Below are 110,819 nucleotides of genomic sequence, written 5' to 3' on the forward strand. Positions count from 1 at the left end.
TGCGCCCGGCACCCGCCGAGGCAACATCAACATCAAAAGCGGGCATTCCGAGGAGTGGCGGGGCGGTGTGGGTGTGCAGGACACGCCGTAAACCCATCCATGGGGGCTCGATGGCGCCATCCATGGCGCCAACGGTCCTGCACACCCACACCGCCCCGCCTTCGACAGTTTCCCGCGATCCGCAGTGGATCCACGCCATGCGTGGATGAATTCAGTAGATCCACGCCATGCGTGGATAGTGTTGCGGTAGCGCCGGGCCATGCCCGACGCACGCCTGCGTCAATCGCACTTCACCTTCGGCGCCAGCGCCCTGGTCCAGATCGCGTAGCCGGCCGGGGTCATGTGCAGCATGTCCTCGCGGAACAGCGTCGCGTCCGGCTGTCCATCGGCGCCGAGCATCGGCGTGTAGACGTCGGTGAAGCCGGTATTGGGCAGCCTGGCCAGGGCGGCCTTGATCAGCGTGTTGGCTTCGTTGATCGCCGGCAGCAGGTGCGCACGCGACGGGCTCGGCTTGATCGACAGGTACTCCACCTTCGTCTTCGGCAGGTCGCGATGCACGCGCTGCACGAAGGCAACCACATCGTCGCGCACCTGCACGGCGCTGCGGCCGCTGTTGAGGTCGTTGTCGCCGGCGTAGAAGAACACCTTGCATGGCGCATACGGCACCACGATGCGGTCGGCGTACCAGGTGCTGTCGCGGACTTCCGAGCCGCCGAAGCCGCGGTTGAACACCGGCTGGCCGGGGAAGTCGGTGGCCAGGCTCTCCCAGAAGCGGATCGAGGAGCTGCCGATGAACTCGATGCCACCACGCGGCGGCGGGTTGGCCTGGTCGGCGCTGGCGAAGTGGGCCATGTCGCCGGCCCAGGCCACGTTGGAGACCTGCTCGGGCACGCGCGGCGGCTTGGCCGGGCTCAGCGCCTGGGCCAGGGGGGCGGCGGTCAGCAGGCCCAGCATCAGCAGGCAGGTACGGCGACGGGACATCAGGCGCTCCAGCAGGGAAGGGGAAAGCCATCATAGAAGCTGGGGCGGGCCGGGGCTTGCCCCTGGCAGTCCATTCACCGGGCCGGTGCCGGGATGCGGCTGGCGGCCTTGTGGCAAAATGGCGGCCATCTGCCTATCCCTGTGCACCCATGATTCCCTGCCGTGCGTCTGAGCGGTCGCTGCGCCGCGCCCCTGTTGCTGGATGTTCCACCCGTGGCTGATCAGTTCGGCCATCTGCCCCGCGGCCCGCGCCGCATCTTCCAGGCCGCGCGCTGGTCCTGGCAGGGCCTGCGCGCCGCCTGGCTGCATGAGTCCTCGTTCCGGCTGGAGGTCTACCTGCTGATCCTGCTGACCCCGGTCGCGATCTGGCTGGGCCAGACCCCGGTCGAACGCGCGCTGCTGATCGGCTCGATGCTGCTGGTGCTGGCGATGGAACTGGCCAACTCGGCCATCGAGGCGGTGATCGAACGTTACGGCAGCGAGATCCACGAGCTGGCCGGCCGCGCCAAGGACATGGGTTCGGCGGCAGTGTTCGTGCTGATGATGAACGTGCTTCTGTGCTGGGCGCTGGTCGTGGTCCCGCATGCAATGGCCGGCAATTACGGCTGATCCCCATTCCCCCACTGCCCTGAAGAGTTTCCATGTCCTTTGAGTTCCTCGCCGACCCCAATGCCTGGGTGACCCTGTTCACCCTGAGCGCACTGGAAATCGTGCTCGGCATCGACAATCTGGTGTTCATTTCCATCGCGGTCAGCAAGCTGCCGGAAGAGCGTCGCCCGTTCGCGCGCAAGCTCGGCATCGCCGTGGCCTGCATCACCCGCATCGCCCTGCTGGTGTCGCTGGCCTATCTGGCGCACATGTCCGCCAACCTGTTCACCGTGGCTGGTATGGGCATCTCCATCCGCGACCTGGTGCTGATCGTCGGTGGCCTGTTCCTGATCATCAAGGGCTACATGGAGATCAAGGAGCTGATCACCGGTGGCGAAGACGAGAACCCGGCCACCAGCAAGGCCTCGGGTGTATTCGGCATGGTCATCCTGCAGATCGCCATCATCGACATCGTGTTCTCGCTGGACTCGGTGATCACCGCCGTCGGCATCGCCGATCACATCCCGGTGATGGTCGCCGCCATCCTGCTGTCGGTGCTGGTGATGCTGCTGGCCGCCAACCCGCTGGGCCGCTTCATCGACGCAAACCCGACCGTGAAGATGCTGGCACTGGCCTTCATCCTGCTGATCGGTGCGGTTCTGATCCTGGATGGCCTGGACGTGCACGTGCCCAAGCCCTACATCTATGCCGCCATGGGCTTCTCGGTGCTGGTGGAATGGCTGAACCTGCTGATGCGCCGCCGCGCACGCGATCACCACGTGCCGGGTGCTGGCGACTGGTAAGCAGATCACAGGCAAATGTGTGTCCCAGAACCCCCGGCCAGCGCCGGGGGTTCTGCGTTATGGGACCCATTGGGCTCGCCGGGCCATGCCCGGCGGGGAGGTTCCCGCCAGCTGTGAATTGGGGTCAACAGTGTTTTCCCGGGGCGAGGCTTAATCCGGGCCGACAAAGCGCGCAGGCTACGCGCTCTTTTCCAGGACCTGCCCCACGCAGGATGACCCCATGAACTCCAGAGCCGCCTTGTTGGCCCTTGCCGTCGGCGCCTTCGCCATCGGCACCACTGAATTCGCGCCGATGGGCCTGCTGCCTGTCATTGCCGACGGCGTCGGCGTGAACATTCCAACCGCCGGCCTGCTGATCACCGCCTATGCCGTGGGCGTGATGCTGGGCGCGCCGGTGATGACCCTGCTGATGGGACGGTTTGGCAAGCGCACCGCGCTGATGCTGCTGATGTCGATCTTCGTGGTCGGCAACCTGCTCTCGGCACTGGCCCCGAACTACGGCCTGCTGTTGCTGTCGCGTCTGGTCACCAGCCTCAATCACGGTGCCTTCTTCGGCATCGGTGCGGTGGTTGCCGCCAGCCTGGTGCCGAAGGACAAGCAGGCTGCCGCCGTGGCCACCATGTTCATGGGCCTGACCATCGCCAACATCGGCGGTGTGCCGTTGGCCACCTGGGTGGGCCAGCAGCTCGGCTGGCGCCTGTCCTTCGCCGGTACTGCGGTGCTGGGCCTGGTCGCGATCACCGCGCTCGGCCTCGCGCTGCCGGCATCCGCGCCGGGGCCGCGCCCGGACGTGCGCCGCGAACTGAGAGCGATCCTGCAGCCGCAGGTGCTGCTGGCGATGGCTACCACCGTGCTTGGCGCCGGCGCGATGTTCACCCTCTACACCTACGTGGCGCCGGTGCTGACCGAGCTGACCGGCGCGTCCAACGCCTTCATTGCGATGTCGCTGGCGCTGATCGGCATCGGCTTCACCTTCGGCAACGGCATCGGCGGGCGCATGGCCGACTGGTCGCTGGATGGCGCCACCCGCATCCTGCTGGCGGTCCTGGCCGTGCTGATGTTCGTACTGCCGCTGGCCTTCATGCACCACGCCACTGCGGCGCTGGGGGTGCTGCTGTTCGGTGCCGCGACTTTTGCGATCGTGCCGCCGTTGCAGATCCGGGTGATGCAGGCGGCCAGCGAGGCGCCGGGCCTGGCGTCGTCGATCAACGTCGGTGCGTTCAACCTGGGCAATGCCGTGGGTGCGGCGCTGGGCGGTGCGGTGATCAGTTCGGGCCTGGGCTACGCCGCGATTCCGGTGGCCGGTGGCCTGCTGGCGGCCTCGGGGTTGCTGCTGGCGTGGCTGGGGCGTCCTCGCACTGCGGTGGCTGAGGCTTGCTGAGTGATGTGGGGTTCCGGCAGGGCTTGCAGCCCTGCACCCGCCGAGGCCACTGCAACAGCAACAGCGTGCATTCCGTGGGATGGCGGGGTGGGTCCGGTTGAGGGGGACGCTGCAAGTACGTCCATGTAAGCTCGGTCGCCGCATCCATGCGGCTCACGCCCCCTCAACCGGACCCACCCCGCCTTCGACAGATTTCCGCGGTCTGTCGGAACGGCGTTCCGCTCTGGTAGGTGTCGACCTTGGTCGACACGAATGCCTGAAGAACCGGCTTTTGCTTTTGATTTTTTCTTTTGATCTTCCCGCGGTGCGCAGGAAATTGTCCGTGGCCGGGAGGGTGGGTTGGCTGGGGGCGTGAGCGCCATGGGCCCGAGGCATGCCTCGGGCGGGTTGGGCAGGACGCCCAACCCCGGTCTTGCCGTGTGCGCAGGACAGCGCACACGAGCAAGCGGCGACCGAGCCTACATGGACGTATTCACGGCGTCCCCCAGCCAACCCACCCTCCCGGCCAACCCAAGAGAACCAGCAAACAACCCACCGCGGAGGGGGCGGCGCCCGATGGCCGGTCTTTCACCCGAACCATGGCATGCTCGGCGCCAAGCCCACCCGGAACCTCCGCCATGCGCCTGTTCACCCGCGTCCTGCCCCTGATGCTGTTGGCCTCCCTGCTCTCCGGCTGCGGCTACAACGCCATCCAGCAGAAGGATGAAGCGGTCAAGGCCAGCTGGTCGGAGGTCATCAACCAGTACAAGCGCCGCGCCGACCTCGTGCCCAACCTGGTGCAGACCGTGAAGGGCTTCGCCAGCCAGGAAGAGCGCGTGCTGACCGAAGTCACCAACGCCCGTTCGCGCGTCGGCCAGATCAACGTCAACGCCGACGACGAAGCCTCGCTCAAGCAGTTCCAGCAGGCCCAGGGCGAACTTGGCAGCGCGCTGTCGCGGCTGCTGGTGGTCACCGAGAACTATCCGGAACTGAAGTCCAACCAGAACTTCCGCGACCTGCAGGCGCAGCTGGAAGGTACCGAGAACCGGGTCACCGTCGCCCGCGGCCGCTATATCCAGCAGGTGCAGGACTACAACACCTACATCCGCTCGTTCCCGCAGGTGATCACCGCCAAGATCTTCGGCTACAAGACCAAGCCGAACTTCACCGTGGACAACGAAGCGCAGATCTCCAACGCGCCGGCGGTCGATTTCGGCAACGCGCCGCAGCAGCAGCCGGCACCGCAGCCGGGCCACTGACCGATGCGCCTGGCCACTGCGCTGCTGGCCCTGCTGCTGTGGCTGCCGCTGGCGTCGCAGGCGCAGCAGCTGGCGCCGATTCCGGCGCTGGATTCGCCGGTGGTCGATACCACCGGCACGCTGGACGCCACGCAGAAGCAGGCACTGGTGCAGCAGGCGACTGACCTGCAGCAGCGCAAGGGCAGCCAGCTGCAGGTGCTGGTGGTGCCCAGCACCCAGCCGGAGGACATCGCGCAGTACACCACGCGGGTCTTCGACCAATGGCAGATCGGCCGCAAGGGCGTGGATGACGGCGTGCTGCTGGTGGTGGCCAAGGATGACCGGCGCGTGCGCATCGAACCCGGCTACGGCCTGGAGGGTGCGATTCCTGATGCCATCGCCAACCGCGTCATCCAGGAGTACCTGGTGCCGCGTTTCCGCAGTGGCGACTACGCCGGCGGCATCACCGATGCCACGGCGGTGCTGGTCAAGCTGATCGACGGCGAAACGCTGCCGGCACCGGTCAGCGGCCATCGCGGGCGTGAGCCCAGCGGTGGTGGCGATACCTGGTTCCTGGCGCTGTTCATCGGTGTGTTCGCCGGCAGCATCCTGCGCGGCGTGTTCTCGCGCGTGCCGCGACCGCTGCGAGGCCTTCTCGGCGGCGCCGGTGCAGCGCTGGCGGCGTTCCTGTTCACGTCCACGCTGCTGGCCAGTGGCCTGGCAGGCGTCGTAGGGCTGATCGTGGCCATGCTCTCCGGCCATCCGGGCCGCTTTGCCGGTGGCGGCGGCTGGGGCGGTGGCAGCTGGGGCGGCGGAGGCGGCTTCGGCGGGGGCGGTGGATTTGGTGGTGGTGGCTGGGGTGGCGGTGGTGGCCGCTCCGGTGGTGGCGGTGCTTCGGGGGGCTGGTGATGATCCAACGTCTGTGTCGCCACGTGTTTTCGCCGTCAGTACGGCGCGCGTTCCCGCCCGCCACATTGCAGGCGATCACCGAGGCCATCGCGGCCGGTGAGCAGCGACACGGTGGGCAGGTGATGTTCGCGGTGGAAGCGGACCTGCCGCTGGGCGCGCTGTGGCACAGGGTCACCCCGCGCCAGGCCGCCGAGCATGCCTTCGCCCGCCTGCGCACCTGGGATACCACCCACAACAACGGTGTACTGATCTACCTGCTGCTGGCCGACCACGCGATCGAGATCGTCGCCGACCGGGGCCTGCAGGGCAGGGTCAGCCAAGCGCAGTGGCAGCGGGTCTGCACCCACCTGCGCGAGGGGCTGCGCGGGCCGAACCCGGTCGAGGCGCTGCGTGGGGCCATCGAAGAGGTCTCGACCCTGGTGGAGGGGCACTTTCCGGCCTCGATGCGGTCAGACGATGACGGCCTGCCCAACACGCCCCAGCTCCTTGGTTGAGCCGGGGCCGCACTGGCCCGAGAATAGGCGTTCAACCGCAAGGCACCTTCCATGATCTATTTCCACGACATCGACCCCATCGCCCTCTCGCTGGGGCCGATCAAGGTGCACTGGTACGGCATCATGTACCTGCTCGGCTTCACTGCGGCCTGGCTGCTGGGCCGCAAGCGCATCGCCGACGGGCGCCTGCCTGGTGTCGATGCCAATGGCTTCTCGGACCTGCTGTTCTACGCCATGCTCGGCGTGGTGCTGGGCGGGCGCATCGGCTACATGCTGTTCTACGCGCTGGGCGATTTCCTGCACAACCCGCTGCTGCTGTTCAAGGTGTGGGACGGTGGCATGAGCTTCCACGGTGGCCTGCTGGGCGTGATTGCCGCCTGCTGGTGGTGGTCGCGCAAGCACAAGCTGCACTTCTTCGACACCATGGACTTCATGGCGCCGCTGGTGCCGCTGGGCCTGGGCTTCGGCCGTATCGGCAACTTCATCGGTGCCGAGCTGTGGGGCAAGTACACCGACGGTAGCTGGGGCGTGGTGTTCCCGTCCGGCCTGCCGGCCCCGCTGAACCAGCTGGACCATGCGACGCTGCAGGCGCAGTTCGCCACCGGCGCGCTGAATCAGTTCGCACGCCATCCCTCGCAGCTGTATGAAGCGTTCCTGGAAGGGCTGGTGATGTTCGTGGTGCTGTGGACGGTGTCGGCCAAGCCGCGTCATCGCTACCTGGTCGGTGGCCTGTTCGCGCTGATGTACGGCCTGTTCCGCTTCGCGGTGGAGTTTGTGCGCATGCCCGACAACGGCGTTTACGTGGCCTTCGACTGGCTGACCCGTGGCCAGATCCTCAGCCTGCCGCTGATCGCCTTCGGCCTGGTGCTGCTGGTGATGTCGCGCCGCGCGCCGGTACTGCAGCCGCAGCTGCCGGTGGCCACGGAGGGCAAGGCATGAAGGCCTATCTGGACCTGCTGTCGCACGTGCTCGAACACGGCGCCGAGAAGAGCGATCGCACCGGTACCGGCACCCGCAGCGTGTTCGGCTGGCAGATGCGCTTCGACCTCAACGAAGGCTTCCCGCTGGTCACCACCAAGAAGCTGCACCTGCGCTCGATCATCCACGAGCTGCTGTGGTTCCTGAAGGGCGACACCAACATCGGCTACCTGAAGGACAACCAGGTGCGGATCTGGGACGAGTGGGCCGACGAGAACGGCGACCTCGGCCCGGTCTACGGCAAGCAGTGGCGCAGCTGGGCCACCGCCGACGGCGGCGAGATCGACCAGATGCAGTGGCTGGTGGACGAGATCAAGCGCAACCCCGACTCGCGCCGGCTGGTTGTCAGTGCCTGGAACGTGGGCGAGCTCTCGCAGATGGCGCTGATGCCGTGCCACAACCTGTTCCAGTTCTACGTGGTGGACGGCAAGCTCAGCTGCCAGCTCTACCAGCGCAGCGGCGACATCTTCCTCGGCGTGCCGTTCAACATTGCCAGCTACGCGCTGCTGACTCACATGGTGGCGCAGGCCACCGGCCTGGGCGTGGGTGACTTCGTGCACACGCTGGGCGATGCGCACCTGTATTCGAACCACTTCGAGCAGGCGCGCGAGCAGCTGTCGCGTGAGCCGCGTGCGCTGCCGAAGTTGTGGTTGAACCCGGAGGTGACCGACCTGTTCGGCTTCCATTTCGACGACATCCGCATCGACGGCTACGATCCGCATCCGGCCATCAAGGCGCCGGTGGCGGTGTGAGCGCAATGAAGCTGTCGATGATCGTGGCGCTGGACCGCAACCGTGGCATCGGCCAGGGCAATGCCATGCCCTGGCACCTGCCGGACGACTTCAAGCACTTCAAGGCGCTCACCCTGGGCAAGCCGATCCTGATGGGGCGCAAGACCGCCGAATCGATCGGCCGCGTGCTGCCGGGGCGGACCAACCTGGTGCTGACCCGCAGCGGCCAGGTGCCGTTCGAGGGCATGCGCGCGGTGGCGTCGCTGGATGAAGCAAAGGCCATTGCGGCGGGCGAGGGCGCCAGCGAGCTGTGCATCATCGGCGGCGGCGAGATTTTCCGTCAGCTGCTGGACCAGGCCAGCGACCTGTACCTGACCTGGGTCGACGCCGAAGTGCCCGCCGATACGCATTTCCCCGAAGTGGATGCGCAGGACTGGCAGGAAGTGAGCAGCGAGCCGCATCCGGCCGACGAACGCCACGCCTACGCGTTCCGCTTCGTGCACTACGTGCGCCGCTGATCGCAATGCACCTGTAGAGCCGAGCCATGCTCGGCTGCTTTCCGCGGACACATCCCATAGCCGAGCATGGTTCGGCTCTACAGGATTGCCTACGGCATCCGGTAATGGCCGATGATCGCGTGCTGGAACAGCAGGTTCTCTTCGCGGGTGCCGCGCGCGATGTTGTGCAGGATCAACGGGGTGCCGTCGGCCCGGCGGCGGTCGGACACGATGCCGACATGCAGCAGGCCGTTGCCGTTGAGCTTCCAGGCGACGATGTCGCCCGCCGCGTAGTCGGCAGCGGAAGCGGTGATTGGCTGCTGCCAGCCCTGCCGCTCGAACCAGCGCATCAGGTTCGGTACGCGCCGATGATCGATGTTGCGGTCCGGCCGTGACAGGCCCCAGATCGCCGGATAGGCACTGAAGTTGCCGCGCATGTCCTCATGCACGCGCGCCTGCAGGTCCAGTCCCAGTTCGCGCAGGGCGCGCACCACCACGTCGGTGCACACGCCGCGATCCAGTGGCACGTCGCCGCCGGGATAGGCCAGCACCTGGTAAGCAGGATCGTAGCGGGTGGTGACGCCGATCTGCGCGCGCGCTGCGGCTACCAATGGTGGCGAAGGGGCCTGCGGCTGCGATGGCGCATGTGCAGCACTATCCGCAGCCGTGGGGGCAGGCGGCGAGCCGGGCTGGCAGCCGCTGGCCAGGGCCAGCGTCAGCAGCAGCACCGTCCATGGTGCCCAGCCGCGCCGCGTCATGCCTGCGGCGAGGTGCTGTTGTTGTTGGGACCGCCGGAGCCACCACCACCGCCACCACGGCGACGACGGCGACGCGGACCGCGGTTGCCCGGGGGGGAAGCGGAGGCGTTGCCGCCGCCCTGCTCCTTGCCCTGCGCCGCAGCGGCGGGGCGCTCGTGGGCCGGTCGCGCCGGCGGGCGGGCGTTGGGCACCGGGGCCGGTACATCGCGGCCCGGCACCTGCACCACGCGCAGTTCTTCGGTATCGAGCTGGATCGCGGTCAGCTTGCCGCCCCAGACCGCACCGGTGTCGATGGCGTGCACGCCCTGGGTGATGGTCAGGCCCAGCGCGGACCAGTGGCCGCAGACGATCTTCAGGTCGCGCTCGACCCGGCCCGGCACTTCGAACCAGGGGTACAGCCCCTGTTCCTGCGTGCCGGGCGTGCCTTTGTCCTCGATGCCGATGCGCCCACGTGGGGTGCAGTAGCGCATGCGGGTGAGCACGTTGATGATCGCGCGCGAGCGGTCGTAGCCAGCCAGGTTCGGTGCCCAGCTCGGCTTGTCGCCATACATGTTGCGGAACAGCTTGCGGTAGCCGGCGCCGTGCAGCTGCACTTCGACTTCGGCGGCATGCTTCTCGGCCATCTGCGTGGTCCACTTCGGCGCCAGGCCGGCATGCACCATCATCCAGCCCAGCTCACGGTCCACGTGCACCAGCTTCTGCAGGCGGAGCCAGTCCAGCAGTTCGTCGCGGTCCTCGGCCTGCACGATGCGCAGCAGGTCCGGGTTGACCTTGCGCTGTTCCTCTTCGGTGCGTGCACCCACGGCCAGCAGCGAAAGATCGTGGTTGCCCAGCACCACCACGCTGTGCTCGCGCAGCGAGTGCACCAGCCGCAGCGTTTCCAGTGACTGGCCACCGCGGTTGACCAGATCGCCGCAGAACCACAGGGTGTCCTGCGCCGGGTCGAAGCGGATCTTCTCCAGCAGTCGCTGGGTGACGTCATAGCAGCCCTGCAGGTCGCCGATCGCCCACACACTCATCGTTCGGCCTCCGTGTCAGTGCAGGGTGCGCGGGATGGCCAGCACGAAAGGTGCGACCGGCGCGGCGAATTCGGTGCCATCGTCGGCGACCATGTCGTAGTGGCCCTGCATGGTCCCGTGATCGGTCCCCAGCATGACACCGGACGTGTAATGGAAGTCTTCACCGGGACGCAGGCGCGGCTGCTCGCCGATCACCCCGTCGCCATCGACATGCTCGACGCGGCCGTTGGCATCGGTGATGCGCCAGTGGCGTGCCACCAGGCGCGCGGCAACGCGCCCCTGGTTGTGGATGCGGATCGTGTAGGCGAACGCATAGCGGCCGTCTTCCGGTGCGGATTGATCGTCGAGGAAGCGCGGCGCGACTTCGACGGAGATGGCATAAACGTCAGCGTCTTCCATACCGGCAGTGTAATCAGGAGGCATTGGCCAAAGCGATGAATTCGGCCACGTCCAACTGTTCGGCGCGGGCATCGGGACGCACGCCGGCGGCGACGAACTGCTCGGCGGACACCACGTTGTTCAGGGCGTTGCGCAGGGTCTTGCGGCGCTGGCCGAAGGCGGCCTTCACCACGTCGGCAAAGCGCTTGTGGTCGTGGATGTTGATCGTGGCCGGGTCACGCGGTACCAGCCGCACCACGGCCGAATCGACCTTCGGCGGCGGCCGGAACGCGCCCGGCGGCACCACGAACAGCGACGTGACCTGGCAGTAGGCCTGCAGCATCACGCTGAGGCGGCCATACACCTTGCTGCCGGGACCGGCGGCCATGCGGTCGACCACTTCCTTCTGCAGCATGAAGTGCATGTCGCGGATCACCGCAGCATGTTCCAGCGCATGGAACAGGATCGGCGAGGAGATGTTGTAGGGCAGGTTGCCGACCAGGCGGATCGGCTGGCCGGCGGCCAGCTCGGTGAAGTCTACGCGCAGCACGTCGCGGTGGACGATGGTCAGCTCGCCCAGCGGTTCGGCGGCGGCGGTCAGCGGTGCGATCAGGTCGCGGTCGAACTCGATCACCGTCAGCGTGGGGTGCACGCGCAGCAGCGGCAGCGTGATCGCGCCCTGGCCGGGGCCGATCTCGACCAGGCGGTCGCCATCTTTCGGGTTGACCGCCATCACGATCTTGTCGATGTAGTGGCGGTCGGCCAGGAAATGCTGGCCAAGCTGCTTCTTGGCCGGGGCGGTGAACACCGGGCCGGAGGGGGAATGCGGGGAATTCATGCGCTCAGTGTACGTTGCCGCGCAAGCTGCGCACACAGCGTCGTTGCCGCCTGCAGGCTGGAGGGATCGGCGATGCCGCGGCCGGCGAGGTCCAGCGCGGTGCCATGGTCCACTGCCACGCGCGGGTAGGGCAGGCCCAGGGTCAGGTTGACCGCCTGTTCGAAGCCTGAGTACTTCAGCACCGGCAGGCCCTGGTCGTGGTACATCGCCAGCACGGTGTCGAAGCCGGCCAGCTTGCCGGGCAGGAAGGCGGTATCGGCCGGCAGCGGTCCGATCAGGTCCATGCCCTCCGTGCGCAGGCGCTGCAGCAGCGGGATGACCAGGTCCAGTTCCTCGCGGCCCAGATGACCGTCTTCACCGGCGTGCGGGTTCAGGCCGAGCACGGCGATGCGCGGCGCAGGCAGGCCAAACTCACGGCGGAGGGCGGCATGCACGGTGCGCAGCGTGTGCTCCAGGCCGGGTGCGGTGATCGCGTCGGCCACCTCGCGCAACGGCAGGTGGGTGGTGGCCAGGGCCACGCGCACGATGTGGTTGGCCAGCATCATCACCACCTTCACTCCGGCCTGGTCGGCCAGCAGTTCGGTGGTACCGCTGTAGGCGATGCCGCCTTCGTTGATGACCGCCTTGTGCACCGGGCCGGTCACCACGCCGTGCAGTTCGCCGGACAGGCAGGCCTGGCCGGCGCCGAGCAGGGCACCGATGACCGCGCCGGCATTGGCCGGATCGGCCTGGCCGAAGCGGCTGGGCGCGGCGTTGCGGACGGCACGCAGGCGCAGATCGCCGGGGACGCGTGCTTCGGCGTCCTCGGGCAGCAGTTGCAGGGGCAGGTTCAGCGCGGCCGCGGCCGCGTGCAGGGTATCCGGGTCGGCGAAGGCCAGCAGCCGGCAATCTTCACGCGGCTGCTGGACAAGGCGGACACACAGCTCCGGGCCGATCCCGGCGGGCTCGCCCGGTACCAGAGCGAGCTCGGGGCGCATCGGTCAGGACTGCGGCGGGGTGGCGGTGTTTTCCGCGCGGTCGCCACTGCGGAAGCTGACGTAGGCTTCGCCACGCAGTTCCTGCAGGAAGCGGTTGTACTCGTCTTCCAGCTTGCGGCGGCCGATGGTCTCGCGGACCTGGGCACGCTGGTTGTCGGTGGTCACGTCGGTCTGGCGGGTGCCCACGCGCTGCACGATGTGCCAACCGGCATCGGTGCGGAACGGCTGGCTGACGCCACCATCCTGGATGCCCGACACCTGCTGGCCGAATGCAGGACCGAACGCATCGGCCGGGAACCAGCCCAGATCGCCACCCTGGCCTCGGCTGTTGTTGTCCTCGGAGGACTCCTTGGCCACGGTCTCGAAGTCTGCGCCGCCGGCAATGCGCGCGCGCAGCGTGTCGATCTTGGCCTTGGCGGCGGCGTCGGTCTGGTGGTCATCCACACGCACCAGGATATGGCGGCCGTGGTACTCGGTGATGGTGTTGCCACTGGCTGCAGCGCTGGCATCACGCACGTCCACCAGCTTCAGCAGCTGGAAGCCGCTGGGGCCGCGGATCGGGCCGACCACTTCGCCGGGCTTCATCTTTTCCATCAGCTGTGCGAAGGCCTGCGGGATTTCATCCAGGCTGCGCCAGCCGAGGTCGCCGCCTTCCAGCGCGTTGGGGCTGTCCGAATAGCGCACGGCGGCGGCATTGAAGTCCAGCTCGCCCTTGTCCAGCAGGCCCTTCACGCCGTCGGCCTTCTTCTGGCCGGTGGCGATCTGGTCGGCGTTGGCACCGTCGGGCAGGGCGATCAGGATGTGCGCCAGGTGGTACTGGTTACCGACCGTGGCCTGCTGCTTCAGCGCGGCATCGACTTCGCCCTCGCTGACGCTGATGCGGCTCTGCGCGAAGCTCTGGCGCAGGCGCTGCACGGTGATTTCGTCGCGCACCGATGCGCGGAAATCATTGAAGTCGATACCGTCATGGGCCAGGCGCTGGCGCAGGGCATCCAGGGTCGAACCGTTCTGCTGGGCGATGGCATTCATCGCCTGGTTCAGCTCCTGGTCGCTGACACGGATGCCGCTGCCTTGGGCGCGGGCGACCTGCAGCTTGACCAGCACCAGGCGCTCGAGCACCTGGCGGCTGAGCACGTCTTCCGGCGGCAGCTGGTTCTCCCGCCCGGCGTACTGCGCCTTGATGTTGGCGATCGCACGCTGGAGCTCGCTCTGCAGGATCACGTCCTCATCGACGACGGCGGCAATGCGGTCGAGCGGCTGCGCCTCCTGGGCAAGCACCTGCAGGGGGGCGGACACGCTGGACACCGCCAGCAGCGAGGCGAGTAGAACGGGGAAGCGCTTGGTCATGGGATCAGATTCGGATCGTAGTCATCGCGGGTCGCCCCGGTGTTGCTGGGCGGCACGAGATAGAGGTCGTCGCGGTTGTAGCCGAGGATAGCACGGCGCAGAGTGCGGTCCGTGTCCTGGCCGATGGAGCTCAGGCCCTTCAGGACGAACTCCACCTGGATGGAGTTGTTCATCTCGCCTTCGCGATTGCGGACATAGCGGCGGCCGACCACACGCACGGCCAGGCAGCAGCTGTCCCACTGGACGCCGCCGATGATTTCCAGCGGCTCCTTGTCCTGCAGCGAGTAGTAATAGCGGCCGACCAGGCTCCAACGCGCATTCAGCGGGTACAGGAACGACAGGTCGGCCTGCTCCAGCAGGGTGCGGTCATGCTTGTTGGCACCGGGCAGAGCACCGGCATTGATGCGGTAGCGGTAGCTCAGGTTGACCACGCCGTCGTTGGGCATCAGGTAACGGGCACGGACGCTGGCCAGATCCTCGCGCTTGTACTTCGGATCCCACTGGTAGGTGGCGCCCAGGGTCCAGCGGTCGTTGATCATGTAGTTGCCGTCGGCGATCCAGGCCGACTTGCCCTTTTCCACCGGGGCGCCGCCGGGGGTGGTGGTCACCCGCGACTCATCGAAGTACTGGATCTGGCCGATCGAGGCCGAGAAACGTTCCTTGCCGGTGGTCTGGTCGATGAACCGGGTGCTCACCGCCAGGGTCAGCTGGTTGGCGTCGTTCTGGCGGTCGGCGCCGGTGTAGCGCGAGTCGCGGAACAGCTGGCCCCAGCTGAAGGTGAAGTCACGGGTGTCGAAGATCGGCAGCTCGTCCTGGTTGCGGTACGGCGTGCGCAGGTAGAACAGGCGCGGTTCCAGGGTCTGCAGGAACGACTTGCCGCGGATGCTGGTTTCGCGATCGAAGAACAGGCCGGCGTCGATGCTGCCGATCGGCAGGCTGCGGCTGGGCGAGGTATTGCCGCGCAGCTGCTCGGGCGTGGCCGTGTTCGGGTCGATGCCCTGCGAACTCAGGATCTGGGCCTGGATGCCTCTCACACCATCCACCAGGCCACGGTCCAGCTGATAGGCGGTGTAGCGGTAGGCCAGGGTCGGGGTCACATACCAGGCCGCGCCGCTGATCGGGAACGACACATACGGCTTCACGTCCAATCGCGAACCGCCGCTGATACCGACGCCGTCTGTCCACTGCACTCCGTTGCGGGTGTACTGCAGATCCTTACCGGTGCCGACGGCGTTCTTGAAGTTGATGTCGTCGTGGGTGAAGCGCACCGCTTCGGCGTAGATGCCGGCTTCCAGCCAGGGCCGGACCGGCTTGTCCCAGTTGAAGTACAGGCGTGGCTGGCGGTTGTAGGGCAGGGCGCGCTCGTCGAGCGTGTAGTCAGTCAGCTGCCAGCGGTCGGCCATGATGCCGGCCGTCCAGTTCGTGCCGGTGCCATACAGGCCCACCGTGCTCTGCAGGTTGGAGGCGGTCACCCCCACCAGGCGGTTGGCGAAGTCCTCGACATAACGCTCGTCGCTGACCCAGGCCAGGTTGGCGCGGGCCTGCCAGTGGTCGTCCACGTTGTGGTAACCGGAAAACATCACGCGGCCGCGGTCGCGGTCGCGCAGGCGGTCGTTGGGCATGAACGATGTCAGCACCTCGCCACGGCCGCCGTTGTAGAGGTAGCGGAACTCGTTGTCGAGCAGCAGGCCGCGCCGGCTCATGTAGCGCGGGGTCAGCGTGTCGTCGTAGTTCGGCGCCAGATTGAAGTAGATCGGCTGCGCGTAGTCGACGCCGTTGCGGCCGGACATGCCCAGCTGCGGGAACAGCAGGCCGGTCTTGCGGCGATCATCGATCGGGAACTTGAAGTACGGCGCCCACAGCACCGGCACCTTGCCGATGCGCAGCACGGCGTTGCGGGCCGTACCGAAGCCTTCGTCGTTGTCCACTTCGATCTGCGGCGCCGACAGCTTCCACACCGGCTGCGACGGGTCGCAGGTGGTGTAGGTGGAGCGGTGCATCTGGCCGACCGCGCCCTGCAGGTCGACCGATTCGGCATCGCCGTTGCCCCGGCGCGACACCAGCTGGTACTTGATGTCGGAGATCTTGTGGGTGTCGCTTTCCTGGTTGCCCTCGGCGCGCTTGGCGATCATCCGGATCGACCCGTCCTGGTAGCGGACGTTGCCGTCGGCGATGTAGTTGCCGGTCTCGGTATCGAAGCTGAGCTTGTCGGTGCCGACGAACTGGTCGCCGCGGCGCAGTGCCACGTTGCCCTCGTACTGCGGCACCGTGGTGGTGCCCAGCAGCTGGTCACCCTCGATGTCGGTCGGCTGCTGCTCGCGCGCGGCGGCGGCGCTGGCCTTGTCCTGGGCCGGGACCGGGGTGGGGGCGTCGGTGAACGCGGGAATGACGTCGGTGGCCGGGCACAGGCCCCAGTTGAGCGGCTTTTCATCGGCCATCGCCGGCAGGCTGATGGCGATGCTCAGAGGCAGGGGAAGCAGGCGGAGGGCTCGGCGCACGCGGTTCGGATTCGGGCGAAAACGGACGGTAGCTTGCCCCATCCCTTGCATAGGGGCAATGAAGGGCGCCGCAGGGGGCCGGTTCGGGTTCATCCGGCGGCGGCGCTGGAAGCCGATGACATCAGGGCCTGGACGTGGGCCACGCTGCACTCGGCGAGGGCCTGCAGGTCGTAGCCGCCCTCCAGCATCGACACCACCCGGCCGGCCGCGTGACGACGCGCCAGCGCGTGCAGTTCACGGGTGATCCAGGCGAAATCGTCGGTCTCCAGCATCAGGTCGGCCTGCGGGTCGCGCAGGTGGGCGTCGAAGCCGGCCGAGATCAGCAGCAGCTGCGGACGGAAGTCGTCGATGGCCGGCAGCATCTCGTCGGCCCAGACATTGCGGAAGCGGAACCCCCCACTGCCCGGCGGCAGCAGGATGTTCATCAGGTTGCCGGCACCGCGGTCGCGGCGCAGGCCGGAATTGGGAAACAGCCCGGCCTGGTGGGTGCTGTAGTACGAGACCCGGGCATCGTGCTGGAAGATGTCCTGGGTGCCGTTGCCGTGGTGGACATCGAAATCGACCACCGCGATCCGCTCCAGGCCATGGCGGTCGCGGGCATAGGCGGCGGCGATGGCGATGTTGTTGAGCAGGCAGAAGCCCATCGCCGTGCTGCTGGTGGCGTGGTGGCCCGGCGGGCGTACCGCGCAGAAGGCCAGCGGGTCGTCGCCCAGCATCACCGCATCGACCGCGGCCACGCCGGCGCCGGCGGCATGCACGGCGGCGCTGGCCGAGCCGGGTGAGGTCCAGGTGTCCATGTCCAGCTGGCGCAGCGGTGCGGTCTGCGGTTGCAGCACGAAGTCGAGCAGGGCGCTGTCGTGGACCCGGGTCAGTTCACCGAACTTGGCCGGTGGTGCTTCGCGCCACTCCAGCTGGCCGGGGAACGCGGCGTGCAGCGCGTCCAGCACATGCTGCAGGCGTTGCGGGCACTCGGGATGGCCCGGACCGGGGTCATGCAGCAGGCAGGACGGGTGGGTATAGACCAGCATCGTGCCGACTCAGCGCTGGCGCTGCTGTGGCTGCCACAGCGCTTCGCCATGGCCATCGGCGCGGGCCAGTACGCGGGCCAGCACGAACAGCAGGTCCGACAGCCGGTTGAGGTACTGCAGCGCCTCGCTGCGCACGGCCTCGTGGCGGGCCAGGGTGACCGTCTCGCGCTCGGCGCGGCGGACGATGGTGCGCGCCAGGTGGCAGCGCGCGGCGGCTTCGCCACCGGCCGGCAGGATGAACTCCTTCAGCATCGGCAGGTCGGCATTGTAGTGGTCCAACTGCTGCTCCAGCGCCGAGATATCGGCAGCGTGGATCGCGGCATGGCCGGGAATGCAAAGCTCGGCGCCCAGGTCGAACAGCTGGTGCTGCAGATGCACCACCAGCGCGCGGACATCCTCGGGCAGCGCCGTGGCCAGCAGCAGGCCGAGCGCGGCATTGGCCTCGTCGACGGTGCCGTATGAGGCGACACGGGCGTCATCCTTGGCCACGCGCTGGCCGTCGCCAAGGCCGGTACTGCCGTCGTCGCCGGTGCGGGTGTAGATGCGCGAGAGGCGATGACCCATGGCGCGGCTCAGTGGCGGATGTCGCGGCGGGCCTGCTGGAGCTTCAACACCTGCTCCACGGCCAGCTGCAGCGCGGCAGCCAGCGCCACATAGATCGCCGTGGTGCGCAGGTAGGGCCCGAACCACTGTGCGTAGTTCTGTGCCCAACCGGCCAGCGTCGGTTCGGCCACGTTACGGCTGGTCCAGTAGAAGCCGCCCTGCGCCAGCAGGTGACAGACCGCCACCGAGGCGACCAGCAGCAGCGCGCCCTTGGCCAGTACCGGCCAGCGCGCACTCTGGTAGTTGCGGCCCAGCAGCATGCCGCCGGCCCACAGCGAGAAATAGGCCGGCAGCAGCAGCCAGTAGCCCGGGGAGACGCAGTAGTGCTGCCAGAAATCCAGGCCGCTGCTGCGGATCACGATCCAGTCCACCAGCACCGCGAACACCATCAGCAACGGGAACGCCCAGCGGGTCCAGCGCGCCAGGTAGAAGCCACCGATGAAGAACACGGCCCAGGAGGCATCGGGGATCGCCGCGAAGTGATTGACCCGGGTCGCCGCCAGCAGCAGTACGAGTACGGACAGGACGAAGGCGCGGTTGGCGGTGTCGGACATGGTGGGGGCCCGGAGCGGATTCAGGTTTCATTCTAGCCCGCCGCGCAGGTTGGCGCAGGTCGGGGGGCGTTGGGTGTTCGGGCGGGGCGAGCGCGTATCATGAACACCATGAGTGAACGACATGACGTGCTGATCGTCGGTGGCGGCCTGGTCGGCGCCAGTTTGGCCATTGCCCTGGATCGCCTGGGCCGCGATGTGGGCCTGCTCGAGGCCAGCCCGGCTGGCGAGCTGCCGGCGGTGTTCGACCAGCGCAACCTCAGTTTCGCCGCGGCCACCGTCAACGCGCTGACCGCGCTGGGGGTGATGCAGAAGCTGGCGATGGCGCCGGGCCCGATCCGGCGCATCCATGTGAGCCGTGCCGGTGATTTTGGCCGCGTGCAGCTGGAGGCGGCCGACTACGACCGGCCGTGGTTCGGCCAGGTGGTGGTGGCGCGTGACTTCGGCCAGGCGCTGGAAGCGCGCCTGCAGGAGCTGCCGCAGCTGCGCCGTTACCGGCCGATGCGGTTCCTGGGCCTGGGCGAGGTGGTCGACGGCTACCGCCAGGTGCGGGTGGCCGACGAGGCCGGCGAGCGCGTGCTGCTGGCACGGCTGGTGGTCGGTGCCGATGGCACGACCAGCGGTGTGCGCGGCGCGCTGGGCATCGAGGTCGACCGTCATGATTTCCAGCAGACCCTGTTCGTGGCCCGCGTGCGCAGCCAGCGTGCGCCGGACGGCACCGCCTGGGAGCGCTTCACCGATACCGGCCCAACCGCCCTGCTGCCGCGTGGTGACCGCCACTTCGGCACTGTGCACGGTGTTGCGCGCGACCAGGCCGATGCGGTGATGGCGCTGGATGATGCGGCCTGGCTGCAGCGGCTGCAGGATGCGATCGGCTGGCGTGCCGGCCGCCTGCTCGAATCTGGCCCGCGCAGCGCTTACCCGCTCATCCAGGTGCTGGCGCGCGCGCTGGCCGGTGAGCGCACGGTGCTGCTTGGCAATGCCGCGCAGACCATCCATCCATTGGGTGCGCAGGGCTTCAACCTGGGCCTGCGCGATGCGCTGACCCTGGCCGAACTGCTGGAGGATGCGCATGAGGATGCCGGCAGCGACGCGCTGCTGCAGGCCTATGTCGCGCGCCGCGAGGACGACCGCCGGCAGACGGTGGCGTTCTCGGGTGGCCTGGCACGCCTGACCAGCAATCCGGCACCGCTGATGCGGCCGCTGCGCAGCCTCGGCCTGGTGGCTGCACAACGTGCCTCGGTGCAGTCGATGCTGGTCGGTGGTGCGATGGGCTTCCGTGGTGAAGTGCCGCGCCTGTGCCGCGGAGAAGCCGCATGAGCCGGCGCACGCGCCTGGACGTGGCCATCGTCGGTGGTGGCGTGGTCGGTGCCGCCTGTGCGCTGGCGCTGGCCGATGCCGGTCTGTCGGTTGCGCTGGTGGAGGGCCGCGAACCCGCGCCATGGCAGGCCGCACAGCCGGACCTGCGGGTGTTCGCCTTCGCCGCCGACAACGTGCAGTTGTTGAACCGCCTGGGTGTGTGGCCGGCCATCGCGCAGGCCCGCGCGTGGCCCTACCGGCGCATGCAGGTGTGGGATGCGGCGGGTGGCGAGGATCTGTTGTTCGACGCCGACCGCTTCGGTCGGCGCGAGCTGGGCTACATCGTCGAGAACGGCCTGCTGCAGGATCGCCTCTGGTCGGCGCTGCCGGCGGCGGGCGTGCAGCTGCACTGCCCGGCACGGGTGGAAGCGCTGGAGCAGGACGAGGACGGCGTGCGCCTGCGGTTGGATGACGGGCGCCGCCTGGAAGCGGCGCTGGCCGTGGCCGCCGACGGCGCCGAGTCGACCCTGCGCCAGCTGGCCGGAATCGAGGTCGAGCGGCATGACTACCACCAGCGTGGCGTGGTGGCCTACGTGGACAGCGAGCTGCCGAACCAGGCCACCGCCTGGCAGCGCTTCCTGCCGACCGGACCGCTGGCGTTGCTGCCGGTGGCCGAGCGCCGCAGTTCGATCGTCTGGACCCTGCCCGAAGACGAAGCTGCTCGCGTGCTGGCCTTGGACGAGGACGCCTTCAACCGCGAGCTGACACGGGCCTTTGCTGCGCGCCTGGGCGAACTGCGGCTGGCATCACCGCGTGCGGCCTTCCCGCTGCGTCGGCAACTGGCCCGTCACTACGTGGCTGGCCGCGTGCTGGCGCTGGGTGATGCTGCGCATGTGGTGCATCCGCTGGCCGGGCAGGGCGTGAACCTGGGCCTGCGCGATGTCGCCGCCCTGCAGCAGTGGCTGGCGCCGTCGGCCGAGCGCCGCGGCCAGCCGCGGCTGTCGCCACAGCGCCTGCAGCGCTGGGCGCGCGAACGGCGCAGCGACAATCAGATCGCCGCCTACAGTTTCGATGCGATCAATCGGCTGTTCTCCAACGACGAGATGCACCTGACCCTGGCCCGCGGCCGCGCGCTGGGCTGTGTCGGCAAATGGCCGCCGCTGGTGCAGGCGTTCTGGAAGCGCGCCGCCGGGGTCTGACCGGAATACCGGCCGCTCTGGCAGGTGCCAACGCCGCTCTGGTAGGTGCCAACCTTGGTTGGCACAAGGCTGGAAATACCCTCGCCTTATCCGGGCCCAGGATGCCTGATGGATGTGCCAACCAAGGTTGGCACCTACCAGAAGCGGGCTCCGTTACCGCCGTTGATCCACGCCACGCGTGGATGACGATCGCGCCGGTGGATCAATCAACCAGCCATCCAGCCAGGTCGGCACGGTCCAGCTTGCCGCGGTGCCTGCGATCCAGTGAATTGAACTCGTCGGCCAGCGCCGGGTTGGCCTGTGCTTCCTGGCGGCTGATGAAGCCATCGCCGTTCACGTCGAGGTCGCTGAAGCGGATGCGGTACTGGCCGATCACGCTGCTCGGTTCCAGCGAGCGAACGGTGACCTGTGCTTCGCCGGCCGGCTGCGGAATCTCGACGCTGCCGGTGACCAGACCGGCGCCCAGCGGTTGCTGGCGGATGGCGCCGCCGGTCGGGCCCAGCGGCTGGCTCTGCGCCGGCGTGGACGGGCCGTGTTGGGCCATGGCCGGTACCGAGGCCAGCAGGGCGGCCAACAGCAGGGCGGAACGCGGAATGTTCATGACAGGCTCCTTGCCAGAGGGTACCGGGAGCGTACTCCCGGCAACCTGTGCCGCCGATGACGGATCAGCGCAGCGGCGAGGCCAGCACGGTGATCTCTTCACGGTCGTGATAGAGCTGCTTGGCACGCACCACCAGCGGCTTGCCGGCCTGGTCCTGGAACAGGTCCAGGCACAGCCGGGTCTCGTCCCAGCGCTTCTTCATCGGCAGCTTCAGATTGAAGATCGCGTGCCTGCACCAGCCTTCGCGGAACCAGGTGGCCATGCGTTCGGCCACGCGGCGCGGCTGCTCGACCATGTCGCAGACCATCCAGTCCAGCGGCTGTTCCGGGTGCCAGTGGAAGCCATCGGCGCGCAGGTGCTCGACCAGGCCGGTGTCCAGCACATGCTGGCGCAACGGGCCGTTGTCGATGCTCAGTACGTGCATGTGCTGGCGGGTCAGCACCCAGGTCCAGCCGCCCGGTGCGGCACCCAGGTCGGCCGCGCGCATGCCGGGCCTGGCCAGCGCTTCGCGTTCTTCCGGCGTCAGCAGGGTCAGCAGTGCTTCGTCCAGCTTCAGCGCCGAACGCGAAGGCGCTTCGGGCAGCAGCTTCAATCGCGGAATGCCCAGTGCCCATGGTGCGCTGTCGGCCGGGTCGGCCACGCAGACGAAGGCATGGGTGCCGTCGACGAACACCACGTGCAGGCGCGGCAGGCGGTCGTTCGGCTTGTCGGTGAGCTTGCCGGCCTTGCGCAGCGCCGGGCGCAGCGCGTTGCCGAAGGCACGGGCCAGCCCGGACAGCGGCTTGCCGGCGTCCGAATCGGGATGTTCCACCCACAGGTCGCCGAAGCGCGGCGCATCGGCCAGCACCTCCAGCATCGGGGTGATGCGGTCGGCCGGGTCCAGTTGTGGTAGCTCGGCCAGCACCACCAGCTTCTGCCGCGCGAAGATCAGTTCGCGCCAGCGCAGGCGCGGTGCCAGTGCCGCAGCTTCGTCGCACATGAACAGCACGTAGCCATCATTGCGCTGGGTGCGCGCATAACCGGCGAAACCGGCTTCACCGGCGCGGAACTGCAGTTCGCCGGCCAGCTCGGGCTCGAAGCCCTGCCGGCACAGGCACAGCAGGCCGATGCCGGTCTCAGTAACGGGCGCCATCGCTTTCCCCATAGGCACGCAGCACGCTGCGCGCGGCGTCGCGGTTCAGGCCCTGCACCACTTCGATGCCGCGCTTGTTGAGTTCACCCACCCAGTCGGCCGGCAGCGGGCCTTCGTCGAACGGGGTCAGCTCTTCGACGTCGGCCGAGTTGGCACCGATCAGCAGGCGGTCGATGCCGGCCCACACGGTGGCGCCGTAGCACTGGCAGCACGGCTGCGAGCTGGTGGCCAGGGTGACCGGCGACAGTACCGCGTTCAGGCGCGGGGTCTGCAGGCGCTGCTGGGCCAGCATGTAGGCCATGTTCTCGGCGTGCGCCAGCGAGGTCGCGTGCGGCATCACCCGGTTCACGCCGGCGGCGATCACCTTGTCATCCGGGCCGAACACCACCGCACCGAACGGGCCGCCACTGGCGTGCTCGACGTTCAGCCGCGACAGCTCGATCGCCAGCGCGACCTTGGCCTCATCGCCCGGATATCGACGATCCAGGTCGATCTGGTCGTGGATCCAGGCGGGAAGGGTCAGGTGGACTTGCGCGTACAGCATCGCGGGGGTGCCTCGTAGGGAATGGAAGAAGGTGCGGTTGCTTGGGAAACCGGCGCGCAGTGTAGCCGCACCGGCCTGTATCGGGTGTGGCGGCGGGTCAGCCCGGCGAGCCGGTGCGGATCACCACGTACTGCTTGCGGAATTCCAGCCCAGCCTGCGGCCAGCTGGCCGCGTAGGCGCGCAGCGGGGGCAGGGCGGCGGCGAAGTCGTGGCCGTTGACCCGGCAATCGGCCTCGCACAGGCCGTCGGCATCGCGCGAGGCGAACAGGCGGATGGCGAGGAACTGGCGGGCTTTCAGCAGCTCATCGAAGGCCTCCATGCTGCGCGTGAACAGGCAGCAGGGGCAGGAACCGTGGTCGTCCTCGCTGCAGGTGGAGGCATCCACCTCCTGTGCGCGGTAGTGCGCCAGCGGCCCCAGCACCACGGTGCGCTGCAGTTCTTCGCCTTCGTCGGCGCCCGGATAGGTCAGGCCCAACATCGGCAGGCCCTGCGCGTCTGCGGCGCCGACGGCGGTCTGCAGCGTCGCCAGGTCCACCCGCACCCAGGCCTGGAAGCCGGACAGCAGCGACGCCTGCTCATCGGCACCGTTGGCGTGCTGGTACTCGAACAGGCCATCGGCGAACAACACCGGATGCTGGGCCTCGATGACGGTGGAGGTCTGCCAGCCGCCGTTGTCGCTCGCGTGCGCGGCCATCGCGTGCGGGGTCAGGCGCAGGCCGCTGTCCAGCAGCAGCGCGCCGCCGTCGGCGCGGCAGGCGATGCCGGCGTCCTGCAGGACCTGCTGCAGCAGCGGGAGGAGAGCGGCGGAGGTCGTGGTCATGTCAGGCCTGTGGATGGATGGGGTGGAACATCCAGGCAGGGCCTGGGGATCTAGTGGTCGAGCGCGTCGAGTTCGGCGCGATATCGCTGCGCGTCGGGCTGCTGTTGCGGATCGTTGCCGTGGTCGCGCAGCCAGGTTTCCAGCTCGCGGCCATAGTCCGCGCGGAAATCGGCATTGCCCGGGCTGAAATGCAGCTTGCGTGCCGCCACCTCCACGCGCTCGCGCGCGCTGGCACGGGCCTGCGCGATGCCGTGCGGCGATTCGTTGGTGAGGATGACGAAGTTGCGCGGGAAGCCCGGCGTGTACTTCACCACGAATGGCTGGTTCTGCGCCGGGATGCGGATGGCGTTTTCCAGCGGCCACAGCGAAGCGGTATTGGTGTGGAACACCACCTCCACATCGCGCCCTTCGGCAGTGCGCAGCACCGCTTCGTAGCGCCAGATGTACTGCTCGTTGAGCGTGGAGTTGGTTTGCTCGGCCTTGACGATCACCGCTTCACCACGCTCGCCCACCACGTTGAGGAAGGCGGCGTTGAGGAAGTGGCCGAGGAAGATGTTGAGCATCGCCAGCGGGAACACCACGATGGCGTAGCCCGGAAAGCGCCGCCACCACGAGACCAGCCCGGCCAGCACCATCGCTGCAAAGAACGTCAGCAGCGGATGCTGCGAGATGAACCAGAGCAGGGCGGAGAGGGCGGTGATCATCGTCGGATTCGTGCGGGCGCCTTCCCGGCGCCCGCGCAGGTCCTCAGGCCGACCAGGTGTCGCGCAGGGTCACGCTGCGGTTGAACACCGGCTTGGCCTCGGTGTGGTCGCGGCGGTCGGCGACGAAGTAGCCGGTGCGCTCGAACTGGAACGACTGCTCCGGCGCAGCGCTGGCCGCGGCCGGCTCGACATAGCCGGTGACGGTGCGGCGCGATTCCGGGTTGAGGTAATCGCGGTAGGTCTTGCCTTCCGATTCGTCGTCCGGGTTCGGCACCGAGAACAGGCGGTCGTACAGGCGGATCTCGGCCGGCACGCCATGCACGGCGCTGACCCAGTGGATGGTGCCCTTGACCTTGCGGTTGGCGCCTTCCATGCCCGGACGCGATTCCGGATCCAGCCAGCCACGCAGTTCGGTGATGGTGCCGTCGGCATCCTTGATTACTTCGTCGCAGCGGATGATGCCGGCGCCGCGCAGGCGCACTTCGCCACCCGGCACCAGGCGCTTCCAACCCTTCGGCGGCACTTCGGCGAAGTCCTCGCGGTCGATCCACACTTCGCGTGCGAACGGCACTTCGCGGCTGCCGAAGCTCTCGTCCTTCGGGTGGTTGCTGAAGGTCAGCTGCTCTTCATGGCCTTCCGGCAGGTTGGTCAGCACCAGCTTGACCGGGTCGACCACCGCCATGCGGCGCGGCGCTGCACTGTCCAGGTCTTCGCGCAGCGCGCCTTCCAGCACGCTGAAGTCGATCAGCGAATTCTGCTTGCTGATGCCCACGCGCTCGGCGAACAGGCGCATCGCGGCGGGGGTGTAACCACGGCGGCGCAGGCCCTGCAGGGTCGGCATGCGCGGGTCTTCCCAGCCGTCCACCAGCTGCTCGGTGACCAGCGCCATCAGCTTGCGCTTGCTCATCACCGTGTAGTTGATGTTCAGGCGCGAGAACTCGATCTGGCGTGGTTTGGCGGCTTCGCGCGGCAGGCCGGCATCGACCAGCGGCTGGGTCAGCGCGTCGTCGTGCGCGAAATCGACGTTGTCCACGCACCAGTCGTACAGCGGGCGGTGGTCTTCGAATTCCAGCGTGCACAGCGAGTGGGTGATGCCTTCGATCGAATCACCCAGCGCATGGGCGAAGTCGTACATCGGGTAGATCGGCCACGCATTGCCGGTGTTCTGGTGCTCGACGTGCTTGATGCGGTACAGGGCCGGATCGCGCAGGTTGATGTTGCCGCTGGCCATGTCGATCTTCGCTCGCAGGGTGCGCGCGCCATCCGGGAACTCACCGGCACGCATGCGGCGGAACAGGTCGAGGTTCTCCTCGACGCTGCGGTCGCGCCACGGCGACGGGCGGCCCGGTTCGGTCAACGTGCCACGGTAGGCGCGCACTTCCTCGGCCGACAGGTCGCAGACATAGGCCTTGCCCTGTTCGATCAGCTTCTCGGCGGCCAGGTAATAGGTCTGGAAGTAGTCCGAGGCGTGGCGCAGCTCGTTCCAGCTGAAGCCCAGCCAGCGCACGTCGTCCTGGATTGCGGCCACGTATTCCGGGTCTTCCTTGGCCGGGTTGGTGTCGTCGAAGCGCAGGTTGCAGAGGCCGCTGAACTCGCCGGCGATGCCGAAGTTCAGGCAGATCGACTTGGCATGACCGATGTGCAGGTAGCCGTTCGGTTCCGGCGGGAAACGGGTCTTGATCGCCTGGTGCTTTCCGCTGGCCAGGTCCTCGCGCACGATCTGGCGAATGAAATCGCGCTTTTCGTGGCTGTCGGCGGGGGTCTCGGGGCTGGCGGGGGTGTGCTCGGACATGAGTCGGCGAAAAGAAAGGCAGAAAGACCAACAGTCTAGCGCGTACCGGGCAGGGCTGCCCGGTGGGGCGTGGGGATGCCGGCCAGCGGCCGGCACTACCCACCCATCTTCCGGCAGCGCCGACCGCAGGCCGGCAGAACGGTCATGCGCCGTCACCACCACCATTCAGCCCCCCGGCGTATGCTGGAACTCTCTCCCACGGAGCTGCCGCATGCACATCGTGTACAAGGCCGACAACCTGTTCGACGCCCACCTGGTCAAGCACGCGCTGGAGGATGCTGGCATCCCGGCCTTCGTGTTCGGCGAGTCGTTGCTGGGCGGCATGGGCGAGCTGCCGCTGTTCGGCGTGCTGCGGGTCGGGATCCCCGACGCGGCGCGGCCGCAGGCCGAGGACATCGTGGCGGCGCTGGACTTGGGCCACGCGCCGGACGCCCCCATTTCCGATGCAGACGACATAGCCGGCCTTCCGGCGTAGGAGCGCATCATGTTGGGAATTGGCCAGGGCATCCTCGGCATCGGCGCCTTCAAGCAGCGCCTGCCGCGCCCGGAAGAAGCACTGCCGGGGCGTGACCAACCGCTGCCGCTGCACAGCAACCAGCACTTCGTGAACAGCCATCCGCTGAAGGACCGTTTCGCCGGCCTGCAGCAGATCCGCTTCGCGCTGGGCTGCTTCTGGGGCGCCGAGCGCAAGTTCTGGACCGAACCGGGCGTGTACAGCACATCGGTGGGCTATGCCGGCGGCATCACCCCGAACCCGACCTATGAAGAGGTCTGCTCGGGCCTGACTGGCCACACCGAAGTGGTGCAGGTGGTGTTCGACCCGGCGGTGGTGAGCCTGGAGCGGCTGCTGCAGCTGTTCTGGGAAAGCCACGACCCGACCCAGGGCATGCGCCAGGGCAACGACACCGGCACCCAGTACCGCTCGGCGATCCATGCCACCGACGAGGCGCAGTACGCTGCCGCGCTGGGCAGCCGCGAGGCCTACCAGGCGCAGCTGGATGCGGCCGGCTACGGCCCGATCACCACCGAGATCGTGTACCCGGCACCGGAGTACTACTACGCCGAGGACTATCACCAGCAGTACCTGGCGAAGAATCCGAACGGCTACTGCGGTATCGGCGGCACCGGCGTGAGCTGCCCGATCGGGCTGGATGTGGAGGCGCCGCGCTGACGCGCGGTGGTCCGCCTGCGGCGGGCAACGTCAAAATCAACGTCAACAGCCAAAGCGGTTCTGGGTTTCTGCGGGTTGGGCGGGGCGGTGTGGGTGGGCAGGACACGCCGTAAACCCGTCCCTGGGGGCTCGATGGCGCCATCCATGGCGCCAACGGTCCTGCCCACCCACACCGCCCCACCTCCGACAGTTTCCCGGTGACGGTGGGCAAGAGCATGGGTTACTGACGAACTGAAAGAAAAGAAAAAGGACGCGGCCTTCGCCGCGTCCTTTTTCTTTTTTGCTTCTGCTTCCTGTAGAGCCGAGCCATGCTCGGCTGCGAGCAAGCGAAGCGCGCGACCCGCTGTTGCTCTTCTTTCTTTCTTCCGTGGCGGCCGGCCACAGAAAACTGTCAGAGGGCGGGCGGGTTGGGTTCGCGGGGGTGTCCGCGGCATGGATGCCGCGGCCAAGCCCCCATGGATGGGTTCACGGCGTCCCCCGCGAACCCAACCCGCCCGACCCAGCGCGGCTTTTGCTCCACGCAGTTCGCGACCAAGCCCCCGCCACGAGGGGCTCAGCCGTTGGCCGGAATCCTCACAGTTCCGAACGAATGCGCTCGCGCAGCGCCTGTAGATCCTTGGCAAATGCATCGATGCCGGTCGCCAGCTTCTCGGTCGCCATCGGATCGGCCGCCAGGTCAGCTGCGAACTTCGCGGCATCGATCGGGGCCACCGTCGCGCCATCCGCCGCACCGGCCACCAGCTTGCGCGGCAGCTCGCCGTGGTCGGCGTCCAGCTTCTCCAGCAGGTCCGGCGAAATCGTCAGGCGGTCGCAGCCGGCCAGCGCTTCGATCTGCGCGGTCGAACGGAACGAGGCGCCCATCACCACGGTCGGCGAACCGCGGCGCTTGAATTCGGCATACACGCCACGCACGAACTTCACGCCCGGGTCTTCATCGATGTTGGCCGGGGTCTGGCCGTTGGCCACGTACCAGTCCAGGATGCGGCCGACGAACGGCGAGATCAGGAACGCGCCGGCTTCGCTGCAGGCCAGCGCCTGGGTCGGGTTGAAGATCAGGGTCAGGTTGCAGTCGATGCCCTCGGCCTGCAGGATGCGCGCGGCTTCCACGCCTTCCCAGGTCGCGGCGATCTTGATCAGGATCTTCTCGCGCGGCACGCCGGCATCGGCGTACATCTGGATGAACTGGCGGGCCTTGGCTACGGTGGCAGCGGTGTCGTGGGCCTGGTCGGCATCCACTTCGGTGGACACGCGGCCCGGCACCAGCGTGCTCAGCAGCGCGCCGACGCCGATGGTCAGGCGGTCGGCCACGGCGTGCACCACCGCTTCGCGGTCGCCACTCTGCTGGCGGCCCCAGGCCAGTTCGCGTTCGATCAGCTCGGCGTAGACCGGCAGGTCCAGCGCCTTCTTCACCAGGGTCGGGTTGGTGGTGCAGTCCACCGGCTGCAGGCGCTTGATCGCCTCGTAGTCACCGGTATCGGCAACGACCACGGACAGTTCGCGCAGCTGGGACAGTTTGGACGGGGTACTCATTACGGCTCCTGGTGCAGGGGGATCGAATCGCGCGCGGTGCGCAGCGGTAATCAGGGGCGGTCGTTGTGGACCGCGGTCACGCGCAGGCGCAGCTTGCGGCCGCCGGGCGCGTTCCAGTCGATGCTCTGGCCGATCGAAAGGCCGAGCAGGGCACTGCCGACCGGGGCCAGCACGGAAACCTTGCCTTCATCGACGTTGGCTTCGCGGGGGAAGACCAGGGTCAGGACGTGCTTCTCGCCCGACACTTCATCTTCGCACTCCACGCGCGAATGCATCATGACGATGCCTTCGGGAATCTGGTCCGGTGCCAGCACGGTGGCACGGTTGAGTTCTTCAGCAAGCGCGAGCGCGGCAGGCGTCTGGCTCAGCGCAGGGGATTCGAGCATGGCGTCCAGGCGGTCCATGTCGAAGGTAGAAACGGTGATCGACGGCGGCAGGCCGCTGGCGGTGTTCATGGTGAAGCTCCTTGGTTGAAAGCCATGCAAAAGGCGGCACCTGCTGGCGCCGCCTGTCTGTATTGTGGGGACAAATGCGGCCGGAATCGACTCCTGCCGATTCCAGGCCGGTGTTGCGGGGGTTCAGCCGTTCAGCGCGGGGCCGGGCAGGGCGGGTGCATCGCTGGCGGCATTGAGCGCCTCCAGCGTGAACAGCGCCTGCGGCAGGCGCTTGAACTGGTCGGCCAGCTCCATCAGGAAGTCGTTCATGGCCGAGCTGCGCCGCCAGATCATGGCGATGCGGCGGCTGGGACGACCTTCGCCGGTGAAATCGAGCAGGCGGATGTTGTTCGAGCGCGGCACCGGCGGCTGCACCGACAGGCTCGGCAGCAGGGTGATGCCGACGTCGGCGGCGACCATCTGCCGCAGCGTTTCCAGGCTGGTGGCGCGGAACTCGGACTTCTCGTTGGCACCGAACAGGCGGCAGACTTCAAGCGCCTGGTCGCGCAGGCAATGGCCATCTTCCAGCAGCAGCAGCTTCTGCGTGGCCAGTTCCTGCACGTCCAGGTGTTCGCGACGGGCCAACGGGTGGCGCCCGGACACGGCCAGCAGGAACGGTTCCTCGAACAGGAACTCGGCATGCAGCTGGTCGTCGATCACCGGCAGGGCCAGCAGTGCAGCGTCTAGCTTGCCTTCGCGCAGGCGATCCAGCAGCACATCGCTCTTTTCCTCGACCAGCAGCAGTTCCAGCTCCGGGAAGCGATCGCGGATGCGTGGAATCACATGCGGCAGCAGGTACGGGCCGAGGGTCGGGAAGATCCCCAGGCGCACCGTACCGGCTTCCGGATCGCGGCTGCGTCGCGCCGCTTCCTTCAGCTGTTCCACTTCGGACACGATCACCCGTGCCCGTGCTGCTGCTTCCTGGCCGGCCGGGGTCAGCATCACCTTGCGCGGTGCACGTTCCACCAGCGGCAGGCCCAGCTCTTCTTCCAGCTTGCGGATCTGCGTGGACAGCGTCGGCTGGCTGACGAAGCAGGAGGCGGCAGCCCGGCCGAAATGCTTGTGGTCGGCCAGGGCTACCAGGTACTTCAGATCACGTAGGTTCATCCTTACACCCCAGGGGTAACGGACCGGCTGACGGCATGGTTACCCGACAGGCAGACAATGTTCCCGGTGATCTGGGAACGGTGGATCAGGCAGCTTCAGCAACGGCACCGCTGCTGCTGCTCACCGACGAGCGGATCAGGTGGTCGAACGCGCTCAGTGCGGCGGTCGAACCGGCGCCCATGGCGATGATGATCTGCTTGTAGGGTACCGTCGTGCAATCGCCAGCAGCGAACACGCCTGGCAGGTTGGTCTGGCCGCGGTCGTCGATGACCACCTCGCCACGCGGCGACAGCGCCACCACATCCTTCAGCCACTCGGTGTTGGGCAGCAGGCCGATCTGCACGAAGATGCCTTCCAGCTCGACGCGGTGGGCATCACCGCCGACGCGGTCCTTGTAGACCAGGCCGGTGACACGGCTGCCGTCGCCCAGCACTTCGGTGGTCTGTGCGCTGGTCAGCACGGTGACGTTGGCCAGGCTGCGCAGCTTCTTCTGCAGCACTTCATCGGCGCGCAGGCTGGAATCGAACTCCAGCAGGGTTACATGCGACACGATGCCGGCCAGGTCGATGGCCGCTTCCACGCCGGAGTTGCCGCCGCCGATCACCGCCACGCGCTTGCCCTTGAACAGCGGGCCATCGCAGTGCGGGCAGTAGGCCACGCCCTTGTTGCGGTACTGGTCTTCGCCCGGCACGTTCATCTGCCGCCAGCGCGCGCCGGTGGACAGGATCACCGAGCGCGACTTCAGCACCGCGCCGTTCTCCAGCTGCACCTGCACCAGGCCGTCGTCGCCGGCCGGCACCAGCGCACTGGCGCGCTGCAGGTTCATGATGTCCACCTCGTACTCGCGCACGTGCTGTTCCAGCGCCGTGGCCAGCTTCGGGCCTTCGGTCTCCTTCACCGAAATGAAGTTCTCGATCGCCATGGTGTCCAGCACCTGGCCACCGAAACGCTCGGCGGCGATGCCGGTGCGGATGCCCTTGCGTGCAGCATAGATCGCCGCTGCCGCACCGGCCGGGCCACCGCCCACCACCAGCACGTCGAAGGCGTCCTTGGCCGCGATCTTCTCGGCATCGCGCTTGCTGGCATTGGTGTCCAGCTTGGCCACGATCTGCTCGAGGGTCATGCGGCCCTGGTCAAACACTTCACCGTTGAGGTACACGGTCGGCACCGACATGATCTCGCGCTGCTCGACTTCGTCCTGGAACAGGGCACCGTCGATGGCCACGTGCTGGATGCGCGGGTTGAGTACCGCGGCCAGGTTCAGCGCCTGCACCACGTCCGGGCAGTTCTGGCAGGACAGCGAGAAGTAGGTTTCGAACTTGTATTCACCTTCCAGGTTCTGCACCTGCTCGATCAGCTCGGCGGTGGCCTTGGACGGGTGGCCGCCGACCTGCAGCAGCGCCAGCACCAGCGAGGTGAACTCGTGGCCCATCGGCAGGCCGGCGAAGGTCAGGCGGATGTCCTGGCCCGGGGTGCCCAGGTCGAAGGACGGCACGCGGCCCTGGCCATCGCGCAGCACCTGCAGCGAGATCTTGTCCGACAGGCTTTCCAGGGTCTGCAGCAGTTCCAGCATTTCCTGCGACTTGGCGCCGTCGTCGGCGTGCGCGGTGATCTGGATCGGGCGGGTCACGCGCTCCAGATAGGTCTTCAGCTGCGACTGCAGGTTGGCGTCCAACATCGGGTCATCTCCTGGCTTCAGGCAAACAGGGGGCGTGGCACCGCTGTAGAAGGTAGCGGACCAGCAGGGGGTAGGGGTGAACCCAAGACAGCGACCGTGGAAGGGGCTGGCTGGCCAAGGCGGGCGAGCGTTGGCTGTCTTGGGTTCACCCCCACGCCGGCGGGGGGACCGGCACGGGGATGAAGGGCGCGCCGTGGCGTGGGGCCACGGCAGGCCGGTACTGCCTTAGATCTTGCCGACCAGGTCCAGCGACGGGGTCAGGGTCTTCTCGCCTTCCTTCCACTTGGCCGGGCAGACCTGGTTCGGGTTGGCGGCGGTGAACTGGGCAGCCTTCAGCTTGCGCAGGGTCTCGGCGACGTCACGGGCGATCTCGTTGGAGTGGATCTCCAGGGTCTTGATCACGCCTTCCGGGTTGATGATGAAGGTGCCGCGCAGGGCCAGGCCTTCTTCTTCAATGTGCACGCCGAAGGCGCGGGTCAGCTGGTGGGTCGGGTCGCCGACCAGCGGGAACTGGGCCTTGCCGACGGCCGGCGAGGTTTCGTGCCACACCTTGTGCGAGAAGTGGGTGTCGGTGGTGACGATGTAGACCTCGGCGCCGGCCTTCTTGAACTCGGCGTAGTGGTCAGCGGCGTCTTCGATCTCGGTCGGGCAGTTGAAGGTGAAGGCGGCCGGCATGAAGATCAGGACGGACCACTGGCCCTTCAGGCTGTTGTCGGAAACCTTGATGAACTCGCCATTGTGGTAAGCGTTGGCTTCGAACGGCTGGATCTGGGTGTTGATCAGGGACATCGTTTTTCCTCTGGTGAAGGGGAGTGGGTGAATCGACAGGACCTAGGTTACCGATTCGCTCGCGATAAGAACAATCCATTGATTGCATCTATTTGATAGATGGAGTCTATCAAAATCCCATGAGCCGGCACTGAACCTTGCCGCCCTCATCCTGCAACTGCCTGTGTGACAAGGGAAAGCTCCCGGAGGCGCAGAATGCGGCCGATAGCCCCTCCTTATGCCCTCTGGCGAAACCTGAACGGATTCCAGCTTTTGTAGAGCCGAGCCCATGCTCGGCTGCGGGTGGAGCAGCCGAGCATGGGCTCGGCTCTACAATTGCGGCATGTCTTTCCAACCCGAACCCTCCCTGCGCCAGATCGTGGCCGAGGCCAGTGCCCGCCTTGGCGGCGTCGAGGCCCGCCACGAGGCCGAACTACTGCTGCTGCACGTGCTGGACCGCCCGCGCAGCTGGCTGTTCGCGCATGCCACCGATCCGCTGGCCGCCGCCGACCAGGCCGCCTTCGAAGCGTTGCTGGCCCGCCGCGTGGCCGGCGAGCCGGTGGCCTACCTGACCGGCCGCCGCGGTTTCTGGACGCTGGACCTGGAGGTCGACCCGGCCACGCTGATCCCGCGGCCGGAAACCGAACTGCTGGTCGAGCTGGCGCTGGAGCGCCTGCCATCAGACCAGGCGCTGCAGCTGGCCGACCTCGGCACTGGCAGCGGTGCGATCGCTCTGGCGCTGGCCAGCGAACGGCCGCAGGCGCAGGTGCTGGCCACCGATGCCAGCCCGGGTGCGCTGGCCGTGGCCGCGCGCAATGCCGCCCGCCATGAACTGCGCAACGTCCGCTTCGCCGAGGGCGGGCAGGACTGGTATGCGCCGCTGCAGGGCGCGCGGTTCGACCTGATCGCCAGCAACCCGCCGTACATCGCCAGCGACGATCCGCACCTGGCACAGGGCGACCTGCGCTTCGAACCGGCCACCGCGCTGGCCTCCGGCGTGGACGGGCTGGATGACATCCGCGGCATCGTCGACGGTGGCCTGGCCCACCTGCTGCCCGGCGGTTGGCTGCTGATCGAGCACGGTTGGGACCAGGGCGTGGCGATCCGCGCGCTGTTCGACGCTGCGGGTTTTGCGGAGGTGCAGACCGCGCAGGACCTGGAGCAGCGCGACCGCATCACCCTGGGCCGGCGTCCGGCCTAGAATGGAGGTTCTCCTGCCCCGGCAGGGCATCACCCTGGAGCTGCAAGCATGCGTACGCTGTACCCCGCCATCACCCCCTACGACGTCGGCACCCTGAAGGTCGACGACCGCCACACGCTGTACTTCGAACAGTGCGGCAACCCGGATGGCAAGCCGGTGGTGATGCTGCACGGTGGCCCGGGCGGCGGCTGCAGCGACAAGATGCGCCAGTTCCACGACCCGTCCAAGTACCGCATCATCCTGTTCGACCAGCGCGGTGCCGGCCGTTCCACCCCGCACGCGGACCTGGTGGACAACACCACCTGGGACCTCGTCGCCGATATCGAGAAGCTGCGCGAGCACCTCAAGGTTGATCGCTGGCAGGTGTTCGGCGGCAGCTGGGGGTCGACCCTGGCACTGGCCTATGCCGAAACCCATCCGCAGCGCGTGACCGAACTGGTCCTGCGCGGCATCTTCATGCTGCGTCGCTGGGAGCTGGAATGGTTCTACCAGGAAGGCGCCAACCGCCTGTTCCCGGATGCGTGGGAGCATTACCTCAAGCCGATTCCTTCGGTGGAGCGTCATGACCTGATCTCGGCCTTCCACCGCCGCCTGACCAGCGACGACGAAACCACCCGCCTGGAAGCGGCCAAGGCGTGGGCGGTGTGGGAAGGCGCGACCAGCTTCCTGCACGTCGATGATGACTTCATCAACAGCCACGAAGACCCGCACTTCGCGCTGGCCTTTGCCCGCATCGAGAACCATTACTTCGTCAACGGCGGCTTCTTCGAGGTGGAAGACCAGCTGCTGCGCGACGCCCACCGCATCGCCGATATTCCGGGCGTGATCGTGCACGGCCGCTACGACGTGGTCTGCCCGCTGGCCAATGCCTGGGACCTGACCAAGGTGTGGCCGAAGGCCAAGCTGGAAATCACCCCGGCTTCGGGTCACTCGGCGTTCGAGGCCGAGAACGTGGACGCGTTGGTGCGCGCCACCGATAGCTTCGCCTGATCGTTGATTGCCCAGGGGTCGGATCCCTTTCCCGCGGAAAGGGCTCTGACCCCGAGCCGCAACCCCATCCACGCACGGCGTGGATCTACCGCAGCCCGGTAGTGCCGGCCGCTGGCCGGCAACCCGGAAACGGTTGGATCCACGCAGGCGCCGGCCAGCGGCCGGCGCTACCAATCCCCAGCCAGCAACGCGTCGGCCAGTACCTGCAGCTTTGGCGAGCATTGCCGCGAGGGCGGATAGATCAGTGACAGTGCACGGCTGCGGCCTTCAAACGGCTGCAGCACGCGCTGCAGGCGGCCATCGGCCAAGGCGTCGGCCACGGCGAAATCCATCACCTGCACGATGCCGATGCCGGCGATGGCCGCTTCCACCAGCGGATCGCCGCTGTCGAACACCATCCGCGTCGGGGGCGTGAACTCACGCAGTTGCCCGTGCTGCAGGAACTGCCAGTCCACCAGCCGGCCGCTGCGCAGGTTGCGCACCGCCAGGCAGGCATGATCCTGCAGCGCGGCCACATCGTCCGGTGCGCCACAACGGGCCAGATAGCCCGGGCTGGCCACCGTCACCCAGCGCAGCGGCCGCAAGGGCCGCGCGACGATGCGCTGGTCGGCGATGACGCCGGTGCGCAGCGCGGCATCGAAGCCTTCCTCGACCAGATCGACCAGGCGGTCGCTGAGCACCGCTTCCACCTGCAGCTGCGGATGCTGCTGCAGCAACGGCGCCAGCATCGGCACCAGCACCTTGCGCCCGAACATCGACGGCGCACTGATCTTCAACGTGCCCGAGGGCGTGCACGGGCGGTCGGCCAGTTGCCGCTCGGCATCGTCCAGGCCGGCCAGCAGCGGCGACACCTGTTCCACGAACTGGCGGCCATCCGGGGTCAGCGCCACGTTGCGGGTGTTCCGCTGCAGCAGCTTCACCCCCAGCGTGGCTTCCAGCCGCCCGATCGCGCGCGACAGGCCGGACTGGCTCAGGCCCAGTTGGCCGGCGGCCACGGTGAAACTGCGCGCTTCGGCCACCTGCACCAGCATGCGCACCGCATTGAGGTCCATCGAAGCTCCATTCATGCCGAAAATCATGACAGATATGGTCGGGGAGGGGTTTATTGATTGGCTCGCATCAATGAGACTGCGCTCCCCCACCGCGCCAGACCGCCGATGCCTCCCCTCAAATACCCGCGCTGGGCGCTGACCCTGCTGGCCACCGCCCAGCTGATCATTGCCCTGGATGCCACCATCATCTTCGTTGCCCTGCATGACATGGGCCGCGCGCTGCAGATCAACGCGCAGCAGCTGCAATGGGTGGTCAGTGCCTACACCGTGGCCTTCGGCGGCAGCCTGCTGCTGGGCGGGCGCGCCGCCGACCTGATCGGCCGCCGCCGCTTCTACCGGCTGGGCATGCTGCTGTTCGCGCTGGCCTCGCTGCTCGGTGCGCTGGCGCCGAACGCCACGCTGTTGATCATCGCGCGCGCGGCGCAGGGTATCGGTGCCGCGTTGCTGTTCCCGGCCACGCTGGCGCTGATCAACACGCTGTACGCGGAAGGCCCGGTGCGCAACCGCGCGCTGGCGATCTGGAGCATGGCCAGCGCGGTCGGCCTGGCGCTGGGCACGCTGCTCGGTGGCGTGCTGACCCAGGCGTTCGGCTGGCCGGCGGTGCTGGCGGTGATCGTGCCGCTGGCCACGGCGTGCGCGGTCGCAGCCGGTGCGTGGTTGCCGGCCGATGGTCCACGGGTGCGGGGCCGTTCATTCGATCTGGCCGGTTGCCTCACCGTCACGGCCGGCGGCAGCCTGCTGGTGACCACCCTGGTGCAAGGGCCGGAGTGGGGCTGGACGGCGCCGGCCACGCTCATCTGCCTGCTGCTTTCAGCCGTACTGTTGACGGTGTTCGTACAGATCGAAAAGCGCAGCCGTGACCCGCTGATGCAGTTTGCGCTGCTGCGCCTGCCCGGCCTGCGCGCGGCACTCGGCCTGACCTTCGCCTTCATGAGCAGCTATGGCGTGCAGTACTACTTCCTGGCGCTCTACTTCCAGGATGGCTATGGCTGGAGCCCGCTGCAGGCCGGTATGGCCTTCCTGCTGCCGACATTGGTGTGCACCTTCGGCATCCGGATTGCCGAACGCATGCTGCAGCGCCGTTCGCCACGGCAGGTGCTGGCCTGGGGCTTCGCCGCAGGTGCCGTCGGCATCGCCGCAGTGGCGCTGGCGATGCCGCATGGCGCCAGCTACTGGCCGCTGTTGCCGGGCATCGTGGTGCTCAGCGTCGGCCAGGGCATGAGCTGGACGGCGATGTGGATCGTGGCCGGGCAGGGCGTGCCGGGGCCGCAGCAAGGCGTTGCGTCCGGCATGGCGGCCACTGCCCAGCAGATCGGCGGCGCCTTGGGACTGGCGGTACTGGTGATGATCGCCAACGCTGCGCGCGGCACGCAGGCGGCAACCAGCCCGGATGCCCTGCAGGGCATGGTCAACGCACAGTACGGCGCTGCGCTGTTCGCCGCGCTCGGCGTGGTGATCGCGCTGGGCCTGCGCCCGGCGCCGGTAGACTCGGCAGCGACTCCCTGCCTGAGCACCGACGCATGATCGAACTGCTGGACCTGCAACAGACCCTGCATGCCTTCGCTGCCTGCAACGATGACGATGCGGTGTGGAATGCCTTCGGCTGGGTGATGGCGAGCGACGAGGACCTGCTGGCGGCACGGTTGTGGTTGCCGTCATCCAGTGATGAAGCGCTGGATGACGACGGCGAGCGGTCGGCCGCTTCGGCAGCGATGGGGCTGTTCCCGTATCTGGAGCCGGCCACGTTTGCCGACGTGCTGGATGTGCAGAAGCGGCAACGCCCGCTGTCGTCGCTGCAGGACTACGCGCAGGCGCTGGCCTACTACGCCGAGTACGACGCATTCCAGCAGGTCGAGGGTATCGACGAGGCCCTGGGCGAAGCGGGTGCTGAAGCACTGGCGGCGGCGCGCGAGGCAGGGGTGGGCGAAGGCATCTTCGCTTCGTTCGACCTGTGCCTGGTGGCATGCCCGGCAGACCAGCTGAAGGCCGCTGCGCAGCGCGTGGCGCGCCTGCTGGAGATGCCGGTGGGCGAGGCGCTGGCGTGCTGCCGCGCGTTGCCGCTGGTGCTGGGTGAAGCGCTGGATCGTCGCCGTGCGCAGGCGATCAAGGATCAGTTCGAAGCGATCGGTGCGACCGTGCAGGTGCACGGGTTCAAGCCGTTCCCGTGGATGGATGCGCCCGAATTGCGGTAGTGCCGGCCGCTGGCCGGCAACCCCGGGTCCGTTGAATCATTGCAGTTGCCGGCCAGCGGCCGGCACTACCAAGCCTGGGTAAATCACCCGGCGGCCAGCAGCTGCGGTTGCAGCGCGCCGAAGATCCGCGCCAGCCGCTCCCAAGGATGACTTCGACGCCACCGGTGCGACCGTGCAGGTGCACGGGTTCAAGCCGTTCCCGTGGATGGATGCGCCCGAATTGCGGTAGTGCCGGCCGCTGGCCGGCAACCCCGGGTCCGTTGAATCATTGCAGTTGCCGGCCAGCGGCCGGCACTACCAAGCCTGGGTAAATCACCCGGCGGCCAGCAGCTGCGGTTGCAGCGCGCCGAAGATCCGCGCCAGCCGCTCCGCCCATGCCTGCTGCCCGGCGGCATCGGCGATCAGGTCCTGGCGGATCTCCAGTTCCACATGCACCAGCCCGCGGCCTTCGCCATGCACCGGCACCGCGTAGTCGCTGGTGCTGCTGACCGAATACGGTTCGTTGTCGCCCACCACCAGGTCGCCTTCATCGCGCAGTGCCTGCAGCAGTGCATGCGCGAACCGCGTGTCCTGGTGGTACAGCACGCCGGCATGCCACGGCCGCTGCATGCCGTTCATCGTTGGCGTGAAGCTGTGCATCATCACCAGCAGGGTAGGGCGACCGGCATCGCGGCGTGCGTCCAGTTCCGCGTCGATGCGTGCGTGGTACGGCGCGTGGATCGCATCGATGCGCTGTTGCCGCTGCGCCGCCGACAGCCCGGCATTGCCCGGGACCACGGTGTGGTCGCTCACGTCCGGGATCAGTGTGGGCGAGGCCAGCGGGCGGTTGCAGTCGATCAGCAGCCGCGAATAGGTCTGTTCGATTGCCCAGGCATCCAGCCGTTCGGCCAGTGCGCGGGTGGTGCCGGCAATGCCGATGTCCCAGCCGATGTGGCGATCCAGTTCGACCTGCGGCAAGCCCAGGCCGGCGAGGGCACGCGGCACCTGCTGGCCGGCGTGGTCGGCCAGCAGCAGGTACGGCGACGCGCCCTGCGCCCGGTGGATCGCGTAGATTGCCGGATCATCGGCGCCAAGCAGCGCCGGCAGTGCATGCAGGTCGGCGTCAGCCACGCGGGCGCCCGTCCAGGTGGTGCTCGATCATCCACAGGCCGGCCCACAGCTTGGCATCCAGCTCGTAGCCTTCGCCCATCTTCTGCACCAGCCACGCCGCCGCCTGCGCGCGCGGAATCTCGTGCACGGTGATGTCTTCGCTGTCATCGCCGCCACCTTCGCCGATCCGGCGCAGGCCGGTGGCGCGTACGAAGGCGATCTTCTCGCTGCTGGCACCGGACGACGTCGGGCCGATCATCAGCACTTCGGCGTGATCGGCGGTCCAGCCGGTTTCTTCTTCCAGTTCGCGCACAGCCGAGACTTCGATCGACTCGCCGGCATCGATGTCGCCGACCAGGCCGGCCGGCATCTCGATGGTCGGGGCCTGCAACGGCACGCGGAACTGTTCGACGAACAGCACGTTGTCCTCGGGGGTGACGGCGATGATGATCGCCGCCAGGCCACCGGCGTGGGTGCGTTCGCTGTATTCCCAGGTGCCGCGCACCAGCATGCGCTGGTACTTGCCTTCATAGACGACGCGCGGGGCTTCGGTGTTGCGCTGGCTCATGCGGGCTCGCTGTGGGTGGGAAGAGGGTCGGCCACGCCGGCGGCATCGAACAGCCGGCGGCGGGTCATCGGGCCGAAGCGCAGGGTCTGGCACAGGCCGCCGAGCAGCTCCGGGTCGGCGGCCTGGCGCAGCAGCCCAGGCTGGCTGCCCTCCAGCGGCGCGTCCAGGGCGATGGTGGTCAGCTGGCGCCAGAGCTGGGCGTGCTCGCGCTGCTCGCGCAGGCGCACCGCCATCTGTGCGGCGCCGCGCAGGCGCAGGAACGGCACTTCGTCCAGGCGTTCGTACAGCGCATCCATGCTGCCGAAGTGGGCCAGCAGCACGGCGGCGGACTTGCTGCCGACACCGCTGACCCCCGGAATGTTGTCCACAGCATCGCCGCACAGCGCCAAGTAGTCGGCGATCTGGTGCGCGTGCACGCCGTGCCGCGCCTTCACGCCCGCCACGTCCCAGCGTTGGTTGCGCGCGTAGTCCCACTGCTCGTCGTGGTCGAGCAGCAGCTGCGACAGGTCCTTGTCGGCGGAGATGATCACCCCGCGATGGCTGCCACGGTGCACGTGCAGCGCACTGCCGATCAGGTCGTCGGCCTCGTACTCGTGGTGGGCCAGGACGGCCAGGCCGAGTGCCGCGCACAAGGCCTTGCAGTGCACGAACTGGCGCTTGAGCGCTTCCGGCGCCGGGTCACGGTTGGCCTTGTAGGCCGGATACAGGCGATGGCGGAAGCCGCTGTCCAGTGCTTCGTCGAAGGCGATGGCGATGTGCTGCGGACGCTCGCGTTCGAGCAGATCGAGCAGGAAGCGGGCGAAGCCGTGCACGGCGTTGGTCGGCCAGCCCTGCGCGTCCTGGAACTGGTCTGGCAGCGAATGCCAGGCGCGGAACACGTAGATGCTGGCATCAACCAGGTACAGCGACGGCGGCGGAGCCGGCAGGGTCATGCCGGCGGCGTCCAGTCGCGCAGCAGGGCCACCGGGTCGGGGCGCTCGCGCTCGGGCACGGCGGCCTTGGGTGTACCGATGTGGATGAAACCGGCGATCCGCTCGCCCTCGGCCAGGCCCAGATGGGCCTGCACGACTGGATCGAAGGCCATCCAGGCGGTCAGCCACTGCGCGCCGAAGCCCAGCGCCTGCGCGGCCTGCAGCAATGCGAAGCAGACGCAGCCGGCGGTCATCAGCTGTTCCTGCTCGGGCACCTTCGGGTCCGGACGCGGGCTGGCCACCACCACGATCACCAGCGGCGCATGGCTGAAACGCTGGCGGTCCTTCTCGAACACCGCCTCGCCAGCCTGCGGGTCGCGCTGGCGGCTTCGCTCGGCCAGGAAGTCGCCCAGAGTGTGACGTGCATCGCCGGCGATCTTCAGGAAGCGGAAGGGCACGCGCTTGCCGTGGTCGGGCACACGCACCGCCGAGGCCAGCATCCGCTGCTGGGTGGCCGGGTCCGGTCCAGGCTCGCCCAGTTGCCGCGAGGGCACTGAGCGGCGGGCATCCAGGGCGAGCAGGGCGGCGGGGTCGGGCATGGAGTCTGAACCGGTCATCACGGGTATTTGATTATAGTCGGGGTGGTCAAAGACGCCGTTTGTGTCGCGTCCGGACCTTGAATATCAAACTGTGATGAACGTCATGCCACTGGCGGGAAACGGACGACCGCTTCCCCTCGCCTCGCAGGCCTTGCACGGCTTACGATATCTATCTTGCCGGGCCGCCGGTCATGAGGTTTGAAGTGAGGACTGTTTCACTGTCCGCGACGGGCTGGCCGGCCTACCATCGACATACCGGTACATGGGGTGTACCGGTCGTCGCGATGTCCATGCTGTCTGTCGTACCAGAGAAGGTGGGGAGCCTTCCCGAATGATGAGCGTGCCCACACCGATGGGATCGCCGGGGCGTGACCCGGCCCAGCTCCAGCGTGCCCGGGACATGGTCCTGCCGGCGCTGTGCCAGGCGTTCGGGGCCGCACTGGCGCGCTTCGACGATGCCCTGTTCGACCGCGCCGGCAATGCTGGCTCGTCGCAGCTGCTGTTCCTGGATGCAATGCGCGAACTGCGCCGCCGCCGCGAGGACATCGCCGCCGCCTTCGCCGGCCACCTGCAGCGGGCCTGGGAGGCGCTGGCCAGCGGTGAACCGTTGTCGGCCGAAGCGACCCTGTCCGGTCCGGCCGAGGACGGCCTGAGCCTGCTGGCGGAACACGTGCTGGAATCGCGGCTGGCGGTACGCAACTTCGCCACCGTGCTGCTGCGCGACTTCAAGCCGGTGCTGGCGCGCCTCGACCGTCGCCTGGGCCGGTTGATCGGCGGCGCTGAACTGGATGCCGACCGCAATCCGATCAGCCCCGAGCATCTGGGTGTTGCCATCCATGAAGCCTTTGCCGGCTGCGAACTGGCCCCGGAAGTGCACCTGGTGCTGATCAAGCTGTGCGAGCGTGACCTGCGTGTGCCGGTGGGCCGTATTTACGAGAAGCTCGACGAACAACTGGCCGCGGCCGGGGTGATGTCGCAGATGGGGACGCCGCAGCGTCCGCTGTCGGCTGCGCCCGACCCGCGCATGGCCTCGGGCCTGGACGATCTGGTGGAGCAGCGCCAGAGCGCGGGCTTCGACAGCGAATTCGGCGATGAGGAACAGGCCGCACCGGCCTGGGCGCAGCGCTTCGCCGCGCGCTGGTCCGAGCGTCGTGGCCACATGCAGCAGCACCTGCCGGGCGAAGACGGTGGCAGCAGCGAGGCGTATGCGGGCCAGCAGGGGATGCTGCTGGAAGCACTGCATGAGCTGCTGCAGCAGACCCGTCATGTCCGCGAAGACGCCACCTCGGCCGCGCAGGTCGCGGTTGGCCAGCACCGCCCGTTGAGCCAGCGCGAGATGATGTCGGTGCTGTCGCTGCTGCAGGCCACGCCCAGCGCGACCCTGCGTGCGGCGATCGGCGAGGACGGCGAATCACTGGCGCAGCGGCTGAAGAGCGAAGTGCTGTCCAGCGCCACCCGCCTCGGCGTCGATCCGGGCCAGACCCGGCTGGACCCGCAGGACGAAGATGCGATCGATCTGGTCGGCATGCTGTTCGACGTGATGCTGGACGAACGCGAACTGGAAGGTCGCTCGCGCGAGCTGATCGGCCGCCTGGTCGTGCCCTTCGTCAAGGTCGCGATGCTCGACCGCCGCATGTTCGTGCAGAAGACCCACCCGGCCCGCAAGCTGCTCAACTCGCTGGCCGAAGCCTGCGAGGGCAATACCGGCGAAAGCCAGGCCGAGCGCATGCTGATGGCCAAGGTCGAGGAGATCATCGAACGCCTGGTGGCCGAGTTCAACGAGAACCTGGCGATCTTCCTGACCCTGGAAGAAGAGTTCCGCGAATTCCTCGTGCAGCATCGCCGCCGCGTGGAAATCGCCGAGCGTCGCGCCGCTGAAACGCAGCGCGGCCAGGAAAAGCTGGAAATGGCCCGCACCCGTGCCGGCGCCGAACTGGATCGCCGCATCGGTGACGCGAACCTGCCGCCGGCCATCGCCGAGTTCCTGCGCCAGCCGTGGCAGCACCACCTGACCCTGGCGCTGCTGCGCGAGGGCGAGGAGGGCGCGTCGGTGACCGAAGCGCTGAGCCTGGGCGACGGTCTGCTTGAGGAAGTGGCCGAGGCCCGCCGCCAGATCGTCGGCAAGCCGTGGCTGCAGGCCTGGCAGCCGGTGCTGAGCAAGGTCTTCGCCAGTGTCGGCGTGCACGGTGATGCCGCTACCGGCGCCATTGACGCCCTGCACGACACCCTGCAGGGCATTGCTGAATCGCGGCCGGAACTGCAGCGCGCGTTGCCGGAACTGCCGCAGGTCGCACTGCCGGCACCGCCAGTCGCTGAATCGCCGGCGGTGGAGTTGAGCGGGCAGATCGACGCCGATGACTTCGACAACGCCGACGCCGACCGCTTCCGCCGCATGGAAATCGGCAACTGGCTGGACTTCGTCGACAAGGACGGCAAGGTGCAGGCCGGCAAGCTGTCCTGGGTCAGCCCGATCTCCTCGCGACTGCTGTTCGTCAACCGCCGTGGCGTACGCTTCTGCGTGGCCTCGCCGGAAGAACTGGCGGTGATGGTGCGGCTGGGCCGCCTGCGCGCCCACGTGGATGACGGTGCCTTCGACAGCGCCATGCAGGGCGTGATCGATCGGCTGGACCCGGGCAGCGCAACACTGCACTGAGCCGTGGCTGCCTGCTAGGATCGGGAAAACTCACCGATCAGCGGGGACCTGCATGGCCGTGGCGTTGCTGGGGATCAAGGAGACCGCGCCGGGCGAACGGCGCGTGGCACTGACGCCGGAGACCGCGCGCAAGCTCGGTGCCTTGGGCATCACCGTCTGGTATGAGGCCGGCGCCGGTCTGGCGGCGGGATTTACCGATGCTGCCTATGACGACGCCGGTGCGCGCGTTTTCGATGAAGGTCGCTGGGCCGAGATCGATATCCTGCTGTGCGTGCAGGCACCGCCGGTGGCGGTGCTGGAGCAGCTCAAGCCCGCTGCCAGCGTGATCGGCCTGCTGACCCCGGCCAGCGATCCGGCACTTGCGGCACTGGCCGCTGGCGACCGCCTGCACCTGTTCCCACTGCAGCAGCTGCCGCGCACCACGCGCGCGCAGGCGATGGACGTGCTCAGTTCGCAGGCCGGCATGGCCGGCTACAAGGCGGCGCTGATCGCGGCCGAGCGCGCGCCGCGTTTCTTCCCGATGCTGACCACCGCGGCCGGTACCGTACGTCCAGCCAAGGTTCTGGTGATCGGTGCTGGCGTGGCCGGCCTGCAGGCCATCGCCACCGCACGTCGTCTCGGCGCACAGGTGGAGGGCTTTGATGTGCGTCCGGAAACCCGTGAGCAGATCCAGTCGCTGGGCGCACGCTTCCTCGATCTCGGGGTGAGTGCGGCGGGCGAGGGCGGCTATGCGCGCGCACTGACTGATGAGGAACGTGCCGAGCAGCAGCGCCGGCTGGCCGATCACCTGCGCAGCGTGGATGTGGTGATCTGTACCGCCGCCGTGCCGGGGCGCCCGGCGCCGACCATCGTGACTGCCGCGATGGTGGACGGCATGGCCACCGGCAGCGTGATCGTGGACCTGGCGGCGGAGAGCGGCGGCAACTGCGCATTGACCCAGCCGGGGCAGTGCATCGAGCACCAGGGCGTGACCATCGACGGCCCGCTGGGCCTGGCCAGCCGCGGCGCGACCCAGGCCAGCGAGATGTATGCGCGCAACCTGCTCAACTTCGTCGCTTTGTTCGTGCGCGAGGGCCAGCTGGGTTTCGACTGGGAAGACGAGCTGCTGGCGAAGACGCGCTGGCAGGCGTGAGTGACATGGGGTCAGATCCCTTTGCCGTAGGCTAAGGGATCTGACCCCTTTCCCCGGAATCTGCCAGGGGTCGGATCCCTTTGCGTCAGCAAAGGGCTCTGACCCCGTTCCTCGCGGCGTTACCGCGGCTTCACCGGCGGCGGGTTGTCGCGCACCCAGTCCCTGCGCTGTTCCTGCGTCATCTGCGACCAGCGCTCGCGCAGGGCGTCGCGCTGTTCCGGCGGCATGTCCCGCATCTGCCCGAACAGGGCACGTGCCTGCTCGCGCTGTTCCGGGTTCATGTGCTCGAAGCGGCGCAGGCCACGGCGGGCCTTGTCGCGCTCCTCCGGGCTCATCGACTGCCAGCGCTGGCCGTGTGACAGCATGCGCTGGCGCTGGCCGGCATCGGCACTGTTCCAGCGGTCGCGCAGCGGTGCCAGCAGGGATTCGCGCTGCGCTTCGCTCAGGTGTTCCCACGCCGGCAGCGGCGCGCTCGGCGCGGCGCGGGCGGCCGGGCCGGGCGCGGTGCTCTGCGCCAGCGCCGGAACGGCCGGCAGCAGCGCCAGGGTCAACAACAGTGGCAGGGTATGCAGTCGGGACATGGTTCACTCCATCGCCAGGTCGGTATCGCCCAGCCACAGGTACAGATCGGGATTTTCGTCGTACAGCGCGCTGTTGTCTTCCACCGAGGCCAGCACCGGTGCCGGCGCCGGGCCCGTCAGGGTGCCGTGGCCGCTGAACTGCAGGCCGACCCCCAATGCCACCACCAGCGAACAGGCACTGGCCAGCCACCAGCGCCAGCGCCCGCGATGGACAGCCGTGGCGCCGTGGCGAGCCTGGCGCAGCCGGGCCAGCGTTGCCGGCGACAGCGCCTGCAGCGACTGCGCGTGCAGGCTGCGCAAGGTGTCATCGGAAGGCAGGGAGCGGTTCACGGGTGGTTCTCCAGGTAATCCTGCAGCGCTTGGCGGGCGCGTGCCAGATGGGTTTTTACCGCGCCTTCGCTGCAGCCCATGGCGCGGGCGGTGGTCGCCCCGTCCAGGTCCTGCAGCACGCGCAGGGTGAAGGCCTCGCGCTGGCGGGCGGGCAGGCGGCGCAACGCGTCCACCAGCTGCTGGTACTGCTGGCGCTGTTCATGCGCCTGCGCCGGGTCCGGGCCGGGGTCGGCCCAGTCGATCTCGCCGCCTTCAGCGTCCTGGTTGTCGCGCCAGAACGGCAGGCGGAAGCGGCGCCGGCGCTGCAGGTCGATCACCCGCCGGCGCAGGATGCTCCAGAACAGCGGCGCCCATTCGGCAGCCGGCTTGTCGGCGTAGTCCAGCATGCGCAGCAGCGCGTCCTGCACCGCATCCATGGCGTCTTCGCGCTGCCGCAGGCCGGCCTCGGCGAAGCGGAACGCACGCGGGCCGACGCTGGCCAGGAACGCCTCCAGCGACGCCGGCAGGGCATCGGTCTCGGCGCTCGGGGGGACGGGGCTGCTCACCAGCACAGGGTACGGTTCCTCGCTCGGGCTCACCATCGACAACGCGTGAGCGCCGCCGCGGTTGACGCCGGGTGCGCGTGGGTTCAGCCCGTGGTTATGATGGGGCGACGAAGACAGAGCGGGAGCGTTGCCAGTGAGTGACGGGTTCGTGGCGCTGTACATCTTCATGCTGGCGGCCATCGCCGGCCACGTGATCATTTCGCGGGTGCCGGTGATCCTGCATACCCCGCTGATGTCGGGCTCCAACTTCATCCACGGCATCGTGCTGATCGGCGCGATGGTGGTGCTGGGGCACGCGCAGACACCGCTGGAGAAAGCCCTGGGCTTCCTCGCCGTGGTGCTCGGTGCCGGCAACGCCGCCGGTGGCTACGTGGTCACCGCGCGCATGCTGGAAATGTTCAAGCCGAGCGCGCCCAAGGGTGGCAAGGACGAGCCGAAGGAGCCGCAGGCTTGAACATCAGCACCGTTGAACTGCTCGATTGGCTGGTCAAGGCCAGCTACCTCGTCGCCGCCACGCTGTTCCTGCTGGGCCTGCAGCGCATGGCCTCGCCGCTGACCGCGCGCAGTGGCATCCGCTGGGCCGGGCTGGGCATGCTGCTGGCCACGGCGGCGACCTTCTTCCTGCCCGAACTGCACAACGTGCCGCTGATCCTGGTGGCACTGCTGCTGGGCGCGGGCCTGGCCTGGTGGTCGGCGGGCAAGGTCGCCATCACCGACATGCCGCAGATGGTGGCGCTGTACAACGGCATGGGCGGCGGCTCGGCGGCGGCGATCGGCGCGGTGGAACTGCTGCGCTACGCCTTCCTCGCCAACCGTGATACCAGCCACTGGAGCGCACAGGCGCTGGCCGACCTGGCTGCGCGCCAGCCGTCGGGCACGGTGCTGCTGCTGGCGGTGGTCGGCGCGGCGATCGGTGCGGTGTCGCTGTCCGGCTCGGTGATCGCCTGGGCCAAGCTCGATGGCCGCCTGGACAAGCGCGTGACCTGGCCCGGCCAGCAGGTGATGAACCTGGTGGTGGCACTGGCGGTGGTGGTGCTGGCGATCATCGCGGCCAGCACGCTCAGCACCTGGGCGATCGTCGCCTTCTTCGTGCTGGCGCTGGCACTGGGCGTGCTGATGACGCTGCCGATCGGTGGCGCCGACATGCCGGTGGTGATCTCGCTGTACAACGCGTTCACCGGCCTGGCGGTGTCGTTCGAAGGTTACGTGCTGGGCAACGAGGCGCTGATCATCGCCGGTATGATGGTCGGCGCGGCGGGCATCCTGCTGACCCGGTTGATGGCCAAGGCGATGAACCGGCCGATCCGCAACGTGCTGTTCTCCAACTTCGGCGGCGGCGCCGGCGGCGAGGCACAGGCGATCACTGGCGCGCAGAAGCCGATCGAAGCCTCCGACGTTGCCGCGATGATGGCCTACGCCGAACGCGTGGTGATCGTGCCCGGCTATGGCATGGCGGTGGCGCAGGCCCAGCACAAGATCTGGGAGCTGGCGCAGCGGCTGGGCCAGCGCGGGGTGAAGGTGAAGTTCGCCATTCACCCGGTGGCCGGGCGCATGCCCGGGCACATGAACGTGCTGCTGGCCGAGGCTGGCGTGCCTTACGACCTGATCGCCGACATGGACGACATCAATCCGGAATTCGCCAACACCGATGTGGTGCTGGTGATCGGGGCCAACGACGTGGTCAATCCGGTGGCACGCACCGACCCGGCCAGCCCGATCTACGGCATGCCGGTGCTGGACGTGGTCAACGCGCGCAACGTGGTGGTGATCAAGCGCGGCAAGGGCACAGGCTTTGCGGGCATCGAGAATGCGCTGTTCTACGCCGACAACACCCGCATGCTGTACGGCGATGGCGCCGAAGCGGCGGCATCGCTGGTGAGCGAACTGAAGGCGCTCGACGGCGGGCATTGAGGCCCGGGGTCGGATCCCTTTCCGCAGGAAAGGGCTCTGACCCCTTTGCCGGCCAACGGCCGGCACTACCCCCATCCACGCATGGTAGCTGCACTGGCAGGTGCGGACCTTGATCCGCACGCCTCTGCCGGCCCGCGGCCGGCACTACCTGCCGGTGGGCTCAGCGCGCCAGCCAGGCGCCCACGGCCAGGCCAAGGGCCAGCCACAGCCATTCCATCGCGCCGTTGGCGAGGCTGATCAGGGTCCAGGCCAGGTGCGGGCCCATCCGCATCGTGGCGTCCCACAGGTCCAGCCCGATCGAGCCGCCCATCCAGGCGCTGGCGATGGTCCAGTTGGCCACGGCGGCCACCAGCACGGTGCCCAGCACGACCAGGGCGATGCGCAGCAGGCCCGGGCCCAGCGTGCCCATGCGCAGCATGAACACCAGTTCCAGGGCGGTCAGTACCGCCATCCAGCCGACCTGCCGGCCGGTCATCAGCGCCAGCATCATCCAGGCGAGGGGAGCAACAAGCAGACCCAGCAACAGCATGATGGGCCAGAGCCAGGTCACGGTCCTGGCACGCGCGGCATTGGAGGACATCGAAGCTCCCTGAAGATCACCCACAGGATACTGTGGTTTGCCGCAGTGCACCGGCGGCGGCAGGGCGGCTGGGCTAGAATGCTGTCTTGCGTGGCCTTGGCCACGGCCCCATATCGGTCCCCATGTATTCCCGTAGCAGCGAACCTGTCCACTTCGAACGCGATTGCGAGGCCGTGATGGTCCCGCAGGGCGACACCGTGACCCTGCCCGCCGGCAGCTATGGGTACATCACCCAGGCGCTGGGTGGCAGTTATTCGGTGTTCGTCGAGGGCAACCTGTTCCGCATCGCCGGCAAGGACGGCGACGCCATCGGCAAGGAGGCACCGGCACCGCTCGAGCTGCCGGCCGACGCCACCGATGAACAGGTGGAGCAGCTGGTGTGGCAGCAACTGCGGACCTGCTTCGATCCGGAAATTCCGGTGAACATCGTCGAACTGGGCCTGGTCTACGAGGTCGAGATCAAGCACCTGGACGAAGGCAAGCGCGAGATCGACGTGAAGATGACCCTGACCGCGCCGGGCTGCGGCATGGGCGAGATCCTGGTCGACGATGTGCGCAGCAAGCTTGAAATGATCCCGACGGTGGCCGAGGCCGACGTCGACCTGGTGTTCGACCCGCCGTGGAACCAGCACATGATGTCCGAGGCGGCCCGGCTCGAGACCGGCATGCTTTGACCCACGGCCCGCAGTGACGCGGGCCGGGCACTACCCGCAACCAGAACAGGAAATCTCCGGTGTCCCAGTCCATTCCCAGCTTCGCCGTCACCCGTTCGGACCACCCGCGCAGCGCTGAAGAGCGCGCCCAGATCCTGGAGAAGCCGGGTTTCGGCCTGCACTTCACCGACCACATGGTGGAAGTGCGCTGGGACAAGGACACCGGCTGGCACAACGCCAACGTGCGCGCCTACGGTCCGCTGCAGCTGGACCCGGCCGCGGCCGTGCTGCACTACGGCCAGGAAATCTTCGAGGGCATCAAGGCCTACCGCCATGCCGACGGTTCGATCTGGACCTTCCGCCCGGATGCCAACGGCCGTCGCCTGCAGCGTTCGGCGCAGCGCCTGGCGCTGCCGGAACTGCCGGTGGAGATCTTCGTCGAATCGCTGAAGCAGCTGATCGCCGTCGACAGCGCCTGGGTGCCGTCGGCCGATGAGTCGAGCCTGTACTTCCGTCCGTTCATGATTGGCGACGAAGCCTTCCTCGGCGTGCGTGGCGCGCACAAGGCCGGCTACTACGTCATCGCCAGCCCGGCCGGCCCGTACTTCGCCAAGGGCGTCGCCCCGGTGTCGATCTGGCTGTCGACCGAGTACGCACGTGCGGCCAAGGGCGGCACCGGCGCTGCCAAGTGCGGTGGCAACTACGCCGCGTCGCTGCTGCCGCAGCAGAAGGCGCAGGCGCAGGGCTGCTCGCAGGTGCTGTTCCTCGACCCGGTCGAGGGCAAGTACCTGGAAGAACTGGGTGGCATGAACGTGTTCCTGGTCTACAAGGACGGCACGCTGGTTACCCCGCAGCTGTCGGGCAGCATCCTCGAAGGCATCACCCGCGAGAGCATCCTGCAGCTGGCCCGCGACCGCGGCATGAAGGTCGAAGAGCGCAAGGTCAGCATCGATGAGTGGAAGCAGGGCGTGGCCTCCGGCGAGATCACCGAAGTGTTCGCCTGCGGCACCGCTGCAGTGGTCACCCCGATCGGCCAGCTGAAGGGCGAGGGTTTCTCGGTGGGCGACATCAACGCGCCGGCCGGCGAAGTGACCATGTCGCTGCGCAAGGAACTGACCGACATCCAGTACGGCCGCCTGCCGGACCGCCACAACTGGCTGGTCAAGCTGGGCTGATCGCCCGCGCCTGATTGTAGAGCCGAGCCCGCGCTCGGCTGCTCTTCCGGAAAGCCCGTCCCAGTGACGGGCTTTCTGCGTTCTGGTCAGACGGTTGGGGTCAGATCCCTTTTCCCACGGAAAAGGGATCTGACCCCGGATCAGCGGACGCCGATGTCGGCAAAGTCATCGCAGGACACGTGATGACCCAGTCAGGTGCGTGCAGGGCAGGAGAAAGTTCCTTCACCTTCACAAACCCTCGACCCGAAAAGTCTCAGAACGAACATTTCATCTTGCTGAAAAGACGCTGAAAATCTTGTGGTGTCCGGTTTTGGTCATTAGCGTCATCTGCACGGCGGATCGTTAGGGGGATCCGCTGGCTCGCCGGACTTCGAACCTCGCCAACGCAAGCCAGCCCAGGGTTCGGGCCGGTGCTTCTGCCGATTCCGGCATTCACACCACAAGAAAGGGAAATACGATGTCCCAGGTAACGCAACCGCGTGTGCGTCGAGTGTGGGTGGTCCTTGGTGCGTCCGTTCTGTCATCGCTGCTGCTGGCCACGCCTGCGCTGGCCGGTGATGTCCAGCTCAGCGGCCTGCAGTCCGCACAGACCCACCAGCGTTTCATCGTGAAGTACCGCGACGGCAGCGCGCCGGTGGCCAACACCACCGCACTGGCCTCTTCGCTGAAGAGCGCCGCCGCCGGCCTGGCCAGCAGCCAGGGCCGCGCGCTGGGCCTGCAGCAGGTCCGCAAGCTGGCCGTCGGCCCGACCCTGGTCAAGACCGATCGTCCGCTCGACCAGGCCGAATCCGAGCAGCTGATGCGCAAGCTGGCCGCCGACCCGAACGTGGAATACGTTGAAGTCGACCAGATCATGCGTGCCACGCTGACCCCGAACGACACCCGCTTCAGCGAGCAATGGGGCTTCGGCACCTCCAATGCCGGCATCAACATCCGGCCGGCCTGGGACAAGTCCACCGGCACCGGCGTGGTGGTGGCCGTGATCGATACCGGCATCACCAACCATCCCGACCTCAACGCCAACATCCTGCCGGGCTACGACTTCATCAGCGACGCCGCGATGGCGCGCGATGGCGGTGGCCGCGACAACAATCCGAACGATGAAGGCGACTGGTACGGCGACAACGAGTGCCAGCCCGGTTATCCGGGTTCCAATTCCAGCTGGCATGGCACCCACGTCGCCGGCACGGTGGCGGCGGTGACCAACAACGCCAACGGCGTCGCCGGTACCGCATTCAACGCCAAGGTCGTGCCGGTGCGCGTGCTCGGCAAGTGTGGCGGTTACACCTCCGACATTGCCGACGCGATCGTGTGGGCGTCCGGTGGCACCGTCAGCGGCGTGCCGGCCAATGCCAATCCGGCCGAGGTCATCAACCTTTCGCTGGGTGGTGGCGGCAGCTGCTCGACGACCTACCAGAATGCGATCAACGGCGCTGTCGGCCGTGGTACCACCGTGGTGGTCGCCGCTGGCAACAGCAACACCAACGTGTCCTCGTCGGTACCGGCCAACTGCCCGAACGTGATCGCAGTGGCGGCAACCACCTCGGCCGGTGCGCGCGCCAGCTTCTCCAACTACGGCGCCGGTATCGACATCTCGGCACCGGGCCAGGGCATCCTGTCCACCCTCAACACCGGCACCACCACCCCGGGCAGTGCCAGCTACGCTTCGTACAACGGCACCTCGATGGCGGCGCCGCACGTCGCCGGCGTGGTCGCGCTGATGCAGGCGGTCGCCCCGAGCCCGCTGAGCCCGGCGCAGGTTGAAAGCATCATCAAGAGCACCGCACGGCCGCTGCCGGGTGCCTGCTCGGGTGGCTGCGGCGCCGGCATCATCGACGCCAACGCCGCAGTGGCTGCAGCGATCAACGGGGGGGGCAATCCGAACCCGGGTGGCAACGTGCTGCAGAACAACGTGCCGGTGACCGGCCTCGGCGCCGCGACCGGTGCCGAGCTGAACTACACCGTTGCGGTTCCGGCCGGCAGCACCCAGCTGCGCGTGGCGATCAGTGGCGGCAGCGGTGATGCCGACCTGTACGTGCGCCAGGGCAGTGCCCCGACCGATACCGCCTACACCTGCCGCCCGTACCTGAGCGGCAACAGCGAGACCTGCACCATCAACAGTCCGGCTGCCGGCACGTGGTATGTGCGGGTGAAGGCCTACAGCACCTTCTCGGGCCTGACCCTCAACGCCCAGTACTGAGCCCAAGCCCCTCTCCATGGGCACGCCCCGGCTCCGGCCGGGGCGTTTTTGCATGGGGACGCGCGGTGATGCGAGCCGCCGCGTCGTGGTAGGTGCCGACCTTGGTCGGCACGCTGTTCCTCAGACCGATTCGAAGCGGTTCGCGGCCACGTTCTTGCGCACGTGCTGCGGGTCGAAAATCCGCCCGTTCATCGCGATGTACACGCCGCTCGGCAGCGACTGCACCGCACCGATCGCGCAGCCGATGTTGAACTCCGCATCCGAGCCGCGGAAACGCGCCGGGCTCAGCGCGCCGGTCATCACGATGGTCTTGTCCGGGATCGTCGCCAGCACCTTGCCGGTCTGCACCATCGAATCGGTGCCGTGGGTCACCAGCACGTGGCGGGTCGGCTGTGCGGCGATGGTGGCGCGGATCAGTTCGCGGTCCTCATCGTTGATGTGCAGCGAATCCTTGCGCAGGATCGGAATCACGTTGAAGCGGAACGTCACGCCCAGCTCGCGCAGGATCATGCCGATCTGGGGGTCGCCGATCTGGTAGTCCGACTTGTCGTCGAAGTAGATCTTGTCGATCGTGCCACCGGTGGTGACGACCAGGAGCTCTTCCATCATGTGCATGCGCGAAACCAGGACAGGTACAGCGGCGCGGGGCCAGGAACACAGATGATACGGCCCGGCGGCCGCAGCGTCAGCGTCGCTTGCCGAAGCGGGCGCGCAGCCCGGGGAGGCTGGCGCTGAAGATCACCAGCAGGGCCAGCGCGATCTCGATCAGCGCCAGCCAGCGTGTTTCCGGGTGGCTCCAGGCACTCATCACCCCGTGGCTGAACCAGCCCAGGGCCAGCACCGAGGCCCAGAAACCGGCCTTGCGCCAGCCCAGTCGCAGGGCAACGGCCAACGCCAGCGGCGGCGCGGTGAACACCAGCTGGGTGGCCAGCCAGTGCTTGTCATTGATGAACCAACCGGCGAACAGCGCGGCCAGCCCCATCAGGGCCAGCAGCAGGACAGTGCGCGGCGCGGCGCTCATCGGGCCAACCGCTGTGCGATGTCGGCCACCCGGCGGCCCAGTGCACGGGCCAGCACGGCCTCGTCGTCGGTCGGCTGCGGGTCGTCGGCGGCGCCGGCCACATGGCTGGCGCCATACGGCGTGCCGCCACTGGTGGTGTGGCTCAGCGCCGGTTCGGTGAACGGGATGCCGACGATCACGCAGCCGTGGTGCAGCAGCGGCACCTGCATCGACAGCAGGGTCGATTCCTGGCCGCCATGCATCGAGGCGGTGGAGGTGAACACGCCAGCCGGTTTGCCGGACAGGGTGCCGTTGACCCATTCGGCGCCGAGCCCGTCCAGGAAATGCTTGACCGGCGCGGCCATGTTGCCGAAGCGGGTGGGGCTGCCAAGCAGCAGGCCCTGGCATTCCACCAGGTCCTGCACGCTCACGTAGGGGGCGCCATCGTCGGGGACCGGGGGGTGTGCGGTCTGGGTCACGGCGGCCACCGGCGGCACCGTGCGCAGGCGCGCGCTCATGCCCGGCACTTCGCCGATGCCCCGCGCGATCTGGCGCGCCAGCCGTGCCACCGAACCGCCCCGGCTGTAGTACAGCACCAGAATCTCGCCCATCGTGCCCGCTTCTCCTCGTCGTGTGGTCGCCAGTATGGCTATCCTGCCAGCATTCCGCATCGGGTACCCTTCCACCGATGGAACCTTTGGATACGCTCAACCTGTGGATGGAGCGCGCGCGGGATCGCGCACGGGCCATCAGTTTCGGCCGCTTCCTGTGGCATCGCTTCCTCGACGACCGCCTGTTCCAGGCGGCGGCGGCGCTGGCCTACACCACCGTGTTCGCGCTGGTGCCGCTGGCGATCGTGGTGTTCGGCGTGCTCTCGGCCTTCCCCGTCTTCGACCGCTGGAGCGACCAGCTCAGCGATTACGTCTTCTCCAACTTCGTGCCCAATGCGGCGCGCGCGGCCGAAGGCTACCTGCGGCAGTTCTCGGCCAGTGCCGGCCAGCTCACCGCGGCCGGCTTCATTGCACTGGTGGTCTCGTTGCTGATCACCCTCAACAGCGTTGAAGAGACCTTCAACCAGATCTGGCGGGTCGGCTCGACCCGGCCCAAGCTGACCCGCTTCCTGGTCTACTGGACCGTGCTGACACTGGGAGCGATGCTCGCCGCCGCCTCACTGGCGGTGTCGGCGCGGGTGTTCGCGATGCCGCTGTTCGGCACCCAGGAGGGCCGCTGGCTGGCCGAGCTTGCGCTGCGGGTGACGCCGATCCTGATCGAGTTCGTCTGCATCACGCTGATGTTCCGGGTGGTGCCGCATCACACGGTGAAATGGCGGCACGCAGTGCCCGGCGCGATCCTGGCCGCGGTGATCCTGGAGCTGGTGAAGTGGGGCATCGGCGCCTATCTGGGCAGCTTCCAGTCCTACCAGAAGCTCTATGGCACGGTGGCTTTCGTGCCGATCCTGCTGCTGTGGATCTACCTGTGCTGGGTAGCGGTGCTGCTGGGCGCGTCGCTGTCCTCGTCGATGGCCGCCTTCCGCTACCAGCCGGTGGAACTGCGCCTGCCGCAGGGCTACGAGTTCTACGGCCTGCTACGACTGCTCGGTCGCTTCCACCATGCACGTGCCAAGGGCAGAGGCCTGGCCGATGATGAAATCCTGCGGCTGGAGCCGATGCTGACTGACTCCCTGCTGCATGACCTGACCTGCAACCTGCAGGAGATTGGCCTGCTGCGCCGTGACGAGCGCGGAGAGTGGCTGCTGTCGCGCGACCTGGACCAGGTCAGCCTGGCTGATCTGTACGAATGCACCCAACTGCGCATTCCGGTGGCCGAACAGCACCTGCCGTACCGCGACGACAGCCTGGGCCGCGCCGCACTGGCGGCGCTGGACGATCTGCGACTGCCCCTGCGTGAACGCCTGAAGCGCAAGGTCAGCGATATCTACACCGATTCCGGAGACATGCCATGACCCGCAAGACCCCGTTGCTGCTGCTTCCGCTGGCCCTGCTGCTGGCGCTGTCGGCCTGCAAGCCGGCGCAGGAGCCGACCCCGGCCAGCAGTCAGCCGCCGGTACAGGCACCGACGCCGACCGCTCCGGCGCCGGTCGAGGAAACCCCGGCCGAGCGCACCACCGCTGAGTTCCCGACACTGAAGATGAAAGCAGTGGATGGCAGCGACTACGACCTGGCCGCGCACCGCGGCAAGTGGGTGATCGTGAATTTCTGGGCGACCTGGTGCGCACCGTGCCGCAAGGAGATGCCGGAGCTGTCGGCGCTGCATGCGATGCGCAGCAACATCGAAGTGGTCGGCCTGGCCTATGAAGACATCGAGGTGCCGGAGATGCAGTCGTTCCTGACCAAGCACCCGGTGACCTATCCGATCGTGATCGTGGACCCGTTCGATCCGCCGGCGGACTTCGCCACGCCGCGAGGCCTGCCGTTGACGCATCTGCTGGATCCGCAGGGCAAGCTGGCCCACACCTTCCTCGGCCCGGTGACCGCCGCCGACATCGAAAAGCAGATCGCTGCGGCCAAGTAGTGGGTTGGTCGGCAGGGCCTGCGGCCCTGCACCCGCGGTAGTGCCGGCCGCTGGCCGGCAACCCCAGCAACAGCAAAAGCAACAGCCCAAGCGGGGTTTCCTGTGGGTAGGCGGGGTGGGGCCGGTTGCGGGGGCCGCTGCAAGTCCCCCTCCGGGGCCCGGCCCAGCCGCAGGCGGCTGTGCGTTCGGGCGCTTGCGAAGCAGTGCTTCGCAAGCAAAGCGCCCTCACCCATGTAAGCTCGGTCGCCGCATCCATGCGGCTCACGCCCCCGCCACCGGACCCACCCTGCCTTCGACAGTTCTCCGCGATCTGTCGGAATGCATGGCCTGCTCTTGGTGGGTGTCGACCTTGGTCGACACGTAGATCCACGCCATGCGTGGATGCTCTTCGTTCAATTGTCGAAATAATCGATTTCAATGGAGATTCATCCACGCATGGCGTGGATCTACCTCCGTCACCGGAAATCCGTCGGGGATGGGGCGGTGTGGGTTGGCAGGACCGTTGGCGCCATGGATGGCGCCATCGAGCCCCCATGGATGGGTTTACGGCGTGTCCTGCCAACCCACACCACCCCAGCCAACAAGCAAAACTCCCAGAGCCGGCTGTTGTCGTTGCCTCTGCAGGTGCAGGGCCGCAGGCCCTGCCGACCCACCCTAATCCTCGACCGGGAAGTCCTCGATCGGCTTCAGCACATCGTAGTGCTCGCGATGCAGCTTGCCCTTCAGCTTCGGCAGCTCCGGCAGCGGTGCATCCACCCGCGTGTCCGGCAACCGGTCCAGCAGGTTGCGCACCAGCGTCAGCCGACCCAACCGCTGGTCGTTGAAATCCACCAGCGTCCACGGTGCCGCCTCGCGATGCGTCGCGCGCAGCATCGCCTCGCGGGCCTCGGTGTAGGCGCTGTACTTGCTGCGGGATTTCAGGTCCACCGGGGAGAGCTTCCAGCCCTTCAGCGGATCGAGATGGCGCTCGGCGAAGCGCTTCTCCTGCTGCTCCTGGTCCACGCACAGCCAGTACTTGAACAGCAGGATGCCGTCGTCGACCAGCAGCTGTTCGAACACCGGTGCCTGGCGCAGGAACTGCTGGTACTCGGTCTCGCTGCAGTAGCCCATCACCCGCTCGACGCCGGCGCGGTTGTACCAGCTGCGGTCCATCAGCACGATCTCGCCGGCAGCGGGAAGATGCGAGGCATAGCGTTGGAAGTACCACTGCGTGGCTTCGCGGTCGGTCGGCTTGGGCAGCGCCACCACCCGGCACTGGCGCGGGTTGAGGTGCTGGCTGATGGCCTGGATCGCGCCGCCTTTGCCTGCGGTATCACGGCCTTCGAACAGCACCAGCAGGCGCTGCCCGCTGTGCTGCACCCAGCGCGCCATCGCGGTCAGTTCCAGCTGCAGCGGCAGCAGCAGTTCGTCGTAGTCCTTGCGCTTGAGCTTGGCCATCATCACACCACGCGGGGAGGAAGCCCGAGCGTAACGCAGGGATCGCTCAGGTGTTGTCGACGCCCTTCCAGCCCTGTTCGCCAGCCAGCCGTTGCAGCAACGCCGACAGGTCGCGGGCGAAGCCGGCCATGTCGAACAGCCCACTGTGGTCGCGTGCCTGGGCCACTTCGGCGCGCAGCGTGGCCAGCGCCGCCGGGTCATTGCCCAGCGTACTGGCGGTGGCGATGAATGCCGCATCGTCGGCGACATTCATCCGTACCAGCCCCAGATGGTGGTTGAGGCTGCCGGCCACGCGCGCGGCGAAGGTGTCGCCGGGGCAGGTCAGCACCGGGCAGCCGGCCCACAGCGCGTCGGAGGCGGTGGTGTGTGCGTTGTACGGATGCGTGTCGAGGAACAGGTCGGCCAGCGGATAGCGGGCCAGGTACTGCGGATGTGGCAGCTTGGCCATGAACACCAGGCGTGCCGGATCCAGGCCAGCGGCCTGTGCGGCGCTGCGCAGGCGGGCGTCGGCCTGGCCGGGGCCGGACAGCAGCCACAGCACGCTGCCGGGCACGGCCTGCAGCACCGCGAAGGCGCGGCCCATGCTGCGCGGGTTGAGCTTGTAGCTGTTGTTGAAGCAGCAGAACACCACGCCCTGTTCGGGCAGCCCGCACTCCGCGCGGGACGGTGCCGGCTCCAGCATGCGGGTGTTGTCCGAGGGCTGGAACGCACATGGCAGGCGCAGTACGCGCTCGCTGTAGTGGGGTTCCAGTGATGGCGGCAGAACGAAGCTGTCGCCGATCACTGCATCCAGCCACGGGGCGCCGGACGTGCCGGGATACGCCAGCCAGTTCAGCTGCAGCGGGGCAGGGCGCATCGCCAGCACTTCCGGCGTACCGCCGCCGCCCCAGCCGCGCAGGTCGAACAGCAGGTCGATGCCCTGTGCGCGGATGCGTGCAGCAGTGTCTGCATGGCGCAGCGCGGCCACATCATGCAGCTGCGTGGCCACCTGCAGGCGCTGGCGGATGCGGCTGCCGTCATCCTGGTTCAGCGCGAACAGATGCAGCTGCAATGCCGGGTCATGACGCAGCTGCTCGAACAGGGCCACGGTCAGCAGCCCGGTGGGATGGGCGCCGAAACCATTGGAAAGGAAGCCGATCCGCAGCGGGCCCTGGGAACGCACCTTCACTGGCGGCAACGGCCGCACTGAAGCGGCAACGGCGGATGCACGGGCGCGTGCGCAGGCCAACTGCTCGGCTGCGCTGGCATCTTCGCTGAGGAACGCGAACGGTTCGACCACGCCCTGCCCAGAGGCAAGTGCACCACGTACCTGTGCCGCCAGCGCGTCCACGTCCTGCCAGTCGCACAGGCGACGCTGCCAGGCCAGGCGCTGGGCGGCGATATAGGGCTCGCCCGGCATCAGCGCATGTGCGCGGCGATAAGCCGCTGCTGCGCCTTCGGCATCATCGGCATCTTCCAGCGCATGGCCCAGCCACAGCGCAATGCCCGGGTGCTGTGGGGCCAAGGCCGAGGCCTGGTCGAGCAGCTTCGCCGCATCGGCATGCGCGCCGGCCATCCAGGCCACGCGACCCAACCGTGCCAGCGCTTCAGGGTGGTTCGGGCGCAGCTGCAGCGCACGGCGCGCGGCCTGCTCGCCGGCGGCGATGTCGCCGGCTTCCAGCTCCAGGTCGGCCAGCATCACCAAGGCGACGAAATCGCCGGGCTGGCGTGCGATCGCTTGTTGCAGTTGCTGCCGCTGCTGCCAGGCCGACATGCGACTCAGCCCGCCGACAACTGGGCCAGGGCGTCGACCTGGTGCTCGTGGCTGAGCCGCTGCAGCAGCGGGTCGAGGTCGCCGGCCAGCACGTTGGGCAGGTCGTACAGGGTCAGGCCTTCCACGCGGTGGTCGGTGATCCGGCCCTGCGGGAAGTTGTAGGTGCGGATGCGCTGGCTGCGGTCGCCACTGCCCACCTGCAGGCGCCGCGATTCGGCCTGCGCCGCGTCCTGGCGCTGGCGCTCGGCATCGAGCAGCTGCGCTTTCAGGCGCTTCATCGCCTTGTCGCGGTTGGCGTGCTGGCTGCGCTCGGTCTGGCACTCCACCACCACGCCGGTCGGCACATGGGTGATGCGGATCGCCGATTCGGTCTTGTTGACGTGCTGGCCACCGGCGCCGGATGAGCGGAACGTATCCACCTTCAGGTCGGCCGGGTTGATGACGATGTCATCGACCTCATCGGCCTCGGGAATGATCGCCACGGTGGCTGCCGAGGTATGGATGCGGCCCTGCGATTCGGTGGCCGGCACGCGCTGCACGCGATGCGTACCCGATTCGAACTTCAGGCGCGAGAACGCGCCACGCCCGACCACGCGCGCCACCACTTCCTTGTAGCCGCCATGCTCGCCCGGGCTGTCCGATTCGATCTCGACCTTCCAGCCCTGGCGCTCGGCGTAGCGGGCGTACATGCGGAACAGGTCGCCGGCAAAGATCGCGGCCTCGTCGCCGCCGGTACCCGCGCGCACTTCCAGGAACAGGTTGCCTTCGTCACGCGGGTCGCGTGGCACCAGCAGCAGCGCCAGCTCCTGCTCCAGTTCCTGCAGGCGCGCCTGTGCAGCAGCGATTTCCTCATCGGCCAGCTCGCGCAGGTCGGGGTCGGCGCGCATGCCTTCGGCGGCGGCCAGATCGGCCTTGGCACGGGCTTCATCGGCCAGGGCGATGGCGATCGGTTCAAGTTGGGCGAATTCGCGCGAAAGGTCGCGGAAACGGGTGTTGTCGGCGACCACATCGGGTTCGGCGAGCAGGCGTTCCAGTTCTTCGCGGCGCTCGGCCAGCGCTTCCAGCTTACGGCGCAGGGTCGGCGTCATCGGGTCTCACGGGTGGGTGGCGGTAACCCGGCGTGGCCGGGAACAGGCGCTCGGCGGCGCGGGTCAGGTCAGCATCGCCACTCAGCGCGGCCGCGCGCAGCGCAGCAGTGGGCGGGTGCAGGAGTCGATTGGTCAGGCCGTGGGCCAGCAGTTCCAGCACTTCGTCGGCCGGCTTGCCGTTGGCCAGCTGCTGTCGCGCGCGCTCCAGCAGTTCGGTGCGGGTGGCTTCGCCGAACGCGCGCAGCTGTCGCAGCGGCGCCTGGTGGGCACTGGCCTGCTGGGTCTCGACGAAGCGCGACACCTGAAGGTCGATGATCGCTTCGGCCTCGGCGGCCGCTTCGCGGCGACCACGGCGGTTGTCTTCCACCGCGCGCTCGAGATCGTCCACGGTGTAGAGGAAGGCGTCGTTGAGCGTGCCGACCTCGGCCTCGATGTCGCGTGGCACGGCCAGGTCGAACAGCAGCATCGGCTTGTGCCGGCGCGCGCGCAGGGCCTTGGCCACCATCTCGCGGTGGATCACCGGTTCGCGCGCGGCGGTGGCCGAGAACACTACGTCGGCCTCGCCCAGGTGGCGGTCCAGTTCGGTCAGCGGCAGCGCCACGCCGCCGTGGCGGCTGGCCAGCTCCTGGGCGTGGGCGAGGGTGCGGTTGGCGATCAGCAGCCGGCGCACCTTGCCTTCACTCAGGTGACGTGCAGCCAGCTCGATGGTCTCGCCGGCACCGACCAGCAGCACGGTGGAATCGTCCAGGCGCGCGAACGCGTTCTGCGCCAGGCGCACCGCAGCCGAGGCTACCGACACCGGGTTGGCGCCGACCTGGGTATCGGTGCGTGCACGCTTGGCCACCGAGAAGGTCTGCTGGAACAACCGGTCCAGGCGCTGGCCGAGCAGGCCATGGTCACGCGCGGTCGACCAGGCATCCTTCACCTGGCCGAGGATCTGCGGTTCACCCAGCACCATCGAGTCCAGCCCGGTGGCGACCCGGAACAGGTGGCGCACGGCCTCGGCATCGGCATGCTGGTACAGGTAGCCCTGCAGGTCGCCGGCCTGGCTGCGCAGCCATTGGTCCAGCGCCTGCGCCGATTCGGCCACGGCGTACAGTTCGGTGCGGTTGCAGGTGGACAGCAGCACCGCCTCGGCGATCTGCGGGGTATCGCGCAGCGAACCGAGCGCGCGCGGCAACGCCTCACCGGCGAAGGCCGCGCGTTCGCGCAGCTCCACCGGTGCGGTCTGGTGATTCAGTCCGAGCACCCACAGGGTCATTGTTCAGTTGCTTGCGATAAGCTGCTGGCCATTGGACGACATTTTAAGGCCCCGATGCCGACGATGCCCGCATTGATTCGCATCCCCAGTGTTCTGCTGCTGTCCCTGGCCTGCAGCCAGGCCCTGGCAGCGGTGCCGGCCAAGGCCCCCGTGCGGGCCGCGGCCACTGAGGAACTGGCGCTGGAACCGGTGATGGCCGGTGAATTCGCCCTGCAGGCCGGCAAGCTGGCCGAGGCTGCGCGCTGGTACCTGCAGGCGGCCCAGCAGACCGACGGCGACGCCGGCCTGGCCGAGCGCGCGACCCGCATTTCCATGCTGGCCAACGATGACGCCAGCGCGGCCAAGGGCCTGGCCCTGTGGCAGCAGCGCGCCCCACGCTCGCTGACCATGCGCAGTGCGGCCGGTGCGCTGGCCATGCGCCAGGGCGATGTGAAGGCGGCCCGCACCGAACTGCAGGCCCTGCTGGCCGACCCCGACGAGCGTGGCTGGAAGTTCGCGCTTGCCGCGCTGATCGGCGGTGGCCGTGATCCGGCGGTGCCGGCGCAGGTGCTGGGCGAGCTGGTCGACGCCAACGCCATTCCGCCGAAGATCGAGGCCTGGCAGGAGTTCGGTCGCCTGGCCCTGCGCATGGACAAGCCTGAGCTGGCGCGGCGCATGATCGATGAAGTGGTCAAACGCTTCCCCGAAGAACCGCGCGTGGCGCTGCTGCGTGCCAGCCAGCTGCAGCAGGCGGGCGAGACCGACAAGGCATTGTCGCTGCTGCACGACGTGGAGCCGAAGACCCGCCAGGATCCGGAACTGCGCAATGCCGTGGCCATCGCCTATGACAGCCTCGGCCAGCCCGCCGCCGCCGAGCGCGTGCTGGCGTTCGGCCCGCAGGACGTGCAGACCTGGGGCATGCGCGCCTCGCTGCTCGCCAAGCAGGGCGACAAGGCCGCGCTGTCCAACCTCTACAACGAACTGTCGCGGCAGGCGGCCAAGCCGGATCCGGCGCAGCGCCTGCTGCTGGGCAAGATCGCCGAGTACCTGAAGCGTTATCCCGAGGCGGTGCAGTGGTATCACAGCGTGCCCGGTGGCGATGAACTGAGCGAGGCGCGCCTGCGCGCGGCCAATGCCCAGGCCCTGGCCGGGCGCCTGCCGCTGGCGCTGGATGAAGTGCACGCGATCCAGTCCGATGCGGTGGTCGACGACGATGTGCGCCGCGACGCCTACCTGCTGGAAGCCGAACTGCGCCAGCGCGCCGACGACAGTGCCGGTGAACTGGATGCGCTGGCCCGCGGGCTGGCCGCTTACCCGGATGACAACGGCCTGCTGTACGCCCGTGCGCTCACCTGGGAGCGCCGCGACGACATCCCGCGCGCCGAGGCCGATCTGCGCAAGATCCTGGTGACCGATCCGGAGAACGTGCCGGCTTTGAACGCGCTGGGTTACACCCTGGCCGATCGCACCGGCCGCCTGCAGGAAGCACTGGAGCTGATCGACCGCGCCCGCGTGGCCGAGCCGGACAACGCCGCCATCGTCGACAGCTATGGCTGGGTGCTGTATCGCCTGGGCCGCAAGGAAGAGGCGCTGGTGCAGCTGCGTCGTGCCTGGACCCTGGCCAAGGACCCGGAGATCGCCGCCCATGTCGGCGAAGTGCTGTGGGTGCTGGGCAAGCACGATGAGGCCCGCCATTTCTTCGAAGAGGCGGCCAAGCTCGACCCCGAAAACCGCGCGCTGCTGCGCGCCCGTGAGAAATTCAATCCATGAGTGTTTCCCTGATCCGGCCGCTGCTGTTGGCGGCCGCGACCCTGGCGGTCACCGCCTGCACCAGCGTCGGCACGCAGAAGACCCCGGCGCCGGCCGTGGTCGAGATCGTGTCCGCCGAAGCCGCGCAGGCCGAGGCCGCGCGGGTGGCCGCGCTGCAGGCACAGCCGGACTGGGCTTTCCAGGGCCGGGTCGCGGTCAGCAAGGGCAAGGATGGCGGCAGTGGCCGCATCGACTGGAAGCAGGACGGCCGCCGCTACGTGGTCGAATTGAGCGCGCCGGTGACCCGGCAGAGCTGGAAGCTGACCGGCGATACCCATTCCGAAGCTGGCCGCCTGGAAGGGCTGGCCGGCGGTCCGCGTGACGGCGAGGATGCCCAGCAGCTGCTGTTGGAGGCGACCGGCTGGGACATCCCGGTCAACCAGCTGCCGGAGTGGATCCGTGGCCTGGTGGCCGGCGACGCCGCCGGTCCGGAGAAGGTCGAGCGCGACGGTGAAGGCCGGCCGCGCCGCATGCAGCAGATGGGATGGCAGGTGCAGTACCTGGACTGGTACCCGGCTGAGGCCGGGCGCCCGGCCGTGCCGCGCCGGATCGAGGCCAGCAATGGCGACGCCAAGGTGCGCCTGCTGGTGGACCAGTGGGGGCAGGGCACGCCATGAGTGCCGGGTTCGACGACGCGGGTTGGTCCTGGTGGCCGGCCCCGGCCAAGCTGAACCTGTTCCTGCACATCACCGGCCGCCGCGCCGACGGTTACCACGAGCTGCAGACCGTGTTCCGCCTGCTGGACTGGGGGGACCGCATCGGCCTGCGCCTGCGTGAAGACGGCCAGGTGCGCCGTGAGGGCGAGGGGCTGGCTGGCGTGGCCGAGGCAGATGACCTGGCGGTCCGCGCTGCGCGATTGCTCAAAGAAGTGGCGAATGTCGCGCAAGGTGCGGACATCATCGTTGAAAAGCATGTATCTGCCGGTGGTGGCTTCGGCGGCGGTTCGTCCGATGCAGCCACCGTGCTGGTGGTGCTGAACCGACTCTGGCAGGCGGGCCTGGACGAAGACGCGCTGGCCGCGCTGGGCCTGCGCCTGGGCGCTGACGTGCCGGTGTTCGTGCGTGGCCGCAATGCCTGGGCCGAAGGGGTGGGCGAGCGACTGCGGCCGATCACGCTGGCCCCGGCCTGGTATGTGGTGGTTGAACCGGGCGTTCATGTTCCCACGCCGGTCCTGTTTGCAGACCCGGATTTGACGCGCGACAGCCCAGTGGCGAAAATAGAGGACTTCGCTTCCGGGACCCTGGTCGGGAACGCGTTCGAACCGGTGCTGCGCCGCCGTGAGCCTGCCGTCGAGGCCGCGCTTGCTGCGTTGAGCGACATCGGCACGGCGCGGCTGACCGGTTCGGGAAGTGGTTGTTTCGTCGAGTTCGCATCGCAGGCTGCTGCAGAGCAGGGACGGTCGAAGTTGCCGAAGGAGTTGCGGGCAAGGGTGGCAGCGGGCGTTGCGCGTTCGCCACTGCTGGATGCACTCGAGCAACACTGATTTATCAATGCAGGGGCGTCGCCAAGAGGCCCAAGGCACCAGGTTTTGATCCTGGCATTCGTAGGTTCGAATCCTACCGCCCCTGCCAATAGCGGCTGTGTCCGCGCCTTCCAGCGCATCACCTGCGCGGGACGTGGAAACAACCGCGGTGTTGTCAGCAGCAAGGGTCCATCGGGTCCTTGCCGACTCCGGATCCCCGCCACTCGTCCCCGCCCGAGACAATCATGATGCAAGAGTCCCCGAACCTGCTGGTCTTTTCCGGCAACGCCAACAAACGTCTGGCGCAGAACATCTGCAAGGAACTGGGGGTTCGCCCGGGCAAGGCGCTGGTCTCGCACTTCTCCGATGGTGAAGTGCAGGTGGAAATCGAAGAGAACGTCCGCAAGCAGGACGTATTCGTGATCCAGCCGACCTGCGCGCCGAGCGCGGAAAACCTGATGGAACTGCTGGTGCTGATCGACGCGCTCAAGCGCGCATCGGTGGCCAGCGTGACCGCCGTGGTGCCGTACTTCGGCTACTCGCGCCAGGATCGCCGCATGCGTTCCTCGCGCGTGCCGATCACCGCCAAGCTGGCGGCGAAGATGTTCAGCACCGCTGGCGCTGATCGCGTGCTGACCGTCGACCTGCACGCCGACCAGATCCAGGGCTTCTTCGATATTCCGGTGGACAACGTGTATGCGTCCCCGCTGCTGCTGGCCGACATCTGGCGCGCCTACGGCACCGAGAACCTGATCGTCGTCTCGCCGGACGTGGGCGGCGTGGTCCGCGCCCGTGCGGTCGCCAAGCGCCTGGATGACGCCGATCTGGCGATCATCGACAAGCGCCGCCCGCGCGCCAACGTCTCCACCGTGATGAACATCATCGGTGACGTCGAAGGCAAGACCTGCGTGATGGTCGACGACATCGTCGATACCGCCGGCACCCTGTGCGCCGCTGCCGCTGCCCTGAAGGCGCGCGGTGCGCTCAAGGTCGCCGCCTACTGCACCCACGCGGTGCTGTCGGGCCCGGCGGTGGACAACATCACCAATTCCCAGCTCGACGAGCTGGTGGTGACCGATACCATCCCGCTGAAGGACGCAGCGCGGGTGTGCAGCAAGATCCGCCAGCTGAGCGTGGCGGAAATGCTGGCCGAAACGATGCGCCGCATCGCCTTCGGCGAGTCGGTCAGCTCGCTGTACGTCGACTGAGTTTTTCGTCCCTGCCGGCAACGGCGGGGACATACCCCGGGTGCTTCTGGTCGCGGAAGCATCTTCAACCGCCACGCCGCAAGGCGCGGCAACAACCTGAGTAGTCGAAAATGTCGAAGACCCATGAAATCAAGGTCACCAAGCGTGAACTGCAGCGTAAGGGTGCGAGCCGCCGCCTGCGTCACGCTGGTGTGATCCCGGCCATCGTGTACGGCGGCAACGCCGAGCCGGTCGCCATCAGCCTGGACCACAACGAAATCTGGCTGGCCCAGCAGAACGAGTGGTTCTATGCCTCGATCCTGGACCTGAACCTGGACGGCCAGGTGCAGAAGGTCCTGCTGCGTGACATGCAGCGCCACCCGTACAAGCAGCTGATCATGCACCTGGACTTCCAGCGCGTGAACGAGAACGAAGCCCTGACCGCTTCGGTCCCCCTGCACTTCATCAACGAAGACACCTCGCCGGCTGGCAAGGCTGCCGACGTCGTGGTCACCCACGAACTGAAGGAAGTGACCATCACCTGCCTGCCGAAGGACCTGCCGGAGTCGATCGAAGTCGACCTGGGCGAGCTGAAGGCCGGTGACGTGGTGTACCTGTCCAACATCAAGCTGCCGAAGGGCGTGGAAATCCCGGCCCTGGCGCTGGGCAAGGACCACGACGACGCCATCGTCACCGCCAAGGCCGGCAAGGCCGACGCGGCTGACGAAGAAGCGGCTGCCGCCGAGTAATACCGCTACGGTGCCTGCCTCCGGGCAGGCACCGTATTGGAAGGAACCATGGCAGGACTGCGACTGATCGTCGGTCTGGGCAACCCCGGATCGGAACACGTCCGGACCCGGCACAATGCCGGGTTTCATTTCGTTGAGGCCCTGGCGGAAAAAGCCGGTGCGCGATGGAATGTGGACAGCAAGCTGTTCGGTGAGACCGCCAAGGTCGAGATCGCCGGGCAGACGGTGTGGCTGCTCAAGCCCGCCACCTTCATGAACCTCAGCGGCAAGTCGGTCACCGCCGCACAGCGGTTCTGGAAGATCGAGCCGGAAGAAACCCTGCTGGCCCACGACGAACTGGACCTGGCGCCCGGCGTGGCGCGGCTGAAGTTCGACGGTGGCCACGGTGGCCAGAACGGCCTGCGCGACACCATCCGCCTGCTCGGCCACGGCAAGTTCCATCGCCTGCGCGTGGGCATCGGCCATCCTGGCCACAAGGACCGCGTGGTGGGTTGGGTGCTGGGACGCCCTTCCAAGGACGATGAAGTACTGATTTCTCGCGCCATCGACGATGCCATTGATGTGATGCCGCTGGCAGTGCAGGGCGATTTCAGCGAAGCGATGAAGCGGCTGCACACCCCGAAATAAGCGGTAGGTACCGACCGCTGGTCGGCAACGGGCATCAACCGGCCCGGTAGTTGCCAACCTTGGTTGGCAGATGTTGAACGCCGAGATGGATTGGCCAAGCAGCGCGCGCGCTGTTTCACCAATCACTTTCACCCCAGAGAGCTGTCACCCATGGGTATCAAATGCGGCATCGTCGGCCTGCCCAACGTCGGCAAGTCGACCCTGTTCAATGCGCTGACCAAGGCGGGTATCGCCGCGGCGAACTTCCCGTTCTGCACCATCGAACCGAACGTCGGCATCGTGCCGGTGCCGGATCCGCGCCTGAACGAGCTGGCAGCGATCATCAACCCGCAGAAGGTCATCCCGACCGCGGTCGAATTCGTCGACATTGCCGGCCTGGTTGCCGGTGCCGCCAGCGGTGAAGGCCTGGGCAACAAGTTCCTGGCGCACATCCGTGAAGTCGATGCGATCACCCACGTGGTGCGCTGCTTCGAGAACGCCGACGTCATCCACGTCAACAACAAGGTCGACCCGATCTCGGACATCGAAACCATCGATACCGAGCTGGCGCTGGCCGACCTGGACAGCGTCGAGAAGGCGCTGAACCGCGCCGAGCGTGCGGCCAAGGGCGGTGACAAGGACGCCGCGGCGCGCAAGCCGGTGCTGGCCAAGCTGCAGGCGGCGCTGTCCGACGGCAAGTCCGGCCGTTCGGTGGGCCTGGACGAGGAAGAGAAGGCGCTGGTGCGCGATCTGTTCCTGCTGACCCTGAAGCCGGTGATGTACATCGCCAACGTGCTGGAAGACGGTTTCGACAACAACCCGCACCTGGAAGCCGTGCGTGCGCATGCTGCCGCCGAAGGCGCGCAGGTGGTGCCGGTGTCGGCCGCGATCGAAGAAGAGCTGTCCCAGCTCGATGACGAAGACCGCGATACCTTCCTGGCCGATCTGGGCCTGAGCGAGCCGGGCCTGAACCGCGTGATCAACGCGGCCTACAGCCTGCTCGGCCTGCAGACCTACTTCACCGCCGGCGTGAAGGAAGTCCGTGCGTGGACCGTGCGCAAGGGCGCCACCGCCCCGCAGGCCGCCGCGGTCATCCACACCGACTTCGAGAAGGGCTTCATCCGCGCTGAAACCATCGCGTATGACGACTTCATCAAGTACAAGGGCGAAGCCGGCGCCAAGGAAGCCGGTCGCCTGCGCCTGGAAGGCAAGGAATACCGGGTGCAGGAAGGCGACATCCTGCACTTCCGCTTCAACGTCTGATCCAGCAGCAGCGGATCGACCCCGGACGCCCCGCCTTGTGCGGGGCGTTCGCGTTTCTGGTGATGGACAAAAAAGCACCAGGCTGCGAAACGCTTGCGGTGCGACGTTTGCCGGCACTTGTCCACAGCAAACTCCCATCACTTTCCACGCCGGATGTGGAAAACCGTGGGGTCGGATCCCTTTCCACGGGAAAGGGCTCCGACCCCGATCAGTGCAGTCGGACCGTGGACAGAATTTCACCACGCTTCGAAACGCCTGCGTGGCAACACTCCCACCCACTTGTCCACATCAAATCCCAACCACTCTCCACGACGGGTGTGGAAAACCTCTAACGGGCATGGACAAAAAACAGCCACGCCCTGAAACGCTTGCCACGTGCGGTTCGCAGGCACTTGTCCACATCAAACCCCCATCGCTTTCCACGCCGCGTGTGGAAAAAAGAACCCGGCACTCCCTTGCCGGGTTCTTCCCGCATCACCAGTTGTACGAAAGACCCAGCTGGGCACCGACATCGCGGAAGCCCATGCCACCGCTCTGCCGGCTCAGTTCACCCCAGCCGCGCCAGCCGCCGGACAGATCCACCTGCACGCCGGCCTTGGCTTCGTAGATGTCGCGCGGCAGCTGCCGCTGCAGCCGCTCGCCGTCCATTGCCAGGCCTGCGCCATTGCCACCGGACCACCAGTTCACCGCTACGTACGGGTGCACCTGGCCCTGCGCCGGGCTCAGCCCACGGCTGTAAAGGCGCAGGCCGAGGCGGGTACTGGTCTCGCCACCACCACGGTCCTCGACCACCGTGCCGTTGGCTTCGACCACGCGGTCGCTGTCATAGCGGCTGTGCACCACCTGCAGCTGGGGTTCCAGATAGACGCCGCGCTGCGCGCTGCGCTGAAGTGGCAGCACATAGCCAGCCTCGGCCGACGCACTCCAGCTGCGGGCGTCATAGCGCTCCTTCTGCAGGCCTTCGCCCTGCACGCTGTTGCGGAAGCGGCCGTATTGCAGCCAGCCATCCACATAGGCGCCGCCCTCCATGCGCGCATCCTGCAGCCAGGTGGCATAGGCACCCACGCTGGTGCCGGTGACCACGCCACGCGCGGTGTAGCCGGTCACCTGCGAGCGGCTGTCATTGCGCGCGCGGCCATGGCCGAGCATCGCACCTGCCTGCAGTTCGCCCGTGCCCCCCACCTCGAAGCGGCGTCCGCCGCCGACCAGCACGCTGCTGGTCTGGCCATCGACCTGGACCTGGCGGTTGCGGTCGTGGCTGTCGGGCTGCGCACTGCGAAGGTGCATCCAGGCCACGCCGTCACTGCTGGCACCGGCCTGGGTGGCGGGATCACCGGCGCGGTCGTGCAGGCTGTGCCGGAACATGCCCAGCGCGGAACTGCGGTTGGCCAGGTAGGCCGCCGGTTCCGGGCGTTCCACCTGCGGGCGCGGCGGATCGATTGGCGGCTCCGGCGGCAACGGCGGATCGATCGGCGGTTCCGGCGGAGCCGGTGGGTCGACCGGAGGCTCTGGCGGCTGTGGCGGGTCGACCGGGGGTTCCGGCGGATCGACCGGCGGCACGTATTCCGAGCGCAGGTACCAGTTGCCATCGTCCGGGGTCGACACGCCGCCCTTGAACAGGAAGTAGTCGTAGGCGCCGGCGACCGCGCGGCCCTGCAGGCTGAACTGTGCATCCGACTGGCCAGCCACGGTGATCAGGCGGATGCCCTCCTGGGTCAGCGCACCGGCGCCGCCGGCATTGCGCACGCTCACGCTGGCGGTGCCGCTGCTGTTGCCGTTGATCACCAGCTGGTCGCCCGCCGATGTGTCGTCGCCCAGCGCGCGGTTGAAGATCCACTGGCCCCCGTTGCCCACGTAGTCGCCGCTGACAGTGACGGTCTTGAAGCCGCCCGCCGCCGGCGCATCGAAGGCGATGGTGCCGGCGTGTTCGAGCGCGCCGACGCTGGAACTGTCACGCACGTTCCACTGGCTGCTGCCATCCAGCGCCAGCTGTGCGACCTGGTAGCCGGAATCGTCGCGCAGCGCACCGCTGAACTGCGTACCGTTGCGCAGCACCATGTGTACGTCAGCCGTTGCGCTGTCCACCACCACGTCGCCGCGCAGCGTACTGGCGTCGGCGCTGAAGTCGATGCGGCTGGTCGCCACGCTGCTGCCATCGGTGAACACGGTGTCGCTGACCCGCAGCAAACGGCCGCTGCCGTCGCCTGCGGTCACGTCGCTGCCATTGACGGTCAATGCGTGGTTGCTGCCCTGCAGCCAGAACGCGGCGCCACTGGCGGTCTCGATGTGGCTGTCATTGAAGGTGGCACGGTTCCAGTACGGGCCGAACGCGGTCAGGTAGGAGCGGTAGGCGCCGCTGTTGCTGCCGGTCATGCGGATGTCCAGGCGATCGGCCTGGGTCAGCCGCGCCGTGTTCATGTGCACGATGCCGAACACGTTCTCGCCGTCGCTGCGGATCGCAACGTTGTCGAGCAGCGCGGTGGCGGTGGAGCCGCCGATGAACACGCCGCCGCCGCCGTTGCCGCGCACGTCGATCACGCTGCCGTTCGCTTCGATGCGGCTGGCGGTGCTGCCGGTGGAACCGGTCACGCGCACGCCGTAGGTCGCATCACCGTGCGTGGTGATCCGGCCACCCTGCACGGTGGCGACGCCACCGGCGATCTCTACGCCGTAGCCGTAGGTGTCGGTCCAGGTATCGATGGTGCTGTTGGTCAGCTGCAGGCGCGACTCGTCGCTGGCCAGCCAGAATCCGGAATAGCCATCGCGTACATCGAACGCGGCGTCGCGGGCGGTCAGCTGGCCCCAGTTGTTGATGTTCACGCCATAGCCGCCGACGGTGTAGAAGCGGCCGCCGTTGATCACCGCGCTGGAATAGGTCTTGCTTGCACTGCTGCCGAGCAGGCGCATGCTGCCACCCACCGAGTGCGCTTCCACGTTCTCCAGCAGCACGCTGCCGCCGCTGCCGATGTCGAACCAGCCGCCGTCCATGTAGGTGTCGTACAGCTCGGCGCGGCTGCCCGCGCCATCGACCGCGATGCCGGCGAGGATGCCGCCGGGGGCGAGGGTGATCCGGCTGTTGCGGATGGTCAGCAGGCCGGCACTCTCGGCGCGCAGGCGCGCGCCGCTGTCGGCACTCATCTGCAGGTTGTCCAGATGCACTTCACTGCCCTTGCCGGAGGCGCCGACCAGAGTGCCGACGCCGCCGGTCATCGCAATGCGGCCACCGGTGTAGCGGATCACGCCTCCGTTGTAGGCCTGCACGCTGGCATAGCCGCTGCCGTTGCGGATGGTATCGATGTCGACATCGCGTGCGTCGATCACGCTGCCGGCACCATTGGCATACAACGCATAGAAGCCCGTGCCGGTTGCTGGTGCGATCGACAGTGTTGCGCCGCGCAGCTGTACCTGGCCGCCATTGGCGGCGGTCACAGCGCTGCCATTGCCGGTCACATTGATCCGGCTGCCGTCGATCAGTGCGTTGCTGCCGGTACCGGTGACGGTGAGTGCGAAACTGCCCGCGCTGTGATTGAGGACATCATCTGCGCCAAGCTGCAGGCTGTCACCGTCACTGACCTGCAGCGGGCCGGTGAGCTCTGTCGCATATGCAGGCAACGCCGCCCACAATGCGGTGGCCAGCAGGCTGGGGATGAGGGGCACGCGCGTGGCGCGCGCGCACCCGGACGCACGGCGCTGCCGTGTGGGGGAGGCATTCATGCTGATGGACTTCCTGTGGCAGGGCGCAGCGAGGCTGCGTGGACTGACGCGGCGACGCCGCGTCGCTGCGGAAGCCACATGTGACGGCGCCGGGAGGCGCCATCAGGCTTCCGTCCCCCAGGGTGATGCAGCGACAACCGGCAGGCGCACCATGGCGGGATGTGTCCAGCCTAGAAATCGGCGCTGTCCGATGGAATCAGGCGTTTCCTAAAGCCATTGCAGGCCCCCGTGCAGAGCCTGCGGGGTTCAGCCGGGAGTGGGCCTCAGGCGAACAGCGAGACCTGCAGGCAGTACTCGATCAGTGCCTGGTCGCTGTCCACGCCGAGCTTGCGCATCGCGCTGATCTTCTGCGTGCTGACCGTCTTGGCACTGCGCTGCAGCTGGCGCGCGATGTCGCGCACGCTCATGCCGCCGGTGAACAGCCGGATCACTTCCAGTTCGCGTGGCGACAGGCGTGCACGTACTCCATCGGCATCAGCGGGTTCGCTGGCGGCCACCGGGAGCAGTCCCGGGGGCCGGTAGATGCGGTCGGCCAGCACGACGCGCAGGGCCTGCACCAGGCTGCCCAGTCCATGGCTCTTGAGCACCACGCCGCCCGCGCCCGCTGCATACATCGCGGCCACCAGCGAGGGGTTGGAGACCATCGTCAGCACCAGCAGGCGCGTGTCCGGGTAGCTGCGGCGCAGGAACGAGATCAGCTTGATGCCATCACCGAGCTGGTCGCTACCGGGCATGCTGTAGTCGGTGATCACCGCCTGTGGCCGGGTCTGCGTCATCAGTTCGATCAGTCTGGCCGGGTCGGCGGCTTCGCCAACGATTTCCAGATCCAGTTCGCCGGCCAGCACATCGCGGATGCCGGCAAGCACGATCGGGTGGTCGTCGGCGATGAGGATCCGTGTGGTCATGGCAGGGTCGAGTCGTCAGGGAGGGAAGGGGGCGGGGCATCGGGCAGAAGATCCAACAGCCGCAGCAGCCTGCGCTGGAAACCGTTCAACGGTCCGGCCAGCTCGGCCAGCCCGTCGCCGCGTGCGATGCATTGCTCGATCTGCAGGCCACTGTCCACCAGCGCAGGCGCGCCAACGATGACCAGTGCGCCGCGGATGCGGTGCAGCACCTGTGCTACGTCTCCGGCGTCGGCTGCCGCGATGGTCTCACGCAGGCGGTCCAGATCGGCATGCATGGTCTGTACGAACAGTGCCCGCATCTTCGCGGGTACCTGCAGCGGAGGGTCGTGGTCGGTCGCTGTACTGGGTGCCGGGGCGTCCGCAGGTGGCGACGCTGCTGCGTCCCCGCTGCTGATCCGGCTCAGCAGGCGTTGCAGTGCTTCAAGCGTGATCGGCTTGACCAGCACACCCTGCATGCCGGCCTCCCTGCAGCGCTGTCGTTCGGCGGGATCGGCATTGGCAGTGGCGCCGTGGATCGGCACATCGGCCCCGCGCGCCCGAAGTGCGCGGGACAGCCCGTAGCCATCCAGCCCGGGCATGTTCAGATCGGTCAGCACCAGCCCGAACACACCCTGCTGCCAGTAGCCCAATGCTTCATTGCCATTGCTGGCGACCACGGCACGGCAACCCAGCTGTTCCAGCTGGTCGCGCAGGATCGCCTGGTTGATCGGATTGTCCTCGGCCACCAGGACCTGCAGGCCAAAGCGGCGCGTTGCCGGCAGTCGACCTTCGGCGCTGGCCGCCAACGGCTGGCCGCTGGCAGTCGCCAGTGCGGCCACAATGGCATCGAGGCGATGCAGGCCCACTTGCCAGCTGCCGTTGATCAGCTGCGCGCGCGCGCCTCCATCACGGCAGGCGAGCACGCGCGCACCGCCATTCCATGCCGGTGGTTCACCGTCCAGTACCAGGTCGAGCAGTACCGTCGCCGGTGGCAGGTGTAGCGTGATGTCCTCCCGGTAGACGCTGGCGGTCGCACCACGTTGCTGCAGTCGTTCGCACAGGGATTGCACCAGTTCACGCGCACTACCCCGGACCTGCACCTGCAGGTTTGCGGGCAGCCTTGGCTGGGGCGACTGCAGAGGGTCTGGCAGCGCCGGTGGCAGCGGCAGTTCAATACTGAAGCTGCTGCCCAGGCCACTCTCGCTCACCACGCGTAATTGACCTTCCATCAGTGCCGCGAGGTGGGCGCAGATGGCCAGTCCCAGCCCGGTTCCACGCATCGCATCGGTGCCTGGGTTGGCTTGGAAGAACGGTTCGAACAGATGGGACTGGTGCTCGCTGGCGATACCGATGCCGGTATCGGTCACCTGCCATTGCAACCAGCAGCGTTCCTCCTCCCAGCGTGCCGAGACGCGCACGACCACGCGGCCACTGTCGGTGAACTTCAGTGCATTGCTGATCAGGTTGTTGAGTATCTGGCGGATCCGAGCTGCATCGCCGCACACCGAAGTCGGCACGTCCGCATCGATGCAGGCATAGAACTGCAATCCCTTGTTCGCGGCCGCAGCGGCGTAGGAATCCAGCGCGTCTTCGCTCAGGCGCACTGGATCGAATGGGCTGGGCTCAAGGCTCAGTTGGCCGGCCTCGGCCTTGCTCACGTCAAGAATGTCGCTGATCAGTTGCATCAGCGTCGAGGACGAGCGCTGGATCGTGGCCAGGTAATCCTGCTGCTTCGCATCCAGTGGTGTCAGGCCCAGCAGTTCAAGCGTGCCGAGCACGCCGTACAGCGGGGTGCGGATCTCGTGGCTCATCGTCGCCAGGAACTGGCTCTTGGCCCGGTTGGCCTGGTCGGCGGCGCGCCGCGCCTGCTGCAGCACCTGTTCGGCTTCGTGCTGGCTGCTGAGATCGATGAACAGGCACAGTACTGCCGGCTCGCCGCGATAGCGTGCCGGTGTTGCCTTCACCAGCAGATGGCGGCCATCCGGTGTGGCGTAGGCCAGACCATCGCCGAGCGTGGTGCCTCCTGCGGCGAGCACGCTGCGCCGCCATGGACCGTACCAGCCTCCCGCATGGTGATCTTCGCCCAGCCAGTTGCGGGCCAGGGCGTTGTCCAGCAAGACAGTCCCATCGGTGCGTCGCAGCAGGCACAGCCCGATCGGCGCGTTGTCCAGGATGGTGCGGCTGAAGGCTTCACTTTCCAGCAGGCGTGCATGGTTGCTGCGCAGTGGCTCGATGACCGAACGTCGATACGCACGCAGCACCAGCGTGCCACCCAGTGCCAGCAGCAGCGCAACCACCGTTGCCCCCAGCAATGGACCCTGTGGATGCTGCAGGACCTGCTGCCAGCTGACGTGGTAGACCGCCAGCCACCCTCGATCACTGCGCATGAGGAATTTCAGGCCGGCGATGCCGGCCTGCCAGGAGGTTCCCGCATTGCTGGCGTCGGTGGCATCGCCGAGCAGCGGTCGGCCATCGGGAGTGAACAACGACAGTTGCTGGAACACCGGCACACCCAGAACCTGCCGGTAGTCATCGACCCGCGCCGGATCGAGCAGGCAGGCCAGCGCCGCCAGTGAGCTGTCGCTGCTCTCGCCCCACAGGCGTGCATCCTGTGGGGCATGGGCGATGGCCAGCAGGCGGGTCTGTCCATCGCGCCACGGCACTGCGACCCAGGCGATACTGCCGCGCTGCAGGGCGGGCTGGCTGCGCATTGCCCGGTGGATTGCCGCGATCGCCGGGCGCAGGTGGTGCGGACTGTTCTGGCTCGCATCCGCACCGGACATCTGTACGGGTGCCAGCAGGCCGCGCGTGCCCTGTCCATCGACCAGCAGGCAGTGTGGTGGGGGATAGTGCGAAGCCGACCAGAACGTTCCGTAGAAGCGCAGGAAACGATCACCCAGCTCGGTCGGCGGTCGGGACGCCGCGCCGTCGCCCTCGTTGCCGATCAGCACGAAATTGGCGAACAAGGGTCCGCGCTGCAGTTCAACGCTGGCATCCGGCACCGGCTGGCCGCGCGCACCGACATCATGCAGCCGCCATTGGCGAAGGAACCTTTCCTGTTCGAGCAGGGTTCCATCCAGTCGGCGGAAGTGGTATTCGATCTTGCTGCGCTCTTCGTTCAACAGCTGGGTGCCGGTGGACAACAGCAATCCGGCCTGCAGGGTGGCCAGCACCACCACGCCGATCAGCAGTGCGTGGACGCGCAGGGAGCGGCGAGCGAGTCGTCGTACGGGAGCGGCCTCGGCCGGCATGGCAGGTCTCGGAGCAAGGGGCGGTCAGTGGCACTGTATGGCGCCCGGCGGGCGCCCGGTTCTGCTGCACAGACAGGATCGTCAATGCCACTTGATGGATCCGTGAAGCCGATGTGCAGCCGGCTTCAACGCAGGATGACCGGATGGACGTCGTCCATGCGCGGTGCCTCCTCGTCCAGCAGGCGAGTGAACTCATCTGACGGCAGCGCTTGCGAGATCAGGAATCCCTGCACCTGGCTGCAGCCGAGCCGGCGCAGTGCCGCCAGGTCGGCATCGCTTTCCACGCCTTCGGCCACGATGGTCAGGCCCAACTGGTTGGCCAGCGCGATGATGGTCGACAGCGTCAGATGCAGGGCCGGATCACGGGCACAACCGCTGACCAGTGCGCGATCGATCTTGACCTCGGTGAACGGCGTGTTGACCAGGTTGTGGACCGAACTCAGGCCCTGCCCGAAGTCGTCCTGTGCCAGGCCGAAGCCTTTCATGCGCAGGCGGCACGCCCCGGCATAGAAATCACTGACATGGCGTGTGGTGCTGTTCTCCATCAGCTCGAAACACAGTTCGCCAGGTGTGCCGCCCAGTGCCAGGGTCATCGCAAGCAGTTCATCGGGCAGGTCGGACTGCTCCAGCAGGTGCGGCGGCAGGTTGATGGAAACCGGTACCCGGAAGCCCTGCTTGCGCCAGCGGGCCTGCGCTTTGATGCTGGCCTTGAGCATCATCCGCAACAGTTCGCCCTCCAGCCCGTGGCGGCATATCGCTGGCAGGAAGCTGCCGGCGGCCAGCGTTCCCTGCAGCGGATGGCGCCAGCGCACCAGTGCTTCAGCCGCAACGACGCGCCCGGACTGCAGTGACTTCTTCGGCTGGAACCAGGCCGTGAGGCTGCCGTCGGCCATCGCCTGACGCAATTGCTGGACGTCGGGTTCGGCGAGTAGCGTACTGCGTGCCGGAGCGGCGTCCGCCGACGGACGTGACTGTGCCAGTGCTTCAAACAGAGCGTCGACGTCGGCGGCGGCAACCGGCTTGGACAGCAGGCCGATCACCTCCAGCCCGAGCGATTCGGCCATCAGGCGTGCCGAGGTCATCATGCGCCGGGACGCCGCGCTGACAACGGCAAGGCGTGGTGGGCGCGGTTGGGCGGCCAGCGCCTGGATGAACTGGATGCCGTCCTGTCCCGGCATCAGCAGGTCGCTCACCACCAGATCGTAGGCTTGGCAGGCGCAGAGTGCGATCGCCGCTTCCACGTCCTCGCAGGCATCGACCTGCACCCCGTCGCGGCTGCCGAACAGATTGGCGAGGTAGCCTCGCTGGAAGGGCTGGTCTTCCAGGATCAGGATGCGCTGGGTCATGCGGGATCTCCTTCAGGATCAGGATGCGCTGGGTCATGCGGGATCTCCTTGGCGCAGGACGGTGATCGCCTTGCGCAGGCGGGCGATGTCGATGGGCTTGCTCAGGTAGCCCTGCATGCCACTGGCCAGGCAGCGCTCGCGTTCTTCGGCCGTGGCATTTGCGGTGGCGCCGATCACCGGCACCCGGTTGCCGTCATCGCGCAGCTGTCGGGCCAATGCATGGCCATCCATACGCGGCATGTTGATGTCGGTCACCACCAGATCGAAGGCCTGCTCGCGGCACCGCTGCAGCGCGTCCATGCCGTCCTGGGCCAGTTCCACCTCGCAGCCGAGGGTGCGCAGCTGCTCGGCCAGGATCACCCGGTTGATTGGATTGTCTTCCACCGCCAGCACGCGCAGGTCCAACGGCATGTGCGGTGCCGCACTCCTGGTTTCCGGCAGTGCTGCCCGCTGTTGCTGGAGGCTGGCCAGAGCATTGCCGATCGCGGTCATGCCATGCAGGGTCACCACCAGGCTGCCATCGGCCGACACCATCGGCAGGTCACCGCCGTCGATGGAGGCCACGACCCGTGGGCCCGTCCATGCCAGTGGTGTGCTGGCTTCGCCGTCCATCAGGATCGCACCGTCATGGTCAAGCAGGGACGGATCACCCAGCAGGGGCTGGGCGTTGGCACCCCAGCGCTGCAGCCAGCCGCAGGCGCTGTCGACCAGTTCGCGGTCGCGGCCACGCACAAGGATCGGAGGTTCCGGCTGCAGCCGCGGACCATCGTCGGCCGCCGCCAGCACCGGCAGCGGCAGGCGAACGCTGAAGCTGCTGCCCAGCCCCGGTTCGCTGACCACCTGCAGTTCGCCGCTCATCAGGCGCACCAGCCGGTCGCTGATGGAAAGGCCGAGCCCGGTGCCCTGTGCACTGGCGGCGCCGCGGACCTGGCGGAACGGCTCGAACAGCCGCGCCTGTTCCTCGGCGGCGATACCTATGCCGGTGTCGGTGACCTGCCACGCCAGCACACTGGACTCACCTTCGCGCTGTACCTGGCGCACCCGCAGCACCACGCGGCCATGCTCGGTGAACTTGATCGCGTTGCTGAGCAGGTTGCCAAGGACCTGGCGGATGCGGTCGGCATCTCCCAGGACGCGCGTCGGCAGGCACGGGTCGGTGCAGACCAGGATCTGCAGGCCCTTGCAGGTGGCTGCTGCGGCAAAGCTGCGCAACACGCTTTCGGTCAGTTCGCGCGGCGAGAATGCGCTCGGCTCCAGGCTCAGCTGGCCCGACTCGATCTTGGAGACATCCAGCACATCGCTGATCAGCTGCAGCAGCACCGATGACGAACTCTCGATGGTACGCAGGTACTGCGACTGCCGCGCATCCAGCGTGGTATGGCCCAGCAGTTCCAGCGTGCCCAGCACGCCGTACAGTGGGGTGCGGATTTCATGGCTCATGGTGGCCAGGAACGCGCTCTTGGCCTGGTTGGCCGCATCGGCGGCCTGGCGTGCCGATGACAACGCTGCCTGCGCCTGGCGGTGCCGGGAAATGTCATGGAAGACGCACAGCAGCACGTCATCGCCCTGGTAGCGGCAAGCGGCGTGCAGCACCTGCAGCTGGCGACCATCGCGGGTGGTGAACTCCAGTCCACGTCCGCGCTCGCCAGCATGCCCGCGCCAGGGCGCCTGCCAGTCGCTGTGTTCACCTTCTTCGCCCAGCCAGTCGCGCAGCAGCTGGTTGGAGAGCAGCAACTGGCGGTCGCTGCGGCGCAGGACGCAGATGCCGACCGGCGCCATGTCGATCACCGTCGAGCTGAAATCCAGGTTCTCCAGCAGGCGACGGTGCTGCTGCAGTGCCGGCTGGATCAGCTGGCGGTCGACACGATGCCGCAGCAGGCGCAGTGCGAAGCCGGCCAGCAGCAGCAACAGCGTGCAGATCAGAAGAGGCACTGCCAGATCACCCAGCAGCAGCTGCGGCGGCAGGTGGTAGACCAGCCGCCAGCCGTCATTGCCGACACTCTTCACCAGCGCCACGCCGCGCGGCAGACCGCTGCTCCACAAGGTGCCGAAGCTGTCGTCCTGGCGTTCCCGAAGTGTCTTCCAGCCAGCGCTGTCCAGCCGGGGGGCCTGGCTCGACAGCGCAGGCTGTCCGCCACGATCGAGCAACGCATAGCCGCCGATGCCCTGGCCATCGATCATGCTTGCCGCTGCTGCACCATCGAGCAGCAGCAACAGCCACCGCGTCGGGTGGGGTCCGGCCTGCACCGGCCGGGCCAGTGCAACGCCGCTGTCCCCTGGGCGCAGCCAGTACACCGGGGCGTCGCCCTCAAGGCTGCCGCTGCGCGCCTGCAGCGCACGCAGCGAAGGCAGGTGCGCCAGGTCGACGTCGACCTCGCCGCCGGCCAGCCAATGCGCGCCCTCTGCATCGACCAGCATCAGGTACGTCTGCAGCGCCTGCAGCGTGTGTTCGGCGCGCGTCGACAGCAGCAGTCGCTGACCGGGCTGGCCGCCAGCACCATCCAGCGGCACCTGGCGCATGCCTTCGCTGTCTGCCGCAGGTGCATCCAGGTTACCGGTCAGCACCGAATCACCCAGGTACCGCAGCAGCGCTTCGCGCTGGTCGAAATAGATCTGTGCCTTGTAGGCCGCTGCATTCATCTCGCGGCGATGGGTCGAGATGTCCTCGGTGAACGCTGCGAGCAGGTAGAAGCCGGCCGCGGCGGCCAGGCAGATGAAAACACTCACGGTCAGGCAGCGCAGCAGCACCGACGCGGTGGTCGATGGCACGGCCTGCTGCAGCGAAGGGCGAGGGAAGCGGAACATGCAACGATGCTAGGGAGCGGTGCGGACGGCGCGGAATCAGCCGTTTCCTAAAATCTCCCGCGGGCCAGCCGCGCTGTCGCATGTGCGCGGGAACCGTTCAGGCGGCGGAAAAGAAGAACCCCCGCCGAAGCGGGGGTCTCCTGTATCGACGTTGGGCGGGAGCTTACAGCGCGCTGCCACCGAACTTGTGGGTGTACTGCAGGTTGATGGTGCGGCCGACGCTGTCGAACCAGGACACGTCGTAGTACGGATACGCGGTGTAGGTGGCGTCCTTCGGCGGCATCTTGTTGAACACGTTGACCACCGACAGCGACAGGCGCGAATGGTCGTCGAAGCGGTACTGCAGCGACGCGTTGTAGCGGTAGGTCGCCTTGATGTACGGGCTGTCGCCGCTGTCCCACTTGAACGACTGGTCGTAGTTGTCCGAGGTCGGCAGCTTGCCCAGCCGCGATCCGTAGACGGTGGCCGACCACGCGTCCTTCTCCCAGGTCACGCTCAGGCTGGTCTTGGTGCGCGGAATATCGAAGCCGCTGTTGACCGCGAACTGGTCCAGGGTCGGATCACCCGGGTAGCGCTGGAAGTCGTGCTTCTTCACCCAGGTATGGGTGCCGTTGAGGATGAAGTCGCCGATGCCGGTCTGCAGGCGGTAGCGCAGGCCGACGTCGATGCCCGAGGTGGACTCGCGGGCGACGTTGATCGGTGCCACGCGCACGCCGTACAGGCGGCCGTCGCTGGTACGGGTGATGCGGTCGAGCGCGTCCACGCAGGTCGGCGAATTGATGTCGGCACTGCCGAGGCGGCAGTTTGCTTCGTTGGCCAGGATCGTGCGCACGTCCATGTCCTGCACCTGCTTGCGCATGTCGATGTCGAACCAGTCCACCGACAGGTCCAGACCGATCGCCGGCGACCAGACCAGGCCGGCACTCCACGAGGTGCTGGTTTCCGGGTCGAGCTGGCGGTTGCCGGTGCGGCTGCGGATCAGGTTGCGCTCGTAGTCGGAACAGTCGCTGGCACCGTCGGCGCGGCAGCTGTACAGGTCTTCGGCGGTGGTCTCGTCGTTGCCCGGGCCGGCGAACACGTAGTGCAGGTCCGGTGCGCGGAACGCGGTGCCATACGAGCCACGCACCAGCAGGGTGTCGATCGGGCGCCATTCCAGGCCGCCACTCCAGGTCGCCTTGCCGATGGTGTGGCCGGAATAGCGGTACTGGTCATAGCGGCCGGCCACGCTCAGGTTGACCGTCTCATGCAGCGGCATGCGCAGCTCGGCGGCGGTGGCCCAGCGGTTGCGCGACCCCTGGCCGTCCGAGTCCTTCCAGCTGTAGTAGTAGTACTGGGTGGCCAGCGGATCGGGGTTCAGCGCATAGGCCTGCTGGCCCACTTCCACGGTCGCGGCGAACCCGGCATCACCGCCCGGCAGGCCGAACAGCGCGGAATTGGTCAGGGTGAACGCGGCCGTCTCGGTGCGCGACTTCGGCGTATAGGTGGTACGCGCGGCGATCGAATCGTACTCGGCGCGGGTCAGCGGCCGGTACAGGCGCGACGGGTCGGCGTTGTAGATCGGGAAGCCGTCGTCGTCCACGCCCAGCTGCGGGCCCAGGAACAGATCATTGGCCTTGGCGGCGATGATCTGCGCCCAGCTGATCCGCGACTGGTACTGCGAGTGGCTCAGTGCCGCTTCGTAGTCCCAGTTGCCGGCCAGCTTGCCCTTGAAGCCGGTGGTCACGCTGAAGGTCTTCTGCGTGCTGCGCACCATCGCATTGTTCAGGCCGCCCATCTCTTCGGGCGAGAACTGGCGCTGCCAGAACTCGATCTCGCCGGTGGCCTGGTTGTTGAAGTAGCCCGATTCATCACCGTTGGCATCCATCCGGCCCCACTTGGTGACGTCGCGCATCAGCGACATCGTGTGGTAGCCCAGCTGCACATCGGCGAACCACTGCTGGCCGTTGTCGAAGTCGTAGCTCAGCGACGCATAGCCATTGGCGCCACGGCGCTTGCTGAGGATGGTGCCGTAGCCGATCGAGCTGTCGCTGCCACAGTAGTAGCCGTAGCGCGGGCGGTAGGCGCGGTAGGTGCTGCCCTGGTTCTGCCCGGCCAGCGCTTCGCAGGTGGCCGCGCCCGGATCCAGGTAGTCGTCGTTGTAATCCGTGCGCAGGTACGCGCGGCGGGCGATGCGTGAGCCCTCGGTCGGGCCGTCCTGGGTCGAATCCTGGATGTCGCGCTCATACGCCCACAGCGGGGTCTGCGACTGCAGTTCAACGCTGTACACGGCGTTGAAGTTGCCGCGGCTGAAGCCACTGGCCAGGCTCATGTCGAACGACTCGCCACCGCCTTCGCTGGTGGTGCCCATGCGCATGTCGACGGTGGTGCCGTCGGCCTTCTTCTTCAGGATGAAGTTGACCACGCCGGCGATCGCGTCCGAACCGTAGATGGCCGAGGCACTGCCGGTCAGCACTTCGATGCGCTCGATCATGCCCAGCGGGATGTTGGAGACGTCGGTGAAGTTGCTGCGGCCCTTGAACGGCATCGGGAAGTCGGCGATGCGGCGGCCATTGACCAGTACCAGCGTGTGGTTCGGGCCGAGGCCGCGCAGGTCCACCTGCTGGGCACCCGGCGAGAAGTCGGCACCGCTGGACGACTGCTGGCTCTGCGTCTCACCGCCGTTCTGGGTCATCGACCGCAGCACGTCGGGCACGGTGGTGAAGCCGCTGGAGCGGATCTGCTCGGCGCTGATCACCGTGATCGGGGCGGGACCTTCCACCTGGGCGCGCGGAATGCGCGAACCGGTGACCTGCACCGCGTCCAGTTGTTGAACCGAAGAGGAAGCCGGTGCCTGGGCCGCCGCGGAAGCAGCCACGCCCATCAACGCCAGCTGGATCGACCACGCCATCGCCTTTCTACGCATGAGGAATTCTCGGAAATGAAGCCGGCCCGCAGAGGAGGGGCCCTGTCCCCCATTCAGATTTCGGGAATGGGCGCGCGCATTTAACGCCTTTTTTATGTCCTTGACTACTGGGTCTCTATCTGGCAAAGAGTGAAAGCGCTTGCAAGTCGATTTTGTTCAGGGAGATCAAGATGCGACGCCTCCATCGGACCCTGCGTGCCCCCATCGCCTGGCTGGTGCTGCTGGTGTTGGCCGTGCCGTTGGCCGCCCCTGCGCAGGACCTGCAGGGCCCGGGCTTTGCCTACTACGAAGCCGGGGATCTCGACGCACCCCGCCCCGGCCCGCGCGCGCCGGCCATGATGTTGATGGGGGGCGGCGAATGGGTGCCGGAGGCCTTCCAGTGGTGGCTGAAGCAGGCCGGTAACGGCCGCGTGCTGATCCTGCGTGCTTCCGGCAGCGACGAACTGCAGGACCGGTTGTATCGCGAAATCGGCGGTACCACCGCGGTGCAGACCCTGGTGTTCGACAGTCGCCGCGGCGCCGACGATCCGGCCGTGCTGCGCGTGGTTGCCGCAGCCGACGCCATCTTCATTGCCGGCGGCGACCAGTCGCGCTACATCCGTTTCTGGAAGGGCACCGCGCTCAACCGCGCGCTCAACGCCCATGTGCGCGCCGGCAAGCCGATTGCCGGCACCAGCGCCGGGCTGGCCATCCTCGGCGGCTACGCCTATGGCGCCATGGATGGCGGCAGCATCACCTCCGCCGGTGCGCTGGCCGACCCGATGGGCAGTGCAGTGACCATGGACAGCGGATTCCTGCAGATGCCCTATCTGCAGCGGGTGGTCACCGATACCCACTTCGACAAGCGCGACCGGCTCGGTCGCCTGATCGTGTTCGTGGCGCGTGCCGCACAGGACAGCGGCGACCCGGACATCGTCGGCATCGGCGTCGATGAAGACACCGCGCTGTGCGTGGAGCCGGATGGCCAGGCGCAGGTCTACAGCGCCGACGGCGAGGGCAAGGTCTGGGTGGTCAGCCCGGGCCGTGATGCCGATCGCCTGGTCAAAGGTGAGCCATTGCGCTTCCACGCGGTGCCGGTGACCGTGGTTGCCAGCGGCAGCCGCATGCGGTTGGACGACTTCCAGGCCGACGCGGACTATCAGGCGGTGGCCGACATCAGCGACGGCGAGATTGAAGTCGTCCGCCAATGATCGTCCTTCCCGGTAGTGCCGGCCGCTGGCCGGAAGCCGGTCTGCCCTGATGCGGCCCCTTGCCGGCCAGCGGCCGGCACTACCATGCAATCCATTCCCTCGTCCTGCTGGAGACGTATCCGATGAAACTCCGCCTGGCGCTGTCCGCGCTGCTGTCCCTGCCATTGCTGGCCCAGGCCGCTCCGGCGACCTCGCCGTTGCTGGTCATCCACGGTGGCGCCGGCGTCGAGCGCAAGGACCTGTCGCCGGCCGAAGAGAAGGCTGCGCGCGATGCGTTGCGCGCAGCGCTGCTGAAGGGCCATGCCGAACTGGCGGCCGGACGCCCGGCGCTTGCCGCGGTCACCGCGGCAATCACCGTGCTGGAGGACGATCCGACCTTCAACGCCGGCAAGGGCGCGGTGTTCACCCATGACGGCCACAACGAGCTGGATGCCGCAGTGATGGACGGGGCCACCCAGGCTGCGGGTGCGGTGGCCGGCGTGCAGCGGGTGCGCAATCCGATCCTGCTGGCACAGACCGTGATGCAGAAGTCCAGGCACGTGATGATGGTTGGGCAGGGCGCCGAAGCATTTGCGGTGGAGCAGGGCATTCCCCTGGTGGATCCGTCGTACTTCCGCACCGAGAAGCGCTGGCAGCAGCTGCAGCGCGCGCTGAAGGAAGAAGCCAGTGGCCAGGCGCATGCCGACCTGGAGACCGCAAAGCACTTCGGTACCGTGGGCGCGGTCGCCCTGGACGCACAGGGGCAGCTCGCCGCCGGCACCTCCACGGGCGGCATGACCAACAAGCGCTATGGTCGGGTGGGCGACTCCCCGATCATCGGCGCCGGAACCTGGGCCGACGCGCGCTGTGCGGTCTCGGGCACTGGCTGGGGCGAGTACTACATCCGCACCGCGGCCGCGCACGAGATCTGCGCGCGCATGCGCTACCAGGGGCAGACCCCGGCGCAGGCAGGCAGGGGCGTGATCAACGAGACGATTCCGAAGATGGGCGGCGACGGCGGTGCGATCGTGCTCGCCGCAGACGGCAAAATGGCCGCGCCGTTCAACACCCAGGGCATGTATCGAGGGTGGATTGGCGCCGACGGTGTCCCCCATGTCGCAATTTTCGCCAGCGAGACCCTGCCGGTCCCCGGTCAATAACCTTGCGTATCAATGGGTTTGCGACAACGTGTGAAAAAGATGGAAAAAAGCGTTGACAGCCCCCCGTCCCATCAGCAGAATAAGCGGCTCACCACCACACACCGCAACGCTTCGGCGGCAACGGAATGGGGTGGTAAGGAGGGATACCCAAGCGGCCAACGGGGGCAGACTGTAAATCTGCTGGCTTACGCCTTCGGTGGTTCGAATCCACCTCCCTCCACCAGTTTCACGTTGTGACATTCCCGGCGCGGGAGTAGTTCAATGGTAGAACCTCAGCCTTCCAAGCTGATGGTGCGGGTTCGATTCCCGTCTCCCGCTCCATTGGATGAACTTTGAATCTTATCGAGTTCATGTCATAATGCAAAACTCGGCTCACGTAGCTCAGTCGGTAGAGCACTTCCTTGGTAAGGAAGAGGTCGAAGGTTCGATTCCTTTCGTGAGCACCATCTTAAGCATCACCTCTCAGACGAATTCGAGATAAGCAGCCATGGCCAAGGGTAAGTTCGAGCGCACCAAGCCGCACGTCAACGTCGGCACCATCGGTCACGTCGATCACGGCAAGACCACGCTGACCGCCGCACTGACCAAGATCGGTGCCGAGCGCTTCGGTGGCGAGTTCAAGGATTACTCCTCGATCGACGCCGCGCCGGAAGAAAAGGCGCGTGGTATCACGATCTCGACCGCGCACGTCGAATACGAATCCCCGGTCCGTCACTACGCCCACGTCGATTGCCCGGGCCATGCTGACTACGTCAAGAACATGATCACCGGTGCCGCCCAGATGGACGGCGCGATCCTGGTGTGCTCGGCCGCTGACGGCCCGATGCCGCAGACCCGCGAGCACATCCTGCTGTCGCGTCAGGTCGGCGTGCCGTACATCGTCGTGTTCCTGAACAAGGCCGACATGGTTGACGACGCCGAGCTGCTCGAGCTGGTCGAGATGGAAGTGCGCGAGCTGCTGAGCAAGTACGACTTCCCGGGCGACGACACCCCGATCATCGCTGGTTCGGCCCGTCTGGCGCTGGAAGGCGACCAGAGCGACATCGGCGTGCCGGCCATCCTGAAGCTGGTCGACGCCCTGGACAGCTGGATTCCGGAGCCGGAGCGCGCGATCGACAAGCCGTTCCTGATGCCGGTGGAAGACGTGTTCTCGATCTCGGGTCGCGGCACCGTGGTGACCGGTCGTATCGAGCGCGGCGTGATCAAGGTTGGCGACGAAATCGAAATCGTCGGCATCCGTCCGGTGCAGAAGACCACCGTGACCGGCGTTGAAATGTTCCGCAAGCTGCTGGACCAGGGTCAGGCAGGCGACAACGCTGGCCTGCTGCTGCGCGGCACCAAGCGTGACGACGTCGAGCGTGGCCAGGTCCTGGCCAAGCCGGGTTCGATCAAGCCGCACACCAAGTTCGAAGGCGAAGTCTACGTCCTGTCGAAGGACGAGGGCGGCCGTCACACCCCGTTCTTCAACGGCTACCGTCCGCAGTTCTACTTCCGCACCACCGACATCACCGGCGCAGCTGCTCTGCCGGAAGGCGTCGAAATGGTGATGCCGGGTGACAACGTCAAGATGGTCGTCACCCTGATCAACCCGGTGGCAATGGACGAAGGCCTGCGCTTCGCCATCCGCGAAGGTGGCCGTACCGTCGGCGCCGGCGTGGTCTCGAAGATCATCGAGTAAGCCTGCAGTACCGGTGGTTGCATAGCGCCGCCGGTTACGCGAATGGCGGGCCGGGAACCTCGGTCCGCCTTCGCCGTCTAAGGGAAGGCAAGTTTTCAACGTACGCCAGTAGCTCAATTGGCAGAGCAGCGGTCTCCAAAACCGCAGGTTGGGGGTTCGAGTCCCTCCTGGCGTGCCATCTGCCCACCTTATCCAGCGGCCTGGGCCGCTAAAGCAGACACAGCCGGATGAATAGCAAGATCGAACACTCCAAGGACAACTCCGCCCACGGTGGAGATATCGTCAAGTATGTCGCCGCATCGCTGCTGGTGCTGGCCGGTCTGTTCGTCTGGTTCTGGTTCTCCGCCGACTCTGGTCGCGCCGCCCAGCTGGGTGCGTGGGCAGGTCAGCTGCGTGCGTTGGCGGTCGTGGTCGGTCTGGTTGGCGGTATCGGCGTGTTCATGCTGACCGGCAAGGGGCGCGACACCCGCGAATTCCTCTCCGAGTCGCGCTTTGAACTGCGCAAGGTGGTCTGGCCGACGCGCCAGGAAGCCATCCGCATGACCTGGGTCGTGATCGTCGTGGTGCTCATCCTCAGCCTGCTGCTGGGTGGCTTCGACTTCCTGATCCAGAAACTGACTCAGTGGTTCCTGAGCCGCTAAGGAGAATTGCATGAAGCGTTGGTACGTCGTTCACGCCTATTCGGGCTTCGAGAAGTCGGTGGCGCAGGCTCTGCGTGATCGCATCGTCCGTGACGGCATGGAAGAGCGCTTCGGCGACGTCCTGGTCCCGACCGAAGAAGTGGTCGAGATGCGCGCTGGCCAGAAGCGCCGTTCCGAGCGCAAGTTCTTCCCGGGCTACGTGCTGGTCCAGATCGAGACCCACGAAGAAGCCGGCATTCCGCGCATCGACAACGAAAGCTGGCACCTGGTCAAGGAAACCCCGCGCGTGATGGGCTTCATCGGCGGCACCGCCGATCGTCCGCTGCCGATCGCCGATTCCGAGGCCGAGGCCATCCTGAATCGCGTTCAGGAAGGTGTCGAGAAGCCGCGTCCGAAGGTGCTGTTCGAGCCGGGCCAGATGGTCCGCGTCACCGACGGCCCGTTCAACGATTTCAATGGCGTCGTCGAAGAAGTCAACTACGAGAAGAGCCGTCTGCGCGTCTCGGTGCTGATCTTCGGTCGTGCCACCCCGGTCGAACTCGAGTTCGGCCAGGTCGAAAAGGCCGTCTGACCGGTCCTGTAGAGTCGAGCCATGCTCGACTCCAGGCTCCGGATGGCGGTGCAGTCGAGCATGGCTCGACTCTACAAGGGGAACCGGGCTCTGCCCGGTTTCGTCCGTTTATGTGCCGCTTCAGGCATGTGAAGAAAAAACCTGTTATAGTGCGCGGCTCCCCGCTGGGAAGCCAGTGGGACGAGGCCGCCGCAAGGTGGCCTTCGGCATGATTTCAAAACGCGATGCCGGGACGCGTGATTCCCGGTCCGATGGGGAGCCTGTTGTCGAAAGGCGCTAGCACCCGGAGAGCATACTCATGGCAAAGAAAGTTGTCGGTTACATCAAGCTGCAGGTGAAGGCCGGTCAGGCCAACCCCTCGCCGCCGGTCGGTCCTGCGCTGGGTCAGCGCGGTCTGAACATCATGGAATTCTGCAAGGCGTTCAACGCTGCCACGCAGAAGCTCGAGCCGGGTCTGCCGGTTCCGGTGATCATCACGGCCTACTCGGACCGTACGTTCACCTTCATCACCAAGAGCACCCCGGCCACCACCCTGCTGAAGAAGGCCGCTGGCATCTCGTCGGGCTCCAAGCGCCCGAACACCGAGAAGGTCGGCAAGGTCACCCGTAAGCAGCTGGAAGAGATCGCCAAGGCGAAGGAGCCGGATCTGACTGCCGCCGATCTGGACGCCGCCGTGCGTACCATCGCTGGCTCTGCCCGTTCCATGGGCCTCGTGGTGGAGGGTTAATAAGATGGCACAGACCAAGCGTGAGAAGGCCATCAAGGCCGCCGTCGTTCCGGGCAAGGCATACGCCTTCGAGGACGCGATCAACATCCTGAAGAGCGCCACCAAGGCCAAGTTCGTCGAGTCGATCGACGTCGCTGTGCGCCTGGGCGTCGATGCGAAGAAGTCCGACCAGCAGGTCCGTGGCTCCACCGTGCTGCCGGCCGGTACCGGCAAGTCGGTCCGCGTCGCCGTGTTCGCTCCGGCCGGTGCCAAGGCTGACGAAGCCCTGGCCGCTGGCGCCGAAGCCGTCGGTATGGACGATCTGGCCGAGAAGATGCAGGCCGGCGATCTGAACTACGACGTCGTCATCGCGACTCCGGACGCCATGCGCGTCGTCGGTAAGCTGGGCACCGTGCTGGGCCCGCGCGGCCTGATGCCGAACCCGAAGGTCGGCACTGTTTCCCCGAACCCGGGTGAAGCCGTGAAGAACGCCAAGTCGGGTCAGGTCCGTTACCGCACCGACAAGGCCGGCATCATCCACTGCACCATCGGCAAGGCCGACTTCGCCGAAGACGCGCTGAAGTCGAACCTGACCGCGCTGCTGCTGGATCTGATCAAGGCCAAGCCGGCCACCTCGAAGGGCACCTACCTGCAGAAGGTTTCGGTCAGCTCGACGATGGGCCCGGGCGTCACCGTCGACCAGTCGTCGCTGACCCTGAAGTAATTGTTTCAAGCGGTCACGGTACCTTCGGTGCCGTGACCGTGACATTTGAAGGCATCGCTGGCAGTGCATCGCCCGCGGTAGCCGTCAAAGACCGCAGGCGCGGTCGTGGCAATACCGGCGACGGGCACGGAAGCTCGATCTGGCAAGGAGTCGCCGCCGGAGCAGTCATGAGCGCTTAATCGATTCCCCGGAATCACCCTGCGTAGATGGTGCCCTTCTGGAGTTTTTCTGGTTCACGCACGTCTGGGTTTCCCAGGTTGGCCCACTCCAGGTCTAGAACGGCCCACCCCCGGAACATCATCCCGATGTTCCCGGCGTCCAGGACGGATGCCGCACAGGACCGCACACGGCAGGAGCCGTAAGCGGAGTTCAATAGGAGGAGTGCAATGGCTCTCAATCTGTCCCAGAAGCAAGAAGTAGTCGCCGAGCTGGCAGACGTCGCCGCCAAGGCCCACTCCTTGATCGCAGCCGAATACGCTGGCACCACGGTCGCCCAGATGACCGCGATGCGCAAGCAGGCTCGTGAAACCGGTGTTTTCTTGAAGGTTGTCAAGAACACCCTGGCTTCGCGCGCCGTTGAAGGCACCGAGTTCGCAGTCGCCCAGGACCAGATGGTTGGTCCGCTGCTGTACGCGTTCTCGCTCGAGGAGCCCGGCGCTGCCGGTCGCCTGATCAAGGAAGCCGCCAAGGGCAACGACAAGCTGAAGGCTAAGGTCGTCGCCATCGGTGGCGAAGTGTTCCCGGCAAGCCACGTCGACGTGCTGGCCTCGCTGCCGACCCGCGACCAGGCCCTGGCCATGCTGGCCCGCGTCCTGACCGAGCCGGTCACGATGTTTGCCCGCGCCATCAAGGCCGTTGGCGAGAAGCAGGGTGGTGGCGACGTCGCCGCCGACGCTGCCGAGCCGGCCGCCGAGACCGCCTGAGTTTCGACTTACCGTGGTTCCTGACGGAACCTCAACCCAGAAAATCATCCAAAGGTATTTATCATGTCCCTTACCAACGAACAGATCGTCGACGCCATCGCCGAGAAGTCCCTGATGGAAGTGATGGAGCTGGTCAAGGCCATCGAAGAGAAGTTCGGCGTCTCCGCCGCTGCTCCGGTTGCCGTGGCTGCTGCCGCTGGCCCGGCCGCTGCTGTTGAAGAGCAGACCGAGTTCACCGTCACCCTGAAGTCGGCCGGCGACAAGAAGGTCGAAGTCATCAAGGCCGTCCGCGCCATCACCGGCCTGGGCCTGAAGGAAGCGAAGGACCTGGCCGAAGCCGGTGGCGTCCTGAAGGAAGGCGCTTCGAAGGACGACGCCGAGAAGATGAAGAAGGACCTGGAAGCTGCTGGCGCGACTGTCGAAGTCAAGTAAGCAGTTACCTTGCATCGTCACCGATTCACGGCGATGCAGCCAAGGCTGGGGGCGTAAGCCCCCGGCCTTTGGTCGTTGTTGCAAGGTTGTAGATCCACGCCACGCGTGGATGTAACGAGCGGCAAAAAGCCCAACACGGGCTGCGGTCAGACCCCGGCAGGCCAGCGCAGAGCGCGGCAGCGGGGGAGTGGATGCAGACGAGTTGGCAGTTGGAAGTAGCGGGAGAAGGCGTGCTGGTGCCGGCAATACCAGCGACTTCCAACTGACAATTTCAAGTTCCCTTCGGATCGTGGGCGCACGATCCGCACAACAAGGTGGAAGACCTCATGACGTCCTATTCGTTCACCGAAAAAAAGCGTATCCGCAAGGATTTCGGCAAGCAGCGCTCGATTCTCGAAGTGCCGTTCCTGCTCGCCATCCAGGTGGATTCCTATCGTGAATTCCTGCAGGAAAACGTCGATCCGGCCAAGCGCACGGACCACGGCCTGCACGCTGCGCTGAAGTCGGTCTTCCCGATCGCCAGCTACAGCGGCAACGCTGCCCTGGAATACGTCGGCTACAAGCTGGGCGAACCGGTCTTCGACGAGCGTGAGTGCCGCCAGCGTGGCATGAGCTACGGCGCCCCGCTGCGCGTGACCGTGCGCCTGGTGATCTACGACCGTGAGTCGTCGACCAAGGCCATCAAGTACGTGAAGGAGCAGGAGGTCTATCTGGGCGAAATCCCGCTGATGACCGAGAACGGCACCTTCATCGTCAACGGCACCGAGCGCGTCATCGTCTCGCAGCTGCACCGCTCGCCGGGCGTGTTCTTCGATCACGACCGTGGCAAGACCCACAGCTCGGGCAAGCTGCTGTACAGCGCCCGCATCATTCCTTACCGCGGTTCCTGGCTGGACTTCGAGTTCGACCCGAAGGATGCGCTGTTCACCCGTATCGACCGTCGCCGCAAGCTGCCGGTGTCGATCCTGCTGCGCGCGCTCGGCTACAGCAACGAAGAGATGCTGGCCGAGTTCTTCGAGATCAACACCTTCCACATCAACCCGGATGAAGGCGTCCAGCTGGAGCTGGTGCCGGAGCGCCTGCGTGGCGAAACCCTGGGCTTCGACCTCGCCGACGGCGACAAGGTCATCGTGGAAGCCGGCAAGCGCATCACCGCGCGCCACATCAAGCAGCTGGAAGCCTCGGGCATCGCCGCCCTGGCCGTGCCGGACGACTACATCGTCGGCCGCATCCTGTCGCACGACGTGGTCGATGCTTCGACCGGCGAACTGCTGGCCCAGGCCAATGACGAGATCACCGACGAGCAGCTGCAGGCCTTCCGCAAGGCCGGTGTGGATGCCGTGGGCACCCTGTGGGTGAACGATCTGGATCGTGGCCCGTACCTGTCCAACACCCTGCGCATCGACCCGACCAAGACCCAGCTGGAAGCCCTGGTCGAGATCTACCGCATGATGCGTCCGGGCGAGCCGCCGACCAAGGACGCCGCGCAGAACCTGTTCCACAACCTGTTCTTCACCTTCGAGCGCTACGACCTGTCCGCGGTCGGCCGCATGAAGTTCAACCGTCGCGTGGGCCGCAAGGAAACCACCGGCGAAGCCGTGCTGTACGACCGCAAGTACTACGGTGAGCGCAACGACGAAGAGTCCAAGCGCCTGGTTGCCGCCCATGGCGACAGCTCCGACATCCTGGACGTGATCAAGGTCCTGACCGAGATCCGCAACGGTCGCGGCGTGGTCGATGACATCGATCACCTGGGCAACCGTCGCGTGCGTTCGGTCGGCGAAATGGCCGAGAACGTGTTCCGCGTGGGCCTGGTCCGCGTCGAGCGCGCGGTCAAGGAGCGCCTGTCGATGGCCGAGTCGGAAGGCCTGACCCCGCAGGAGCTGATCAACGCCAAGCCGGTCGCCGCTGCCATCAAGGAGTTCTTCGGCTCCTCGCAGCTGTCGCAGTTCATGGACCAGAACAACCCGCTGTCGGAAGTGACCCACAAGCGTCGCGTCTCGGCCCTGGGCCCGGGCGGTCTGACCCGTGAGCGCGCCGGCTTCGAAGTGCGCGACGTGCACCCGACCCATTACGGCCGCGTCTGCACCATCGAAACCCCGGAAGGCCCGAACATCGGCCTGATCAATTCGCTGGCCGTGTACGCCCGCACCAACCAGTATGGTTTCCTCGAGACTCCGTACCGCAAGGTCGTGGACGGCAAGGTCTATGACGAAGTCGAGTTCCTGTCGGCGATCGAAGAAAACGAGTACGTCATTGCGCAGGCCAACGCGCTGACCGACGCCAAGGGCACCCTGACCGAGCAGTTCGTTCCGTGCCGCTTCCAGGGCGAATCGCTGCTGAAGCCGCCGGCGGAAGTCCACTTCATGGACGTCTCGCCGATGCAGACCGTGTCGATCGCGGCCGCGCTGGTTCCGTTCCTGGAGCACGATGACGCCAACCGCGCACTGATGGGCGCCAACATGCAGCGTCAGGCCGTGCCGACCCTGCGTGCGCAGAAGCCGCTGGTCGGTACCGGCATCGAGCGCGCCGTGGCGCGTGACTCCGGTGTGACCGTGAACGCCCGTCGTGGTGGCGAGATCGTGCAGATCGACGCGGCCCGCATCGTGGTCAAGGTCAACGAGGAAGAGATCGTTGGCGCCACCGACGCAGGCGTGGACATCTACAACCTGGTCAAGTACACCCGTTCGAACCAGAACACCTGCATCAACCAGCGTCCGCTGGTCCAGGTGGGTGACGTCATCGCCCGCGGCGACGTGCTGGCCGACGGTCCGTCCACCGACATCGGCGAACTGGCCCTGGGCCAGAACATGCTGATCGCGTTCATGCCGTGGAACGGCTACAACTTCGAAGACTCCATCCTGCTCTCCGAGCGTGTGGTGGAAGAGGATCGTTACACCACGATCCACATCGAAGAGCTGACCTGCGTCGCGCGTGACACCAAGCTGGGGCCGGAGGAAATCTCGGCCGACATCCCGAACGTCTCCGAGCAGGCGCTGAACCGCCTGGACGAGAGCGGCGTGGTGTACATCGGTGCGGAAGTCCGCGCCGGCGACATCATGGTCGGCAAGGTCACCCCGAAGGGCGAAAGCCAGCTGACCCCGGAAGAGAAGCTGCTGCGCGCGATCTTCGGCGAGAAGGCTTCGGACGTGAAGGACAGCTCGCTGCGCGTTCCGCCGGGCATGGACGGCACCGTCATCGACGTGCAGGTCTTCACCCGCGACGGCATCGAGAAGGACAAGCGCGCCCGCCAGATCGAAGAGTCTGAAATCAAGCGCGTCAAGAAGGACTTCGACGACCAGTTCCGCATCCTGGAAGCCGCCATCTACATGCGTCTGCGTTCGCAGATCGTGGGCAAGGTGGTCAACGGTGGCGCTGGCCTGAAGAAGGGTGACGTGATCACCGACGCCTTCCTGGACGGCCTGAGGAAGGCTGACTGGTTCGCCCTGCGCATGAAGGACGAGGACGCTTCGGAAGCCATCGAGCGCGCGCAGAAGCAGATCCAGGCGCACGAGAAGGAATTCGAGCGTCGCTTCGCCGACAAGCGCGGCAAGATCACCGCCGGTGACGACCTCGCCCCGGGCGTGCTGAAGATGGTCAAGGTGTTCCTGGCCGTGAAGCGCCGCATCCAGCCGGGCGACAAGATGGCAGGCCGCCACGGCAACAAGGGTGTGGTTTCCAACGTGGTGCCGGTCGAGGACATGCCGTACATGGCCTCGGGCGAAACCGTGGACATCGTGCTGAACCCGCTGGGCGTGCCGTCGCGTATGAACATCGGCCAGATCCTGGAAGTGCACCTGGGCTGGGCGGCCAAGGGCCTGGGCCGCAAGATCCAGGCGATGATGGAAGCCCAGGCGGCGGTTGCCGACCTGCGCAAGTTCCTGGACGACATCTACAACCACGACGACACCAACGTGGCCAACCGTGTCGACCTGTCGCAGTTCAGCGACGAGGAACTGCTGCGCCTGGCCCGTAACCTCACCGACGGCGTGCCGATGGCCACCCCGGTGTTCGACGGCGCCACCGAAGCGGAAATCAAGCGCATGCTGGAACTGGCCGACCTGCCGAGCAGTGGCCAGACCCAGCTGTACGACGGCCGCACCGGTGAAGCGTTCGATCGCCACACCACCGTGGGTTACATGCACTACCTGAAGCTGAACCACCTGGTCGACGACAAGATGCACGCCCGTTCGACCGGTCCGTACTCGCTCGTCACCCAGCAGCCGCTGGGCGGCAAGGCGCAGTTCGGCGGCCAGCGCTTCGGTGAAATGGAAGTCTGGGCGCTGGAAGCCTACGGCGCGGCCTACACCCTGCAGGAAATGCTGACGGTGAAGTCCGATGACGTGCAGGGCCGCAACCAGATGTACAAGAACATCGTCGACGGTGAGCACGAGATGGTCGCGGGCATGCCGGAATCCTTCAACGTGCTCGTGAAGGAAATCCGCTCGCTGGCCATCAACATGGAACTGGAAGACAACTGATCCATGCCGGCGCGGCGGCCTCTGCCGCCGCGCCGCTGGCAGTCAACTGAAAGCCCATCGACACAGCATTCCTCCTTCTGGAGAACACCATGAAAGACCTGCTCAACCTCTTCAACCAGCAGCGCCAGACGCTGGACTTCGACGCGATCAAGATCGCGCTGGCCTCGCCGGACCTGATCCGTTCGTGGTCCTTCGGCGAAGTGAAGAAGCCGGAAACCATCAACTACCGTACCTTCAAGCCGGAACGCGACGGCCTGTTCTGCGCCGCCATCTTCGGCCCGGTGAAGGACTACGAGTGCCTGTGCGGCAAGTACAAGCGCATGAAGCACCGCGGCGTGGTCTGCGAAAAGTGCGGCACCGAAGTGACCCTGGCCAAGGTGCGTCGCGAGCGCATGGGCCATATCGACCTGGCTTCGCCGGTCGCGCACATCTGGTTCCTGAAGTCGCTGCCGTCGCGCATCGGCCTGATGCTGGACATGACCCTGCGCGACATCGAGCGCGTGCTGTACTTCGAAGCCTATGTGGTGACCGAGCCGGGCCTGACCGCCCTGGAGCGCCGCCAGCTGCTGACCGAAGAACAGTACCTGCAGGCCCGCCAGGAGCACGGTGACGACTTCGACGCCGCGATGGGCGCCGAGGCCGTGTACGAACTGCTGCGCACGATCGACCTGCAGTCGGAAATGACCCGCCTTCGCGAGGAAATCGCCGCTACCGGTTCGGAAACCAAGCTCAAGCGCCTCACCAAGCGCATCAAGCTGATCGAAGCCTTCCTGGAGTCGGGCAACCGTCCGGAGTGGATGGTCATGACCGTGCTGCCGGTGCTGCCGCCGGACCTGCGTCCGCTGGTTCCGCTGGATGGCGGCCGCTTCGCGACCTCCGACCTGAACGACCTGTACCGCCGCGTCATCAACCGTAACAACCGCCTGCGCCGCCTGCTCGAACTGAGCGCGCCGGACATCATCGTGCGCAATGAAAAGCGCATGCTGCAGGAATCGGTCGATGCGCTGCTGGACAACGGCCGTCGTGGCCGTGCCATCACCGGCACCAACAAGCGCCCGCTGAAGTCGCTGGCCGACATGATCAAGGGCAAGCAGGGCCGCTTCCGCCAGAACCTGCTGGGCAAGCGCGTCGACTACTCGGGCCGTTCGGTCATCGTGGTCGGTCCGTACCTGCGCCTGCACCAGTGCGGCCTGCCGAAGAAGATGGCGCTTGAGCTGTTCAAGCCGTTCGTCTTCGCCAAGCTGCAGCGTCGTGGCCTGGCCACCACCATCAAGGCCGCCAAGAAGCTGGTCGAGCGCGAAGAAGCCGAAGTCTGGGACATCCTGGAAGAGGTCATCCGCGAGCATCCGGTGATGCTGAACCGTGCGCCGACCCTGCACCGTCTGGGCATCCAGGCGTTCGAGCCGGTGCTGATCGAAGGCAAGGCCATCCAGCTGCACCCGCTGGTCTGCACCGCGTTCAACGCCGACTTCGACGGTGACCAGATGGCCGTCCACGTGCCGCTCTCGCTGGAAGCCCAGCTGGAAGCGCGTGCGCTGATGATGTCGACCAACAACATCCTGTCGCCGGCCAACGGCGAGCCGATCATCGTGCCGTCGCAGGACGTCGTGCTGGGTCTGTACTACATGACCCGCTCGCTGGAAAACAAGAAGGGCGAGGGCATGGCCTTCGCCAACATCGCCGAAGTGAAGCGTGCCTACGACAACCGCGTGGTGGAACTGCACGCGCGCGTCAAGGTCCGCATCACCGAGGTGGTGACCGACGAAGACGGTGTGAAGCAGAACAAGACCTCGATCGTGGACACCACGATCGGTCGCGCCCTGCTGGCTGAAATCCTGCCGGAAGGCCTGCCGTTCGCGCTGGCCAACACCGAGCTGACCAAGAAGAACATCAGCCGCCTGATCAACTCCAGCTACCGCCAGCTGGGTCTGAAGGACACGGTCGTGTTCGCCGACAAGCTGATGTACACCGGCTTCGCCTACGCGACCCGCGCCGGCGTCTCGATCGGCATCGACGACATGCTGATCCCGGACGAGAAGAAGGGCATCCTCACCGAGGCCGAAGCCGAAGTGCTGGAAATCCAGGAGCAGTACCAGTCGGGTCTGGTCACCGCCGGCGAGCGCTACAACAAGGTGGTCGACATCTGGTCGCGCACCAACGAGCGCATCGCCAAGGCGATGATGGACACCATCGGTACCGAGAAGGTCGTCAATGCCAAGGGTGAGACCATCGACCAGAAGTCGATGAACTCGCTGTACATCATGGCCGACTCCGGTGCGCGTGGTTCGCAGGCGCAGATCCGTCAGCTGGCCGGCATGCGCGGCCTGATGGCCCGCCCGGACGGCTCGATCATCGAGACGCCCATCAAGGCGAACTTCCGCGAAGGCCTGAACGTGCAGGAGTACTTCAACTCCACCCACGGTGCCCGTAAGGGTCTGGCCGATACCGCGCTGAAGACCGCGAACTCGGGTTACCTGACCCGTCGTCTGGTCGACGTCGCGCAGGACGTGGTGATCACCGAGGTGGATTGCGGTACCACCGAAGGCCTGATCATGACCCCGATCGTGGAAGGCGGCGACGTGGTCGAGCCGCTGAAGGACCGCGTGCTGGGTCGCGTGGTTGCCGAGGACGTGTTCCTGCCGGGCAACGACGAGGATCCGATCGTCACCCGCAACACCCTGCTGGACGAAGCCTGGGTCGCCAAGCTGGAAGATGCCGGCGTGCAGACCATCAAGGTCCGCTCGACCATCTCCTGCGAATCGGCCTTCGGCGTCTGCTCGCGCTGCTACGGCCGCGATCTGGCCCGTGGCCACCTGGTCAACATCGGTGAAGCGGTCGGCGTCATCGCCGCCCAGTCCATCGGTGAGCCGGGTACCCAGCTGACCATGCGTACGTTCCACATCGGTGGTGCGGCGTCGCGAGCTGCTGCGGTCGACAACATCACCGTCAAGACCACCGGCTCGGTCAAGTTCAGCAACCTCAAGTCGGTCGAGCACGCCAACGGCTCGCTGGTGGCAGTGTCGCGCTCGGGCGAAATCTCGGTGCTCGATGCCCACGGCCGTGAGCGTGAGCGTTACAAGCTGCCGTACGGTGCGACCATCACGTCCAAGGACGGTGATGCGATCAAGGCTGGCCAGACCGTGGCCAACTGGGATCCGCACAACCACCCGATCGTGTCGGAAGTGGCCGGCTTCATCCGCTTCATCGACTTCGTCGACGGCATCACCGTCATCGAGAAGACCGACGAGCTGACCGGCCTTGCTTCGCGCGAAATCACCGATCCGAAGCGTCGTGGTACCCAGGCCAAGGACCTGCGCCCGATCGTGCGCATCGTCGACGCCAAGGGCAACGACCTGTCGATCCCGGGCACCGACCTGCCGGCGCAGTACCTGCTGCCGCCGCGCTCGATCGTCAACCTGCAGGACGGCGCCCCGGTGGGCGTGGGCGACGTGGTCGCCAAGATCCCGCAGGAAGCGTCGAAGACCCGCGACATCACCGGTGGTCTGCCGCGCGTGGCCGATCTGTTCGAAGCGCGCAAGCCGAAGGATCCGGCGGTGCTGGCCGAGCGTTCGGGCATCATCAGCTTCGGCAAGGACACCAAGGGCAAGCAGCGCCTGATCATCAAGGACACCGATGGTTCGGAGCACGAAGAGCTGATCCCGAAGTACCGCCAGGTCATCGTGTTCGAAGGCGAGCATGTCACCAAGGGTGAAACCATCGTGGACGGCGAGCCGAGCCCGCAGGACATCCTGCGCCTGCTGGGTGTCGAACCGCTGGCGGCCTACCTGGTGAAGGAAATCCAGGACGTGTACCGCCTGCAGGGCGTGAAGATCAACGACAAGCACATCGAGGTGATCACCCGCCAGATGCTGCGCAAGGTCGAGATCACCGACCAGGGCAGCAGCAAGTTCCTGAACGGCGAGCAGGTGGAGCGCCAGCGCGTTATCGAGGAGAATGCGCGCCTGTCGACCCGCAACGAGCTGCCGGCGCACTTCGATCCGGTCCTGCTGGGTATCACCAAGGCCTCGCTGGCGACCGAATCGTTCATCTCGGCCGCGTCGTTCCAGGAAACCACCCGCGTGCTGACCGAAGCGGCCGTCCGCGGCACCTCGGACAACCTGCGTGGCCTGAAGGAAAACGTCATCGTGGGTCGCCTGATTCCGGCCGGTACCGGCCTGGCGTACCACAGCAACCGCCGTCGCGGCGCTTCCGGCCTCACCGAGTCGGAAATGCAGACCCTGGCCGGTACTCCGGCTGCGGTCGAGGCACCGGTGGTTGAAGCCGAAGCTGAACAGGCCTCGGGCGAAGAATGAGGTATCCGGTCCGGCCGCAAGGCCGGACCACCCCATCGGTCCATCGATGGGATTGGGAAAGGGCAGGGGAGATCGTCCGCGATCGACCCGGCCAACCTGAACGGGGTACATGGAGGCCCCCCAGTAACGTTCCGGGATCAGGAACGGGCTTGACAGGAGGCGTTTGACTGCTTTCCTGGCAGGTTGCTACAATCGTCTGTCTCAGCAGGCCAGAATTTTGGCCTGCTTTAACATTTCCGCATCTCTGGCCGGATTTCCGGCCACCAATCAGAAGAACCTACTGATGGCGACGATCAACCAGCTGGTCCGCAAGCCGCGGCAAGCGACCACCTACAAGAGTGCCTCGCCGGCGCTCGACAAGTGCCCGCAGCGCCGTGGCGTCTGCACCCGTGTCTACACCACCACTCCGAAGAAGCCGAACTCGGCTCTGCGCAAGGTTGCCAAGGTCCGCCTGACCAACCAGGAAGAAGTGATTTCCTACATCGGTGGTGAAGGCCACAACCTGCAGGAGCACTCCGTGGTCCTGATCCGCGGCGGTCGCGTCAAGGACCTGCCGGGTGTGCGTTACCACACCGTTCGTGGCTCGCTCGACGCCGCCGGCGTTGCCAAGCGTCGCCAGGCCCGTTCCAAGTACGGCGCCAAGCGTCCGAAGGCATAAGGAGAGAGCACTATGTCGCGTAAGGGTAATACTCCGCAGCGTTCCGTCCTGCCCGATCCGAAGCACGGAAGCGAAACCATCGCCCGCTTCATCAACATGGTCATGCAGAGCGGCAAGAAGTCCGTCGCCGAAAAGATCGTGTACGGCGCCATGGACGTGATCACCGAGAAGAACAGCAGCGCCAACGCCATTGAACTGGTGCAGAAGGCTCTGGACAACGTCGCTCCGGCGGTCGAAGTCAAGTCGCGCCGCGTCGGTGGTGCCACCTACCAGGTGCCGGTCGAAGTGCGTTCGTCGCGCAAGATGGCCCTGGCCATGCGCTGGCTGATCGACTCCGCGCGCAAGCGTGGTGAGAACACCATGCCGAAGAAGCTGGCTGCTGAACTGATCGACGCCTCGGAAAACCGTGGCGGCGCCATCAAGAAGCGCGAAGAAACCCACCGCATGGCCGAAGCCAACAAGGCATTCGCCCACTACCGCTGGTGAGTTTGACGGCCTTGTAAAACAGGCAGGGCAGCACCACCTAGGTGCGTGCTGCCTCGCGGTCCCAGAAGGACTGCGCCAATCCGAAGGCCGCCGAAAGGCGGCGTTCGGCCATCCGAAATCCAAGAAATCTGAGAGGCTCCCGTGGCCCGTTCCACTCCCATCGAGCGTTACCGTAACTTCGGCATCATGGCTCACATCGATGCCGGCAAGACCACCACGTCCGAGCGCATCCTGTTCTACACCGGCAAGAGCCACAAGATCGGTGAAGTGCATGACGGCGCCGCCACCATGGACTGGATGGAGCAGGAGCAGGAGCGTGGCATCACGATCCAGTCCGCTGCCACCACCGCGTTCTGGAAGGGCATGGACAAGTCCCTGCCGGAGCACCGCTTCAACATCATCGACACCCCCGGGCACGTCGACTTCACCATCGAAGTGGAGCGCTCGCTGCGCGTGCTCGACGGTGCCGTCTTCGTCCTGTGCGCCGTCGGTGGCGTGCAGCCGCAGTCGGAAACCGTGTGGCGCCAGGCCAACAAGTACCACGTGCCGCGCATCGCGTTCGTCAACAAGATGGACCGCACCGGTGCCAACTTCCAGAAGGTCGTCGGCCAGCTGAAGGCCAAGCTGGGCGCGGTTGCCGTGCCGATGCAGCTGCCGATCGGCGCTGAAGACAACTTCAAGGGCGTCGTCGACCTGCTGAAGATGAAGGCCATCCATTGGGATGAGGCTTCGCAGGGCATGAAGTTCGAATACGGTGACATCCCGGCCGACCTGCAGGGCCCGGCTGAAGAGGCTCGCCAGTTCATGGTCGAGACCGCTGCCGAAGCCAGCGAAGAGCTGATGGAAAAGTACCTGGGCGGCGAAGAGCTGGCCGAGGCTGAAATCATCAACGCGCTGCGTACCCGCACCCTGGCCACCGAGATCGTGCCGATGTACTGCGGCTCGGCCTTCAAGAACAAGGGCGTGCAGGCCATGCTGGACGGCGTGATCCAGCTGCTGCCGTCGCCGGTCGACGTGCCGGACGTGAAGGGCGTGGACGTTGACGACGACACCGTCGAAATGACCCGCAAGTCGGACGACAAGGCTCCGTTCTCGTCGCTGGCCTTCAAGATCATCACCGACCCGTTCGTCGGCGCGCTGACCTTCTTCCGTGTCTACTCGGGCACCCTGAACGGCGGCGACACCGTGCTGAACTCGGTGAAGGGCAAGAAGGAGCGCATCGGCCGCATCCTGCAGATGCACTCGAACAACCGCGAGGAAATCAAGGAAGTTCTGGCCGGTGACATCGCCGCTGCCGTGGGCCTGAAGGACACCACCACCGGTGACACCCTGTGCGCCGTGGACGCCCCGATCATCCTGGAGCGCATGACGTTCCCGGAGCCGGTGATCTCGATGGCCGTCGAGCCGAAGACCAAGTCGGACCAGGAAAAGATGGGTCTGGCCCTGGGCCGTCTGGCGCAGGAAGATCCGTCGTTCCGCGTCAAGACCGACGAAGAATCCGGCCAGACCATCATCTCGGGCATGGGCGAGCTGCACCTGGACATCATCGTCGACCGCCTGAAGCGCGAGTTCAACGTTGAAGCCAACGTCGGCGCGCCGCAGGTGGCCTACCGCGAAACCATCACCCTGGCCGACGTCAAGTCGGACTACAAGCACGCCAAGCAGTCCGGTGGTAAGGGTCAGTACGGTCACGTCGTGATCGAACTGTCGCCGATCACCGCTGCCGACCGTGCCGATCCGAAGCTGGCTCCGGCCATCAAGGACGACTTCCTGTTCATCAACGACATCACCGGCGGCGTGATCCCGAAGGAATTCATCCCGTCGGTTGAAAAGGGCCTGCGCGAAACCATCACCAGCGGTCCGCTGGCTGGCTTCCCGGTCGTGGACGTCAAGGTGAAGCTGGTGTTCGGTTCGTACCACGACGTCGACTCCTCGGAAATGGCGTTCAAGCTGGCTTCGTCGATGGCCTTCAAGCAGGGCTTCGCCAAGGCCAAGCCAGTGCTGCTGGAGCCGATCATGAAGGTCGAGATCGTGACCCCGGAGGATTACCAGGGTGACGTGATGGGCGACGTCAGCCGTCGTCGCGGCGTGCTGCAGGGTTCCGACACCACCGGTGACGGTTCGGCCAGCATCATCAACGCGATGATCCCGCTGGGTGAAATGTTCGGCTACGCCACTGCGCTGCGTTCGCAGACCCAGGGCCGCGCCACCTTCACCATGGAATTCGATCACTACGAGCCGGCTCCGACCAACATCGCCGAAGCCGTCATGAAGAAGGGCTGAGCTTCGCTCAGCCTCTCTTGAAACCACTTACGAACAATCAAGGTATAGAACAATGGCAAAGGGTAAGTTCGAGCGCACCAAGCCGCACGTCAACGTCGGCACCATCGGTCACGTCGACCACGGCAAGACCACGCTGACCGCTGCACTGACCAAGATCGGTGCCGAGCGCTTCGGTGGCGAGTTCAAGGACTACTCCTCGATCGACGCCGCGCCGGAAGAAAAGGCACGCGGTATCACGATCTCGACCGCGCACGTCGAATACGAATCCCCGATCCGTCACTACGCCCACGTCGATTGCCCGGGCCACGCTGACTACGTCAAGAACATGATCACCGGTGCCGCCCAGATGGACGGCGCGATCCTGGTGTGCTCGGCCGCTGACGGCCCGATGCCGCAGACCCGCGAGCACATCCTGCTGTCGCGCCAGGTCGGCGTGCCGTACATCGTCGTGTTCCTGAACAAGGCCGACATGGTTGACGACGCCGAGCTGCTCGAGCTGGTCGAGATGGAAGTGCGCGAGCTGCTGAGCAAGTACGACTTCCCGGGCGACGACACCCCGATCATCGCCGGTTCGGCCCGTCTGGCGCTGGAAGGCGACCAGAGCGACATCGGCGTGCCGGCCATCCTGAAGCTGGTCGATGCCCTGGACAGCTGGATTCCGGAGCCGGAGCGCGCGATCGACAAGCCGTTCCTGATGCCGGTGGAAGACGTGTTCTCGATCTCGGGCCGCGGCACCGTGGTGACCGGTCGTATCGAGCGCGGCGTGATCAAGGTTGGCGACGAAATCGAAATCGTCGGCATCCGTCCGGTGCAGAAGACCACCGTGACCGGCGTTGAAATGTTCCGCAAGCTGCTGGACCAGGGTCAGGCAGGCGACAACGCTGGCCTGCTGCTGCGCGGCACCAAGCGTGACGACGTCGAGCGTGGCCAGGTCCTGGCCAAGCCGGGTTCGATCAAGCCGCACACCAAGTTCGAAGGCGAAGTCTACGTCCTGTCGAAGGACGAGGGCGGCCGCCACACCCCGTTCTTCAACGGCTACCGTCCGCAGTTCTACTTCCGCACCACCGACATCACCGGCGCAGCTGCTCTGCCGGAAGGCGTCGAAATGGTGATGCCGGGTGACAACGTCAAGATGGTCGTCACCCTGATCAACCCGGTGGCAATGGACGAAGGCCTGCGCTTCGCCATCCGCGAAGGCGGCCGTACCGTCGGCGCCGGCGTGGTCTCGAAGATCATCGAGTAATCTGGTAGTATCTGCGCCCCGATGTTGCCTGGGTAGGGCATCGGGGCGTATCAAATGGGAAAGCAGGCACAGGATGTGCCTTGTGTTCCCCGGACCAGGAAGGGTCAATGCCACTCAGGCGGCGTCAACAGGCGACTGTTGACAGCTGCCTTGCGTGCCATTATGCTTCTACGTCTGGGCAGGCCGGGTAACTGGTCTGCCTACGTTTTTGAGGTCTATGGACTGACCTTGGCGGCCTGCAGGAGTGCGGGCCGTCCGTATTCAGGAATTTCATGGGGCAAAGCAACCCAGAGGCTTTGTCTGTCGCTCTTTTAACGAAGGAACCTACCGCCATGGCGGACCAAAAGATCCGGATCCGGCTGAAAGCGTTCGATCATCGTCTGATCGACCGTTCGGCCAGCGAGATCGTTGAAACGGCAAAGCGGACCGGCGCGCAAGTGCGTGGCCCGATCCCGCTGCCGACCAAGATCGAGCGTTACACCGTTCTCGTTTCCCCGCACGTCGACAAGGACGCGCGTGACCAGTACGAGACCCGCACGCACAAGCGCGTGCTCGATATCGTTGACCCGAATGACAAGACCGTGGACGCGCTGATGAAGCTCGAACTGGCTGCCGGCGTCGACGTTCAGATCAAGCTGACCTGAGGACTACGACCATGACGAAGAAGTATTCGTTGGGCTTCGTGGGCCGCAAGGCCGGCATGAGCCGCGTGTTCACTGAAGATGGCCGCTCCATCCCGGTGACCCTGATCGAAGCAACCCCGAACCGCATCGCGCAGATCAAGACCGTCGAAACCGACGGCTACAGCGCCGTGCAGGTGACCGTCGGCGCGCGTCGCGCTGCCCTGGTCAACAAGCCGGAAGCCGGCCACTTCGCCAAGGCGAAGGTGGAAGCGGGTCGTGGCCTGTGGGAATTCCGCGTTGAAGACGCGCAGCTCGGCGATTTCGCCGTTGGCGGCGAAGTCAAGGCGGACATCTTCGAAGTCGGCCAGATCGTCGACGTCCAGGGTGTCACCAAGGGTAAGGGCTTCCAGGGCACCATCAAGCGCCACAACTTCCGTATGGGCGATGCAACCCACGGTAACTCGCTGTCGCATCGCGCGCCGGGTTCGCTGGGTCAGCGCCAGACCCCGGGTCGCGTTTTCCCGGGCAAGAAGATGTCGGGCCACATGGGCGCGGTGCAGCAGAGCACCCAGAACCTGGAAGTGGTCAAGGTCGACGTCGAGCGCGGTCTGATCGCCGTTCGCGGCGCCGTTCCGGGCGCGGCGGGTGGCGACGTGATCGTCCGTCCGGCGAGCAAGGCATAAGGAGAGATGACGATGGAACTCGTTATCACGGGTAGCAACAACAAGGTCTCGGTCTCCGACGCCGTGTTCGGTCGCGATTTCAGCGAAGATCTGGTCCACCAGGTCGTCGTTGCCTACCGCAACGCCGGTCGCGCCGGCACCAAGGCACAGAAGACTCGCTCCGAAGTGGCTGGTACCACCAAGAAGTCGAAGAAGCAGAAGGGCGGCGGCGCGCGTCATGGCGCACTGACGGCTCCGATCTTCGTCGGCGGCGGTGTCACCTTCGCGGCCAAGCCGCGCAGCTTCGAGCAGAAGGTCAATCGTAAGCAGTACCGTGCCGCCATGTGCGCGATCCTGTCCGAGCTGAACCGTCAGGGCCGTCTGACCATCGTGGAGTCCTTCGACGTTGAAGTGACCAACACGAAGGGTCTGATCGCCAAGCTGGCCGGCCTGGAAGTGGGCAAGCGCCCGCTGATCGTCACCGAAGAAGCGTCCGAGCACCTGTACCTGTCCGCCCGCAATCTGCCGTACGTGCAGGTGCGTGACGTCCAGGGTCTGGATCCGGTCTCGCTGGTGGGTGCCGACACGGTCGTCATCACCGCTGACGCGGTCAAGAAGGTCGAGGAGTGGCTGGCATGAACAGCAACGAAAAAATCTTCAGCGTGCTGCGTGCCCCGCGTGTCTCCGAAAAGACCGCGCGCCTGCAGGAACTCTCCAACCAGTATGTCTTCGAAGTTTCGAACGAAGCCACCAAGGCCGATGTAAAGGCCGCGGTTGAGCAGCTGTTCGACGTCAAGGTCGAAGCCGTCAACGTGGTCAACGTCAAGGGCAAGAACAAGTCCTTCCGTAACCGTGCTGGCCGCCGCGGCGATTGGCGCAAGGCGTACGTTCGCCTGGCCGATGGCCAGTCGATCGATGTAACGGCCAAGGCCTGAGGTACATCCCATGCCATTGATGAAATTCAAGCCCACTTCCCCCGGCCGCCGTTCGGCCGTGCGCGTGGTCACTCCCGACCTGCACAAGGGTGCTCCGCACGCTGCGCTGGTCGAGTCGCAGAGCCGCTCGGGTGGTCGTAACCACCATGGCCGCATCACCGTGCGTCACGTCGGTGGTGGTGCCAAGCAGCACTACCGCATCATCGACTTCAAGCGCAACAAGCTGGGCATCCCGGCGCGCGTGGAACGCATCGAATACGATCCGAACCGCACCGCGCACATCGCTCTGCTGTGCTACGTCGACGGTGAGCGTCGCTACATCATCGCCCCGAAGGGCCTGAAGGCTGGTGATCAGGTGATCGCTGGTTCGGATGCCCCGATCAAGGCCGGCAACACCCTGCCGCTGCGCAACATCCCGGTCGGCACCACCATCCACTGCATCGAACTGAAGCCGGGCAAGGGCGCTCAGATCGCTCGCGCCGCTGGTGCGGCCGTGCAGCTGGTGGCTCGCGAAGGCATCTACGCCACCCTGCGCCTGCGCTCGGGTGAAATGCGTAAGGTTCCGGTCGAGTGCTGCGCCACCATCGGCGAAGTCGGCAACGACGAGCACAGCCTGGAAAAGCTGGGCAAGGCCGGTGCCAAGCGTTGGCGCGGCGTCCGCCCGACCGTTCGTGGTGCTGCCATGAACCCGGTTGACCACCCGCACGGTGGTGGTGAGGCCAAGGCCGGCCAGGGTAACCCGCATCCGGTCACCCCGTGGGGTGTCCCGACCAAGGGTTACAAGACGCGCCATAACAAGCGCACTCAGCAGTTCATCGTCCGCGATCGTAGGGGCTAATCGACCATGGCACGTTCACTCAAGAAGGGCCCGTTCGTCGATCACCACCTCGTCAAGAAGGTGGAGGCCGCTGCGGGCAGCAAGAAGCCGATCAAGACCTGGTCGCGCCGTTCGATGATCCTGCCTGACATGGTAGGCGTCACCATTGCCGTGCATAACGGCAAGAACCACATCCCGGTTCTCGTCAACGAGAACATGGTCGGCCACAAGCTCGGCGAATTTGCCATCACCCGGACCTTCAAGGGTCACGGTGGTGACAAGAAGTCGGGCAAGTAAGGAGAGATGACAATGGAAGCGAAAGCCATCCTGCGCACTGCGCGCATCTCCCCGCAGAAGGCTCGTCTGGTCGCTGACCAGGTGCGCGGTCTGCCGGCCGAGCGTGCGGTCAACCTGCTGAAGTTCTCGGACAAGAAGGCTGCCCACCTGATCAAGAAGGTGGTGGAGTCGGCAATTGCCAACGCCGAGAACAACCAGGGCGCCGACGTCGACGAGCTGAAGGTTCAGACCATCATGGTTGATGAAGGTCCGACCCTGAAGCGTTTCATGGCGCGGGCGAAAGGCCGCGGTACCCGCATCCTCAAGCGCACCAGCCACATCACTGTGGTTGTGGGCGCCGCCAAGTAAGCGGATAAGGAAAAGACCATGGGTCATAAAGTTCATCCGATTGGTATCCGCCTCGGCATTTCCAAGGACTGGAACTCCAAGTGGTACGCCAACAAGGCCGAGTTCGCTGGTTACCTGGCAGCCGACCTGAAAGTGCGCGAAATGCTGCGCAAGAAGCTGGCTCAGGCCGGCATCAGCAAGATCCTGATCGAGCGTCCGGCCAAGACCGCTCGCGTGACGATCCACACCGCCCGTCCGGGCGTGGTGATCGGCAAGCGCGGTGAGGACATCGAGAAGCTGCGCAAGGAAGTGAGCGAGATGATGGGCGTCCCGGCGCACATCAACGTCACCGAAGTGCGCAAGCCGGAACTGGACGCGCAGCTCGTTGCCGAGTCGATCGCCCAGCAGCTGGAGCGTCGCATCATGTTCCGCCGTGCAATGAAGCGCTCGGTCGGCAACGCGATGCGTCTGGGTGCCCTGGGTATCAAGGTCAACGTGGGTGGCCGCCTCAACGGTGCAGAAATCGCCCGTTCGGAGTGGTACCGCGAAGGCCGCGTGCCGCTGCACACCCTGCGTGCCGACATCGACTATGGCTTCGCTGAGGCCAAGACGACCTACGGCATCATCGGCATCAAGGTCTGGATCTACAAGGGCGAGGTCTTCGATTTCTCCCAGGTTGGCCAGGAAAAGCAGGACGACACCCCGTCGCGCAACGATCGTCACGATCGCGGCGATCGCGGTGACCGTCAGCGCCCGGCCCGTGAAGCGAGGTAACGACAATGTTGCAACCCAAGCGAACCAAGTACCGCAAGGTACACAAGGGCCGTAACGATGGCCTGAGCTGGAGCGCCAACGCTGTCAGCTTCGGCGAATACGGCCTGAAGGCAACCGCACACGGTCAGCTGACCGCGCGTCAGATCGAAGCGGCCCGCCGCTCGATCAGCC

Annotated in this window: 101 protein-coding genes and 5 tRNA genes (1 of these 106 running past the window's edge); 62 read left to right on the forward strand and 44 right to left on the reverse strand. The window is 66.7% G+C overall.

Features of this window, described 5'->3' with window-relative positions; translation table 11 throughout:
- Window positions 1–279: 279 nt before the first annotated feature.
- Window positions 280–981 (reverse strand): SGNH/GDSL hydrolase family protein, encoded by a 702-nt coding sequence (locus SriyCCGPB3_RS03305; RefSeq protein ID WP_180859001.1) that lies wholly within the window; start codon window positions 979–981, stop codon window positions 280–282.
- Between the two features lie 213 nt (window positions 982–1,194).
- On the opposite strand from SriyCCGPB3_RS03305, the gene SriyCCGPB3_RS03310 reads away from it, so the two are divergent.
- From SriyCCGPB3_RS03310 to SriyCCGPB3_RS03350, 9 genes are all read left to right on the forward strand, one after another.
- Window positions 1,195–1,590, forward strand: coding sequence for a diacylglycerol kinase (locus SriyCCGPB3_RS03310; protein ID WP_049435654.1), 396 nt, complete (start codon window positions 1,195–1,197; stop codon window positions 1,588–1,590).
- Between the two features lie 32 nt (window positions 1,591–1,622).
- Entirely contained in the window at window positions 1,623–2,372 is a 750-nt protein-coding gene (locus SriyCCGPB3_RS03315; RefSeq protein WP_004144462.1) for a TerC family protein, read from the forward strand.
- A 220-nt stretch (window positions 2,373–2,592) separates the two neighbouring features.
- Window positions 2,593–3,753, forward strand: a complete 1,161-nt coding sequence (locus SriyCCGPB3_RS03320) for an MFS transporter (protein ID WP_180854788.1) — start codon at window positions 2,593–2,595, stop codon at window positions 3,751–3,753.
- A 617-nt stretch (window positions 3,754–4,370) separates the two neighbouring features.
- Window positions 4,371–4,991: a LemA family protein gene (locus SriyCCGPB3_RS03325; protein WP_049460899.1), complete on the forward strand. Its 621-nt coding sequence runs from the start codon at window positions 4,371–4,373 to the stop codon at window positions 4,989–4,991.
- A 3-nt stretch (window positions 4,992–4,994) separates the two neighbouring features.
- On the forward strand, window positions 4,995–5,879 hold the full coding sequence (locus SriyCCGPB3_RS03330) for a TPM domain-containing protein (protein ID WP_180854787.1): 885 nt from the start codon (window positions 4,995–4,997) through the stop codon (window positions 5,877–5,879).
- Window positions 5,879–6,373: a TPM domain-containing protein gene (locus SriyCCGPB3_RS03335; RefSeq protein WP_049443625.1), complete on the forward strand. Its 495-nt coding sequence runs from the start codon at window positions 5,879–5,881 to the stop codon at window positions 6,371–6,373. Before SriyCCGPB3_RS03330 ends, SriyCCGPB3_RS03335 begins: the two co-directional genes overlap by 1 nt.
- A 51-nt stretch (window positions 6,374–6,424) precedes the next feature.
- Window positions 6,425–7,312: a prolipoprotein diacylglyceryl transferase gene (gene lgt / locus SriyCCGPB3_RS03340; protein WP_110711082.1), complete on the forward strand. Its 888-nt coding sequence runs from the start codon at window positions 6,425–6,427 to the stop codon at window positions 7,310–7,312.
- Window positions 7,309–8,103, forward strand: coding sequence for a thymidylate synthase (locus tag SriyCCGPB3_RS03345; protein WP_164162693.1), 795 nt, complete (start codon window positions 7,309–7,311; stop codon window positions 8,101–8,103). The genes lgt and SriyCCGPB3_RS03345 overlap by 4 nt, the downstream gene beginning before the upstream one ends.
- A 5-nt stretch (window positions 8,104–8,108) precedes the next feature.
- On the forward strand, window positions 8,109–8,600 hold the full coding sequence (locus SriyCCGPB3_RS03350; protein WP_110711084.1) for a dihydrofolate reductase: 492 nt from the start codon (window positions 8,109–8,111) through the stop codon (window positions 8,598–8,600).
- A gap of 89 nt (window positions 8,601–8,689) precedes the next feature.
- Here SriyCCGPB3_RS03350 and SriyCCGPB3_RS03355 read toward each other — a convergent pair whose 3' ends face one another.
- The 10 genes from SriyCCGPB3_RS03355 to SriyCCGPB3_RS03400 all read right to left on the reverse strand — a co-directional run bounded on the left by SriyCCGPB3_RS03355 (window position 8,690) and on the right by SriyCCGPB3_RS03400 (window position 18,579).
- Complete coding sequence (locus tag SriyCCGPB3_RS03355) at window positions 8,690–9,337, reverse strand: DUF1287 domain-containing protein (RefSeq protein WP_110711085.1); 648 nt, start codon at window positions 9,335–9,337, stop codon at window positions 8,690–8,692.
- Window positions 9,334–10,356, reverse strand: a complete 1,023-nt coding sequence (locus tag SriyCCGPB3_RS03360; RefSeq protein ID WP_164162694.1) for a symmetrical bis(5'-nucleosyl)-tetraphosphatase — start codon at window positions 10,354–10,356, stop codon at window positions 9,334–9,336. The genes SriyCCGPB3_RS03355 and SriyCCGPB3_RS03360 overlap by 4 nt, the downstream gene beginning before the upstream one ends.
- 15 nt (window positions 10,357–10,371) lie before the next feature.
- On the reverse strand, window positions 10,372–10,755 hold the full coding sequence (gene apaG / locus SriyCCGPB3_RS03365) for a Co2+/Mg2+ efflux protein ApaG (protein ID WP_005412297.1): 384 nt from the start codon (window positions 10,753–10,755) through the stop codon (window positions 10,372–10,374).
- A 13-nt stretch (window positions 10,756–10,768) separates the two neighbouring features.
- Window positions 10,769–11,572: a 16S rRNA (adenine(1518)-N(6)/adenine(1519)-N(6))-dimethyltransferase RsmA gene (gene rsmA, locus SriyCCGPB3_RS03370; protein WP_110711087.1), complete on the reverse strand. Its 804-nt coding sequence runs from the start codon at window positions 11,570–11,572 to the stop codon at window positions 10,769–10,771.
- Complete coding sequence (gene pdxA, locus SriyCCGPB3_RS03375) at window positions 11,569–12,549, reverse strand: 4-hydroxythreonine-4-phosphate dehydrogenase PdxA (RefSeq protein ID WP_164162695.1); 981 nt, start codon at window positions 12,547–12,549, stop codon at window positions 11,569–11,571. The genes rsmA and pdxA overlap by 4 nt, the downstream gene beginning before the upstream one ends.
- Window positions 12,550–12,552: 3 nt before the next feature.
- Window positions 12,553–13,896 carry a peptidylprolyl isomerase gene (locus SriyCCGPB3_RS03380; RefSeq protein ID WP_110711089.1) on the reverse strand — a complete coding sequence of 448 codons (1,344 nt, stop codon included), beginning with the start codon at window positions 13,894–13,896 and terminating at the stop codon, window positions 12,553–12,555.
- The gene (gene lptD, locus SriyCCGPB3_RS03385) at window positions 13,893–16,394 is read right to left on the reverse strand and encodes an LPS-assembly protein LptD (protein ID WP_164162696.1); all 2,502 of its coding nucleotides are present in this window, start codon (window positions 16,392–16,394) and stop codon (window positions 13,893–13,895) included. Before lptD ends, SriyCCGPB3_RS03380 begins: the two co-directional genes overlap by 4 nt.
- Window positions 16,395–16,483: 89 nt before the next feature.
- The gene (locus SriyCCGPB3_RS03390; RefSeq protein WP_110711090.1) at window positions 16,484–17,422 is read right to left on the reverse strand and encodes a histone deacetylase family protein; all 939 of its coding nucleotides are present in this window, start codon (window positions 17,420–17,422) and stop codon (window positions 16,484–16,486) included.
- A 9-nt stretch (window positions 17,423–17,431) separates the two neighbouring features.
- Window positions 17,432–17,986: a cob(I)yrinic acid a,c-diamide adenosyltransferase gene (locus SriyCCGPB3_RS03395; protein WP_350259875.1), complete on the reverse strand. Its 555-nt coding sequence runs from the start codon at window positions 17,984–17,986 to the stop codon at window positions 17,432–17,434.
- Window positions 17,987–17,994: 8 nt separating this feature from the next.
- Window positions 17,995–18,579, reverse strand: a complete 585-nt coding sequence (locus tag SriyCCGPB3_RS03400; RefSeq protein ID WP_088024424.1) for a hypothetical protein — start codon at window positions 18,577–18,579, stop codon at window positions 17,995–17,997.
- A gap of 108 nt (window positions 18,580–18,687) precedes the next feature.
- Between SriyCCGPB3_RS03400 and ubiH the strand changes: the two genes are divergently transcribed.
- Both ubiH and SriyCCGPB3_RS03410 read left to right on the forward strand, forming a co-directional pair.
- Window positions 18,688–19,896 (forward strand): 2-octaprenyl-6-methoxyphenyl hydroxylase, encoded by a 1,209-nt coding sequence (gene ubiH, locus SriyCCGPB3_RS03405; RefSeq protein WP_350259876.1) that lies wholly within the window; start codon window positions 18,688–18,690, stop codon window positions 19,894–19,896.
- Window positions 19,893–21,074: a UbiH/UbiF family hydroxylase gene (locus SriyCCGPB3_RS03410; RefSeq protein ID WP_153856330.1), complete on the forward strand. Its 1,182-nt coding sequence runs from the start codon at window positions 19,893–19,895 to the stop codon at window positions 21,072–21,074. Before ubiH ends, SriyCCGPB3_RS03410 begins: the two co-directional genes overlap by 4 nt.
- Before the next feature lie 202 nt (window positions 21,075–21,276).
- Here the strand turns inward: SriyCCGPB3_RS03410 and SriyCCGPB3_RS03415 are convergent, their stop codons facing one another.
- The 6 genes from SriyCCGPB3_RS03415 to SriyCCGPB3_RS03440 form a co-directional block, all read right to left on the reverse strand.
- Window positions 21,277–21,675, reverse strand: a complete 399-nt coding sequence (locus SriyCCGPB3_RS03415; protein ID WP_153856331.1) for an EF-hand domain-containing protein — start codon at window positions 21,673–21,675, stop codon at window positions 21,277–21,279.
- A gap of 64 nt (window positions 21,676–21,739) precedes the next feature.
- On the reverse strand, window positions 21,740–22,807 hold the full coding sequence (rlmM, locus tag SriyCCGPB3_RS03420; RefSeq protein WP_110711094.1) for a 23S rRNA (cytidine(2498)-2'-O)-methyltransferase RlmM: 1,068 nt from the start codon (window positions 22,805–22,807) through the stop codon (window positions 21,740–21,742).
- Window positions 22,791–23,351: a nucleoside deaminase gene (locus SriyCCGPB3_RS03425; protein WP_004154307.1), complete on the reverse strand. Its 561-nt coding sequence runs from the start codon at window positions 23,349–23,351 to the stop codon at window positions 22,791–22,793. Before SriyCCGPB3_RS03425 ends, rlmM begins: the two co-directional genes overlap by 17 nt.
- A 97-nt stretch (window positions 23,352–23,448) precedes the next feature.
- Window positions 23,449–24,171 (reverse strand): DUF6348 family protein, encoded by a 723-nt coding sequence (locus SriyCCGPB3_RS03430; protein ID WP_350259877.1) that lies wholly within the window; start codon window positions 24,169–24,171, stop codon window positions 23,449–23,451.
- Between the two features lie 50 nt (window positions 24,172–24,221).
- Window positions 24,222–24,875, reverse strand: a complete 654-nt coding sequence (locus SriyCCGPB3_RS03435) for a hypothetical protein (protein WP_350259878.1) — start codon at window positions 24,873–24,875, stop codon at window positions 24,222–24,224.
- A gap of 43 nt (window positions 24,876–24,918) precedes the next feature.
- Entirely contained in the window at window positions 24,919–26,667 is a 1,749-nt protein-coding gene (locus SriyCCGPB3_RS03440; protein ID WP_350259879.1) for a glutamine--tRNA ligase/YqeY domain fusion protein, read from the reverse strand.
- Between the two features lie 211 nt (window positions 26,668–26,878).
- Between SriyCCGPB3_RS03440 and SriyCCGPB3_RS03445 the strand changes: the two genes are divergently transcribed.
- Entirely contained in the window at window positions 26,879–27,142 is a 264-nt protein-coding gene (locus tag SriyCCGPB3_RS03445) for a DUF2007 domain-containing protein (protein ID WP_010481810.1), read from the forward strand.
- Between the two features lie 30 nt (window positions 27,143–27,172).
- Complete coding sequence (msrA, locus tag SriyCCGPB3_RS03450; protein WP_350260354.1) at window positions 27,173–27,838, forward strand: peptide-methionine (S)-S-oxide reductase MsrA; 666 nt, start codon at window positions 27,173–27,175, stop codon at window positions 27,836–27,838.
- A gap of 573 nt (window positions 27,839–28,411) precedes the next feature.
- On the opposite strand, the gene SriyCCGPB3_RS03455 is transcribed toward msrA, so the two are convergent.
- The 5 genes from SriyCCGPB3_RS03455 to ahpC all read right to left on the reverse strand — a co-directional run bounded on the left by SriyCCGPB3_RS03455 (window position 28,412) and on the right by ahpC (window position 33,376).
- Window positions 28,412–29,368, reverse strand: a complete 957-nt coding sequence (locus SriyCCGPB3_RS03455) for a transaldolase (RefSeq protein WP_153856334.1) — start codon at window positions 29,366–29,368, stop codon at window positions 28,412–28,414.
- Between the two features lie 50 nt (window positions 29,369–29,418).
- Window positions 29,419–29,823 (reverse strand): nucleoside diphosphate kinase regulator, encoded by a 405-nt coding sequence (gene rnk, locus SriyCCGPB3_RS03460; protein WP_065722817.1) that lies wholly within the window; start codon window positions 29,821–29,823, stop codon window positions 29,419–29,421.
- Window positions 29,824–29,946: 123 nt separating this feature from the next.
- The gene (locus tag SriyCCGPB3_RS03465; protein ID WP_094000372.1) at window positions 29,947–30,909 is read right to left on the reverse strand and encodes a LysR substrate-binding domain-containing protein; all 963 of its coding nucleotides are present in this window, start codon (window positions 30,907–30,909) and stop codon (window positions 29,947–29,949) included.
- A gap of 85 nt (window positions 30,910–30,994) precedes the next feature.
- Complete coding sequence (ahpF, locus tag SriyCCGPB3_RS03470) at window positions 30,995–32,587, reverse strand: alkyl hydroperoxide reductase subunit F (RefSeq protein ID WP_153856335.1); 1,593 nt, start codon at window positions 32,585–32,587, stop codon at window positions 30,995–30,997.
- A 225-nt stretch (window positions 32,588–32,812) separates the two neighbouring features.
- A complete protein-coding gene (ahpC, locus tag SriyCCGPB3_RS03475) occupies window positions 32,813–33,376 on the reverse strand; it encodes an alkyl hydroperoxide reductase subunit C (RefSeq protein ID WP_014036055.1) in 564 nt (187 codons plus the stop codon).
- A 322-nt stretch (window positions 33,377–33,698) separates the two neighbouring features.
- Here ahpC and prmC point away from each other — a divergent pair, with 322 nt between their 5' ends.
- Complete coding sequence (prmC, locus tag SriyCCGPB3_RS03480; RefSeq protein WP_153856336.1) at window positions 33,699–34,556, forward strand: peptide chain release factor N(5)-glutamine methyltransferase; 858 nt, start codon at window positions 33,699–33,701, stop codon at window positions 34,554–34,556.
- 48 nt (window positions 34,557–34,604) lie between these two features.
- The gene (gene pip / locus SriyCCGPB3_RS03485) at window positions 34,605–35,546 is read left to right on the forward strand and encodes a prolyl aminopeptidase (RefSeq protein ID WP_014646006.1); all 942 of its coding nucleotides are present in this window, start codon (window positions 34,605–34,607) and stop codon (window positions 35,544–35,546) included.
- Window positions 35,547–35,713: 167 nt separating this feature from the next.
- Here pip and SriyCCGPB3_RS03490 read toward each other — a convergent pair whose 3' ends face one another.
- Window positions 35,714–36,598, reverse strand: coding sequence for a LysR family transcriptional regulator (locus SriyCCGPB3_RS03490; protein WP_110711101.1), 885 nt, complete (start codon window positions 36,596–36,598; stop codon window positions 35,714–35,716).
- A 105-nt stretch (window positions 36,599–36,703) separates the two neighbouring features.
- Here SriyCCGPB3_RS03490 and SriyCCGPB3_RS03495 point away from each other — a divergent pair, with 105 nt between their 5' ends.
- Together SriyCCGPB3_RS03495 and SriyCCGPB3_RS03500 are read left to right on the forward strand one after the other, a co-directional pair.
- The gene (locus SriyCCGPB3_RS03495) at window positions 36,704–38,122 is read left to right on the forward strand and encodes an MFS transporter (protein ID WP_153856337.1); all 1,419 of its coding nucleotides are present in this window, start codon (window positions 36,704–36,706) and stop codon (window positions 38,120–38,122) included.
- Window positions 38,119–38,790 carry a DUF7716 domain-containing protein gene (locus tag SriyCCGPB3_RS03500; protein WP_110711103.1) on the forward strand — a complete coding sequence of 224 codons (672 nt, stop codon included), beginning with the start codon at window positions 38,119–38,121 and terminating at the stop codon, window positions 38,788–38,790. The genes SriyCCGPB3_RS03495 and SriyCCGPB3_RS03500 overlap by 4 nt, the downstream gene beginning before the upstream one ends.
- 312 nt (window positions 38,791–39,102) lie before the next feature.
- Here the strand turns inward: SriyCCGPB3_RS03500 and SriyCCGPB3_RS03505 are convergent, their stop codons facing one another.
- Genes SriyCCGPB3_RS03505 through SriyCCGPB3_RS03520 form a run of 4 tightly spaced genes read right to left on the reverse strand, consistent with a single transcriptional unit; the run spans window position 39,103 to window position 41,957 of the window.
- The gene (locus tag SriyCCGPB3_RS03505; protein ID WP_324187342.1) at window positions 39,103–39,900 is read right to left on the reverse strand and encodes an N-formylglutamate amidohydrolase; all 798 of its coding nucleotides are present in this window, start codon (window positions 39,898–39,900) and stop codon (window positions 39,103–39,105) included.
- A complete protein-coding gene (locus SriyCCGPB3_RS03510; protein ID WP_110711105.1) occupies window positions 39,893–40,447 on the reverse strand; it encodes an NUDIX hydrolase in 555 nt (184 codons plus the stop codon). The genes SriyCCGPB3_RS03505 and SriyCCGPB3_RS03510 overlap by 8 nt, the downstream gene beginning before the upstream one ends.
- Complete coding sequence (locus SriyCCGPB3_RS03515; protein WP_153856338.1) at window positions 40,444–41,379, reverse strand: 5'-3' exonuclease; 936 nt, start codon at window positions 41,377–41,379, stop codon at window positions 40,444–40,446. Before SriyCCGPB3_RS03515 ends, SriyCCGPB3_RS03510 begins: the two co-directional genes overlap by 4 nt.
- Window positions 41,376–41,957, reverse strand: coding sequence for a nitroreductase family protein (locus SriyCCGPB3_RS03520; RefSeq protein WP_350259880.1), 582 nt, complete (start codon window positions 41,955–41,957; stop codon window positions 41,376–41,378). Before SriyCCGPB3_RS03520 ends, SriyCCGPB3_RS03515 begins: the two co-directional genes overlap by 4 nt.
- A gap of 331 nt (window positions 41,958–42,288) precedes the next feature.
- Between SriyCCGPB3_RS03520 and SriyCCGPB3_RS03525 the strand changes: the two genes are divergently transcribed.
- Both SriyCCGPB3_RS03525 and SriyCCGPB3_RS03530 read left to right on the forward strand, forming a co-directional pair.
- The gene (locus SriyCCGPB3_RS03525; protein WP_350259881.1) at window positions 42,289–44,610 is read left to right on the forward strand and encodes a DUF1631 domain-containing protein; all 2,322 of its coding nucleotides are present in this window, start codon (window positions 42,289–42,291) and stop codon (window positions 44,608–44,610) included.
- A gap of 52 nt (window positions 44,611–44,662) precedes the next feature.
- Window positions 44,663–45,742, forward strand: coding sequence for an NAD(P) transhydrogenase subunit alpha (locus tag SriyCCGPB3_RS03530; protein WP_110711108.1), 1,080 nt, complete (start codon window positions 44,663–44,665; stop codon window positions 45,740–45,742).
- 119 nt (window positions 45,743–45,861) lie between these two features.
- On the opposite strand, the gene SriyCCGPB3_RS03535 is transcribed toward SriyCCGPB3_RS03530, so the two are convergent.
- The 3 genes from SriyCCGPB3_RS03535 to SriyCCGPB3_RS03545 are packed head-to-tail and all read right to left on the reverse strand — an operon-like array spanning window position 45,862 to window position 47,234.
- Window positions 45,862–46,323 carry a DUF3106 domain-containing protein gene (locus SriyCCGPB3_RS03535; RefSeq protein WP_350259882.1) on the reverse strand — a complete coding sequence of 154 codons (462 nt, stop codon included), beginning with the start codon at window positions 46,321–46,323 and terminating at the stop codon, window positions 45,862–45,864.
- A gap of 3 nt (window positions 46,324–46,326) precedes the next feature.
- The gene (locus tag SriyCCGPB3_RS03540; RefSeq protein ID WP_110711110.1) at window positions 46,327–46,653 is read right to left on the reverse strand and encodes a hypothetical protein; all 327 of its coding nucleotides are present in this window, start codon (window positions 46,651–46,653) and stop codon (window positions 46,327–46,329) included.
- Entirely contained in the window at window positions 46,650–47,234 is a 585-nt protein-coding gene (locus tag SriyCCGPB3_RS03545) for an RNA polymerase sigma factor (protein ID WP_110711111.1), read from the reverse strand. The genes SriyCCGPB3_RS03540 and SriyCCGPB3_RS03545 overlap by 4 nt, the downstream gene beginning before the upstream one ends.
- 97 nt (window positions 47,235–47,331) lie before the next feature.
- Here SriyCCGPB3_RS03545 and SriyCCGPB3_RS03550 point away from each other — a divergent pair, with 97 nt between their 5' ends.
- Window positions 47,332–47,652 (forward strand): NAD(P) transhydrogenase subunit alpha, encoded by a 321-nt coding sequence (locus tag SriyCCGPB3_RS03550; protein ID WP_005408173.1) that lies wholly within the window; start codon window positions 47,332–47,334, stop codon window positions 47,650–47,652.
- Entirely contained in the window at window positions 47,649–49,109 is a 1,461-nt protein-coding gene (locus SriyCCGPB3_RS03555; protein WP_153856339.1) for an NAD(P)(+) transhydrogenase (Re/Si-specific) subunit beta, read from the forward strand. Before SriyCCGPB3_RS03550 ends, SriyCCGPB3_RS03555 begins: the two co-directional genes overlap by 4 nt.
- A 160-nt stretch (window positions 49,110–49,269) precedes the next feature.
- Here SriyCCGPB3_RS03555 and SriyCCGPB3_RS03560 read toward each other — a convergent pair whose 3' ends face one another.
- Entirely contained in the window at window positions 49,270–49,689 is a 420-nt protein-coding gene (locus tag SriyCCGPB3_RS03560) for a hypothetical protein (protein ID WP_153856340.1), read from the reverse strand.
- A gap of 122 nt (window positions 49,690–49,811) precedes the next feature.
- On the opposite strand from SriyCCGPB3_RS03560, the gene sufT reads away from it, so the two are divergent.
- The 3 genes from sufT to SriyCCGPB3_RS03575 all read left to right on the forward strand — a co-directional run bounded on the left by sufT (window position 49,812) and on the right by SriyCCGPB3_RS03575 (window position 53,717).
- Window positions 49,812–50,363 carry a putative Fe-S cluster assembly protein SufT gene (sufT, locus tag SriyCCGPB3_RS03565; protein WP_005415385.1) on the forward strand — a complete coding sequence of 184 codons (552 nt, stop codon included), beginning with the start codon at window positions 49,812–49,814 and terminating at the stop codon, window positions 50,361–50,363.
- 59 nt (window positions 50,364–50,422) lie between these two features.
- Window positions 50,423–51,517 carry a branched-chain amino acid aminotransferase gene (locus SriyCCGPB3_RS03570; RefSeq protein WP_110711115.1) on the forward strand — a complete coding sequence of 365 codons (1,095 nt, stop codon included), beginning with the start codon at window positions 50,423–50,425 and terminating at the stop codon, window positions 51,515–51,517.
- Between the two features lie 457 nt (window positions 51,518–51,974).
- Complete coding sequence (locus SriyCCGPB3_RS03575) at window positions 51,975–53,717, forward strand: S8 family peptidase (protein WP_153856341.1); 1,743 nt, start codon at window positions 51,975–51,977, stop codon at window positions 53,715–53,717.
- A gap of 120 nt (window positions 53,718–53,837) precedes the next feature.
- On the opposite strand, the gene SriyCCGPB3_RS03580 is transcribed toward SriyCCGPB3_RS03575, so the two are convergent.
- From SriyCCGPB3_RS03580 to wrbA, 3 genes are all read right to left on the reverse strand, one after another.
- Window positions 53,838–54,323: an asparaginase domain-containing protein gene (locus SriyCCGPB3_RS03580; protein WP_010481766.1), complete on the reverse strand. Its 486-nt coding sequence runs from the start codon at window positions 54,321–54,323 to the stop codon at window positions 53,838–53,840.
- Between the two features lie 79 nt (window positions 54,324–54,402).
- Window positions 54,403–54,738: a DUF2069 domain-containing protein gene (locus SriyCCGPB3_RS03585; protein WP_032130425.1), complete on the reverse strand. Its 336-nt coding sequence runs from the start codon at window positions 54,736–54,738 to the stop codon at window positions 54,403–54,405.
- A complete protein-coding gene (gene wrbA / locus SriyCCGPB3_RS03590) occupies window positions 54,735–55,328 on the reverse strand; it encodes an NAD(P)H:quinone oxidoreductase (RefSeq protein WP_110711120.1) in 594 nt (197 codons plus the stop codon). Before wrbA ends, SriyCCGPB3_RS03585 begins: the two co-directional genes overlap by 4 nt.
- A gap of 77 nt (window positions 55,329–55,405) precedes the next feature.
- On the opposite strand from wrbA, the gene SriyCCGPB3_RS03595 reads away from it, so the two are divergent.
- Together SriyCCGPB3_RS03595 and SriyCCGPB3_RS03600 are read left to right on the forward strand one after the other, a co-directional pair.
- On the forward strand, window positions 55,406–56,680 hold the full coding sequence (locus SriyCCGPB3_RS03595; RefSeq protein ID WP_110711122.1) for a YihY family inner membrane protein: 1,275 nt from the start codon (window positions 55,406–55,408) through the stop codon (window positions 56,678–56,680).
- Complete coding sequence (locus SriyCCGPB3_RS03600; protein ID WP_153856343.1) at window positions 56,677–57,249, forward strand: TlpA family protein disulfide reductase; 573 nt, start codon at window positions 56,677–56,679, stop codon at window positions 57,247–57,249. The genes SriyCCGPB3_RS03595 and SriyCCGPB3_RS03600 overlap by 4 nt, the downstream gene beginning before the upstream one ends.
- Before the next feature lie 654 nt (window positions 57,250–57,903).
- On the opposite strand, the gene ppk2 is transcribed toward SriyCCGPB3_RS03600, so the two are convergent.
- From ppk2 to hemA, 4 genes are read right to left on the reverse strand one after another with little or no spacing between them, the layout of a single operon-like run.
- Window positions 57,904–58,686: a polyphosphate kinase 2 gene (gene ppk2, locus SriyCCGPB3_RS03605; RefSeq protein ID WP_005408184.1), complete on the reverse strand. Its 783-nt coding sequence runs from the start codon at window positions 58,684–58,686 to the stop codon at window positions 57,904–57,906.
- Window positions 58,687–58,732: 46 nt separating this feature from the next.
- Window positions 58,733–60,439 carry a tetratricopeptide repeat protein gene (locus SriyCCGPB3_RS03610; RefSeq protein ID WP_153856344.1) on the reverse strand — a complete coding sequence of 569 codons (1,707 nt, stop codon included), beginning with the start codon at window positions 60,437–60,439 and terminating at the stop codon, window positions 58,733–58,735.
- A 5-nt stretch (window positions 60,440–60,444) separates the two neighbouring features.
- Entirely contained in the window at window positions 60,445–61,527 is a 1,083-nt protein-coding gene (prfA, locus tag SriyCCGPB3_RS03615) for a peptide chain release factor 1 (protein ID WP_010481754.1), read from the reverse strand.
- Window positions 61,505–62,788 (reverse strand): glutamyl-tRNA reductase, encoded by a 1,284-nt coding sequence (gene hemA, locus SriyCCGPB3_RS03620; protein ID WP_110711128.1) that lies wholly within the window; start codon window positions 62,786–62,788, stop codon window positions 61,505–61,507. Before hemA ends, prfA begins: the two co-directional genes overlap by 23 nt.
- A gap of 63 nt (window positions 62,789–62,851) precedes the next feature.
- On the opposite strand from hemA, the gene SriyCCGPB3_RS03625 reads away from it, so the two are divergent.
- From SriyCCGPB3_RS03625 to ychF, 8 genes are all read left to right on the forward strand, one after another.
- Window positions 62,852–64,537: a tetratricopeptide repeat protein gene (locus SriyCCGPB3_RS03625; protein WP_180847556.1), complete on the forward strand. Its 1,686-nt coding sequence runs from the start codon at window positions 62,852–62,854 to the stop codon at window positions 64,535–64,537.
- Window positions 64,534–65,193, forward strand: a complete 660-nt coding sequence (lolB, locus tag SriyCCGPB3_RS03630; protein ID WP_153856346.1) for a lipoprotein insertase outer membrane protein LolB — start codon at window positions 64,534–64,536, stop codon at window positions 65,191–65,193. The genes SriyCCGPB3_RS03625 and lolB overlap by 4 nt, the downstream gene beginning before the upstream one ends.
- Window positions 65,190–66,059, forward strand: coding sequence for a 4-(cytidine 5'-diphospho)-2-C-methyl-D-erythritol kinase (gene ispE, locus SriyCCGPB3_RS03635; protein WP_153856347.1), 870 nt, complete (start codon window positions 65,190–65,192; stop codon window positions 66,057–66,059). The genes lolB and ispE overlap by 4 nt, the downstream gene beginning before the upstream one ends.
- Window positions 66,060–66,070: 11 nt before the next feature.
- Window positions 66,071–66,147, forward strand: a tRNA-Gln gene (locus tag SriyCCGPB3_RS03640).
- A gap of 139 nt (window positions 66,148–66,286) precedes the next feature.
- Window positions 66,287–67,246: a ribose-phosphate diphosphokinase gene (locus SriyCCGPB3_RS03645; RefSeq protein ID WP_005415400.1), complete on the forward strand. Its 960-nt coding sequence runs from the start codon at window positions 66,287–66,289 to the stop codon at window positions 67,244–67,246.
- A 110-nt stretch (window positions 67,247–67,356) separates the two neighbouring features.
- Window positions 67,357–67,974, forward strand: a complete 618-nt coding sequence (locus SriyCCGPB3_RS03650) for a 50S ribosomal protein L25/general stress protein Ctc (RefSeq protein WP_014036085.1) — start codon at window positions 67,357–67,359, stop codon at window positions 67,972–67,974.
- Window positions 67,975–68,022: 48 nt separating this feature from the next.
- Window positions 68,023–68,601 carry an aminoacyl-tRNA hydrolase gene (pth, locus tag SriyCCGPB3_RS03655; RefSeq protein WP_153856348.1) on the forward strand — a complete coding sequence of 193 codons (579 nt, stop codon included), beginning with the start codon at window positions 68,023–68,025 and terminating at the stop codon, window positions 68,599–68,601.
- A gap of 150 nt (window positions 68,602–68,751) precedes the next feature.
- On the forward strand, window positions 68,752–69,843 hold the full coding sequence (gene ychF / locus SriyCCGPB3_RS03660) for a redox-regulated ATPase YchF (protein WP_049462700.1): 1,092 nt from the start codon (window positions 68,752–68,754) through the stop codon (window positions 69,841–69,843).
- 474 nt (window positions 69,844–70,317) lie between these two features.
- Here ychF and SriyCCGPB3_RS03665 read toward each other — a convergent pair whose 3' ends face one another.
- The 6 genes from SriyCCGPB3_RS03665 to SriyCCGPB3_RS03690 form a co-directional block, all read right to left on the reverse strand.
- Window positions 70,318–73,557, reverse strand: coding sequence for an autotransporter outer membrane beta-barrel domain-containing protein (locus SriyCCGPB3_RS03665; RefSeq protein WP_153856349.1), 3,240 nt, complete (start codon window positions 73,555–73,557; stop codon window positions 70,318–70,320).
- 263 nt (window positions 73,558–73,820) lie between these two features.
- A complete protein-coding gene (locus tag SriyCCGPB3_RS03670; RefSeq protein ID WP_110711138.1) occupies window positions 73,821–74,462 on the reverse strand; it encodes a response regulator in 642 nt (213 codons plus the stop codon).
- Window positions 74,459–77,692 carry a hybrid sensor histidine kinase/response regulator gene (locus SriyCCGPB3_RS03675; RefSeq protein WP_153856350.1) on the reverse strand — a complete coding sequence of 1,078 codons (3,234 nt, stop codon included), beginning with the start codon at window positions 77,690–77,692 and terminating at the stop codon, window positions 74,459–74,461. Before SriyCCGPB3_RS03675 ends, SriyCCGPB3_RS03670 begins: the two co-directional genes overlap by 4 nt.
- Window positions 77,693–77,817: 125 nt before the next feature.
- Window positions 77,818–79,038 carry an EAL domain-containing response regulator gene (locus SriyCCGPB3_RS03680; protein ID WP_153856351.1) on the reverse strand — a complete coding sequence of 407 codons (1,221 nt, stop codon included), beginning with the start codon at window positions 79,036–79,038 and terminating at the stop codon, window positions 77,818–77,820.
- Between the two features lie 33 nt (window positions 79,039–79,071).
- A complete protein-coding gene (locus tag SriyCCGPB3_RS03685) occupies window positions 79,072–81,843 on the reverse strand; it encodes a response regulator (RefSeq protein WP_153856352.1) in 2,772 nt (923 codons plus the stop codon).
- 163 nt (window positions 81,844–82,006) lie between these two features.
- On the reverse strand, window positions 82,007–84,745 hold the full coding sequence (locus SriyCCGPB3_RS03690; protein WP_110711146.1) for a TonB-dependent receptor plug domain-containing protein: 2,739 nt from the start codon (window positions 84,743–84,745) through the stop codon (window positions 82,007–82,009).
- Between the two features lie 170 nt (window positions 84,746–84,915).
- On the opposite strand from SriyCCGPB3_RS03690, the gene SriyCCGPB3_RS03695 reads away from it, so the two are divergent.
- The 28 genes from SriyCCGPB3_RS03695 to rplP all read left to right on the forward strand — a co-directional run.
- On the forward strand, window positions 84,916–85,935 hold the full coding sequence (locus tag SriyCCGPB3_RS03695; RefSeq protein WP_153856353.1) for a cyanophycinase: 1,020 nt from the start codon (window positions 84,916–84,918) through the stop codon (window positions 85,933–85,935).
- A gap of 122 nt (window positions 85,936–86,057) precedes the next feature.
- Window positions 86,058–87,074 carry an isoaspartyl peptidase/L-asparaginase family protein gene (locus SriyCCGPB3_RS03700; RefSeq protein WP_164162552.1) on the forward strand — a complete coding sequence of 339 codons (1,017 nt, stop codon included), beginning with the start codon at window positions 86,058–86,060 and terminating at the stop codon, window positions 87,072–87,074.
- A 137-nt stretch (window positions 87,075–87,211) separates the two neighbouring features.
- Window positions 87,212–87,297, forward strand: a tRNA-Tyr gene (locus SriyCCGPB3_RS03705).
- A 24-nt stretch (window positions 87,298–87,321) separates the two neighbouring features.
- Window positions 87,322–87,395 (forward strand) — tRNA-Gly (locus SriyCCGPB3_RS03710).
- Between the two features lie 49 nt (window positions 87,396–87,444).
- Window positions 87,445–87,520 (forward strand) — tRNA-Thr (locus SriyCCGPB3_RS03715).
- A 41-nt stretch (window positions 87,521–87,561) separates the two neighbouring features.
- Window positions 87,562–88,752: an elongation factor Tu gene (gene tuf / locus SriyCCGPB3_RS03720; RefSeq protein ID WP_004154360.1), complete on the forward strand. Its 1,191-nt coding sequence runs from the start codon at window positions 87,562–87,564 to the stop codon at window positions 88,750–88,752.
- Between the two features lie 102 nt (window positions 88,753–88,854).
- Window positions 88,855–88,930, forward strand: a tRNA-Trp gene (locus tag SriyCCGPB3_RS03725).
- A 49-nt stretch (window positions 88,931–88,979) separates the two neighbouring features.
- Window positions 88,980–89,393 carry a preprotein translocase subunit SecE gene (secE, locus tag SriyCCGPB3_RS03730; protein WP_004154361.1) on the forward strand — a complete coding sequence of 138 codons (414 nt, stop codon included), beginning with the start codon at window positions 88,980–88,982 and terminating at the stop codon, window positions 89,391–89,393.
- 10 nt (window positions 89,394–89,403) lie between these two features.
- Window positions 89,404–89,964: a transcription termination/antitermination protein NusG gene (gene nusG, locus SriyCCGPB3_RS03735; protein ID WP_004154362.1), complete on the forward strand. Its 561-nt coding sequence runs from the start codon at window positions 89,404–89,406 to the stop codon at window positions 89,962–89,964.
- Between the two features lie 298 nt (window positions 89,965–90,262).
- Window positions 90,263–90,691, forward strand: a complete 429-nt coding sequence (rplK, locus tag SriyCCGPB3_RS03740) for a 50S ribosomal protein L11 (protein ID WP_004145248.1) — start codon at window positions 90,263–90,265, stop codon at window positions 90,689–90,691.
- Window positions 90,692–90,695: 4 nt separating this feature from the next.
- Window positions 90,696–91,394 (forward strand): 50S ribosomal protein L1, encoded by a 699-nt coding sequence (gene rplA, locus SriyCCGPB3_RS03745; RefSeq protein WP_004154350.1) that lies wholly within the window; start codon window positions 90,696–90,698, stop codon window positions 91,392–91,394.
- 386 nt (window positions 91,395–91,780) lie between these two features.
- Window positions 91,781–92,317 (forward strand): 50S ribosomal protein L10, encoded by a 537-nt coding sequence (rplJ, locus tag SriyCCGPB3_RS03750; RefSeq protein ID WP_005408203.1) that lies wholly within the window; start codon window positions 91,781–91,783, stop codon window positions 92,315–92,317.
- 63 nt (window positions 92,318–92,380) lie between these two features.
- Complete coding sequence (rplL, locus tag SriyCCGPB3_RS03755) at window positions 92,381–92,749, forward strand: 50S ribosomal protein L7/L12 (RefSeq protein ID WP_010480374.1); 369 nt, start codon at window positions 92,381–92,383, stop codon at window positions 92,747–92,749.
- 326 nt (window positions 92,750–93,075) lie between these two features.
- Window positions 93,076–97,230 carry a DNA-directed RNA polymerase subunit beta gene (gene rpoB / locus SriyCCGPB3_RS03760; RefSeq protein WP_153857070.1) on the forward strand — a complete coding sequence of 1,385 codons (4,155 nt, stop codon included), beginning with the start codon at window positions 93,076–93,078 and terminating at the stop codon, window positions 97,228–97,230.
- 89 nt (window positions 97,231–97,319) lie between these two features.
- Window positions 97,320–101,543, forward strand: coding sequence for a DNA-directed RNA polymerase subunit beta' (rpoC, locus tag SriyCCGPB3_RS03765; RefSeq protein WP_049446767.1), 4,224 nt, complete (start codon window positions 97,320–97,322; stop codon window positions 101,541–101,543).
- Between the two features lie 283 nt (window positions 101,544–101,826).
- Window positions 101,827–102,201 (forward strand): 30S ribosomal protein S12, encoded by a 375-nt coding sequence (gene rpsL / locus SriyCCGPB3_RS03770; protein WP_004145320.1) that lies wholly within the window; start codon window positions 101,827–101,829, stop codon window positions 102,199–102,201.
- Window positions 102,202–102,213: 12 nt separating this feature from the next.
- Window positions 102,214–102,687, forward strand: a complete 474-nt coding sequence (gene rpsG / locus SriyCCGPB3_RS03775; protein WP_004145321.1) for a 30S ribosomal protein S7 — start codon at window positions 102,214–102,216, stop codon at window positions 102,685–102,687.
- 141 nt (window positions 102,688–102,828) lie between these two features.
- The gene (fusA, locus tag SriyCCGPB3_RS03780; protein WP_088024548.1) at window positions 102,829–104,970 is read left to right on the forward strand and encodes an elongation factor G; all 2,142 of its coding nucleotides are present in this window, start codon (window positions 102,829–102,831) and stop codon (window positions 104,968–104,970) included.
- 52 nt (window positions 104,971–105,022) lie between these two features.
- Window positions 105,023–106,213, forward strand: a complete 1,191-nt coding sequence (tuf, locus tag SriyCCGPB3_RS03785) for an elongation factor Tu (protein ID WP_049463838.1) — start codon at window positions 105,023–105,025, stop codon at window positions 106,211–106,213.
- 332 nt (window positions 106,214–106,545) lie between these two features.
- Window positions 106,546–106,857: a 30S ribosomal protein S10 gene (gene rpsJ, locus SriyCCGPB3_RS03790; protein ID WP_005408208.1), complete on the forward strand. Its 312-nt coding sequence runs from the start codon at window positions 106,546–106,548 to the stop codon at window positions 106,855–106,857.
- Between the two features lie 11 nt (window positions 106,858–106,868).
- Window positions 106,869–107,519 (forward strand): 50S ribosomal protein L3, encoded by a 651-nt coding sequence (gene rplC / locus SriyCCGPB3_RS03795; protein ID WP_004145336.1) that lies wholly within the window; start codon window positions 106,869–106,871, stop codon window positions 107,517–107,519.
- Window positions 107,520–107,531: 12 nt separating this feature from the next.
- Window positions 107,532–108,137 carry a 50S ribosomal protein L4 gene (rplD, locus tag SriyCCGPB3_RS03800; protein ID WP_004145337.1) on the forward strand — a complete coding sequence of 202 codons (606 nt, stop codon included), beginning with the start codon at window positions 107,532–107,534 and terminating at the stop codon, window positions 108,135–108,137.
- On the forward strand, window positions 108,134–108,433 hold the full coding sequence (rplW, locus tag SriyCCGPB3_RS03805; RefSeq protein ID WP_004145338.1) for a 50S ribosomal protein L23: 300 nt from the start codon (window positions 108,134–108,136) through the stop codon (window positions 108,431–108,433). The genes rplD and rplW overlap by 4 nt, the downstream gene beginning before the upstream one ends.
- Window positions 108,434–108,443: 10 nt before the next feature.
- Entirely contained in the window at window positions 108,444–109,271 is an 828-nt protein-coding gene (rplB, locus tag SriyCCGPB3_RS03810; RefSeq protein WP_004145339.1) for a 50S ribosomal protein L2, read from the forward strand.
- Window positions 109,272–109,277: 6 nt separating this feature from the next.
- Window positions 109,278–109,547: a 30S ribosomal protein S19 gene (gene rpsS / locus SriyCCGPB3_RS03815; RefSeq protein WP_004154485.1), complete on the forward strand. Its 270-nt coding sequence runs from the start codon at window positions 109,278–109,280 to the stop codon at window positions 109,545–109,547.
- 12 nt (window positions 109,548–109,559) lie between these two features.
- Complete coding sequence (rplV, locus tag SriyCCGPB3_RS03820; protein WP_004145348.1) at window positions 109,560–109,895, forward strand: 50S ribosomal protein L22; 336 nt, start codon at window positions 109,560–109,562, stop codon at window positions 109,893–109,895.
- Between the two features lie 18 nt (window positions 109,896–109,913).
- A complete protein-coding gene (gene rpsC, locus SriyCCGPB3_RS03825; RefSeq protein WP_004145350.1) occupies window positions 109,914–110,648 on the forward strand; it encodes a 30S ribosomal protein S3 in 735 nt (244 codons plus the stop codon).
- Window positions 110,649–110,653: 5 nt separating this feature from the next.
- On the forward strand, window positions 110,654–110,819 hold the 5' end (the start) of the coding sequence (gene rplP / locus SriyCCGPB3_RS03830) for a 50S ribosomal protein L16 (protein WP_004154486.1). The gene runs 248 nt beyond the window's last position; only the first 166 of its 414 coding nucleotides appear in the window; the start codon lies at window positions 110,654–110,656; the stop codon falls past the right edge of the window.

Origin of the sequence: Stenotrophomonas riyadhensis, from assembly GCF_040256885.1 — a bacterium.
GTDB lineage: Bacteria > Pseudomonadota > Gammaproteobacteria > Xanthomonadales > Xanthomonadaceae > Stenotrophomonas > Stenotrophomonas riyadhensis.

Bases quoted from the DNA above. Each gene is read 5' to 3' on its own strand.
- SriyCCGPB3_RS03350 (WP_110711084.1), top strand. From the start codon at position 8,109: ATGAAGCTGTCGATGATCGTGGCGCTGGACCGCAACCGTGGCATCGGC.
- tuf (WP_049463838.1), top strand. From the start codon at position 105,023: ATGGCAAAGGGTAAGTTCGAGCGCACCAAGCCGCACGTCAACGTCGGC.
- SriyCCGPB3_RS03560 (WP_153856340.1), bottom strand. From the start codon at position 49,689: ATGTCCTCCAATGCCGCGCGTGCCAGGACCGTGACCTGGCTCTGGCCC.
- SriyCCGPB3_RS03415 (WP_153856331.1), bottom strand. From the start codon at position 21,675: ATGAACATTCCGCGTTCCGCCCTGCTGTTGGCCGCCCTGCTGGCCTCG.
- rpsG (WP_004145321.1), top strand. From the start codon at position 102,214: ATGTCGCGTAAGGGTAATACTCCGCAGCGTTCCGTCCTGCCCGATCCG.
- SriyCCGPB3_RS03665 (WP_153856349.1), bottom strand. From the start codon at position 73,557: ATGAATGCCTCCCCCACACGGCAGCGCCGTGCGTCCGGGTGCGCGCGC.
- SriyCCGPB3_RS03680 (WP_153856351.1), bottom strand. From the start codon at position 79,038: ATGACCCAGCGCATCCTGATCCTGGAAGACCAGCCCTTCCAGCGAGGC.
- SriyCCGPB3_RS03530 (WP_110711108.1), top strand. From the start codon at position 44,663: ATGGCCGTGGCGTTGCTGGGGATCAAGGAGACCGCGCCGGGCGAACGG.
- tuf (WP_004154360.1), top strand. From the start codon at position 87,562: ATGGCCAAGGGTAAGTTCGAGCGCACCAAGCCGCACGTCAACGTCGGC.
- SriyCCGPB3_RS03535 (WP_350259882.1), bottom strand. From the start codon at position 46,323: ATGTCCCGACTGCATACCCTGCCACTGTTGTTGACCCTGGCGCTGCTG.
- SriyCCGPB3_RS03500 (WP_110711103.1), top strand. From the start codon at position 38,119: ATGATCGAACTGCTGGACCTGCAACAGACCCTGCATGCCTTCGCTGCC.
- SriyCCGPB3_RS03465 (WP_094000372.1), bottom strand. From the start codon at position 30,909: ATGAACCTACGTGATCTGAAGTACCTGGTAGCCCTGGCCGACCACAAG.
- rplW (WP_004145338.1), top strand. From the start codon at position 108,134: ATGAACAGCAACGAAAAAATCTTCAGCGTGCTGCGTGCCCCGCGTGTC.
- SriyCCGPB3_RS03600 (WP_153856343.1), top strand. From the start codon at position 56,677: ATGACCCGCAAGACCCCGTTGCTGCTGCTTCCGCTGGCCCTGCTGCTG.
- ubiH (WP_350259876.1), top strand. From the start codon at position 18,688: ATGAGTGAACGACATGACGTGCTGATCGTCGGTGGCGGCCTGGTCGGC.
- ahpC (WP_014036055.1), bottom strand. From the start codon at position 33,376: ATGTCCCTGATCAACACCCAGATCCAGCCGTTCGAAGCCAACGCTTAC.
- ppk2 (WP_005408184.1), bottom strand. From the start codon at position 58,686: ATGGCCAAGCTCAAGCGCAAGGACTACGACGAACTGCTGCTGCCGCTG.
- SriyCCGPB3_RS03360 (WP_164162694.1), bottom strand. From the start codon at position 10,356: ATGAGTGTGTGGGCGATCGGCGACCTGCAGGGCTGCTATGACGTCACC.
- SriyCCGPB3_RS03510 (WP_110711105.1), bottom strand. From the start codon at position 40,447: ATGAGCCAGCGCAACACCGAAGCCCCGCGCGTCGTCTATGAAGGCAAG.
- SriyCCGPB3_RS03695 (WP_153856353.1), top strand. From the start codon at position 84,916: ATGCGACGCCTCCATCGGACCCTGCGTGCCCCCATCGCCTGGCTGGTG.
- SriyCCGPB3_RS03330 (WP_180854787.1), top strand. From the start codon at position 4,995: ATGCGCCTGGCCACTGCGCTGCTGGCCCTGCTGCTGTGGCTGCCGCTG.
- SriyCCGPB3_RS03325 (WP_049460899.1), top strand. From the start codon at position 4,371: ATGCGCCTGTTCACCCGCGTCCTGCCCCTGATGCTGTTGGCCTCCCTG.
- ychF (WP_049462700.1), top strand. From the start codon at position 68,752: ATGGGTATCAAATGCGGCATCGTCGGCCTGCCCAACGTCGGCAAGTCG.
- SriyCCGPB3_RS03440 (WP_350259879.1), bottom strand. From the start codon at position 26,667: ATGTCCGAGCACACCCCCGCCAGCCCCGAGACCCCCGCCGACAGCCAC.
- SriyCCGPB3_RS03490 (WP_110711101.1), bottom strand. From the start codon at position 36,598: ATGGACCTCAATGCGGTGCGCATGCTGGTGCAGGTGGCCGAAGCGCGC.
- SriyCCGPB3_RS03445 (WP_010481810.1), top strand. From the start codon at position 26,879: ATGCACATCGTGTACAAGGCCGACAACCTGTTCGACGCCCACCTGGTC.
- SriyCCGPB3_RS03430 (WP_350259877.1), bottom strand. From the start codon at position 24,171: ATGACCACGACCTCCGCCGCTCTCCTCCCGCTGCTGCAGCAGGTCCTG.
- SriyCCGPB3_RS03585 (WP_032130425.1), bottom strand. From the start codon at position 54,738: ATGAGCGCCGCGCCGCGCACTGTCCTGCTGCTGGCCCTGATGGGGCTG.
- SriyCCGPB3_RS03345 (WP_164162693.1), top strand. From the start codon at position 7,309: ATGAAGGCCTATCTGGACCTGCTGTCGCACGTGCTCGAACACGGCGCC.
- nusG (WP_004154362.1), top strand. From the start codon at position 89,404: ATGAAGCGTTGGTACGTCGTTCACGCCTATTCGGGCTTCGAGAAGTCG.
- SriyCCGPB3_RS03395 (WP_350259875.1), bottom strand. From the start codon at position 17,986: ATGGGTCATCGCCTCTCGCGCATCTACACCCGCACCGGCGACGACGGC.
- rnk (WP_065722817.1), bottom strand. From the start codon at position 29,823: ATGAACACCGCCAGCGGCCTGCCGCCGTCGATCACCGTTTCTACCTTC.
- pip (WP_014646006.1), top strand. From the start codon at position 34,605: ATGCGTACGCTGTACCCCGCCATCACCCCCTACGACGTCGGCACCCTG.
- SriyCCGPB3_RS03675 (WP_153856350.1), bottom strand. From the start codon at position 77,692: ATGCCGGCCGAGGCCGCTCCCGTACGACGACTCGCTCGCCGCTCCCTG.
- SriyCCGPB3_RS03515 (WP_153856338.1), bottom strand. From the start codon at position 41,379: ATGACCCTGCCGGCTCCGCCGCCGTCGCTGTACCTGGTTGATGCCAGC.
- pth (WP_153856348.1), top strand. From the start codon at position 68,023: ATGGCAGGACTGCGACTGATCGTCGGTCTGGGCAACCCCGGATCGGAA.
- wrbA (WP_110711120.1), bottom strand. From the start codon at position 55,328: ATGGGCGAGATTCTGGTGCTGTACTACAGCCGGGGCGGTTCGGTGGCA.
- rplA (WP_004154350.1), top strand. From the start codon at position 90,696: ATGGCACAGACCAAGCGTGAGAAGGCCATCAAGGCCGCCGTCGTTCCG.
- SriyCCGPB3_RS03380 (WP_110711089.1), bottom strand. From the start codon at position 13,896: ATGACCAAGCGCTTCCCCGTTCTACTCGCCTCGCTGCTGGCGGTGTCC.
- SriyCCGPB3_RS03595 (WP_110711122.1), top strand. From the start codon at position 55,406: ATGGAACCTTTGGATACGCTCAACCTGTGGATGGAGCGCGCGCGGGAT.
- hemA (WP_110711128.1), bottom strand. From the start codon at position 62,788: ATGACCCTGTGGGTGCTCGGACTGAATCACCAGACCGCACCGGTGGAG.
- SriyCCGPB3_RS03425 (WP_004154307.1), bottom strand. From the start codon at position 23,351: ATGCTGTACGCGCAAGTCCACCTGACCCTTCCCGCCTGGATCCACGAC.
- SriyCCGPB3_RS03610 (WP_153856344.1), bottom strand. From the start codon at position 60,439: ATGTCGGCCTGGCAGCAGCGGCAGCAACTGCAACAAGCGATCGCACGC.
- SriyCCGPB3_RS03650 (WP_014036085.1), top strand. From the start codon at position 67,357: ATGTCGAAGACCCATGAAATCAAGGTCACCAAGCGTGAACTGCAGCGT.
- SriyCCGPB3_RS03315 (WP_004144462.1), top strand. From the start codon at position 1,623: ATGTCCTTTGAGTTCCTCGCCGACCCCAATGCCTGGGTGACCCTGTTC.
- ispE (WP_153856347.1), top strand. From the start codon at position 65,190: ATGAGTGCCGGGTTCGACGACGCGGGTTGGTCCTGGTGGCCGGCCCCG.
- SriyCCGPB3_RS03520 (WP_350259880.1), bottom strand. From the start codon at position 41,957: ATGCCCGACCCCGCCGCCCTGCTCGCCCTGGATGCCCGCCGCTCAGTG.
- sufT (WP_005415385.1), top strand. From the start codon at position 49,812: ATGTATTCCCGTAGCAGCGAACCTGTCCACTTCGAACGCGATTGCGAG.
- prfA (WP_010481754.1), bottom strand. From the start codon at position 61,527: ATGACGCCGACCCTGCGCCGTAAGCTGGAAGCGCTGGCCGAGCGCCGC.
- secE (WP_004154361.1), top strand. From the start codon at position 88,980: ATGAATAGCAAGATCGAACACTCCAAGGACAACTCCGCCCACGGTGGA.
- SriyCCGPB3_RS03390 (WP_110711090.1), bottom strand. From the start codon at position 17,422: ATGCTGGTCTATACCCACCCGTCCTGCCTGCTGCATGACCCCGGTCCG.
- rsmA (WP_110711087.1), bottom strand. From the start codon at position 11,572: ATGAATTCCCCGCATTCCCCCTCCGGCCCGGTGTTCACCGCCCCGGCC.
- ahpF (WP_153856335.1), bottom strand. From the start codon at position 32,587: ATGTTGGACGCCAACCTGCAGTCGCAGCTGAAGACCTATCTGGAGCGC.
- SriyCCGPB3_RS03580 (WP_010481766.1), bottom strand. From the start codon at position 54,323: ATGGAAGAGCTCCTGGTCGTCACCACCGGTGGCACGATCGACAAGATC.
- rpsS (WP_004154485.1), top strand. From the start codon at position 109,278: ATGGCACGTTCACTCAAGAAGGGCCCGTTCGTCGATCACCACCTCGTC.
- SriyCCGPB3_RS03575 (WP_153856341.1), top strand. From the start codon at position 51,975: ATGTCCCAGGTAACGCAACCGCGTGTGCGTCGAGTGTGGGTGGTCCTT.
- SriyCCGPB3_RS03435 (WP_350259878.1), bottom strand. From the start codon at position 24,875: ATGATCACCGCCCTCTCCGCCCTGCTCTGGTTCATCTCGCAGCATCCG.
- rplV (WP_004145348.1), top strand. From the start codon at position 109,560: ATGGAAGCGAAAGCCATCCTGCGCACTGCGCGCATCTCCCCGCAGAAG.
- rplD (WP_004145337.1), top strand. From the start codon at position 107,532: ATGGAACTCGTTATCACGGGTAGCAACAACAAGGTCTCGGTCTCCGAC.
- SriyCCGPB3_RS03545 (WP_110711111.1), bottom strand. From the start codon at position 47,234: ATGGTGAGCCCGAGCGAGGAACCGTACCCTGTGCTGGTGAGCAGCCCC.
- rpoC (WP_049446767.1), top strand. From the start codon at position 97,320: ATGAAAGACCTGCTCAACCTCTTCAACCAGCAGCGCCAGACGCTGGAC.
- SriyCCGPB3_RS03455 (WP_153856334.1), bottom strand. From the start codon at position 29,368: ATGAGTACCCCGTCCAAACTGTCCCAGCTGCGCGAACTGTCCGTGGTC.
- rpsL (WP_004145320.1), top strand. From the start codon at position 101,827: ATGGCGACGATCAACCAGCTGGTCCGCAAGCCGCGGCAAGCGACCACC.
- SriyCCGPB3_RS03335 (WP_049443625.1), top strand. From the start codon at position 5,879: ATGATCCAACGTCTGTGTCGCCACGTGTTTTCGCCGTCAGTACGGCGC.
- lolB (WP_153856346.1), top strand. From the start codon at position 64,534: ATGAGTGTTTCCCTGATCCGGCCGCTGCTGTTGGCGGCCGCGACCCTG.
- prmC (WP_153856336.1), top strand. From the start codon at position 33,699: ATGTCTTTCCAACCCGAACCCTCCCTGCGCCAGATCGTGGCCGAGGCC.
- rplJ (WP_005408203.1), top strand. From the start codon at position 91,781: ATGGCTCTCAATCTGTCCCAGAAGCAAGAAGTAGTCGCCGAGCTGGCA.
- SriyCCGPB3_RS03410 (WP_153856330.1), top strand. From the start codon at position 19,893: ATGAGCCGGCGCACGCGCCTGGACGTGGCCATCGTCGGTGGTGGCGTG.
- SriyCCGPB3_RS03400 (WP_088024424.1), bottom strand. From the start codon at position 18,579: ATGTCCGACACCGCCAACCGCGCCTTCGTCCTGTCCGTACTCGTACTG.
- rplC (WP_004145336.1), top strand. From the start codon at position 106,869: ATGACGAAGAAGTATTCGTTGGGCTTCGTGGGCCGCAAGGCCGGCATG.
- SriyCCGPB3_RS03645 (WP_005415400.1), top strand. From the start codon at position 66,287: ATGCAAGAGTCCCCGAACCTGCTGGTCTTTTCCGGCAACGCCAACAAA.
- rplL (WP_010480374.1), top strand. From the start codon at position 92,381: ATGTCCCTTACCAACGAACAGATCGTCGACGCCATCGCCGAGAAGTCC.
- SriyCCGPB3_RS03305 (WP_180859001.1), bottom strand. From the start codon at position 981: ATGTCCCGTCGCCGTACCTGCCTGCTGATGCTGGGCCTGCTGACCGCC.
- SriyCCGPB3_RS03625 (WP_180847556.1), top strand. From the start codon at position 62,852: ATGCCCGCATTGATTCGCATCCCCAGTGTTCTGCTGCTGTCCCTGGCC.
- SriyCCGPB3_RS03525 (WP_350259881.1), top strand. From the start codon at position 42,289: ATGATGAGCGTGCCCACACCGATGGGATCGCCGGGGCGTGACCCGGCC.
- SriyCCGPB3_RS03670 (WP_110711138.1), bottom strand. From the start codon at position 74,462: ATGACCACACGGATCCTCATCGCCGACGACCACCCGATCGTGCTTGCC.
- rpoB (WP_153857070.1), top strand. From the start codon at position 93,076: ATGACGTCCTATTCGTTCACCGAAAAAAAGCGTATCCGCAAGGATTTC.
- lgt (WP_110711082.1), top strand. From the start codon at position 6,425: ATGATCTATTTCCACGACATCGACCCCATCGCCCTCTCGCTGGGGCCG.
- rplB (WP_004145339.1), top strand. From the start codon at position 108,444: ATGCCATTGATGAAATTCAAGCCCACTTCCCCCGGCCGCCGTTCGGCC.
- rlmM (WP_110711094.1), bottom strand. From the start codon at position 22,807: ATGGCGCCCGTTACTGAGACCGGCATCGGCCTGCTGTGCCTGTGCCGG.
- rpsC (WP_004145350.1), top strand. From the start codon at position 109,914: ATGGGTCATAAAGTTCATCCGATTGGTATCCGCCTCGGCATTTCCAAG.
- SriyCCGPB3_RS03685 (WP_153856352.1), bottom strand. From the start codon at position 81,843: ATGTTCCGCTTCCCTCGCCCTTCGCTGCAGCAGGCCGTGCCATCGACC.
- rpsJ (WP_005408208.1), top strand. From the start codon at position 106,546: ATGGCGGACCAAAAGATCCGGATCCGGCTGAAAGCGTTCGATCATCGT.
- rplK (WP_004145248.1), top strand. From the start codon at position 90,263: ATGGCAAAGAAAGTTGTCGGTTACATCAAGCTGCAGGTGAAGGCCGGT.
- SriyCCGPB3_RS03495 (WP_153856337.1), top strand. From the start codon at position 36,704: ATGCCTCCCCTCAAATACCCGCGCTGGGCGCTGACCCTGCTGGCCACC.
- SriyCCGPB3_RS03355 (WP_110711085.1), bottom strand. From the start codon at position 9,337: ATGACGCGGCGCGGCTGGGCACCATGGACGGTGCTGCTGCTGACGCTG.
- SriyCCGPB3_RS03690 (WP_110711146.1), bottom strand. From the start codon at position 84,745: ATGCGTAGAAAGGCGATGGCGTGGTCGATCCAGCTGGCGTTGATGGGC.
- SriyCCGPB3_RS03320 (WP_180854788.1), top strand. From the start codon at position 2,593: ATGAACTCCAGAGCCGCCTTGTTGGCCCTTGCCGTCGGCGCCTTCGCC.
- SriyCCGPB3_RS03700 (WP_164162552.1), top strand. From the start codon at position 86,058: ATGAAACTCCGCCTGGCGCTGTCCGCGCTGCTGTCCCTGCCATTGCTG.
- pdxA (WP_164162695.1), bottom strand. From the start codon at position 12,549: ATGCGCCCCGAGCTCGCTCTGGTACCGGGCGAGCCCGCCGGGATCGGC.
- apaG (WP_005412297.1), bottom strand. From the start codon at position 10,755: ATGGAAGACGCTGACGTTTATGCCATCTCCGTCGAAGTCGCGCCGCGC.